Annotated in this window: 94 protein-coding genes, 1 tRNA gene and 1 pseudogene (2 of these 96 only partly in view); 37 read left to right on the top strand and 59 right to left on the bottom strand. The window is 73.4% G+C overall.

The genetic code is table 11. The features are described 5' to 3' along the window. The 5 genes from ACFZCD_RS09895 to ACFZCD_RS09875 all read left to right on the top strand — a co-directional run. Positions 1–108, top strand: the 3' end of a protein-coding gene (locus ACFZCD_RS09895; RefSeq protein WP_391829298.1) for a cyclase family protein. Its footprint begins 840 nt before the window's first position; only the last 108 of its 948 coding nucleotides appear in the window; the start codon falls outside the window, past its left edge; the stop codon is at positions 106–108. A 121-nt stretch (positions 109–229) separates the two neighbouring features. After that, on the top strand, positions 230–3,205 hold the full coding sequence (locus tag ACFZCD_RS09890; protein WP_391829297.1) for a SpoIIE family protein phosphatase: 2,976 nt from the start codon (positions 230–232) through the stop codon (positions 3,203–3,205). Positions 3,206–3,346: 141 nt separating this feature from the next. Continuing rightward, positions 3,347–4,882, top strand: coding sequence for a sugar ABC transporter ATP-binding protein (locus tag ACFZCD_RS09885; RefSeq protein WP_391829296.1), 1,536 nt, complete (start codon positions 3,347–3,349; stop codon positions 4,880–4,882). Beyond that, a complete protein-coding gene (locus ACFZCD_RS09880; RefSeq protein WP_391829295.1) occupies positions 4,879–5,883 on the top strand; it encodes an ABC transporter permease in 1,005 nt (334 codons plus the stop codon). Before ACFZCD_RS09885 ends, ACFZCD_RS09880 begins: the two co-directional genes overlap by 4 nt. A gap of 20 nt (positions 5,884–5,903) precedes the next feature. Continuing rightward, the gene (locus ACFZCD_RS09875; RefSeq protein ID WP_391829294.1) at positions 5,904–7,115 is read left to right on the top strand and encodes a substrate-binding domain-containing protein; all 1,212 of its coding nucleotides are present in this window, start codon (positions 5,904–5,906) and stop codon (positions 7,113–7,115) included. Here ACFZCD_RS09875 and ACFZCD_RS09870 read toward each other — a convergent pair. The 6 genes from ACFZCD_RS09870 to ACFZCD_RS09845 form a co-directional block, all read right to left on the bottom strand. After that, entirely contained in the window at positions 7,085–7,942 is an 858-nt protein-coding gene (locus ACFZCD_RS09870; RefSeq protein ID WP_391829293.1) for a geranyl diphosphate 2-C-methyltransferase, read from the bottom strand. The genes ACFZCD_RS09875 and ACFZCD_RS09870 overlap by 31 nt on opposite strands. An 87-nt stretch (positions 7,943–8,029) precedes the next feature. Then, complete coding sequence (locus ACFZCD_RS09865) at positions 8,030–9,178, bottom strand: family 2 encapsulin nanocompartment cargo protein terpene cyclase (RefSeq protein ID WP_391829292.1); 1,149 nt, start codon at positions 9,176–9,178, stop codon at positions 8,030–8,032. Between the two features lie 20 nt (positions 9,179–9,198). Continuing rightward, positions 9,199–10,626 (bottom strand): family 2B encapsulin nanocompartment shell protein, encoded by a 1,428-nt coding sequence (locus ACFZCD_RS09860; protein WP_391829291.1) that lies wholly within the window; start codon positions 10,624–10,626, stop codon positions 9,199–9,201. A gap of 301 nt (positions 10,627–10,927) precedes the next feature. Continuing rightward, positions 10,928–11,866 (bottom strand): AraC family transcriptional regulator, encoded by a 939-nt coding sequence (locus ACFZCD_RS09855; RefSeq protein WP_391829290.1) that lies wholly within the window; start codon positions 11,864–11,866, stop codon positions 10,928–10,930. 99 nt (positions 11,867–11,965) lie between these two features. Continuing rightward, positions 11,966–12,892, bottom strand: a complete 927-nt coding sequence (locus ACFZCD_RS09850) for an NADP-dependent oxidoreductase (RefSeq protein ID WP_391829289.1) — start codon at positions 12,890–12,892, stop codon at positions 11,966–11,968. Positions 12,893–13,032: 140 nt separating this feature from the next. Then, positions 13,033–13,584, bottom strand: coding sequence for an AAA family ATPase (locus tag ACFZCD_RS09845; RefSeq protein ID WP_391829288.1), 552 nt, complete (start codon positions 13,582–13,584; stop codon positions 13,033–13,035). Between the two features lie 147 nt (positions 13,585–13,731). Between ACFZCD_RS09845 and ACFZCD_RS09840 the strand changes: the two genes are divergently transcribed. After that, positions 13,732–14,097 (top strand): DUF488 domain-containing protein, encoded by a 366-nt coding sequence (locus ACFZCD_RS09840; RefSeq protein ID WP_391829287.1) that lies wholly within the window; start codon positions 13,732–13,734, stop codon positions 14,095–14,097. A 127-nt stretch (positions 14,098–14,224) separates the two neighbouring features. Then, entirely contained in the window at positions 14,225–15,286 is a 1,062-nt protein-coding gene (locus tag ACFZCD_RS09835) for an NAD-dependent epimerase/dehydratase family protein (RefSeq protein WP_391829286.1), read from the top strand. 80 nt (positions 15,287–15,366) lie between these two features. On the opposite strand, the gene ACFZCD_RS09830 is transcribed toward ACFZCD_RS09835, so the two are convergent. Both ACFZCD_RS09830 and ACFZCD_RS09825 read right to left on the bottom strand, forming a co-directional pair. Beyond that, positions 15,367–16,482 carry a sensor histidine kinase gene (locus tag ACFZCD_RS09830; protein ID WP_391829285.1) on the bottom strand — a complete coding sequence of 372 codons (1,116 nt, stop codon included), beginning with the start codon at positions 16,480–16,482 and terminating at the stop codon, positions 15,367–15,369. Beyond that, the gene (locus tag ACFZCD_RS09825) at positions 16,475–17,248 is read right to left on the bottom strand and encodes a response regulator transcription factor (protein WP_391829284.1); all 774 of its coding nucleotides are present in this window, start codon (positions 17,246–17,248) and stop codon (positions 16,475–16,477) included. The genes ACFZCD_RS09830 and ACFZCD_RS09825 overlap by 8 nt, the downstream gene beginning before the upstream one ends. A gap of 115 nt (positions 17,249–17,363) precedes the next feature. On the opposite strand from ACFZCD_RS09825, the gene ACFZCD_RS09820 reads away from it, so the two are divergent. From ACFZCD_RS09820 to ACFZCD_RS09810, 3 genes are read left to right on the top strand one after another with little or no spacing between them, the layout of a single operon-like run. Then, positions 17,364–18,092 carry a glycosyltransferase family 2 protein gene (locus ACFZCD_RS09820; protein WP_391829283.1) on the top strand — a complete coding sequence of 243 codons (729 nt, stop codon included), beginning with the start codon at positions 17,364–17,366 and terminating at the stop codon, positions 18,090–18,092. Then, a complete protein-coding gene (locus ACFZCD_RS09815; RefSeq protein ID WP_391829282.1) occupies positions 18,089–18,934 on the top strand; it encodes a DUF2064 domain-containing protein in 846 nt (281 codons plus the stop codon). Before ACFZCD_RS09820 ends, ACFZCD_RS09815 begins: the two co-directional genes overlap by 4 nt. Beyond that, positions 18,916–19,584 (top strand): methyltransferase domain-containing protein, encoded by a 669-nt coding sequence (locus ACFZCD_RS09810; protein ID WP_391829281.1) that lies wholly within the window; start codon positions 18,916–18,918, stop codon positions 19,582–19,584. The genes ACFZCD_RS09815 and ACFZCD_RS09810 overlap by 19 nt, the downstream gene beginning before the upstream one ends. Positions 19,585–19,635: 51 nt before the next feature. Here the strand turns inward: ACFZCD_RS09810 and ACFZCD_RS09805 are convergent, their stop codons facing one another. Continuing rightward, positions 19,636–20,034: a hypothetical protein gene (locus ACFZCD_RS09805; protein ID WP_391829280.1), complete on the bottom strand. Its 399-nt coding sequence runs from the start codon at positions 20,032–20,034 to the stop codon at positions 19,636–19,638. Between the two features lie 80 nt (positions 20,035–20,114). After that, complete coding sequence (locus ACFZCD_RS09800) at positions 20,115–21,269, bottom strand: molybdopterin-dependent oxidoreductase (protein ID WP_391829279.1); 1,155 nt, start codon at positions 21,267–21,269, stop codon at positions 20,115–20,117. A gap of 113 nt (positions 21,270–21,382) precedes the next feature. Between ACFZCD_RS09800 and ACFZCD_RS09795 the strand changes: the two genes are divergently transcribed. The 4 genes from ACFZCD_RS09795 to ACFZCD_RS09780 all read left to right on the top strand — a co-directional run bounded on the left by ACFZCD_RS09795 (position 21,383) and on the right by ACFZCD_RS09780 (position 27,536). Then, positions 21,383–22,960 carry a glycosyltransferase 87 family protein gene (locus ACFZCD_RS09795; protein ID WP_391829278.1) on the top strand — a complete coding sequence of 526 codons (1,578 nt, stop codon included), beginning with the start codon at positions 21,383–21,385 and terminating at the stop codon, positions 22,958–22,960. Positions 22,961–22,989: 29 nt separating this feature from the next. Then, positions 22,990–24,435 carry a glyceraldehyde-3-phosphate dehydrogenase gene (locus ACFZCD_RS09790; protein WP_391829277.1) on the top strand — a complete coding sequence of 482 codons (1,446 nt, stop codon included), beginning with the start codon at positions 22,990–22,992 and terminating at the stop codon, positions 24,433–24,435. 131 nt (positions 24,436–24,566) lie between these two features. Next, a complete protein-coding gene (locus ACFZCD_RS09785; protein WP_391829276.1) occupies positions 24,567–26,246 on the top strand; it encodes a serine/threonine-protein kinase in 1,680 nt (559 codons plus the stop codon). An 84-nt stretch (positions 26,247–26,330) separates the two neighbouring features. After that, positions 26,331–27,536, top strand: coding sequence for a hypothetical protein (locus ACFZCD_RS09780; protein WP_391829275.1), 1,206 nt, complete (start codon positions 26,331–26,333; stop codon positions 27,534–27,536). An 11-nt stretch (positions 27,537–27,547) separates the two neighbouring features. Here ACFZCD_RS09780 and ACFZCD_RS09775 read toward each other — a convergent pair whose 3' ends face one another. The 3 genes and pseudogenes from ACFZCD_RS09775 to ACFZCD_RS09765 all read right to left on the bottom strand — a co-directional run bounded on the left by ACFZCD_RS09775 (position 27,548) and on the right by ACFZCD_RS09765 (position 30,005). After that, entirely contained in the window at positions 27,548–28,324 is a 777-nt protein-coding gene (locus ACFZCD_RS09775; protein WP_391829274.1) for a hypothetical protein, read from the bottom strand. A 190-nt stretch (positions 28,325–28,514) separates the two neighbouring features. Beyond that, the gene (locus tag ACFZCD_RS09770; protein WP_391829273.1) at positions 28,515–29,375 is read right to left on the bottom strand and encodes an oxidoreductase; all 861 of its coding nucleotides are present in this window, start codon (positions 29,373–29,375) and stop codon (positions 28,515–28,517) included. Further along, positions 29,362–30,005 (bottom strand): annotated as a pseudogene (locus ACFZCD_RS09765) (XRE family transcriptional regulator). The gene ACFZCD_RS09770 and the pseudogene ACFZCD_RS09765 overlap by 14 nt, the downstream one beginning before the upstream one ends. Before the next feature lie 255 nt (positions 30,006–30,260). Between ACFZCD_RS09765 and ACFZCD_RS09760 the strand changes: the two are divergent. The 6 genes from ACFZCD_RS09760 to ACFZCD_RS09735 all read left to right on the top strand — a co-directional run bounded on the left by ACFZCD_RS09760 (position 30,261) and on the right by ACFZCD_RS09735 (position 38,821). After that, positions 30,261–31,157, top strand: a complete 897-nt coding sequence (locus ACFZCD_RS09760) for an RNA polymerase sigma-70 factor (RefSeq protein ID WP_391829272.1) — start codon at positions 30,261–30,263, stop codon at positions 31,155–31,157. Then, a complete protein-coding gene (locus ACFZCD_RS09755; RefSeq protein WP_391829271.1) occupies positions 31,145–31,597 on the top strand; it encodes an SRPBCC family protein in 453 nt (150 codons plus the stop codon). Before ACFZCD_RS09760 ends, ACFZCD_RS09755 begins: the two co-directional genes overlap by 13 nt. Positions 31,598–31,986: 389 nt before the next feature. Continuing rightward, positions 31,987–33,471 (top strand): glycine betaine/L-proline transporter ProP, encoded by a 1,485-nt coding sequence (gene proP / locus ACFZCD_RS09750; RefSeq protein ID WP_391829619.1) that lies wholly within the window; start codon positions 31,987–31,989, stop codon positions 33,469–33,471. A gap of 175 nt (positions 33,472–33,646) precedes the next feature. Then, positions 33,647–35,077: a pyridoxal phosphate-dependent decarboxylase family protein gene (locus tag ACFZCD_RS09745; protein WP_391829270.1), complete on the top strand. Its 1,431-nt coding sequence runs from the start codon at positions 33,647–33,649 to the stop codon at positions 35,075–35,077. Next, the gene (locus tag ACFZCD_RS09740) at positions 35,074–35,913 is read left to right on the top strand and encodes a hypothetical protein (protein ID WP_391829269.1); all 840 of its coding nucleotides are present in this window, start codon (positions 35,074–35,076) and stop codon (positions 35,911–35,913) included. Before ACFZCD_RS09745 ends, ACFZCD_RS09740 begins: the two co-directional genes overlap by 4 nt. Beyond that, positions 35,897–38,821, top strand: coding sequence for a pyridoxal-dependent decarboxylase (locus tag ACFZCD_RS09735; protein WP_391829268.1), 2,925 nt, complete (start codon positions 35,897–35,899; stop codon positions 38,819–38,821). The genes ACFZCD_RS09740 and ACFZCD_RS09735 overlap by 17 nt, the downstream gene beginning before the upstream one ends. 17 nt (positions 38,822–38,838) lie before the next feature. On the opposite strand, the gene ACFZCD_RS09730 is transcribed toward ACFZCD_RS09735, so the two are convergent. The 8 genes from ACFZCD_RS09730 to ACFZCD_RS09695 form a co-directional block, all read right to left on the bottom strand. Continuing rightward, the gene (locus ACFZCD_RS09730) at positions 38,839–39,375 is read right to left on the bottom strand and encodes a hypothetical protein (RefSeq protein ID WP_391829267.1); all 537 of its coding nucleotides are present in this window, start codon (positions 39,373–39,375) and stop codon (positions 38,839–38,841) included. A gap of 148 nt (positions 39,376–39,523) precedes the next feature. Further along, on the bottom strand, positions 39,524–40,114 hold the full coding sequence (locus tag ACFZCD_RS09725) for an ATP/GTP-binding protein (RefSeq protein WP_391829266.1): 591 nt from the start codon (positions 40,112–40,114) through the stop codon (positions 39,524–39,526). After that, a complete protein-coding gene (locus ACFZCD_RS09720) occupies positions 40,101–40,469 on the bottom strand; it encodes a DUF742 domain-containing protein (RefSeq protein ID WP_391829265.1) in 369 nt (122 codons plus the stop codon). Before ACFZCD_RS09720 ends, ACFZCD_RS09725 begins: the two co-directional genes overlap by 14 nt. Continuing rightward, positions 40,469–40,873, bottom strand: coding sequence for a roadblock/LC7 domain-containing protein (locus ACFZCD_RS09715; RefSeq protein WP_391829264.1), 405 nt, complete (start codon positions 40,871–40,873; stop codon positions 40,469–40,471). The genes ACFZCD_RS09720 and ACFZCD_RS09715 overlap by 1 nt, the downstream gene beginning before the upstream one ends. Continuing rightward, on the bottom strand, positions 40,870–43,167 hold the full coding sequence (locus ACFZCD_RS09710; RefSeq protein WP_391829263.1) for a nitrate- and nitrite sensing domain-containing protein: 2,298 nt from the start codon (positions 43,165–43,167) through the stop codon (positions 40,870–40,872). Before ACFZCD_RS09710 ends, ACFZCD_RS09715 begins: the two co-directional genes overlap by 4 nt. 220 nt (positions 43,168–43,387) lie before the next feature. Then, a complete protein-coding gene (locus tag ACFZCD_RS09705; protein ID WP_391829262.1) occupies positions 43,388–44,266 on the bottom strand; it encodes a methylenetetrahydrofolate reductase in 879 nt (292 codons plus the stop codon). 199 nt (positions 44,267–44,465) lie between these two features. Next, on the bottom strand, positions 44,466–47,714 hold the full coding sequence (gene fxsT / locus ACFZCD_RS09700) for an FxSxx-COOH system tetratricopeptide repeat protein (RefSeq protein ID WP_391829261.1): 3,249 nt from the start codon (positions 47,712–47,714) through the stop codon (positions 44,466–44,468). 146 nt (positions 47,715–47,860) lie between these two features. Continuing rightward, a complete protein-coding gene (locus tag ACFZCD_RS09695; RefSeq protein ID WP_391829260.1) occupies positions 47,861–48,334 on the bottom strand; it encodes a hypothetical protein in 474 nt (157 codons plus the stop codon). A 297-nt stretch (positions 48,335–48,631) separates the two neighbouring features. Here ACFZCD_RS09695 and ACFZCD_RS09690 point away from each other — a divergent pair, with 297 nt between their 5' ends. From ACFZCD_RS09690 to ACFZCD_RS09675, 4 genes are all read left to right on the top strand, one after another. Next, positions 48,632–48,874, top strand: a complete 243-nt coding sequence (locus tag ACFZCD_RS09690) for a hypothetical protein (protein ID WP_391829259.1) — start codon at positions 48,632–48,634, stop codon at positions 48,872–48,874. Positions 48,875–49,106: 232 nt separating this feature from the next. Continuing rightward, positions 49,107–51,053, top strand: coding sequence for an amino acid transporter (locus ACFZCD_RS09685; protein ID WP_391829258.1), 1,947 nt, complete (start codon positions 49,107–49,109; stop codon positions 51,051–51,053). 162 nt (positions 51,054–51,215) lie between these two features. Next, on the top strand, positions 51,216–52,130 hold the full coding sequence (locus ACFZCD_RS09680) for an alpha/beta fold hydrolase (RefSeq protein WP_391829257.1): 915 nt from the start codon (positions 51,216–51,218) through the stop codon (positions 52,128–52,130). A 37-nt stretch (positions 52,131–52,167) separates the two neighbouring features. Beyond that, complete coding sequence (locus ACFZCD_RS09675; protein WP_391829256.1) at positions 52,168–52,905, top strand: MerR family transcriptional regulator; 738 nt, start codon at positions 52,168–52,170, stop codon at positions 52,903–52,905. Positions 52,906–52,974: 69 nt separating this feature from the next. Here ACFZCD_RS09675 and ACFZCD_RS09670 read toward each other — a convergent pair whose 3' ends face one another. Next, positions 52,975–53,775 (bottom strand): GNAT family N-acetyltransferase, encoded by an 801-nt coding sequence (locus ACFZCD_RS09670; RefSeq protein ID WP_391829255.1) that lies wholly within the window; start codon positions 53,773–53,775, stop codon positions 52,975–52,977. A 64-nt stretch (positions 53,776–53,839) separates the two neighbouring features. Continuing rightward, positions 53,840–53,914, bottom strand: a complete 75-nt coding sequence (locus ACFZCD_RS09665) for a 50S ribosomal protein bL37 (RefSeq protein ID WP_391829618.1) — start codon at positions 53,912–53,914, stop codon at positions 53,840–53,842. Positions 53,915–54,460: 546 nt separating this feature from the next. On the opposite strand from ACFZCD_RS09665, the gene ACFZCD_RS09660 reads away from it, so the two are divergent. Then, positions 54,461–56,464: an APC family permease gene (locus ACFZCD_RS09660; RefSeq protein WP_391829617.1), complete on the top strand. Its 2,004-nt coding sequence runs from the start codon at positions 54,461–54,463 to the stop codon at positions 56,462–56,464. Between the two features lie 55 nt (positions 56,465–56,519). Here the strand turns inward: ACFZCD_RS09660 and ACFZCD_RS09655 are convergent, their stop codons facing one another. Together ACFZCD_RS09655 and ACFZCD_RS09650 are read right to left on the bottom strand one after the other, a co-directional pair. Beyond that, positions 56,520–56,741: a helix-turn-helix domain-containing protein gene (locus ACFZCD_RS09655; RefSeq protein WP_391829254.1), complete on the bottom strand. Its 222-nt coding sequence runs from the start codon at positions 56,739–56,741 to the stop codon at positions 56,520–56,522. Continuing rightward, positions 56,741–57,232, bottom strand: coding sequence for a DUF2975 domain-containing protein (locus tag ACFZCD_RS09650; RefSeq protein ID WP_391829253.1), 492 nt, complete (start codon positions 57,230–57,232; stop codon positions 56,741–56,743). The genes ACFZCD_RS09655 and ACFZCD_RS09650 overlap by 1 nt, the downstream gene beginning before the upstream one ends. Before the next feature lie 524 nt (positions 57,233–57,756). On the opposite strand from ACFZCD_RS09650, the gene ACFZCD_RS09645 reads away from it, so the two are divergent. Then, entirely contained in the window at positions 57,757–59,439 is a 1,683-nt protein-coding gene (locus ACFZCD_RS09645; RefSeq protein WP_391829252.1) for a mycolysin, read from the top strand. A gap of 126 nt (positions 59,440–59,565) precedes the next feature. On the opposite strand, the gene ACFZCD_RS09640 is transcribed toward ACFZCD_RS09645, so the two are convergent. From ACFZCD_RS09640 to ACFZCD_RS09610, 7 genes are all read right to left on the bottom strand, one after another. Further along, entirely contained in the window at positions 59,566–60,627 is a 1,062-nt protein-coding gene (locus ACFZCD_RS09640; protein WP_391829251.1) for a helix-turn-helix transcriptional regulator, read from the bottom strand. Positions 60,628–60,743: 116 nt separating this feature from the next. Next, complete coding sequence (locus ACFZCD_RS09635; protein ID WP_391829250.1) at positions 60,744–61,373, bottom strand: DUF5825 family protein; 630 nt, start codon at positions 61,371–61,373, stop codon at positions 60,744–60,746. Position 61,374: 1 nt separating this feature from the next. Continuing rightward, positions 61,375–63,273 carry a RiPP maturation radical SAM C-methyltransferase gene (locus ACFZCD_RS09630; RefSeq protein ID WP_391829249.1) on the bottom strand — a complete coding sequence of 633 codons (1,899 nt, stop codon included), beginning with the start codon at positions 63,271–63,273 and terminating at the stop codon, positions 61,375–61,377. Positions 63,274–63,277: 4 nt separating this feature from the next. Beyond that, positions 63,278–64,522, bottom strand: coding sequence for an MFS transporter (locus ACFZCD_RS09625; protein WP_391829248.1), 1,245 nt, complete (start codon positions 64,520–64,522; stop codon positions 63,278–63,280). A gap of 1 nt (position 64,523) precedes the next feature. Then, positions 64,524–65,720 (bottom strand): radical SAM protein, encoded by a 1,197-nt coding sequence (locus tag ACFZCD_RS09620; RefSeq protein ID WP_391829247.1) that lies wholly within the window; start codon positions 65,718–65,720, stop codon positions 64,524–64,526. Between the two features lie 670 nt (positions 65,721–66,390). After that, positions 66,391–66,900 carry an O-acetyl-ADP-ribose deacetylase gene (locus tag ACFZCD_RS09615; RefSeq protein ID WP_391829246.1) on the bottom strand — a complete coding sequence of 170 codons (510 nt, stop codon included), beginning with the start codon at positions 66,898–66,900 and terminating at the stop codon, positions 66,391–66,393. Between the two features lie 40 nt (positions 66,901–66,940). Continuing rightward, a complete protein-coding gene (locus tag ACFZCD_RS09610) occupies positions 66,941–67,309 on the bottom strand; it encodes a hypothetical protein (protein WP_391829245.1) in 369 nt (122 codons plus the stop codon). A gap of 195 nt (positions 67,310–67,504) precedes the next feature. Between ACFZCD_RS09610 and ACFZCD_RS09605 the strand changes: the two genes are divergently transcribed. Continuing rightward, the gene (locus ACFZCD_RS09605; RefSeq protein WP_391829244.1) at positions 67,505–68,371 is read left to right on the top strand and encodes a hypothetical protein; all 867 of its coding nucleotides are present in this window, start codon (positions 67,505–67,507) and stop codon (positions 68,369–68,371) included. A gap of 45 nt (positions 68,372–68,416) precedes the next feature. Here ACFZCD_RS09605 and ACFZCD_RS09600 read toward each other — a convergent pair whose 3' ends face one another. Beyond that, positions 68,417–69,322, bottom strand: coding sequence for a helix-turn-helix transcriptional regulator (locus ACFZCD_RS09600; RefSeq protein WP_391829243.1), 906 nt, complete (start codon positions 69,320–69,322; stop codon positions 68,417–68,419). A gap of 118 nt (positions 69,323–69,440) precedes the next feature. Here ACFZCD_RS09600 and ACFZCD_RS09595 point away from each other — a divergent pair, with 118 nt between their 5' ends. Continuing rightward, on the top strand, positions 69,441–70,496 hold the full coding sequence (locus tag ACFZCD_RS09595) for an NAD(P)-dependent alcohol dehydrogenase (protein ID WP_391829242.1): 1,056 nt from the start codon (positions 69,441–69,443) through the stop codon (positions 70,494–70,496). 252 nt (positions 70,497–70,748) lie between these two features. Continuing rightward, complete coding sequence (locus tag ACFZCD_RS09590; RefSeq protein WP_391829241.1) at positions 70,749–71,573, top strand: VOC family protein; 825 nt, start codon at positions 70,749–70,751, stop codon at positions 71,571–71,573. 141 nt (positions 71,574–71,714) lie between these two features. On the opposite strand, the gene ACFZCD_RS09585 is transcribed toward ACFZCD_RS09590, so the two are convergent. Beyond that, positions 71,715–72,365, bottom strand: coding sequence for a 50S ribosomal protein L25/general stress protein Ctc (locus ACFZCD_RS09585; protein WP_391829240.1), 651 nt, complete (start codon positions 72,363–72,365; stop codon positions 71,715–71,717). A 286-nt stretch (positions 72,366–72,651) separates the two neighbouring features. Here ACFZCD_RS09585 and ACFZCD_RS09580 point away from each other — a divergent pair, with 286 nt between their 5' ends. Further along, on the top strand, positions 72,652–74,817 hold the full coding sequence (locus ACFZCD_RS09580; protein WP_391829239.1) for a hypothetical protein: 2,166 nt from the start codon (positions 72,652–72,654) through the stop codon (positions 74,815–74,817). A gap of 8 nt (positions 74,818–74,825) precedes the next feature. On the opposite strand, the gene ACFZCD_RS09575 is transcribed toward ACFZCD_RS09580, so the two are convergent. Further along, entirely contained in the window at positions 74,826–75,860 is a 1,035-nt protein-coding gene (locus ACFZCD_RS09575; RefSeq protein WP_391829238.1) for a hypothetical protein, read from the bottom strand. A 220-nt stretch (positions 75,861–76,080) separates the two neighbouring features. Next, complete coding sequence (locus ACFZCD_RS09570; protein ID WP_391829237.1) at positions 76,081–77,040, bottom strand: threonine/serine dehydratase; 960 nt, start codon at positions 77,038–77,040, stop codon at positions 76,081–76,083. A gap of 75 nt (positions 77,041–77,115) precedes the next feature. Here ACFZCD_RS09570 and ACFZCD_RS09565 point away from each other — a divergent pair, with 75 nt between their 5' ends. After that, on the top strand, positions 77,116–77,751 hold the full coding sequence (locus ACFZCD_RS09565; RefSeq protein WP_391829236.1) for a TetR/AcrR family transcriptional regulator: 636 nt from the start codon (positions 77,116–77,118) through the stop codon (positions 77,749–77,751). Between the two features lie 82 nt (positions 77,752–77,833). After that, entirely contained in the window at positions 77,834–78,283 is a 450-nt protein-coding gene (locus ACFZCD_RS09560) for a winged helix-turn-helix transcriptional regulator (protein ID WP_391829235.1), read from the top strand. A 22-nt stretch (positions 78,284–78,305) separates the two neighbouring features. Here ACFZCD_RS09560 and ACFZCD_RS09555 read toward each other — a convergent pair whose 3' ends face one another. After that, positions 78,306–79,700, bottom strand: coding sequence for an SDR family NAD(P)-dependent oxidoreductase (locus tag ACFZCD_RS09555; RefSeq protein ID WP_391829616.1), 1,395 nt, complete (start codon positions 79,698–79,700; stop codon positions 78,306–78,308). Positions 79,701–79,893: 193 nt separating this feature from the next. Continuing rightward, positions 79,894–79,967 (bottom strand) — tRNA-OTHER (locus tag ACFZCD_RS09550). A 162-nt stretch (positions 79,968–80,129) separates the two neighbouring features. Here ACFZCD_RS09550 and ACFZCD_RS09545 point away from each other — a divergent pair. Next, complete coding sequence (locus ACFZCD_RS09545; protein WP_391829234.1) at positions 80,130–80,303, top strand: hypothetical protein; 174 nt, start codon at positions 80,130–80,132, stop codon at positions 80,301–80,303. 58 nt (positions 80,304–80,361) lie between these two features. Here the strand turns inward: ACFZCD_RS09545 and ACFZCD_RS09540 are convergent, their stop codons facing one another. From ACFZCD_RS09540 to ACFZCD_RS09485, 12 genes are all read right to left on the bottom strand, one after another. Next, positions 80,362–81,891: an NADH-quinone oxidoreductase subunit C gene (locus ACFZCD_RS09540; RefSeq protein WP_391829233.1), complete on the bottom strand. Its 1,530-nt coding sequence runs from the start codon at positions 81,889–81,891 to the stop codon at positions 80,362–80,364. 2 nt (positions 81,892–81,893) lie between these two features. Next, positions 81,894–83,849, bottom strand: coding sequence for a proton-conducting transporter membrane subunit (locus ACFZCD_RS09535; RefSeq protein ID WP_391829232.1), 1,956 nt, complete (start codon positions 83,847–83,849; stop codon positions 81,894–81,896). Then, positions 83,849–84,547 carry a hypothetical protein gene (locus ACFZCD_RS09530; protein ID WP_391829231.1) on the bottom strand — a complete coding sequence of 233 codons (699 nt, stop codon included), beginning with the start codon at positions 84,545–84,547 and terminating at the stop codon, positions 83,849–83,851. Before ACFZCD_RS09530 ends, ACFZCD_RS09535 begins: the two co-directional genes overlap by 1 nt. Before the next feature lie 11 nt (positions 84,548–84,558). Then, a complete protein-coding gene (locus tag ACFZCD_RS09525; protein ID WP_391829230.1) occupies positions 84,559–85,524 on the bottom strand; it encodes a respiratory chain complex I subunit 1 family protein in 966 nt (321 codons plus the stop codon). Positions 85,525–85,549: 25 nt separating this feature from the next. Then, positions 85,550–87,583: a proton-conducting transporter membrane subunit gene (locus tag ACFZCD_RS09520; RefSeq protein ID WP_391829229.1), complete on the bottom strand. Its 2,034-nt coding sequence runs from the start codon at positions 87,581–87,583 to the stop codon at positions 85,550–85,552. A 130-nt stretch (positions 87,584–87,713) separates the two neighbouring features. Next, positions 87,714–88,196 (bottom strand): NADH-quinone oxidoreductase subunit B family protein, encoded by a 483-nt coding sequence (locus ACFZCD_RS09515; protein ID WP_391829228.1) that lies wholly within the window; start codon positions 88,194–88,196, stop codon positions 87,714–87,716. Between the two features lie 825 nt (positions 88,197–89,021). After that, the gene (locus ACFZCD_RS09510) at positions 89,022–89,852 is read right to left on the bottom strand and encodes a RimK family alpha-L-glutamate ligase (RefSeq protein WP_391829227.1); all 831 of its coding nucleotides are present in this window, start codon (positions 89,850–89,852) and stop codon (positions 89,022–89,024) included. Continuing rightward, complete coding sequence (locus ACFZCD_RS09505) at positions 89,849–90,790, bottom strand: RimK family alpha-L-glutamate ligase (protein WP_391829226.1); 942 nt, start codon at positions 90,788–90,790, stop codon at positions 89,849–89,851. The genes ACFZCD_RS09510 and ACFZCD_RS09505 overlap by 4 nt, the downstream gene beginning before the upstream one ends. 353 nt (positions 90,791–91,143) lie before the next feature. Then, positions 91,144–91,773: a DUF4142 domain-containing protein gene (locus ACFZCD_RS09500; RefSeq protein ID WP_391829225.1), complete on the bottom strand. Its 630-nt coding sequence runs from the start codon at positions 91,771–91,773 to the stop codon at positions 91,144–91,146. A gap of 121 nt (positions 91,774–91,894) precedes the next feature. Next, entirely contained in the window at positions 91,895–93,481 is a 1,587-nt protein-coding gene (locus ACFZCD_RS09495) for an alpha/beta hydrolase (protein ID WP_391829224.1), read from the bottom strand. Positions 93,482–93,527: 46 nt separating this feature from the next. Next, positions 93,528–94,967 carry an MFS transporter gene (locus ACFZCD_RS09490; protein ID WP_391829223.1) on the bottom strand — a complete coding sequence of 480 codons (1,440 nt, stop codon included), beginning with the start codon at positions 94,965–94,967 and terminating at the stop codon, positions 93,528–93,530. A 23-nt stretch (positions 94,968–94,990) separates the two neighbouring features. Then, positions 94,991–95,683, bottom strand: a complete 693-nt coding sequence (locus ACFZCD_RS09485) for a TetR family transcriptional regulator (protein ID WP_391829222.1) — start codon at positions 95,681–95,683, stop codon at positions 94,991–94,993. A gap of 48 nt (positions 95,684–95,731) precedes the next feature. On the opposite strand from ACFZCD_RS09485, the gene ACFZCD_RS09480 reads away from it, so the two are divergent. Further along, positions 95,732–97,315 carry an FAD-dependent monooxygenase gene (locus tag ACFZCD_RS09480; protein ID WP_391829221.1) on the top strand — a complete coding sequence of 528 codons (1,584 nt, stop codon included), beginning with the start codon at positions 95,732–95,734 and terminating at the stop codon, positions 97,313–97,315. A gap of 39 nt (positions 97,316–97,354) precedes the next feature. On the opposite strand, the gene ACFZCD_RS09475 is transcribed toward ACFZCD_RS09480, so the two are convergent. From ACFZCD_RS09475 to ACFZCD_RS09465, 3 genes are all read right to left on the bottom strand, one after another. Next, positions 97,355–98,689, bottom strand: coding sequence for a sensor histidine kinase (locus tag ACFZCD_RS09475; RefSeq protein ID WP_391829220.1), 1,335 nt, complete (start codon positions 98,687–98,689; stop codon positions 97,355–97,357). Continuing rightward, the gene (locus ACFZCD_RS09470) at positions 98,686–99,426 is read right to left on the bottom strand and encodes a hypothetical protein (RefSeq protein ID WP_391829219.1); all 741 of its coding nucleotides are present in this window, start codon (positions 99,424–99,426) and stop codon (positions 98,686–98,688) included. Before ACFZCD_RS09470 ends, ACFZCD_RS09475 begins: the two co-directional genes overlap by 4 nt. A 173-nt stretch (positions 99,427–99,599) precedes the next feature. Next, positions 99,600–99,980 (bottom strand): DUF937 domain-containing protein, encoded by a 381-nt coding sequence (locus ACFZCD_RS09465; RefSeq protein WP_391829218.1) that lies wholly within the window; start codon positions 99,978–99,980, stop codon positions 99,600–99,602. A 213-nt stretch (positions 99,981–100,193) separates the two neighbouring features. Here ACFZCD_RS09465 and ACFZCD_RS09460 point away from each other — a divergent pair, with 213 nt between their 5' ends. After that, positions 100,194–102,473 carry a germacradienol/geosmin synthase gene (locus ACFZCD_RS09460; RefSeq protein ID WP_391829217.1) on the top strand — a complete coding sequence of 760 codons (2,280 nt, stop codon included), beginning with the start codon at positions 100,194–100,196 and terminating at the stop codon, positions 102,471–102,473. 31 nt (positions 102,474–102,504) lie between these two features. Here ACFZCD_RS09460 and ACFZCD_RS09455 read toward each other — a convergent pair whose 3' ends face one another. Further along, positions 102,505–103,068, bottom strand: coding sequence for a CGNR zinc finger domain-containing protein (locus tag ACFZCD_RS09455; protein WP_391829216.1), 564 nt, complete (start codon positions 103,066–103,068; stop codon positions 102,505–102,507). 84 nt (positions 103,069–103,152) lie between these two features. On the opposite strand from ACFZCD_RS09455, the gene ACFZCD_RS09450 reads away from it, so the two are divergent. Continuing rightward, on the top strand, positions 103,153–104,082 hold the full coding sequence (locus ACFZCD_RS09450) for a phosphotriesterase (RefSeq protein ID WP_391829215.1): 930 nt from the start codon (positions 103,153–103,155) through the stop codon (positions 104,080–104,082). Between the two features lie 140 nt (positions 104,083–104,222). Here the strand turns inward: ACFZCD_RS09450 and ACFZCD_RS09445 are convergent, their stop codons facing one another. Genes ACFZCD_RS09445 through ACFZCD_RS09425 form a run of 5 tightly spaced genes read right to left on the bottom strand, consistent with a single transcriptional unit; the run spans position 104,223 to position 111,670 of the window. Continuing rightward, positions 104,223–106,742, bottom strand: a complete 2,520-nt coding sequence (locus tag ACFZCD_RS09445) for an aldehyde dehydrogenase family protein (protein ID WP_391829214.1) — start codon at positions 106,740–106,742, stop codon at positions 104,223–104,225. Beyond that, positions 106,739–107,905, bottom strand: coding sequence for an acyl-protein synthase (locus ACFZCD_RS09440; protein ID WP_391829213.1), 1,167 nt, complete (start codon positions 107,903–107,905; stop codon positions 106,739–106,741). Before ACFZCD_RS09440 ends, ACFZCD_RS09445 begins: the two co-directional genes overlap by 4 nt. Continuing rightward, complete coding sequence (locus tag ACFZCD_RS09435; protein ID WP_391829212.1) at positions 107,902–109,044, bottom strand: GNAT family N-acetyltransferase; 1,143 nt, start codon at positions 109,042–109,044, stop codon at positions 107,902–107,904. Before ACFZCD_RS09435 ends, ACFZCD_RS09440 begins: the two co-directional genes overlap by 4 nt. After that, the gene (locus ACFZCD_RS09430) at positions 109,041–110,393 is read right to left on the bottom strand and encodes an MFS transporter (RefSeq protein WP_391829211.1); all 1,353 of its coding nucleotides are present in this window, start codon (positions 110,391–110,393) and stop codon (positions 109,041–109,043) included. The genes ACFZCD_RS09435 and ACFZCD_RS09430 overlap by 4 nt, the downstream gene beginning before the upstream one ends. Next, positions 110,390–111,670: a phenylacetate--CoA ligase family protein gene (locus ACFZCD_RS09425; RefSeq protein ID WP_391829210.1), complete on the bottom strand. Its 1,281-nt coding sequence runs from the start codon at positions 111,668–111,670 to the stop codon at positions 110,390–110,392. The genes ACFZCD_RS09430 and ACFZCD_RS09425 overlap by 4 nt, the downstream gene beginning before the upstream one ends. 437 nt (positions 111,671–112,107) lie before the next feature. On the opposite strand from ACFZCD_RS09425, the gene ACFZCD_RS09420 reads away from it, so the two are divergent. Continuing rightward, a protein-coding gene (locus ACFZCD_RS09420) for a type I polyketide synthase (protein ID WP_391829209.1) crosses the window boundary here: on the top strand, positions 112,108–114,071 show its 5' portion. 1,921 nt of this gene lie beyond the right edge of the window; the window shows 1,964 of its 3,885 coding nt (coding positions 1–1,964); its start codon is at positions 112,108–112,110; its stop codon lies beyond the right edge, outside the window.

Genomic DNA, 114,071 nt, shown 5'->3' with positions numbered 1-114,071 from the left:
TCGGCCGCCGCCTCCGCGACGGAGCGTTACGCCTTCATGCTCGTGGTGGCCCCCTTGAACATCCCGGGCGGTACGGGGTCGCCCGTCAACCCGGTCGCGGTTCTCTGACAGCGGCGGCTTCGACGGCGGCTTCTTGAACCGCGATCTCTTGAACAGTGGCATCTGTCCGTAAAGCTCTAGAATGGAACGTCAGTGCAGGCGCTCCCACCCGTACGGGGAAGTGATCCGGATGGGGCTCGTGGCGGACGACGTCGGCCCCGCACTCGCCCGTGAGAAGTTCCTCGCCGGCGGGCCGGTCGAGGGTGCCGTGCGCGCCCCGATCCTCGATTCGTGGCGGCGCAGCCGCTCGCTGGGGCTCTCCCCGGACGGCTGCGAGCTCCCCCACCTGCAGGATCTCGAGCTGGACGGCCGTCTCGTCCGCGCGGCCGCGCCCGTGCTGGACCGGCTGCAGTCCCGGTTCGCGGGGCGGAACGTGAACGTGGCCCTGGCCGACGGGCGCGGGGCGGTGCTGCAACGCCGGTTCGGCGACACGACCGTGGTCCGGCGGCTGGCCGCGATCCAGAGCGTGCCCGGCTTCGTGTTCGCCGAGAAGTACGCCGGGACCAACGGCATCGGGCTGGCGCTCGCGGAGCGGCGGCTGGTGAACGTCTACGGCGCCGAGCACTTCGCCGAGCGCTCCCAGTCCAACGCCTGTTCGGCGATTCCCGTCCGGGACCCGCTCAACGGCCGCATCGAAGGCATCCTCTGCTTCGGCTTCCCGCGCACCGACGCCGACGCGGCGCTGGACGTCGTGATCCGCAAGGCGGCCGGTGCCATCGAACGGCGGCTGCTGGAACAGAGTTCGGCGCGGGAGCGCTCCCTGCTGGAGGCGTACCTGGACGCGAGGCTGCGCGCGCGGGCCGGGGCCGGGGCCCTCGACGGCCGGCCGGGCGGGCTCGCCGCGAGCGGGCTGGACTGGCGGGACCGGATGATCCTGGAGGAGAAGGCCACCGAGCTGATCGCCTCGGCCCAGCGGGCCGCCGTGGAGGTGTCCCTGCCCGGCGGCCGGCACGTCACCCTGCTGAGCCGTCCGGTGACCACGGCCTCCGGTGTGGAGGGTGTCGTCGTCGAAGCGGTGTTCGCCGCCCGGCATCAGCGCCTGACCGTCGCCACCGAAGCCGTGCCCCCTGAAACCGGCACCGCGGAAGCCGCCCTCGCCGGGACCGCCCCTGCGCAGGCCGCCGCCACCGGAGCCGGAAGGGCGGACCCGCCCGGGGCTGCGGCCGGGGCCTCACCCGGCCTGCGGGCCCGGGAGCCCTTCGCCCGCTTCGCTCCGCCGCCCGGGCCCCCTCCCGGCGCCGCACCCGTGCGGGCCCCCGTGACGGCCCGCACGCCCGGCCCGGCCCCCGGTGCCGGCGGACCCGCCGCGGACGCCGCGCCCGGCAGCGTGCTGCTGGTCGGCGAGCCGGGCGTGGGCAAGTACGCCGTGGCGGCGCGGCGGCGTCTGGAGCTGCTCTCCGAGGCCAGCACCCGCATCGGCACCACGCTGGACGTGACCCGCACCGCCCGGGAGCTCGCCGAGATGGCGGTCCCGCGCCTGGCCGACTTCGTCACCATCGACCTTCCCGAGGCGGTGCTGCGCGGCGACGAGCCGGCCGACCCCGCCAGGAACCTCCACCGCGCGGTCGTCCACGGCATTCGCGGGGACTGCTGCTTCTACCCCGCCGGCGAGCGCGTCGAGCTGCAGCCGACCACGCCCCAGCTCCGCTGCCTGGCCGGCCGGCAGACCGTCCTGGAGCCCGATCTACGGGACGCCGCGGGCTGGATCGCCCAGGACCCCGGGAACGCGCAGCGCCTGCTGGCCCACAACGTCCACTCCCTCATCGCCGTCCCGCTGCTCGCCCGCGGCATCGTCCTGGGCATCGCGAGCTTCTACCGGGCGCGCGATCCCGCCCCCTTCGGGGACGACGACCGCTCGCTGGCCCAGGAGCTGGCGACGCGCGCCGCCATCTGCATCGACAACGCCCGCCGCTACACGCGCGAGCACGCCATGGTGCTCGCCCTGCAGCACAGCCTGCTGCCGCACGGCTTCCCCGAGCAGAACGCCGTGGAGGTCGCCCACCGCTACATGCCGGCCGAGTCCGGGGTCGGCGGCGACTGGTTCGACGTCATCCCCCTGTCCGGCGCCCGCGTCGCCCTCGTCGTCGGCGACGTCGTGGGGCACGGGCTGCACGCCGCCGCCACGATGGGCCGCCTGCGCACCGCCGCGCGCAACTTCGCCGAGCTGGACCTGCCCCCGGACGAGGTCCTCACCCATCTCGACAACCTCGTCGGACGCCTCGACCGCGAGGAGGGCGGCGGCGACTCCTGCGCCGGAAACCCCGGCATCCCGGGCATCATCGGCGCCACCTGTCTCTACGTCATCTACGACCCCACCACGCAGGAGTGCACCATGGCCCGGGCCGGTCACCCCCCGCCCGCGCTGGTCCGCCCCGACGGGATTGTCACCTTCCCCGACCTGCCCGCCGGCCCGCCGCTCGGGCTGGGCGGCCTCCCCTTCGAGACCGCCGGGTTCCTCCTCCCCGAGGGCAGCCGGCTGGTCCTCTACACCGACGGGCTGATCGAGCACCGCGGGCGCGACTTCGACGCGGTCATGGAGGACCTGCGCCGCGCCCTCGCGCACCCGGACCAGCCGCCCGAGGACACCTGCCGGGCCGTCGTCGACGCCGTGGTCCCCGGCCACCCCGACGACGACATCGCCCTGCTCGTCGCCCGCACCCACGCCCTGGACCCGCACCGCATCGCCGTCTGGGACCTGCCCGCCGATCCGGCGCTCGTCTCCTCCGTCCGCGCCGCCGTCACCCGCCGGCTGGCGGAATGGGGTCTGGAGGAGATCGCCGACGCCGCCGAGCTGGTCCTCAGCGAGCTGGTCACCAACGCCGTCCGGTACGGCACCGGCCCCGTCCGGGTGCGCCTGCTCTACGACCGCGCGCTGACCTGCGAGGTCGCCGACACCAGCAGCACCTCCCCGCACCTGCGCCACGCGGCGGCCACCGACGAGGGCGGCCGCGGCCTGTTCCTCGTCGCGCAGCTCACCCAGGCCTGGGGCACCCGCTACACCCCGGAGGGCAAGGTCATCTGGGCCGAGTGCCCGCTGGAGCTACCGGGTGGCAAGGCAGGCCCCGCCGCGATGCCGGTCGACTTCGACGCGATCCCCGCCCTCTGACGACCCGTCCACAGTCCACCTGACGACCCGTAGCGCAATCCGTCCGACGGCCCGTCCGGCGTCACGTCCGGGCGCCGGGCCCGCCGGCCCGTAGCATGACGGAATTGCGGCACCCCGTCCCGATAGGTTCCGGAGAAGTCCGTGCACCACACCCCCGAGAGCGCCCCTCCCCCGGGCCGTGACCCCCGGGAGCCGCTCGTCCGCATCCGCGGCCTCGGCAAGCGGTTCGGCGGCACGCTCGCGCTGGACGCGGTCGACCTCGACATCGGCCACGGCAGCATCCTGGCCCTGCTCGGTCCCAACGGCGCCGGGAAGTCCACCCTGATCAAGGTGCTCGCGGGCGTCCACCACGCCGGCGAGGGCGAGGTGACCGTCGCCGGGCACCCGCTCGGCACGGAGGCGGCCTCCCGCGCCATGTCGTTCATCCACCAGGACCTGGGCCTGGTCGGCTGGATGACGGTCGCCGAGAACATCGCGCTGGGAACCGGATACGCGCGCCGCGCAGGGCTGGTGTCCTGGCGGCGCACCCGCCGGCAGTGCGAGGAGGCCCTCGGCATCGTCGCCGCCCACCTCGACCCCTCCGCCGGCGTCGCCGGTCTCGGCCGCGCCGAACGCTCCCTGGTGGCCATCGCCCGCGCCCTGTGCACCCGGGCCGAGCTCATCGTCCTGGACGAGCCGACCGCCAGCCTCCCGGCGGCCGACTGCGCCCGGCTCTTCGACGTGCTGCACACCCTGCGCGACCGCGGCCACGCCGTCGTCTTCGTCACCCACCGGATCGACGAGGTGTTCCGGGTCGCCGACTCCTTCGCCGTCCTGCGCGACGGCCGCGTCGTCAGCCACGGCCCGCTCGCCGGATACGGCCCCGCCCGGCTCGTGCACGACATCGTGGGCCACGAACCGGGCGGCTACGCGCCCGCCGCCCCCGCCGGCGGACCCGTCGCCCTGAGCTTGGACGGCGTACGGACCGAGGGCACCGGGCCGGTCAGCCTCCGGCTGCGCGCCGGCGAGGTCCTCGGCATGGTGGGCCTCACCGGCGCCGGGCACATGGAACTGGGCCGCGCCCTCGCCGGCTCCCGGCCGCTCCTCGGCGGGCGGGCCCTGCTCGCCGGCCGCCCGTACCGGCCGGACTCGGTCACGGCCGCCGTCGGAGCCGGCACCGGGTTCGTGACGAGCAACCGCCAGGAGGAGGGCTGCGCCGCGGAGCTGACGGTGCGGGAGAACTTCCTGGCCAACCCGCGGGCCGGCGGCCCGCACGGCGCGCACTGGATCAGCCCCGGGCGCGAGCGCGCCGAGGCCCGCGCCCTGATCGAGCGGTTCGCGGTGCACCCGCGCGACAGCGAGGCGCCGATCGCCACCCTGTCCGGGGGGAACCAGCAGAAGGTCATGATCGGCCGGTGGCTCAGGCTGAGCCGCAGCCTGCTGATCATGGAGGAGCCGACCGCCGGAGTGGACGTCGGCGCCAAAGCCGCGATCCACCGCCTGCTGCGGGACGCCCTGGCCGGCGGGCTCGCCGTCCTGCTCATCTCCACCGACTTCGAGGAGGTCGCCGGCGTGTGCCACCGCGCCCTGGTGTTCGTCCGCGGGAACGTCACCGCGGAGCTGAGCGGCGACGGCCTCACCGTCACCGCGCTCGCCCGCGCCGCCTCGGCCATGGCACCCCTCACCGGGACGCCGTGACGGTGCCCCCCTCCTCCCGCCCCGCGCCGCGCCACCGCATCGGTCACCTCGTCGGCGCCTACGGCCTGCTCGCCCTCACCGTCCTGCTGTTCCTGGCCTTCTCCCTCGCCCTGCCCGGCACCTTCCCCACCCTGGACAACGTCTCCGCCGTCCTGTCCAACCACTCGATCCCCGCCCTGCTCGCGCTCGGCGCCACGATCCCCATCGCCACCGGCAAGTTCGACCTGTCCATCGGCTACGGCCTCGGTCTCGCGCACGTCATGACGATGGAGCTCGTCGTCGCCGGGGCGTGGCCCTGGCCCGTCGTCTGCCTCGTGGTGATCGCCGGCGGGGCGGCCGTGGGCGCCGTCAACGGCGTCGTCGTCGAATTCGCGCGGATCGACTCCTTCATCGCCACGCTCGGCACCGGCAGCATCATGTACGCCTTCACCGGCTGGATCACCGGCGGCGCGCGGGTCGTCCCCGGCCCGCACGGCCTGCCGGCCGCCTTCACCGCGCTCTACGACTCCCGGTTCCTCGGCCTGCCGGTGTCCGCCTTCTACGTCCTCGCCCTCACCGCCGTCCTGTGGCTGGTGCTGGAGCGGCTGCCGCTGGGCCGGTATCTGTACGTCATCGGCTCCAACGCCCGCGCCGCCGACCTGGTGGGCATCCCCACCCGGCGCTACGTCGTCTGCGCCTTCGCCGGATCCGGCCTGGTCATCGGCATCGCGGGAGTCCTGCTGGCCGCCCAGCAGCAGACCGGCAACCCCAGCGTCGGCATGGACTACCTGCTGCCCGCCTTCGTCGGCGCGCTGCTCGGCTCCACCGCGATCCGGCCCGGCCGCGCCAACGCCCTCGGCACGCTCGTCGCGGTCACGGTCCTCGCCGTCGGCCTCGCCGGCATCGGCCAGCTCGGCGCCCGGTTCTGGGTCACGCCGCTGTTCAACGGCAGCACCCTGCTCATCGCCGTCGGCCTGGCCGGTTACGCCGCGCGCCGCCGGCTGCGCCGCCGTCCCCGCTGACCCCTCCGCAAGGAGCGCCCGTGCACCCGTACCGCAAGACCGCCCTGCGGGGCGCGGCCGCCGTCCTGGCGACGGCGGTCACCGTCCTCGCCGGCTGCGAGCGCGGGGCGTCGACCGGTGCCGCCTCCCCTCCGCCCCGTCCGGCGACCGGCGGCTGTCCCGCCGTCCTGGCCGGGGCCGAGGCGGCCGTCCGGCAGGCGGAGAAGACCGACGGCGGGTGGCACGGCCCCGCCACCGGGCCACGGGCGGTCACCGGCAGGACGCTCGTCCTCGTCGCGCAGACCATGACCAACCCCGGTGTGGCGGGCGTCGCCGAGGGCGTGCGGGAGGCCGCGCGGGCCATCGGCTGGCAGGTCCGGGTGATCGACGGCCAGGGCACTCCCGCCGGGATCCAGGAGGCGTTCGGCCAGGCCGTCGCCCTGCGGCCCGACGGCATCGTCATCGGGGGCTTCGATCCGCACCTGACGTCGCAGCAGGTCGCGGCGGCCGGGGCGGACCGCATCCCGCTCGTCGGCTGGCACGCCGTCGACGCGCCGGGCCCGAGCAAGGACCCGGCGCTCTTCACGAACGTCACCACCAGGGTCGGCGACGTCGCGCGGATCAGCGCGGACTGGGTCATCGCGCACGCGCACGGCGCCGCGGGCGTCGTCGTGTTCACCGACGCCTCGATCCCGTTCGCCAGGAACAAGTCCGACCTGATCATCAGGGAGCTCGCCACCTGTGCGGGCGTGCGGCTGCTGGCGGAGGAGAACATCCCCCTGGCGGACACCAGCAGCCGGACGCCGCAGGAGGTCTCCTCGCTGCTGTCCCGCTTCCCGGACCGGTGGACGCACTCCGTCGCCATCAACGACGTGTACTTCGCCGACGCCGCCCCCGCCCTGCGCGCGACCCGCAGGAAGGGCGCGGGTGCGCCGTTCGGCATCGGGGCGGGCGACGGCGATCCCTCCGCCTTCCAGCGCATCAACAGCGGGCAGTTCCAGGCGGCCACCGTGCCCGAGGCGCTCTCCGAGCAGGGCTGGCAGATCGTCGACGAGTTCAACCGGGCCTTCGCCGGCGAGCCCGCCAGCGGATACGTCGCCCCCGTGCACGTCACCACGGCCGCCAACAGCGGCGGGGCCGCCTCCTGGGACCCGCCCGGCTACCGCGCGGCGTACCGGAGGATCTGGGGCGGGGCGGCGCCCTCCGCGCCCGCCGCGGCCGGTCAGATGCGGTCGGCGGCGATGAGGAGGTAGTGGAAGCTGCCCTCCTTGTAGGCGGTCAGGAACGGCTCCTCGACACCCGTGGCCAGCGACGACCGGGCACGCAGCTCCCAGTACGGGATCGCGTCGGCCGTGAGGTCGACGACGTTGATGGGCACGAGGCCGTTGGCGGCCATGGCCTTGAAGTAGGCGCTGCGGGGGTGGATGTTGCACGTGTAGTGCTCGTCGATGCGGCTGACGGCCTTGGAGCGGCCGCCCGTGACGTCGTTGGAGCAGCCGGTGATGACGACGTAGCGGCCGCCGAAGGCCAGCTGGCGGGCGTGCTCCGCGAAGAGCTCGAAGAGGTCCACGTACATGGTGGACTCGTTGTTCCAGATGCCCTGGAAGGCGCCGGTGGGCAGGCCGGTGTCCAGCATGTTGGCGAAGTGGTAGCGGACCTTGTCGTCCACGCCGCGCTCGCGGGCCCGCTCGTTGGCGAAGTCGACCTGGGTGCGGGAGATGGAGACGCCGTCGGCCCGGCAGCCGAAGCGGGCGTTGGCCATGATGCTGGTGCCGCCCCGGCCGCAGCCGGCGTCCAGGAGCCGGTGCCCGGGGGCGATGGGGCCCAGGTGGTCGAGGAGGACGTCGGCCTGTGCCGACTCCAGGCGGTGGAGCTCCCCGATGATGCGCTCGTCGCGGGTCTCCTGCGGGCCCTCCAGGACGGAGGGGTCGTAGTCGCCGAGCCCGTAGTGGTGGTGGTAGAGGCCGTCGACGTCGCCGAGGCGCAGGTTGACGGGGTCCTTCTCGTTGTTCCAGTAGTCGGCGACGGCCTTCTGGTAGGCGGTGCGCAGGACGCCGGCGGGGGCGGGCGTGGTCGTCATGGGGTGCTCCTCGGACGTGCGTGAAACGTGAAAGGGGTGACGAGGGAAGACGGTGAGCGAAGGAGGAAGGAGAGGGAGGCGCGCTGGTCAGGCGGCGTTGTAGCGGGGGCTGCCGCTGTGCCATTCGCGGTTGCCGCCGAGCCAGGCCCACACTCCGGCGAGGAACCGGCGCAGCTGGGGCGAGCCGGTGACGGCGAGGGCCGCGGCCTCCGCCTCGAAGGCGCGCACCAGCTCGTCGTGGATCTCCGCGCTCCGCTCGATCGCCTCGCGCGGCGAGCAGCGCTCCTCCGCGGCGATCACGAGGGGGAGGTTGAACTCCACGCCCGGGGAGTCGTTCTCCTTCGTCATCGAGTAGAGGTCGTTGACCAGCGTGCTCGCCGTGGCGGCCATGGTCACGGCGCGGCGCACGCGCGGGTCGGCGTACTCGCCGGCGCTCAGGACGTAACCGCCCACCGCGTCGGTCAGCGCGATGCAGGGGAGGAAGCTGTTGATCTGGCGGTGCGCCAGGTACTCGGGGACGCCCGGCATGTGGCCGCGGGTGCGCCAGGAGCCCTCCTGCTCGTATCCGACGAAGAGGACGGCGACCTCGTGCCGCAGCCGGGCGATCTGGGACGGCTCGGCGTAGCGGGCGAGGTGTCCGGCGGCGGCGCGGAGGGCGACCCGTACGGGGTCGCTGCGCATCTCCTTCTCCCACGCGGGCGCGTAGCGGGCCGGGAGGTGGGCGGGGTCGAGGGCCGCGTAGGCGAGCCCGAGGTGCGAGCCGAGGAGTTCGGGCCGGGAGCCCGTGGTCTCGTCGTCGCAGTAGTAGTCGTCGGTGGCCCACTCCGCCAGCGCGCACTTCCCGGCGGCCAGCAGCCGGTCGGAGTCGTCGGTGTCGGGGTGGGCCAGCATCATCAGGCGCCCGAAGTCGGCCGCGCGGACGCGGTCGAGCCGCCCGGCGTAGATGCCGGTGCCGGCCGCCCACTCCACCAGCCGGTCGTTGACCTCGCGGCCGAGGGCCGGGTCGTCCCGGAGCGCGGGCGGGCAGTACAGCTCCGGGACGCCGGAGGCGGACGCGGGCGCGGCCGGTTTCCGGGGCGCGACGCGCGCCGCGGAGGTGCCCAGGCCGGCCGGCCCGGTGGGCGGCCGGAGGGCCCTGGGGGCGGCGGGGAGGCCCGGGTGGGTGAGCAGCGCCGCCGCGAGCCGCGCCGCGTCGTGCCGGGCCGCGGGCGCGGTCATCCGCGACAGCAGAGACATCGTTTCTCCTCTTCGGTCCGTCAGGCCGGGGCGTGGAAGACCTCGACGTTCTCGAGGACGCCGAGCGCGTCCGGCACGAGGACGGCCGCCGAGTAGTAGGTGCTGACGAGATAGGAGATGAGGGCCTGGTCGTTGATGCCCATGAACCGCACGTTCAGGCCGGGCTCGTACTCGTCGGGGATCCCGGTCTGCCGCAGGCCGACGACGCCTTCCTCGGCCTCGCCCAGGCGCATGGCGAGGATGGCGGAGGTGCCCTCCTCCGAGACGGGGATCTTGCCGCAGGGGAGGATCGGCACGCCGCGCCAGGCGGGGACCGCGTGGCCGCCGACGTCGGCGGTGCCGAAGGAGAGGCCCCGCTTGTTGCACTCGCGGGCGAAGGCGGCGACGGCCCGCGGGTGGGCGAAGAAGGCCTTGGTCCCGCGCCGCATGCTCAGCAGCTCGTCCATGTCGTCGGGGGTGGGCGGGCCGGAGTGGGTGGAGATGCGCTGGCTGTAGTCGGCGTTGTGCAGCAGGCCGAACTCGGGGTTGTTGACCAGCTCGGACTCCTGGCGCTCGCGCAGGGCCTCGATGGTCAGCCGCAGCTGCTGCTCGACCTGGTCCATCGGGTCGTTGTAGAGGTCGGCGACGCGGCTGTGCACCCGGAGGACCGTCTGGGCGACGCTCAGCTCGTACTCGCGCGGGTTCAGCTCGTAGTCGACGAAGGTGCCCGGGAGGACGGGGGCGCCGGTGTGGCCGGAGGCGAGGGCGATGTCGGCCTCGCCGCGCTTGTTCTGCGGGCGGGCCTTCTCCTCCTGGCGCCGGCGGACGTGGGCGCGCAGCCGCTCGTTGCGGCCGGCCACCTCCTGGTACGCGGCCCGGGACAGGGACAGCACGGTGCACGCCGTCATCGCGCGCGCCGTGTACTCCCAGGTGCCCGGCTCCTCGGCCAGCGCCTGACCGCCGAAGAACCCGCCGTCGGCGAGCACGCCGCGCCGGATCTCCTCGCCGTACTTGCCGGTGCCCGCCTTCTCGACCTTGCCGTGGGCGATCAGGTGGACGTGGTCGGCGGTCCGGCCGCGCTCGGCGATCACCTGGCCGGGGGCGTACTCCTCCTGCCGGCACCGCTCGGCCAGCGCCCGCAGCACCTCGGCGTCGTCGAAGCCGCGCAGCAGCGGCAGTTCGCCCAGCTCCGCGGGGACGACCTTGACGGTGGAGCCCTCCTGGACGAAGGTGACCCGGCCGTCGCCGACCTCGTACACCAGGCGCCGGTTGACCCGGTACGCGCCGCCCTTCACCTCCACCCAGGGCAGCATGCGCAGCAGCCACCGCGAGCTGATGCCCTGCATCTGCGGGGCGGTCTTGGTGGTGGTCGCCAGGTTCCGCGCAGCGGCGATCCCCAGGCTGAGCTGTTCCCGGCCGGCCTGCTGCTCGGGCTGCTCCGGCTGCTGCCGGTGCGCTGCGGTCGACATCCCGGTCCTTCCTTCTGGGCGCATGCGTCAAGAAGGAGCCCCTGATATAGCCCGATCGGGCTACGGGGCTCCCGCCGCGCAAGTGAAGCAGCGCCCGATGATGTTGGTCGAGACGGCCGGGACCGTACCGCCGCTTTTGCGCCATCGCCCGGACAGCGCGGCCGCGCGGACCGATCCGGGCCCGGCGCAGGAAGGGGCGGTGACCGTGTCCGCTATGCCGCGGTGTGGGGCAGGGGCCGAGGTGGCCGATAACATACCGTCAGATGGCTCTGTTCCGGCCGATTCGCGCAGGCGAGCTCGCTCAGGCGGCGGCGCGGGCCTCGCGGCGGTAGCTGCCGGGAGCCCGGCCGTATTCGCGTTTGAAGGCCTTGGCGAAGGCGTACTCGGACCCGTACCCGGTCCGGGCCGCGACGGTGGTGAGCGGGGCGTCGGACTCGCGCAGCAGCTTGGCGGCCGTGGTCATGCGCCAGCGGGTCAGATAGGCCATGGGCGGCTCGCCCACGAGGGCGGTGAAGCGGCGGGCGAAGGCCGCGCGGGACAGGCCCGCCCGGCCGGCCAGCGACTCGACGGTCCACTGGGCGGCCGGGTCCCCGTGGACGGCGGCCAGGGCCGGGGCCACGGCGGAGTCGCCGAGCGCGGCGGCCCAGCCCTTGGCCGCCGTCGCCGGCTGGTCCTCGATCCAGGCGCGCAGGATGTAGAGGAGCAGCGAGTCGATCAGGGCGGGGACGATGCCGGCCGATCCGATGCGGGGGTTCTCCAGCTCCGTGCCCAGGAGCTGGACGGCGGCGCTCAGTTCGGGGTGGCGGCCGTGCCGGGTGGGGAGGTGGATGATCTCGGGGAGCTGGCGCACCAGGGGGTGGGGGCGCCCCTGGTCCAGGTGGTAGTGCCCGCACAGGAGGCTGGTACTGGCGCCGTCGGCGCCGATCGTGACCGTGCCGAGGGGCGCGCCCGGCCGGAACTCCGCGGGCTGCGCCTCCTGCGGCGGCGTGGAGGGGGCGTCGGCGAGGACGTGCCCCCGGCCGTCGCGCAGGAAGATCACGTCGCCCGGGCTGAGGGCGATCGGCCGCGGGTCCGGCGCGTCCCCCTCGGGGACGAGCCAGCAGGTGCCGTAGAGCACCACGTGGAAGCCGGCGCCGGCGACCGGGGAGAGGCGCAGGCCCCAGGGCGCGCGTCCGTGTGTGCGCACGGATCTGGGCTGCCCCGTCCTCATCGAGCTCAGCGCCTCGGTCAGGATGTCCAACGCCGTCCCCTCTTCCCGGTGGTTCGTGTCCCCGTATTCTCCGTGCTCTCCGTGTTCTCTGTGTTCTCCGTGTTCTCCGTGTTCTCCGGTCCGTTCCCGTCAGCCGACGGTCAGGACGATCTTGCCCTGCGTCCGGCCCGAGGCGACCAGCTCGTGGGCCTTGGCGGCGTCGGCCAGCGGGAACGTGCCGGAGACGTGGGGGCGGACGCGGCCGGCGTCCACGAGGGCGGCGATCGCTTCCAGCGAGGCGTAGTCGGGCTCGACGGAGACGCCGGCGAAACGGCGGCCGGCGGCCTCGACCCGCTCGGCGAGCTCCTTGTTCCAGTGCTCCATGATGCTGACGAGCGTGCCGCCGGGGCGCAGCACGGAGAGGGAGCGCACGCCTTCGGACGAGGAGTCGAAGACGACGTCGGCGTCCTTGACCGCCTCCGTGAAGTCGGTGGTGCGGTAGTCGATGACCTCGTCGGCGCCGAGGCTGCGTACGAAGTCGTGCTTGGGGGCGCTCGCCAGGGCGGTCACGTGGGCGCCCCGGGCCTTGGCGATCTGGACGGCGAGGTGGCCCACGCCGCCGGCCGCGCGGTGGATCAGGACCCGCTGCCCTTCGGTGAGCCGGGCCGCGTCGACCAGGCCCTGCCAGGCCGTGAGCGCGGCGAGGGGCAGGGCGGCGGCGTGCACGTGGTCGAGGCCGGCGGGCTTGCGGGCCACCTGGCGGGAGGGAGCGGCGACGTACTCGGCGTAGCCGGTGGCGGCGCGCGGGAAGAACGGCATGCCGAACACCTCGTCGCCGGGCTTGAAGCGGGCACCGGGGCCGGCCTCCTCGACGACGCCGGAGACGTCCCAGCCGACGCCGAAGGGCGGCTCGCCGAGGAGCGGGTAGGCGCCGGACCTGACGGCCACGTCCACCGGGTTCACACCGCTGGCGTGGACGCGGATGAGGACCTCCCCGGCGAGGGGGACGGGGCGCTCGGTCTCGACGGTCTCCAGGACCTCGGGGCCGCCGAAGGACTTCTGGATGACAGCGCGCATGGTGATCTCTCCCTGTGATCGTCCGGGACGGTGGCCCCGGCGGTTGGCAGTCCTCACGTTAGGGAGATCGAACGAGCCGATGAATATCCCTGAGTCTTCGGAAGATGTCCCATCGTCTTCCCGTCCGGGACGTTGGGCCATCAGCCCTTCGCGAGGACGGCGTCGATCGTCTCTTCCAGGCTCATCCCGGAGGTGTCGAACCACGTCCCCCTGCCGCCGAGCTCGGTGCGCAGCGCCTCGTCCAGGAACGACCAGTCGTCCGCCAGCACCTTGTCGCGCTCGGCGACCCGGCGGGCGACGACGTCCGCGGAGGGGGCGAGGACGATCAGGCGCAGCGGCAGGTCCTTCAGGTGCTCCAGGTAGAAGTCGAGGTGTGCGCGCCGGACGACCACGTCGTCGATGACGGGGACGACGCCGGCGGCGTGGAAACTGCGCGCGAGGACCGCCGCGTTGCGGGCCCGCAGCAGCAGCTGGCGGTCCGCCTCCAGGTCCTCCTCCGGGGAGGGCAGACGGCCTCCGGCCACGATCAGCTCCTGCAGGTGATCGCCCTCGATGTGCGCGCCGAGCGGGAACCGGCGGGCCAGCCCCGCCGACACCGAGCTCTTCCCGGAGCCCGGGATGCCGATGACGAGATAGGCGGCGGGGGCGGGGGCGGTGTCGACGGCCTGGCCCTGAAATGACGTCTCCGGCATGGTGTTCGTCGCTCCTTGTCGCGGTGCGGGCGTGGGGAGTTGCCCTCGCCGGCAACGATATGACGCCCCTCCCCCGCCCCGGCGCGCGGAGGTGGCGCGGCCGTCACTCCGGATGCGTTCCGCCCGGCCGGGACCGACGATGGCCTCATGACACGGTCACCGGGAGTGCGGGTGCGCAGGGTCTACGACCCGGCCGAGGAGGCGGACGGCAGCCGGGTGCTCGTCGACCGCATCTGGCCGCGCGGGCTGAGCAAGGACGCGGCGGCGCTGGACGAGTGGTGCAAGGACGTCGCGCCGTCGACGGAGCTGCGCACCTGGTACGGGCACGACCCGGCCCGCTTCGAGGAGTTCGGCCGCCGCTACCGGGCCGAACTGCGCGACGAGGCCCACGCCGCGGCCGCCGGCCACCTCGGCGAGCTGGCCCGCAAGGGAGCCCTCACCCTGCTGACCGCGACGAAGGACCCCGGTATCAGCGCGGCGGCCGTGCTCCGGGACGTACTGACGCACGGCTGAGACCGGCGGCGAGGCCGGCGACCGCGGCAGGACCGGCAAGCCCTGCGAGACCGGCAAGGCTTACGGAGTGGTGACGTGACGGCCGCGGCCGGTCCGGGCGGCCGCCCGCGGCCCTACCGTCGGACGCATGCGCGTACTCGTCACCGGAGGAGCGGGCTTCATCGGCTCGCACATCGTCTCGGCCCTGCTCGCCCGGGGGCACGACCCCGTCGTCCTCGACTCCCTGCTGCCCGCCGCCCATCCGGTGCGGCCGCCCGTGCCCGAGGGCGTCACGTGGTACGAGGCCGATGTCCGCGACCCGGCCGGGGTCGCGCGGGCGCTGCGCGGGGCGGACGCGGTCTGCCACCAGGCGGCTATGGTCGGCCTGGGCAAGGACTTCGCCGACGCGCCCGCCTACGTGAGCTGCAACGACCACGGCACGGCGGTGCTGCTGGCGGCGATGGCGGAGGCGGGCGTGCGCGGCCTGGTGCTGGCCGGGTCCATGGTGGTCTACGGCGAAGGGCGCTACGACTGCCCGGAGCACGGCCCCGTCCGGCCCGGTCCCCGGCGGGCCGAGGACCTGGAGGCGGGCCGCTTCGAGCCCCCGTGCCCGCGCTGCGGCAGGCCGCTCGCGCCGGGGCTCGTCGACGAGGAGGCCGTGGCCGACCCGCGCAACGTGTATGCGACGACGAAGCTCGCCCAGGAGCACCTGGTGTCCTCCTGGGCGCGGATGACGGGCGGCCGCGCCGTGTCGCTGCGCTACCACAACGTCTACGGGCCGGGGATGCCGCGCGACACCCCGTACGCCGGTGTGGCCTCGTTCTTCCGCTCCGCGCTCGCGCGGGGCGAGGCGCCGCGCGTCTTCGAGGACGGCCGCCAGCGCAGGGACTTCGTCCACGTCCGCGACGTGGCCGCGGCGAACGTCCTCGCGCTGGAGGGGCTCGGCTCCCGTGCCCCGGGCAGCGCGCGGGCGTACAACTGCGGCAGCGGCACGCCGCGCACGATCGGCGAGGCGGCCCGCGTCCTGAGCACGGCCCACGGCGGGCCGCAGCCGGTGGTCACCGGCGAGTGGCGGCTCGGCGACGTCCGGCACATCACGGCGACCTCGCGCCGGCTCCGGGAGGACTTCGGCTGGCGGCCGCAGGTGGATTTCGCGGCGGGCATGGCGGAGTTCGCGCACGCCCCGCAGCGGCAGCCGGCGAACGGGTGACGCCCGTCAGGTGCGGGGAGCGGGCGCCGCTGTGAGGGCGGCCCGCAGGCACGGGCCTCAGGGCGCGCCCGGCCGGTCCGCTACGGTGCCGCCGGCAGGACGACCTCGAACCGGCAGCCGCCGCGGACGTTGCACACCGTCGCACGTCCGGCGTGGGCTTCGACGATGCCGCGCACGATCGCCAGGCCGAGGCCCGCGCCCGCGGGCGGCGTCCGGGCCTCGGCGCCCCGCCAGCCCGTGTCGAAGACGCGGGGCAGGTCCTCGTCGGGGATGCCGCCGCAGGCGTCGGTGACGGACAGCACGACCGTGGCCGTCTCCTCCTCGTGCCGCGCGGCGATCGCGACGGTGCCGTCGGCGGGCGTGTGGCGGATGGCGTTGACGAGGAGGTTGCCCAGGACGCGGGTCATCTCCCGGCCGTCGACCTCGACGGGCACCCCGTCCACCCCCTCCCCCACCAGCCGGACGCCGTGCTCGCGGGCCAGGGGCTCGGCACCGGCGAGCGCGTCGCCCACCAGGTCGTAGAGGGACATGCGGCTCGGGTGGAGGGAGAGCGCGCCCGCGTGGATGCGGGACAGCTCGAAGAGGTCGCCGACCATCGCGTTGAGCCGGTCGGTCTCCGTGCGGATCTGCCGGTGGTACCGCCGGGGGTCCTCGGCGACGCCGTCCTCCAGGGCCTCCGCCATGGCGCGCAGCCCGGCCAGCGGGGTGCGCAGGTCGTGCGAGATCCAGGCGACGAGCTCCCGGCGCGACGCGTCGAGGGCGCGCTCCCGCTCCCGGGACTCCTCCAGCTTCGCGCTGGTCGCGGCCAGCTCCCGCCCGAGCGCCGCCAGTTCGGCCGTGGCGTTGCCGCCGGGGGCCGCGAAGCTGCCGCTGCGTCCGAAGTCGCGGGCGGCCAGGGTCAGGGCGTTGCTGCGGGCCACGACCCAGCGGCCGAGGAGCAGCGCGCAGAGCAGGGAGACCACGGCAGCCATGGCGCACACCGTCGTCACGACGGTCAGGTCGTGCGAGGAGAGGAACATCGCCCGGGCTACGCTCAGCGTCCCGGCCAGCATGGCCGTCACCGACACGGCGGCCACCACCGTCAGGGAGACCGCCACGGAACGGTGGCGCAGCAGCCGCAGGGCGAGCGCGCCGAGCACTCCGGCCGCCGCCGCTCCCGCGAGGGCGTACAGGGCGATCAGCACGATGTCACGCATCGGTCCCGGCCTCCTCGCTCAGCCCGGCCCCGCCGCCCGGCGCGGTTCCGCCGGGACCGGGTGGGTCCCCCGCCTCGAAGCGGTAGCCGACGCCCCACACGGTCCGGATGAAGCGCGGCCGCGCCGGGTCGTCCTCGATCTTGGCGCGCAGCCGGCGGACGTGCACGGTCACGGTGGACAGGTCGCCGAACTCCCAGCCCCACACCCTCTGCATCAGCTCCTCGCGGCCGCAGGCGCGCCCCGGGTTCCGCAACAGGAAGGCCAGCAGGTCGAATTCGCGCAGGGTGAGGGCGAGCGGCACCCCGTCCTTGGTGGCCTGCCGCGCCACGGGGTCCAGGACGATCCCGGCGGCGCGCAGGGCCGGGGCGGGCGGCGGCACGGCCGCCAGGGACCGGGCGCGGCGCAGGACGGCTTCGGCGCGCAGCACCAGTTCGCGGGGGCTGAAGGGCTTGGTGACGTAGTCGTCGGCCCCGATCTCCAGCCCGAGGATGCGGTCCTCCTCGTCGCCCCGCGCCGTCAGCATGATCACCGGTACGGGCCCGCCGGCCCGCAGCCTGCGGCAGACCTCCAGGCCGTCCATGCCCGGCAGCATCAGGTCGAGCAGGACGAGGTCGGGGCGTACGGCGGCGGCGAGCTCCAGCGCCGCCGGGCCGTCGGCGGCCCGGTCGACCGTGAAACCGGCCCTGCCGAGGTAGCCGGCGACGACCTCGGCGACGGTCGGGTCGTCGTCGACGACGAGGACGCGGGCGGGGGGTTCGGTGTGCATGCCCCCAGCCTCGCACCGGCCGGGGCACGGCGGCGCGGGGTGTCCCCGCCCCGCGGGCCGGCGTCCTCGTTTCGTAAGAACCCGGCGTCCGAAATGCCGGATTCTGCTCCGTAGGGTGAGCGGCGTGACTCACTCCACCACTCCCACCGCGGACGTCGTGCTCCCCTGTCTCGACGAAGCGGCCGCCCTGCCCTGGGTCCTGGGCCGGGTGCCCGCCGGCTGGCGGGCGATCGTCGTCGACAACGGCTCCCGCGACGGCTCCGCGGACCTCGCCCGTTCCCTCGGCGCGACCGTCGTCCACGAGGCGCGCCGGGGCTTCGGCGCGGCCTGCCACGCCGGGCTCGCCGCCGCCGAGGCCGACCTCGTGTGCTTCTGCGACTGCGACGCCTCGCTCGACCCTGGCCTGCTGCCCGGCCTCGCGGCGGCGGTCCGCGACGGCGGCGCCGACCTGGTGCTCGGCCGCCGCCGCCCGCAGGGGCGCGGGACCTGGCCGGTCCATGCGCGCCTCGGCAACGCGGCCCTGGCCCGCATGGTCCGCCGCCGCACCGGGCTGCGCCTGCACGACCTGGGACCCCTGCGCGTCGCGCGCCGGGAGGCCCTGCTGGGCCTCGGCCTGACCGACCGCCGCAGCGGCTACCCCCTGGAGATGGTGGTGCGCGCCGCCGACGCCGGCTGGCGGGTGACGGAAACCGACGTCCCCTACCTCCCCCGCACCGGTCGCTCGAAGGTGACCGGCACCTGGCGCGGCACGTGGCGCGCGGTGCGGGACATGCGGGCGGTGCTGCGAGCGCCGGCCGCGGGGCCTGCCGGGCCGTCGGTGGCGCCGGAAGGGACGGCCCGGTGACGCCGGTCACCGGCGGGACCGCCCGCCCCGGCGACGCCGCCCCGGACGGGGTGGCGACCCTGCTCGTCATCGCGAAGGAACCCCTGCCCGGGCGCGTCAAAACGCGCCTCACCCCGGCCTACACGCCCGCCGAGGCGGCCCTGCTGGCCGAGGCGGCGCTGACGGACACGCTGCGGGCCGTACGGGCCATGCCCGCCCGGCGCCGGGTCCTCGTCCTGGACGGCCGTCCCGGTCCGTGGCTCCCGCCCGGTTTCGAGGTTCTGCCGCAGTGCGCGGGCGGGCTGGACGAGAGGCTGGCCGCCGCCTTCGCCGCCTGCACGGGTCCTGCCCTGCTCGTCGGCATGGACACCCCGCAGCTCACGCCGGGCCTGCTGGCCCCGGCCCTGGGCCCGGCGGCCTGGCAGGGCTGCGACGCCTGGTTCGGGCCCGCCGCCGACGGCGGCTTCTGGGCCCTGGGGCTGGCCGGACCCCGGCCCGGCCTCCTGCGCGGCGTGCCCATGTCCACGGCGGAGACCGGCGCCGTGCAGCGCCGCCGGCTCGTGGCGGCCGGCCTGCGGGTCCGGGACCTTCCGGAACTGCTCGACGTCGACACGGCGGCGGACGCCCTCCGCGTCGCCGCGGCAGCACCCGGCAGCCGCTTCGCGGCCGCGGTGCAACGCCTGGGCCCCCGCCCGTCACGACCGGCCGAAGGCCCCGCAGCGGCCCCGGCCGACTCCCCGGGGCAGGTGCCGCCGCCGCGGGAGCGCACGACCGGACAGCGGCCCCCTCACGAGCCGGCGGCCGGTGCGCGGCCCGCCCCTTCCCCCGGGCGAGGTGGCCGGCCGTGCCGACCCGCGAACTGACCGCGCCCGCCCGGATACCGGCCCCCTGGCACAGCGACCCGTACGCCGACGCGGTGAGCGCCGGGCGCGGGCCGTTGTTCCTGCGCCGCACGGACGGCTGGATGCTGCCGCTCGAAGTCGAGCGGTGGTGCGCCGAGGCCGACCCGTCCGACCTCACCGTGCTCGACCGGTGCCGGGGACCCGTCATCGACATCGGCTGCGGCCCCGGCAGACTCGTCACCGCGCTGGCCGCCCGCGGCCACCCGGTGCTCGGCGTCGACCTCAGCCCGGCCGCCGTCGACCGCACCCGGCGCGGCGGCGGCACCGCCCTGTGCCGGTCCGTGTTCGACCCCCTCCCCGCCGAGGGTCGCTGGGGCACGGCGTTGCTGATCGACGGCAACATCGGCATCGGCGGCGACCCTGCCGCCCTCCTCGCCCGGGTCGCCCGGGTCACGGCGGCCGGCGGCCTCCTCCTCGCCGAGGCCGCCGCCGCGGACGTCGACGAGCGCGTGGAGGTGCGCGTCGACGACGGGCGCGGCCGGACCGGCCCGCCCTTCTCGTGGGCCCGTGTCGGAGCGGCCGCCCTGACGCGCCACGCGGGCCGGGCCGGGTGGCGCGTGGCGGAACGGTGGACCGTGTCCGGGCGCGCGTTCGTGGCGCTGCACCGCTGAGGGCGGCCCGGGTGGGGCGGCGCTCCCGAGGGCGGACCGCCCCACCCCGCGCTACGGGCGCCGCGGCGCCCCGCGCCCACCGCCCCGGCCCCGCCGCCGCGAGCGGCCGGTCCACGGTGCTGCAAGGGCGGTCACGGCCGTCACCACAGCCGTAAGCCCCAGAAGCAGAAGCCAGTTGCGGCCGTAATCCAGCGGCAGCACGGACGGGTTCGCGGGAGTTCCCGGCCGGAACACCACCGGGAAGGCCACGGCCGTCAGGCTCGCCGCGACGAGCAGACCACCGCGCACCGCACGCCGTGCCCGGAGCCGCGCCACGACGAGACCCGCGAGCAGCGTCAGCGGGACGACGATCCCGTCGTGCACGAGCACGGAGCCGGCGAGCCACCGCGCGACCTGCCACGGGTCCTGCGGGTCGTCGCCCCGCCACGCGGTCCACAGCCCCATCCCCATCAGCGCCGCCCCGCACGCACCGGTGACCGCGCGGGCCACCCGTGACGCCCGGCTGCCCGGCCTCCCCGGCCTCCCCCGCCTCACAGCGCCTCCATCCGGGACACCCACTTGGTCTGCAGGACGCCGGGCCGGTTCGGGGCGATGATCCGGGCCGGATAGCCGTGATCGGGCGGGAGTTCCCGGCCGTCGAGGCGCAGGGCCAGCAGCGTGAGCGGGTCGCGGGCGTAGGTGTGCGGCATGACCATCACCCGGTACGCGCCGTGCCGTTCCAGCGACGTGACCCGGATCAGGGCGCCTTCCGGGGCGCCCGCCCGGTCCAGCAGGTCGCGCACCCGCACCCCGGTCCAGCGGGCCGCCTTGCTCCACCCCTCCACGCAGGCGATGGGCAGGGTGACCTCGGTCTGCGGCATGGCGCGCAGGTCGTCCAGGGTCATCTCGTACGGGCGCGGACCCCCGACGTACAGCTTCCAGTCCCGTACGGACTCCGCGGTCACCCCGGCGCGGGCGGCGGTGCGGTTGACGGGCAGGCCTTCTTCGCCGTGGTCCGGATGGCGTGGTGCCAGGAGGTCGAGGCCCTTCAAGGGGGTCAGGGACTGGCCGGCGGTGGTGAGCGTCACCGCGCCGGCGGCGGCGCCCGTGGCCAGCAGCAGGGAGCGCCGGTCGGTCGCGTCACCGGCGGGGAGGGACAGCGTCCCGGGCGAGCGGCGCCGCCAATGCGCGGCGATCTCCGGTGCCTTGACGGCCACGTGCAGGAGCAGCGAACCGGCGAGCAGCCACCCGGCCGCGTAGTGCACGGGCACGAAGGAGAACGGCCACGGGTACCACTGGGCGGTGTTGAACAGCCCCGAGAAGAGCTCGAAGAGCGCCGACGCGACCAGCACCGCGACGGACAGCCGTTCCAGGGCGTGCCGCACCGAGCGCAGGAGCGGCCGGGCGAAGAGCCGCGGATAGACCGTCCACAGCTTCACCAGCAGCAGGGGGACCGCCGCGGTCCCGCTCGCGACGTGCAGCCCCTGGCTCAGCCGGTAGCCCCAGGCGGGGCGGCTGGGAAGGCCGTCGGCGAGCGCGGCCGGGGGGTGCTGCAGGACGTGGCTCACCAGCCCGGTCACGAAGCACACGGCGACCGCCGCCCCGAGCACGCGACCGACGGCGGTGGCCGTGCGGGCGTCGTGCAGCCTGCCGGAGAAGGCAGGGAAGGGAGGCGGGGGAAGGCGGAGGGGGAGGCGGAGTTTCATGCCTTCATCAGAACGCGGACGGAGGCCGGAAAGGGGTGGCGAACTCCTTACGGAACAGGGACGTTCGCGCCGGGCGGCCCGCCGTGGGCCCGTCCCGGTGCCAGGCTGGCCGCGTGATCGCCCTCCCCCGCCGCCCCGCCGCCATGACCGCCGTCGCCACGGCCGCACTCGCCGCACTCACCGCCGTCCTCGTGCAGGCCGTCCGCAGCGACGCCTACGTGACCGATCCCGCCGCGCTCACCGGCTGGTACGCGGCGGCCTGGGCGCTGTTCGGCGCGGCGGTGCTGGCTCTCCGGCACGTACCGGCGCGCCACGTGGCACCGCTGGTGCTGGCGGGGTCCGTGGCCGTGGCCGTCAGCGGGCTGGCCGCCGAGCCGCGCACCAGCTCCGACGTCTACCGCTACGTGTGGGACGGGCGGGTCCAGGCCGCGGGCGTCTCGCCGTACGACCACGTGCCCGGCGACCTCGCCCTGGCCCGGCTGCGCGACGGCTGGCTGTTCCCGCGGGGCGCGGAGTGCGAGCGGCCCGAGCGGTTCCGGGTGGCTCCGGCGGAAGACGGTCCGGCCGGCGCCGCCTGCACGCGCATCAACCGCCCCTCCGTGCACACGATCTACCCGCCCGTCGCCGAAGGGTACTTCCTCCTCGTCCACGGGCTCTCGCCCGGCGGCGCCCGCCACAAGCCGTTCCAGGTGGGCGGCGCGGTGCTGTCCGTGGCGACCACCGCCCTGCTCCTGGCCGTCCTGCGCCGCCGCGGCCGCAGCCCCGGTCCGGATCCCGGCGCCGGCTCCGATCACGGCACCGGTCCCGATCGCGGCACCGGTCCCGATCGCGGTCGCGTCCACTGGGCCGCGTACTGGGCATGGTGCCCGGCCGTCGCCGTCGAGGCCGTCAACAACGCTCACGCCGACGTGCTCGGCGTGCTGTTCGCCGTCGCGGGACTGGCCGTGGCCGGTGCGCGGCCGGTCCGGGGCGGCGCCCTGATCGGGGCGGGGATCGCGACCAAGCTGCTGCCCGCGGTCGTCCTCCCCGGGGCGCTCGGCGGCGTGCTCGCCGGCGCCCGCGGCGGACCGGCCGCCCGCACGCCCGGCCCGCCGGGCGGCGCCGTCCGCAGGACGCTCGCGGTGCTGCTGCCGGCGGCAGCGGTCGTCGGCCTCGGCTATCTGCCGTACCTCCTGGTCTCCCACGGCTCGGTCCTCGGCTACCTCGGCGGATATGCCGAGGAGGAGGGCTACGACGACCCCGCCGTGAAGAACCGCTACGCCCTCCTCCGGCTCGTCCTGCCCGCCTCCTGGTCCCAGCCGGCGGCGCTGCTCCTCTGCGCCGCGGCGGTGGCGTACGTCCTGCGGCGCGGCGATCCGGAGCGACCGTGGCGGGGCGCGCTCCTGGTGACGGGCACGGCGTTCCTCCTCGCCACCCCCGGGTACTCCTGGTACGCGCTGCTCCTGGTCGCCCTCGTGGCCCTCGACGGGCGCTGGGAGTGGCTGGGCGTCGCCGTGGCCGGGGCCGCGAAGTACGTGGGGGGCCGGGCGGTCGGCGACCCCGGTCTCCTGGGCACGGTCGCCTACGCCCTCGCGGCCGCCGCGGTGATCACGGGATGGTGGTTCCGGCGCCGGGCGGCCGCCCGGACGGCGGCCGGAGGCGCTCGGAGGACACCGCTTGAACGATCAAAATCGCATGGGGTTAGCATGTGAGCGCTGCCTAGCTCGAAAGAGAAAAGCCTGTGACTGTCAACGACGACTCGTTCACTGACTGGAAGAACCGCGAGGAGATCGCGGAGTCGATGATCCCGATCATCGGGAAGCTGCACCGCGAGCGGGACGTCACCGTCCTGCTGCACAGCCGCTCCCTGGTGAACAAGTCGGTGGTCAGCATCCTCAAGACCCACCGATTCGCCCGGCAGATAGCCGGCGAGGAGCTCTCGGTCACCGAGACGCTGCCCTTCCTGCAGGCTCTCACCACGCTCGACCTCGGCCCGTCCCAGATCGACATCGGCATGCTCGCCGCGACGTACAAGAGCGACGACCGCGGTCTCACGGTGGAGGCGTTCACCGCCGAGGCCGTCGCCGGCGCCACGGGCGAGAACAAGATCCAGTGCCGCGCGGGGCGCGACGTCGTCCTCTACGGCTTCGGCCGCATCGGCCGCCTCGTCGCCCGCCTGCTGATCGAGAAGTCCGGCTCCGGCAACGGTCTGCGGCTGCGCGCCATCGTCGTCCGCCAGGGCGGCGACCAGGACCTCGTCAAGCGCGCCTCGCTGCTGCGGCGCGACTCCATCCACGGCCAGTTCCAGGGCACGATCACCGTCGACGAGGCGAACAGCACCATCGTCGCCAACGGCAACGCGATCAAGGTGATCTACGCCAGCGACCCGTCCGAGGTCGACTACACGGCGTACGGCATCAAGGACGCCATCCTCATCGACAACACCGGCAAGTGGCGCGACCGCGAGGGCCTCTCCAAGCACCTGCGCCCCGGCATCGACAAGGTCGTCCTGACCGCGCCGGGCAAGGGTGACGTCCCCAACATCGTCCACGGCGTCAACCACGACACGATCAAGCCCGACGAGCAGATCCTGTCCTGCGCCTCCTGCACCACCAACGCGATCGTCCCGCCGCTGAAGGCGATGGACGACGAGTACGGCGTGCTGCGCGGCCACGTGGAGACCGTCCACTCGTTCACCAACGACCAGAACCTGCTGGACAACTACCACAAGGCCGACCGCCGCGGCCGCTCCGCGCCGCTCAACATGGTCATCACGGAGACCGGCGCCGCCTCGGCCGTCGCCAAGGCCCTGCCCGACCTGAAGGCGCCGATCACGGGCAGCTCGATCCGCGTCCCCGTCCCGGACGTCTCGATCGCCATCCTGAGCCTGCGCCTGGGCCGCGAGACCACCCGCGAGGAGGTCCTCGAGTACCTCCGCGACGTCTCGCTGCACTCGCCGCTCAAGCGCCAGATCGACTTCACGACCGCCCCCGACGCGGTCTCCATGGACTTCGTCGGCTCGCGCCACGCCTCGATCGTCGACGCCGGCGCCACCAAGGTCGACGGCGACAACGCGATCCTCTACCTCTGGTACGACAACGAGTTCGGCTACTCCTGCCAGGTCATCCGCGTCGTCCAGCACGTCTCCGGGGTGGAGTACCCGACCTACCCGGCACCGGTGGTCTGATCCGCGCGCTCTGCCCGGCCCGGTGCCCGTGAGAACGGTCCGGTGACCGCCGTCGGCCGCCGCCTCCTACGAGGCGGCGGCCGACGCGCGTCCGGGGCCACGCGCTCCGCTGTTGATCAGCCCTTACCCTTGTGCCCGCCGGTAGTCGAGTGATCAAGAGTGACGGAACGGAGCATGCGGTGCCGACGGGGGATGCGAATGACGGAGAGCTGATAGGCAAACTCCTGGGCGGCCGTTACCGCGTGACATCGGTGATCGGGCGTGGCGGGATGGGTGTGGTCGCGCGGGCGGTGGACGAGCTTCTCCATCGTGAGGTCGCGGTGAAGGTGTTGCGGGCCTTTACTGATGCTTCTGCGGCCGAGCTGGCGGAGTTGCGGGTGCGGATGCAGCGTGAGGCGCAGGCTGCTGCCCGGATCCGGCACGGTGGTGTGGTCACGGTGCACGATGTGACTGAGGAGCAGGGGCTTCCGGTCATTGTGATGGAGTTGGTGGACGGTCCGTCGCTGGATGACGTGCTGGGTGAGCGGGGTGCGCTGGAGCCGCGTGAGGTGGCGGCGATCGGTGCGCGGTTGATGGATGCGCTGGATGCGGCGCACCGGGCCGGGGTGCTGCACCGGGACGTGAAGCCGGGCAATGTGCTGCTGGAGCAGGGTGGGCGGGTGGTGCTGACGGATTTCGGTATCGCCAGCATGGAGGCCGCGGGCGATGATGCGATGGCCAAGCTGACGCAGAGCGGTCAGATCATCGGTTCGCTGGACTACCTGCCGCCGGAGCGGGCGCAGGGCAAGGACCCGGGCCCGGCCTCCGACATCTGGTCGCTGGGCATGACGCTGTACGCGGCGGTCGAAGGCACCTCGCCGTTCCGCCGGACGTCCGTGTGGTCCACGCTGTCGGCGATCGTCAGCGAGCCCCTGCCCGAGCCCCGGCAGGCCGGACCCCTCACACCGGTCCTGCAAGCACTGATGGCCAAGGAACCGGAACACCGCCCCACCGCCGACCAAGCACGCGCCATGCTGGAACACATAGCCAGCTCAAGCAGGACGGCGCACATCGCGCCGCCGGCCTCCCCCCTCGTGGCCCCGCTCCCGGCCGCGCCCGCAGGCATCCGGCCGACGCCCACCGCGCCGTCCGTCGTCGCACCGCCCTCCGGCGCTCACGGCTTCGGCCCGCCGCAGCCGGCGCACGGACAGGACGGCGGAGCGGGGGCAGGGGCCGGCCGCCCCGCACGCCGCAGTCGCGGCCGTAGCCGTACCGTCGTCGCGGCCGCCGCCGCGGTCGTCGTGCTCGCCGGAGGCGGCGTCACGTACGCCCTCACGAGCGGGCCCGGCGGCGACGGGAAGCAGGCATCGGCACCCGCGGCGGGCGCCCCGTCCGCGGGCGGCGCGCCGGGGAAGGGCCATGCGTCCGGCGTCGCGTCCGCTCCGGGCGCCTCCGCGGCCGCCGGCTCCCGCGGGAAGCCGTCCGGCGCTCCCTCGCAGAAGCCCGGCGCGGGCGCCGGCAAGTCACCGCAGGCATTCTCGACGGCCAAGGCCAGTCCGGTGCCGACGGGCTGCAACGGCTGGAGCCACCGCGACCCGGCCCCGGGCTCCTACGGCTACATGGCCGGCGACTACCACCTCCAGACCGGGCCCTACCAGACCTGCCCCGCCGTGTCCCTCGCCAAGAGCGGCACGAAGCTCTGGTACCAGTGCTCCGTCGTCAACGCGCACGGCAACAAATGGATTTACGCCCGCGTGGACGGCAAGAGCACGGCGGGCTGGATGTCCGCCGACAACCTCACGCGCCAGCACGGGGCGCCGGCCCCCTGCTGACGGCCGCGATGCCGGTCCGGGCCGGCTGCTAGAATGCGGGAGTTGGCCTTCGGCGCCCCAGCGGTGCGTCCGGAGGCTTTTTTCATGCCTTCTGACACCTCTTCCCCTACGTACCGCTCCCTCTTCCGCAACCGCGAGTTCGCCGGCCTGTACGCCGGCTTCACCCTCACGGCCGCCTCCGGCACCTTGTCGGGGTTCGCCCTCGGCACGCTGGTCAACGACCGTACGCATTCCCCGTTCCTGACGGCCGTGAGCATGTACGGGGCCACGTTCGCGACGGTGCTCGGCGCGCTGACGCTGATGTCGGTCGCGGACGGGAGCCGTCCCCGCCGGACCCTCGTCACGCTGCAGTGCGTGTCGCTGGCGGGCGTCGCCGCGCAGGCGATACCGGGTCTGCCGCTGACCGCCCGGTTCCTCCTGCTCCTGGTCCTGGGGTTCTTCCAGTCCCTGGCGACCGGCACGCGGCTGGGGCTGCTCGCCGGCGCCGTGCCGGCCTCCGCGTACGCGCCGGCCCGGTCGCTGATGAACATCACTTCGGGCGGCATGTCGGTCCTCGGCTATGCCGCCGGAGCCGCCCTGCTCCGGTACCTCAGCCCGCAGGGCGTCTTCCTCACCGCAGCCGCCCTCACCGGGCTGGGGCTGGCCGCCGTGGCGACGGCCGTCCGGGAACGCCCGGTCCGCCTGCCCCGCCGCCCCGGCCTGCGCCGGACCCTGGCGACGAACGCCGCCCTCTTCTCCGACGCCCGGCAGCGGGCGCTGCTGCTGAACCTGTGGGTCCCCAACGGCCTGATCGTGGGCTGCGAGGCCCTGTTCATCTCCTGCGCCCCGGATGCCGCCGCCGCACTTCTGGCCGCCGGTTCGGCGGGCATGCTCCTCGGGGACCTGACGGTCGGGCGGCTGCTCACGGCCGGTCAGCGGCGCCGCTGCGCGTTCGCGCTGCGGCTGCTGCTCGCCGCCCCCTACCTGCTGTTCGCCGCCCACCCGCCGATACCGGTCGTGGCGGTGTCGGTGTTCCTGGCGAGCGCGGGATTCGCCGCCACCCTTCCCCTGCAGGAGCAACTCCTCGCCCTGACCCCCGGCCCGGCCCGCGGCCAGGTCCAGGGCGTGGAGTCCGCCGGCCGCATGGCCTGGCAGGGCATGGGCGCCGCACTGGCCGGCGGCGCGGCCCAGTACCTGACCCCCGCCACCACGGTCACCGCCCTGGCCGCAGCCTCCCTCACCATCACCCTCCTCTCCCGCCCGGCCGTGTCCCGCGCCCGCACCGCCCCTGACGACATGGCCGACGCGTAACCGGCACGCACTCACAGCGCGCCCGGGTGCCCCTCCAAGCGCCGGAGGATCTCCTCGCTCAGCCGCCACCGGTCACTGTCGAGGCGGAAGCGGAAGCCCCGCTGGGAATTGACGGCTTCGGCGAGCCGTCGTCGCTGCGCGGCATCGAGGTCCTCGGTCATCAGCGCAGCGAGCTGCATCGCGTGGTACTGCTCGAACGGGCTGCGCGGGTCCCTGATGACCACCAACGCGGCCTCGAAGTCCCGCAATTCGCGGCGCGCCTGCATCATGGCCAGGGCGGTGACGCGTTCCTCGTCGTTTCCCTCCCGCAGCCAGCGCAGGACTTCGCCCGCCTCGAACGGCTGCTCCGCCGAGAGACGACGAGCCCGGGAAACGACCTCTTCCATCGCCCGGGTCCGGTCACGACCGGGGCGCATCGAGCCGCGCACCGCCCTGTAGTCGGCGGCAATGGGCCCGGCCGCGTCCAGCAGAGCCTGTGCCTCCCCGCGCAGCCGCCCGGCCGTGTCGCTGTCGCCGCGGCGCTCCGACTCCTCGGCCAACGCGAATCTCTCCGCGGCGGCCGCGCGGAGTCTGAGGCTGGCTCCACCGAGCTCGAAGCTCTCGACCCGGCTGCCGAGCAGGGCGAGCACCAGCAGGACGCCGCCGAAGGCGAGCAGCACTCCCGCACCGGTCCCGTTCTCGGTCGTGAACACCGCGAGCGTTCCCGCCCCGAAGGACCCCGCTCCCAGAAGGCCGGTGAGCACCCGCAGGGCGGGGGTGAAAAGGGGCGGGGACGGGCGAGGTTCCACCGGCTGCTCTCCTTCGTCTTCCTTCGTCTTCATTGCGGATGGCAGGAAACTACCGTGCCGTCCGTGGTGGGCCCGGGCCGTTCGGCCGTGGCGGACGTCACGACAGCCCTTACACCGGCCCCGCCCCGAAGTCCTCCGCGACCCGGCGACGGAGCGGATGACCGGCCCCCGTGGTCGGTGACGCATGCGGTCAGCTTGCGGTGTGCTCCGGGGGGAAGTCGGCGCTGAGCGTCACCTCCCGCCAGCCGTAGAAGGTGGCCCTGAGGGAGTCGAGCTTGGCGGTGGCGATGTCGTATGCGGCCTTGCCCAGCAGCAGGCGCAGCGGGGGTTCTTCGGCGGTGACCGCGTCGATGACGGCTCGGGCTGCGCGGGCCGGGTCGCCGGGCTGGTGGCCGTAGGTGGCCAGGGTGCTCGCGCGTCGTGCGCCCGCGGTGGAGGCGTAGTCGGCGATGGTGGTGGCGGACTGGCGCATGGAGGGCCCGGACCAGTTGGTGCGGAACGCGGCGGGTTCGACGATCGTGACTTTGATGCCGAGCGGGGCGACCTCGGCGGCGAGGGACTCGGAGAGACCCTCCACGGCGAATTTGGTGGCGTGGTAGTAACCGGTGGCGCCGAAGCCGGCCAGGCCGCCGAGGGAGGACATGTTCACGATGCGGCCGGTGCGCCGGGCCCGCATGCCGGGCAGGACGGCCCTGGTGGTGTTGACCAGGCCGAAGACGTTGGTGTCGAACAAGGCGCGGACCTCGTCGTCCTCGCCCTCCTCGACGGCGGCGAGGTAGCCGTAGCCCGCGTTGTTGACCAGTACGTCGATCTGTCCGAAAGCGGCCTGTGCCCGGGCGACCGCGTCGGCGATCTGTCCGGCGTCGGTGACGTCCAGCGTCAGGAGGACGGCGCGTTCCCCGTGCCCGGCTGTCACGTCGGCGGCCTTGGCGGGATCCCGGGCCGTGACCACCGCCCGCCATCCGTGTTCCAGCACGGCGCGGGCCAGCTCCCGGCCCAAGCCGGAGGAGCAGCCGGTGATGAACCAGACGGGGGAATCAGCGGAGGTCATGCGGGATGTGCCCTTCGTCTTGAGTGTTGGGGAGTTCGGTGAGGGCGAGGCTGCCCAGCAGGGCCAGCGACTGTTCGGCAGTGCTGCCGGGTTCGGCTCGGTAGACCACCAGGTGCTGGCCGGGGGCACTGTTCACGGAGAAGGTCTCGAAGTCCAGCGTCAGGTCGCCGGCCGAGGGGTGCCGGAAGCGTTTGGCCGAGGCCGTTTTGGCCCGCACCTCGTGGCGCGCCCACATGCGTGCGAAGTCGGGGTTACGCACCGAGAGTTCACCCACCAGGTCCTGCAGCCGCCGGTCGTCCGGGTCGGGATTGGCGGCCCGCAGTGCGGCCACGCACCCCTGCGCCACCACGGCCCAATCGCGGTAGAAATCCTGTGCGGCGGGGTTGAGGAACATCGCCGTGATCAGGCTCGTCTCGTTGCCGAGCCAGGAGAACAGCGCCTCGCCGAGGGAGTTGACGGCCAGCAGGTCGAGGTAGCGGCCGTAGACCAGAGCCGGCCGGCGAGGACGGCGACCTCCTCCCGGCGCAGACCAGGGGTGCGGCGTGTCCCCGCGGGCATCCCGTGGTCCTCGGGGCGCACCAGCGCGCGCCGGGCCCGCAGGAACTCGCTCAGCCGGTGGTTCTTGTCCATGCCTGTCACCGTAGGGGCCGGCACCGCGGGCAGGGTGGCCCTGTCCCACCCACCCGGACGAGACGGCCACGGCCCGCCCGCACGCCGGGATGTGAAGGGGATCACACTGACGACCTGTCACGGTTCGCCGGTGCGGCGTGTCTCGATGGGCATCCGAACGTCCGCAGGTCCGGCGTTGCGGAGAGGTCCGACGAGAGGAGCCGGGTGTGATGCCGAGGTGCCGACGACGACGCGTGCTCGCGCGGGAGGAACGCCATGGCTGAGGACGCCTTCACCGAGCACCGTCCGCTGCTGTTCACCATCGCCTACGAGATGCTGGGCAGCGCCACCGACGCCGAGGACGTGCTGCAGGAGAGCTATCTGCGGTGGAGCGCGGTCGATCCGGCCACGGTCGAGCACCCGCGCGCCTATCTCGTCCGCGTGGTGACCCGGCAGGCCCTCAACCACCTGCGCGCGGTCCGTGCGCGGCGCGAGGAGTACGTCGGCTCGTGGCTGCCCGAGCCGATCCGCACCGCACCGGGGGTGAGCGAGGACGCGATCCTGGCCGAGTCGGTGTCGATGGCCATGATGCTCGTCCTGGAGACGCTGAGCCCCGCCGAGCGGGCGGTGTTCGTGCTGCACGACGTGTTCGGCTACACCCACGGGGAGATCGCCGCCTCGATCGGCAGGACCGAGGTCTCCGTCCGGCAGACCGCCCACCGCGCGCGCCGGCACGTCCACGCGCGGCGCCGCCGCTTCGAGCCCGACTCCGGTGCCGCCCGGGAGATCGTCCAGCGGTTCCTGCGCGCGGCGGAGACCGGTGAGGTCCAGGCGCTGATGGACCTCCTGGCGCCCGACGTCGTGGTGATCTCCGACGGCGGCGGGAAGGCGGCCGCCGTCCGCCGGCCGGTCACCGGCCGCGACGACGTCGCCCGGTTCGTCCTCGGCCTGTCCCGTACCGGCACCATGGCGGCCCGCATCGAGCAGGCGGCCTACAACGGCATGCCCGCGGCGCGCTTCCTCACCGGCGGCGCGCTCGACTGGCTGATCGCGTTCGAGATCCGCGACGGACGGATCACGGGCCTCTACGGCATGCGCAACCCCGACAAGCTGCACCGTGCCGATGCGGTGCACCCACTCGACAGAGGAGACCACCAGCCGTGGAAACGATGACCGTCGAACGCACCATCGACGCCCCGGTCGAAGAAGTCTTCGCCTGGCTCACCACGACCACCAACTACACCCGCTCGCCCCTGGTGCTGCGCTGCCGCCTGGCCCGGAGCGGCGAGGGCGCGCCCTACGGCGCCGGCGCGGTGCGCGAGCACCTCTGGCTGATCGGCTGGTTCCGGGAACGCATCACCCACTACGACCCGCCGTACGCCACCGAGTACGTCGTCGAGCGCAGCCTGCCGCCCGCCCGGCACGAACTCGGCCGCATGACGTTCACCGAGACCGCCGGCGGCACGCATGTCACCTGGACCACCCGCGCCGAGATCCCCGTCCCGCTGATCGGCCCCTTCCTCACCCGGCGCCTCGCGCGTCCGGTCATCACCCACGCCTTCCGCACCATCCTGGACGCCGCCGGCACCGCCCTGGCCAAGCAGCGGACATGAAGCGAGCACAGGGCAGGAAAGCGACCCGGCGAGCACACGCACGCCGGACGGGCGGGACGTGGCCGGGCGCGGGGCGTCGCCCGGCCGGCGCTCCGTCGGGCTGACAAACGGAGGTGCGCTGGTGTGGCGGCGCCCGTGCCGCGCGTCGCGTGTGAAGATTCAGGGGAGTGACTGCGGGTAACGCTCCCGCCGCCGGCGGCCGGCACGTGTGGAGCGTGACCGGCCGGGCAGGAGCGGCCCTGTGCCGGGAGCGTCCCCCGGCCCGCCGCAGTCCCGTCCCCGACCCCGCAGGTGGAGCATTGAGCGCCGACCGCAGAAGATTCCCGAAGAAGACGCCCGCACCCGGCCGCGGCACCCCGCAGCGCGGCGGCACTTCGGCCACCGACCGGATGCTCAGGACCCTGCTGCGGCGCCGCAAGAAGATGCTGACCATCGAGGACGTCACCGTCACGGACCGCCCCGAGGTCCACCGCGCCGTCTCCGCAGCGGCGCTGGGGAACATGATGGAGTGGTTCGACTTCGGGGTGTACGCCTATATGGCGGCCACGCTCGGCAAGGTCTTCTTCCCCTCCGGCTCCTCCGGCGCCCAGGTGATCGCCGCCTTCGCCACCTTCGCCGCGGCCTTCGTCGTACGCCCGCTCGGCGGCCTGGTGTTCGGCCCGCTGGGCGACCGCATCGGCCGGCAGAAGGTCCTCGCCGCCACGATGATCATGATGGCGGTCAGCACGTTCGCGGTCGGTCTGCTGCCCGCGTACGCCACGGTCGGCGTCGCCGCGCCCGTACTGCTGCTCGTCTGCCGGCTGGTGCAGGGCTTCTCCACCGGCGGCGAGTACGCGGGGGCCACCACGTACATCGCCGAGTACGCCCCGGACAAGCGCCGCGGGTTCCTCGGCAGCTGGCTCGACTTCGGCACCTTCGTCGGCTACGCGCTCGGCTCGGGCCTGGTGACCGTGCTCACCGCGGCCCTGGGCACCGACGGGATGACCGACTGGGGCTGGCGGCTGCCGTTTCTGGTGGCCGGGCCGCTCGGGCTGATCGGCCTCTACATGCGCCTGCGCCTGGAGGAGACGCCCGCCTTCCGAGAGAGCGAGGCGGAGCTGGCCGGCGCCGAGGAGGCCCGCCAGTCGGGGCACGGGCGGCTGAAGGAGATCTTCACGGGACACTGGCACGCCGTGCTGATCTGCATGGGCCTGGTGGTGGTCTACAACGTCACCAACTACGTCGTGACGTCCTATCTGCCGACGTTCATGACCGAGACGCTGGGGCAGAACCCCACCACCGCCCAGCTGCTCGTCCTGGCCACGATGCTCCTGGTCGCCCTGACCATCACCACCGTGGGCCGGCGCTCGGACACCTGGGGGCGCCGCCCCCTGTTCATGGCCGGCAGCGCCGCCCTGATCGTCCTGGCCGTGCCGGCGGTGCTGCTGATCCGGGCCGGCGGCGTGCTGCTGCCGGCGCTCGGCTGCTTCGTGCTCGGGCTGCTGCTGGTGGTCTTCGCCGGCACCTCCGCGGCCACACTGCCGGCGCTCTTCCCCACCCGGATGCGCTACGGCGCGCTGTCGGTGTCGTACAACATCTCCGTCTCACTCTTCGGCGGCACCACTCCGCTGGTCGTCTCCGCGCTGCTGGAGAGCACCGGCAACGAGATGATCCCGGCCTACTACCTGATGGGCGCGGGGGTCATCGGCTTCCTCTCGGCGTTCTTCCTGCACGAGACGGCGGGCAAGCCGCTGCGCGGCTCGGGCCCGATGGTGGAGACGCCGGAGCAGGCGCGGCGGCTGGTCGCCCGCAGCCGTACGGAGGCGGGCCGCCGGGCCCGGAACGTGTGGACGCACCTGCGGCACCCCGGCCACCGGCACCACGAGAAGCACTGACGGCGGGCGGGCTGTTCCTCTCCCGCCATCACCCGACTCGTCGCCGCCGAAGCCCGAAACGCCGGGTCCACAACCCCTCTTCCCTCTTTCAGGTGATTGCCACCGATTGTCGTGATGGGGTGATTTTCCGCCGCTACGGTGATCGGACCAATGGGGGCTGGGGCCGGGGGTGGGCATGGAGCTGGAGTACTGGCTCGGGCGGGGAGTCGAAGCTTTCCGGGAGTGGGCGCGTACGTACGGCGAGTTCGCGGCGCATCCCGCGACGGCGGTCGACGAAGCCGCCTGCAAGGCGGTGTTCGAGGAGCTGACCGCCCGGTTGCGCGGCAGTTACCCCTTCTTCCACCCTTGCTACGCAGGTCAGATGCTCAAGCCGCCGCACCCGGCGGCGGTCGCCGGCTATGTGGCCGCCATGCTGGTCAACTCCAACAACCACGCGCTGGACGGCGGTCCGGCGACCTCCGCCATGGAGGAGGAGGTGGTGGAGCAGCTCGCGGAGATGGCCGGCTTCGCGGACCACCTGGGGCACCTGACCAGCAGCGGCACCCAGGCGAACCTCGAAGCCCTGTTCGTCGCCCGGGAGAGCCGCCCCGGTACGGGCATCGCCGTCAGCGCCGAGGCGCACTACACACACGCCCGGATGTGCCATCTGCTGGGCGTCCCGGTGTTCACGGTGCCGGTGGACGCCCGCGGGCGCATGGACGTGGGTGAGCTGGACCGGCTGCTGTCCACCGGGGTCGCGGGGACGGTGGTCGTCACCACGGGCACGACGGCGCTGGGTGCCGTCGATCCGCTGCACCGCATCGTTCCGCTGGCGCGCCGGTACGGCGTGCGCGTCCACGCCGACGCCGCCTACGGCGGCTTCTTCCGGCTGCTGGCCGACGGGGAGCGGGCGCCCGTCGCACCGGAGACCGGCGACGCTCTGCGGGCGATCGCGCAGTGCGATTCGGTGGTGATCGATCCGCACAAGCACGGTCTGCAGCCGTACGGTTGCGGAGCTGTGCTGTTCGGGGATCCGGACGTCGCCCGGTTCTTCCGGCACGACTCGCCCTACACCTACTTCACGTCCCGCAGGCCTCATCTGGGGGAGATCAGCCTCGAATGCTCCCGCTCCGGCGCAGCCGCCGCCGCTCTGTGGCTGACGCTGAAGCTGCTGCCGCTCACCCCCGACGGGCTCGGGGCGGTGCTCGCCGCCGGGCGGCGGGCGGCCGTCCGCTGGGCCGAGCTGATCAGCGCCTCTCCGTACCTGGAGCCGTACCAGCCTCCCGAGCTCGACATCGTGACGTACTACCCGGCGTGTCCGGGGAGTTCACCGGTAACTCCGGGGAGTTCACCACCGCGCCTGTCCCGTGTCGGCGTGGCAAGCCAGGAGGTGATGCACCGGGGGATGAACGCCGAGGAGGACCCCGTCTTTCTCAGTGTCGCCCGTGTCACCGCCGACGCGTTCACCGCCCGCCACGCCGATGCCGTCGCGGACAGCGACGACACCCACGTGCTGCGCAGCGTGCTGATGAAACCGGAGAGCGAGCCGTATCTGGACCGCCTGCACCGGCGGGTGGAGCAGCTGGCCAAGGCATCGTGGCCCGCTTCTCGGAGGTGCGGCCGGTGAACAGCGAGACGCCGCTGCCGCCCCTGACCTTGGCCACCGACTCGCGCATCCCCGTGCGGGCGGCGGCCGTTGCCACGACCGCCGATTACGACCACTACTTCCACATCGCACGTCACGCGCCGGACCTGACGTCCTGGACACGCGACGTGCTCCGGCTCCAGGCAGCCGTCCTCGCCGACCTTCCGCACACCGGTCTGGACGACTCCCAGCGTGCCGCCGTCCTGACCGGTCTGTTGCACGCCTCCCACGCCACGCTGGCCGCGTGGCTGCGGCCCGCGCAGGGACTCGCGCCGGGATCCGTACCGGACGGGCCCGCCGACGGCCCGGCCGACGCACTGCGCCGCTGGAAACTCGGCCACCAGCTCTTCCATCTCCTGCTCACCACCATGAACAGCACCCTCGACGACACCTCCGCCGCAGTAGACGCAGCACGATGGGCGTCCGTCCGCCACGGCCTGGAGCGGTTGCGGACGCTGTACGACGCAGCCACCGCCGCCATGGCCTACGCCTCGGACTTCCCCGCCTCCGCCTACGCGGACGACGTACGGCCCACGATGGAACCGCCGTTCGCCCCGCCGGGCTTCTCCGGAACGCTCAATCAGGAGCACCGCGTCATGACCGAGCGGGCGCGCGCCCTCACGGCCGCGCTCGCAGACCTGTCCCCGCTGACGCCTTCCCTCGCCGCGGTCCACCTCGACGTGGCTCTGCTGCGGGCGGCGCAGCGACGGAACCGGAAGGCACACGCGGCGATCTGCGAGCGGTGTGTGCCGGACGGCGCCTCGCTCCTGCGTCAGCACACCACCCGGCAGAGGAGCGGCCGTGCAACCTGCGAGTGAGTGGACGAGCCCTGCGCCGCGGACCGCGGCGGACATCGAGGGCGTGGACGCGGGGACCGGTCTGCGACTGCTGGCCGGCCTGGTGGACGAGGTCGTGTGGCTCGACCACTGCCCCGCCGTGAGCGCGTCCTTCCAGCCCGCGCCCGCCTGGCTCCGGCACGAGCCGGTCTCCGCCTGGCAGCCGTTGCCGGAGCCCCCGCCCGGCCGGCGGCCGTGCCCGCCCGACCCGCGCCGCGTCTGTGTGTCCTTCGCTCCCGAGCACGGGGACAACGCCCGTACCTGGGCCCGCAGACACGGCTACCGGCTGCTGGCCCCGGACGCCGGCGTCACGGCACGGGCCGCCGACAAGATCAGCGCCACCCGGCTGTTCGCCGAGGCCGGGGTCCCCGTCCCGCCCTTCGTGGTGATCCCCGCGACGGGCCGCGCGCCGGCGGAGACGTACTGGAACGGCCGGTGGCCGCGGGCCGTCGCCCAGCGGGCCGACAACAACCTCGTCGGCCGCGGGACCGTCCTCGTCGGCGGGCCGTCGGACCTGCGGGCCTGTCTGGACGCCTGGCCGGACGAACCAGTCAAGCTCAGCCGCTTCTCCCCCGGGATCTCCCTGACCGTCACCGCGTGCGCCGGGCCGGACCGGACCGTCGTCTCGGCGGTCTCCCACCAACTCGTCGGGCTGCCCGAGCTGGCCGCTTCCTGGGGCGCGCACTGCGGCAACCAGCTCGTCGGCCCGGACGACCTGCCCGAGGGGCTGTACGGGCAGGCCCGGGCGGCCGCGCACCACGTGGGCGAAGTCCTGCGGGGGCGTGGTTATCGCGGTGTCTTCGGCCTGGACCTCGTGGAGGAGGACGGCCGGCTGCTGGCCGTCGAGGTCAATCCGCGCTTCCAGACCGTGGTGTCCCTGGTTCAGACCGCGGAGGGCGCGGCAGGACTCCTCCCGGCCCTGGGCCTGCACGTCCTGTCCTTCCTCCTCCCCGCCCTGCCTCCTCCGGCAGCCGGACGGTTGCCGGCAGGCATGCGCCACAGTCAGCTCGTGGTGCACGCCCGGACGGACGCCGTGGCGCGCCGCCTGCCCCCGACGGGGCGCTACCGCAGAGACGGCCGCACCGTGACCGGGCCGCTGCACGGGCCACCCGTGGTGTCCCGGCTGACCGACGACGAGGCCCTGTGGTGGGTCGTGGCCCGCTCGGGGCCGGTCACCACCGGCCAGGAGCTGGCGCTCGTCCAGCTCCCGCAGCCGGTGGCGGAGCTGCTGCCCCGTCCACGGCTGCGGCCCGGCGCCTCGGCCTGGATCACCGCCCTCGCCCCGGACACCGAGCAGGAGGGGCGGCACGCCGGGAAGGGCGACCGGAACGCCGAACAGGACGACGCCCGGCGCGCCGAGGGCGTGCTGCCGCCACTGCGCGCGGACGCCCGGCACCCCGAGGGCGAACTGGCACCACCGCGCGAAGACGCCCGGCGTGCCGAGGACGAACTGCCGCCGCTGCGCATGGACGAGCGGCGGATGCGCGAGGCCGGACGCCACGCGGTCGAGCTCGTCATCGACCGGATGACCTCACCCGGCTCCCGGCCGCCCTGCCACGTCCCCTCCCCCGGCGCCCTCCGGGCCGCCCTCGACGAGCCCCTCCCCGAGCACGGCACCCGCGACCTGCCCGGCCTCCTCGACCACGTCACCGAGCGGGCACTCGCCGAGGCGACCCGGCTGGACCACCCGCGCTGCTTCGCCTTCGTGCCCTCGACCGGCAACTTCCCGGCCGTGCTCGCCGACGCGCTGGCCTCCGCGTACCTCTCCGTCCCCGGCGCCTGGCTCGTCGGAGCGGGCCCCACTCAGATCGAACTGACCACCCTGCGCTGGCTCAAGACGTTCCTGGGCCTCCCGGACGGCCATGGAGGCCTGTTCGTCAGCGGCGGGTCCATGGCCAACCTGACCTGTCTGGCCGTCGCCCGCGACCACCGGCTCGACGGCAGGCCGCAGCCGCACGCCCGTCTGTACTGTTCCTCCCAGGCCCACCCGTCCGTCGCCCAGGCGGCGCACCTCCTGGGCCTCGCCCGCGAACAGCTCACCGTCCTGCCCCCGGACGACGACCTGCGCCTGGACGCCGGCGCGTTGGCGGAGCGCATCGGCCGTGACCGCCGCGCGGGACTGCGTCCCTTCGCCGTCGTCGCCACGCTCGGCACGACCGGCACCGGGGCCGTCGACCCGCTCGACCGCGTGGCCGACGTGTGCCGGGAGGAAGACCTGTGGCTGCACGTCGACGGCGCCCACGGCGCGGCCGTCGCCGGCACGTCACGCGGCCGCCGTCTGCGGAACGCCCTCGGCCGGGCCGACTCCCTCACCGTCGACCCGCACAAATGGCTGTTCCAGCCCTACGAGATCGGCTGTGTCCTGCTACGGCGCCCCGAACTGCTCCCGGAGACCTTCGGCGTGCGGCGCCATGCCCTGGACCAGGGGTATCTCCAGTCGGCCCACCCCGCCGCCCCGGAAGGCGAGGAGGTCAGCCTCTCCGACTACGGCCCGCAGCAGAGCCGCGGTCTGCGCGCCCTGAAGCTGTGGCTCTCCCTGAAGACGTTCGGCGCCGGAGCCTTCCGGCAGGCCGTCGAGCAGGGCGCGGCCCTCGCCGAGTACGCCGCCGGGCTCGTCGAGGCCCACCCCGAGCTGGAGTTGGTCACGCCGCCCAGTCTCGCCATCCTGACCTTCCGCTACCGGCCCCGGGACGCACCGGCGGCATGGGACGCCGACGCGGCGCAGGCACACATCAGCCGGAGGGTGTGTGCCGACGGCGGGGCCGTCCTCCTCACCACCACGGTGCGAGGAGCCACCGTGCTGCGCATGTGCACCATCAACCCCACCAGCACCCGTGCCGACGCCGCGGCCGTACTGGACCTGGTGATCCGCTACGGCCACGGCATCTGACCTCGGAGGCCGCCCGGTCAGACGATCACCAGCGTCGACGGCCCGGTGATCTGCTCCACCCCGCCCTTCGACGCGCACTTCAGCGGATCGAGCGTGGCCTGGAGCCCCGGCGAAGCCACCGTGCGGCCCTTGAACTTGCCCTTCACCACCCGGCCCACGACCAGGACGACCGCCTGCCCGGCCACCTGCTGTACGTTCCCCAGGTGGTAGACGACCTTCGTCTGCTCCCCGGTGTTCCAGGTGATCCACTCGGCAGTGGTCGCATCGGAGAAGAAGCAGCCGTTCCACCCGCCCCCGCCGATCGAGGACGTCCCCGACCGCAGCGCCGGGTCCGTGGAAAGACAGCTGTACGCACCGCTGCCGCCGATCCGGGTCCGCCGCGCCGCCAGCGACAGACCGGGCGAGAACGAGATGGCGTTGCTCCCCGCGCAGCTCACGGCGGCGGCAGCGCGCGGAGGGTGTGCCGACGCATCAGGCGCCATGTGCACCAGCGCGGCCAGCGACGCCGCCGCCACGCATCCGAGCCTCCTGCCCCACGAGAGCCGTCCGCCCATGTCTGCCCGCCCCTCCCGCAATGCCATCGCGTACCGAGGGCAGCATCCTTTCGTCCCGGCCCGGAGTACGTCAGGCGCACGACGCGAAAGCCTGTGACGAGCAGCAGCACGGCGCCCCCGGGCGGCGCGGGATCCGCCCGGCACGCCCTCAGACGGCTGCGGTGACGCGTGCCCGGGTGATGAGCCGGTCCAGCAGCGAGAGCAGGCAGCCGCGGACGTCCTCCCGGGAACGGGCGTCGAGCAGGAGGACGGGGGTGTCCGGGTCTCTCAGGTGCAGGGCGGCTTTGATCTCCTCGGCGGTGTACGGCTGCTCTCCGTGGAAGCAGTTCGCACCGACGATGAAGGGCAGTCCGCGGTTCTCGAAGAAGTCGACGGCGGCGAAGCTGCGGTCCAGCCTCCGGGTGTCGACCAGGACGATCGCCCCGAGCGCCCCGTTCAGCAGGTCGTCCCACATGAACCAGAAGCGTTCCTGGCCCGGTGTGCCGAAGAGGTACAGGACCACTCCGGCGTCGGTGAGGGTGATGCGGCCGAAGTCCATCGCGACCGTGGTCGCCGTCTTGCTCTCGATGCCGTCGAGGTCGTCGACCCCGACGCCCGCGGACGTCAGCCGTTCCTCGGTGCGCAGCGGATCGATCTCGGAGACCGCTTCGACCAGAGTCGTCTTGCCGACGCCGAAGCCCCCGGCGATGAGGATCTTGACGGGGGACGCTTCCGGTGCGGCGGTGTCATAGTCGGGCAAGGTTGTCCCTGATTTTCATGAGCAGGTGGACGTTGGAGGTCTCGGTGGCGTCCAGCGGCGGCCGGTGGCGGATCAGGCCGCGCTCCAGCAGCTCGCCGAGCAGGACCACCATGGGAGTCAGACGCATCCGCATCCGGGCGGCGATCTCGGCGACCGCCCGTCCGTTCGGCGACGGGCACATGGTGAGGATCTCCTGCCACTCCGTGGGCAGGCCGCCGTGACCGGCGCCGGTTCCGGCTGCCGCTGTGATCACCGTGTCCATCGTCAGACCATGCCGGGACGCGGCTGTACGGCCGTCGGTGAGGGCGTACAGCCGAGTCCGGCGGCGCCGTCCGGGCTGGGGGTCGGCCGCCATTACGAGGTGGGCGCCTGCGAGCGTTCGGGGGTGCCCAGCCACTCGCCGAGCGCCTGCGCGGCGCGGACCGTCTCGCCGCCCAGCTCTCCGAGCCGTGCCTTGCGGGAGGTCACCACGATCAGCGTGCTGCCCGATCCGCACCCGACGATGCACAGGTACCGGTCGTCCATCTCGACGAGCTGGCGGATCACTCCGCCCCCGTCGATCTCCCGCGAGATGGCCTTCATGGTGGACGCTATGCCGGAGGCCGCCGCGGCGACCCGTTCGGCCTGGTCCCGTTCCAGCATGTAGGCGCTGAGCTTGATCCCGTCGTTGGCGAGGAGCACGGCTCCCTGGATCCCCGCGATCCTGCTCAGGTTGTTGTCCAGGATGCTGTAGATCGCATCGTTCTGTGTCGTCGTCATGGCTGGTCCTGTCGGAGCTCGAGTTCCACTTGCCTGGTGCTGTCTTCGTAGTCCGCCCAGGCGTCGGCCACCTCTTCGGGCGTGGCGGCGTCCCGGCCGGCCGGTTCGGCCGCACGGGGTGCGCGGAGCCGCTGGGCGATGTGGGTCTGGGGGACGCGCTCGGGGAGGGCCGGCCGGCCGGGGACGTCTCCGGAGCCGGGCCGGGGCGGTGCTTCCGGCGCCGCGTTCCCGGCCTGCCGCACCGGATCCTTCCGCAGGCGGCGCGGCAGTTCCGACGGGCGGGGAGCGGGATCGTCCGCCGGCTCACCGGTCCGCTGCTGCACGACGAGCTTCGGCCGCCCCTCCTCGGCGGGCCGTGCGGGCCGCGGTACGGGCGCTGACTCGTGCGCCGGCCCGGGCACCGCGGTGCCCTCCCGGGTCGGCACGAGGTGCTCGCTCGGGACGATCACGACGGCGGACGTGCCGCCGAACGCCGACCGGCGCAGCGTGACCGTCGCCCCGAGCTGGTCGGCGAGGTGGCCGACCACGAAGAGGCCGAGCCGGTGCGCGTTCCGCGCCAGCACGGAGTACGGCGGGGCGGAGTGCAGCCGGCCGTTCATCTCCTCGTACCGCTCGGCGGTCACCCGCGGGCCGCGGTCCTCGATCTCGATGCAGAGGCCGTCACCGACCAGTTCGGCCCGGATGGCGACCCTCGCCGTCGGCGGGGAGAAGCGCGTGGCGTTGTCCAGCAGCTCCGCCAGGAGGTGGCTGAGCTGGCTGATCACGCCGGCCTCGACACTGGTCTCGTCCATGGCGTGCCGGTCGATGCGCCGGAAGTCCTCGACCTCGGCGGCCGCCTCCCGCAGCAGGTCGGCGATGCGCATGGGTTCCATGTGCGGGTCGGGGATCTCGCCACCGGCCAGGATGAGCAGGTTCTCGATCTGCCTGCGCATGCCCACCGTGAGCTGATCGGACCTCATGAGCTCGGCGAGGAGCGCCTCGTCCTGGCCGAAGGTGTCCTGGATGTGCTCCGTGAGGGCGAGCTGGCGGCTGACCAGGTTCCCGGTCCGTGCGGCGATGCCGGAGGCGAACACGCTGAAGCCCTCCCGCTCGTCGGCGAGCTTCTGGTGTCCCTCGACGGATACGGCGACGACTTGGGCGAAGGCGTCGCTGATCCGTCCGACCTCGTCCTGTTCGCCCTCCGGCCGCGGCAGCGCGTCGGTGCCGACGGCCTCGCCGCGCTGGAGGCGGTCCACGACGTCCGGCAGGGTCTTCTCGGCGACCGTCACCGTGCGGTCGTGGAGAGAGCGCAGGCGGCGCAGGACCGAACGCGTGGTGAAGATCACGACGGCGACGACCAGGAGGAGGGCGGCGCTGCTGGCGGCGACCAGCAGGACGACCTGGTTCTCCAGTTGCTCGGCCCGGTCGTCGGCGTGGGTGAGCAGTTCCTGCAGCTCGCTCTCGTCGAGGGTGTTCAACTGGGCGGAGAAGGTGGTGTGGGCCGCCCGCCAGTCGCTGACGTCCGGCGGCAGCACGACGCCGGAGGAGACGTCCCGGTGCTCGGAGGCGATCGCGGTCTCGATGCGGGACTTGGTCTGCCAGGCGTTCGAGGTGAGGATCCGCTGAAGGGCGTCCTGGTCGTCGAGCGGCAGGTCGAGGGCGACCGTGTCGTACAGGTAGTCGCTCGCGCCCACGGCTTCGACGAATTCACGGAACCGGGCGGACGTCAGCTTTCCGGAGGGGCCCGACAACGCGAGGATGGCATCCTCGCGGGCCACCACTTCCGCTGCCGAGAGGAGCGTCACGAGCGACGTCGCCTCCTGCGTGAGCGCGCCGTCGTCGACGTGGTTGAAGTCTCCGTAGCAGCGGATCGTTCCGCTGATCATGTCGGTGTAGTAGTCGACGGTGTCGTCCGGGCTGCCGTGGCGTGCGTCGGTGCGTTCGCGCCGGGCGCCCAGTTCGGCCAGTTGCCGCGCGACCTCGCGGAGGCGGTCCTTCGCCCGGTCGGAATGGACCTGATCGAGGTCCGAGGACTTCAGGAACGCGGCCACGGCCCGGTCGGTGGCGGCCCGGCGGCCGCGCAGATCGGCGTCGGCCACGGGCATGCCCGACCACCAGGCGGCGGTGATCGCGCGCTCGGACTGCAGCGCCGTCAGCAACTGGTACAGGGGCACGCCGGTCTGCCTGCCCGCCAGCACGTCCTTGCGCAGGTGCTGGGACTCCTGCACCGACCGATCGGAGCTGATGAGCACCTGGACGCCCATCGCCACGGTGGGAACCACGGCGAGCCAGACGAGCAACGTACGCAGCCGCACGGGCCGTCGTCGGCTTCTTCGTACCGGCTCGCCCGGGCCTTCGGATCCTGTGGGAGTCATCAGTCCTCGTACTGCACAGCCGGCCATTTTCGGAGTGGATGCCGATCATAACCAGCCAATTCCAGGAACATCAGTTGAGGTTGGCGCACAGGATTGGTAACGGCACTCAAGAGAGGTTCATCGCCGGTTGCGGTGATTGTCGGCTGTGCCCGGAGACCTGCTACGAGGCCGGCGGGCACGCCCGGCGGAAACCCTCCGCCCACTCCGCGGTGGCCCGCAGGCCGCCGAAGGTGTAGAAGTGCAGCTTGACGGCGCCGTGCCGCTGCGGGTCGTAGCCCTCGGAGAAGGCATGGAGGAACCGGTCGGGGCCGGCCGTCCCCATGAGGTGGGTGAGGGAGAGGCCGTACTTCCGGGCGATGCCCGCGCTGGTCCCGACACCGAACCGGGCCGCGTACCCCAGCAGCCTGCGCACCCCCGCGGGCCCGGGCACACCGACCCTGACGGGCAGGTGAATGCCGCGGTCACGCACCTCCTCGATCCACCGGAGGACCGGGTCGGGGTCGAAGCCGAACTGCGTGACGATGTGGCCGGATATGCCACGCTCGGAGAGCGCGGCGGCCTTCTGCTCCAGCGCCGACCACAGGCGCGGGCCGGTGATGGCCGGGTGCCCCTCCGGATATCCGCAGACACCGACCTGCCGGACCCCGTACCGCTCCAGCAGCCCCGACCGGATCAGTGCCAGGGAGTCCTCGTACGGCCCCTCCGGCACGGCCGGGTCGCCGCCCACCGCGAACACCTGTCCCGACGTCCCGTCCGCCCGGAGCCGGCGGAGGAACTCCTCGAACGCCGCCCGTGACGGCATCCGACGGGCCGACAGGTGCGGAACGGGCTCGAAACCGAGGGCCTTCACCGCACGGGCGGCGGCGAGCCGCATCGGCATGTCCTCGTTGCCCAGGAAGGTCACGTTGACATGCGTACCCGCGGGAAGGAGGTGCCCGGCCTCTTCGAGGGCCGGACCGTCCTTCCCGGTCATTTCGAGGGAGAAACCCTCGAGCAACAGGCCGGCGGCCCCACCGGGCGCGGCGGTACGAGAATCCATGGTGCTCCGTAAGGCGTGGGACGAGGAGGGAGCGCCCATGGTAGAAGGCCGTCTCTTCCAGGGCGCGCCCGTACCGAAACGACGCCCTTGACGCACATGCCGGGCCAAGGTGTCCCTACGCCGCCCGGCACTTTCGCGCCCCGGGCACCGGCGGAGTCGCGTCATTCGCCAGGTTCGACGCCCAGCTCCGCAGACGGGTTCACCCGGCGGTGGGCATCGCGCGGCCGGAGCGCTCGGCTTTCGCGTACTGGTCCAGCAGCTTGTTGTACGTGGTGGACGGGAGTGCCGGGCCACTCCGGCGCAGGGCGTCCCGGAAGGCTCGGGTGGCTTCGGTGACGTGGTGGACGGGGCCCAGAACGCGTAGGCAGTCGTCGGAGAGCGCGGCGAAGGCAATGCGGCCGTCAGCCGGGTCGCCGTCGCGCCGGGCCCGCACCTCGGCCAGGCAACCGCGGATCATCAACGAGCCGAAGTGGTCGGGGCCCCAGATCCGCAGGGCCACCGGCAGCAGGTCCTCGTACGCAGTGACCGACCCTGCGAAGTTCTCGCTGTCCGCGAGCAGCTTGGCGTAGGTGGCGCGGACGGGAAGGGTCTCGACATGGTCGGGCGGCACGACCCGCTGGTAGTCGCGGATCAGCTCGCGGCACTCCTCGGCCGCCCCTGCCGGGTCGCCCGCCTCCGCGCGGCAGTCGAGCAGGCGGCCGCGTATGTCGAGCGTACTCGGATGGTCGGGGCCCAGGACGCGCGTGTAGTCCGCGCACAGCTCTTGGTAGACCGGGATCATCGCGTCCGCCTCCGCGTCGTGGGAGCGGCAGTCGGCAAGGGCGCCGCGCAGCTGGAGAGTGTCCGGGTGGTCCGGGCCCAGCACTTGGCTGTGCACGGTGATCAGGTCCTCGTATGTCGTGAGGGCCGCGGCCGTGTCGCCCGCTGCGTGCAGCTTCTTGGCAAGCAGCCTGCGGGTGTCCAGGGTCTCCGGGTGGTGCGGGCCCAGCACCCGGGCCATGTCTCCCTGCAGTTCGCGGAGGTCGGCGACTGCCTTGGAGTGATCGCCCGCCTCGCCGCGCCAGTCGGCCAGTGCCCCGCGGGTTTCCAGGGTGAGCGGGTGCTCCGGGCCCAGGACCCGTCGGCAGTCGGCGAGCAGCGTGGCGAACTCCTCGGCCGTCCGTCCCGGGTCACCGATCGCGCCCTCGATGCTGAGGAGGATGCTGCGCCAGAACAGCATCTCGGGGTGGTCGGGGCCCCGGAAGGGGCGCAGGTTGGCAATCATCTCCTTCAGGGCCTCGGCGGCGGCGACCGGATCACTCTCCGCAAGGCCGTGCTGCCACGCCTGGAGCAAGCCGCGGTGGCCGATGACCATGGGGTGGTCAGGCCCGAACGTCTGCTCCAGCAAGCGGGCCGACTCGTCTATGCCGGCCGGTGCCGCGTTGGCGTCTCCGGTCTTGTCGCGCAGCAGGCCCAGGGAGTAGCGGGCAAGGGAGACGTCGATGTGGTGGGCGCCCAGGATCCGCACGGCGTCGTCGATCATGTCCGCCAGCTCGGCGGCAGCTCCGGCCGCATCTCCGGCGGCGGCGCGCCACTCGGCCAGCTCGCGCCGCACCACCAGGGTGCGGTGGTCGTCGCGGCCGAACGCCGCCAGGTGCTCGTCCAGCAGTTCCCCGAGCCGCTCGCGGGCCCCGGCAGGGTCGCCCGCCTCGCCCTGCAGGCGCGCGAGCTGCATGCGTACGTCCAGGGTCATGTCGTCGAGGGGCCCGAGGTACGTCCGGCAGTCGCCGAGCAGTTCCCTGTACAGGGCTGCGGCGCGCGGCGCGTCTCCCTTTTCCCTGTGCAGGGAGGCGATCTGGGAGCGGACCGAGAGGGTGTTGCGGTGGTGCGGGCCATGGACACGCCGGTGGTCGGCGAGCAATTCCTCGTAGCCGGTCAGTGCACCGGCCAGGTCGCCCCCGCTGACCCGGGCGGCGGCAAGCTGGCCGCGGGCGTCGAGTGTGGCGAAGTCATCCGGTCCGGCCAGACGGGTGCAGTCCGCGGCCAGCTGCGTGTACGCCGCCACGGCCTCTGTGGGGTGCGCGGTGAATCTCAAGTGACGGAGGGAGTTGGTGCGGCAGGCGAGGGTGCGCGGGTGGCCTGCGCCGTACCTATGCTCGGAGGTGGCCGCGAGCTGCCGGTAGTGGTCCATCGACGCCCGGTAGAACCCCGCACGGCCGAGGCTCTGGCCCAACCGGAGCAGGACTTCGTGCACATCGTGGTCCGACCACAGCAACTGCTCGTCATGGGACCGCAGCGCCTCGGTGTTGGAGCGGAACCGCTGGCCGGTGGCGAAGTCACGGTCCGTCTGCGGCCACGCCTGGAGCAGGGCGTCGGCCGCCGCCCGGACGGTCCGGGCCAGCAGTTCCGGCGGGACCTGCTCGCGCACACTACGCTGCACCAGCCCGTGGACCTGAACAGGCCGGCCCGGCTCGCAGGTGACCAGGCTGAGCCGGTGCAGGGCGTGCAGCGCGCCTGCAGCGTCCTCGCTCGTCGCGGGGACGGGTCGCCGGCCGTCGGGGGTGCGGTGGCGGGTGAGGTGGGTGAGGGCGGGTCGGCCGGTCAGGACATCGGCGGGGATGCCGTTGGGGTCGAGCATCGCGGCGAGCTGGAGCATGGGGCGGGCCAGGCCGGCGGGGCGGAGCCGGTCGGCGTGTTCGATGGAGAGGGACCAGGTGGCCGCCACCGTGACGGCCTGGTCGTCGGGCAGGGCGCTGGGTTCGGGGAGCAGGTCGGCCAGTTTCCTGAGCCGGTCGGCCAGCAGACTGCGGTAGCGGGCGCAGGTGACGCCGGTGTCGATGATGTAGGCGGCGGCCTGGGCCAGGGCGAGAGGCAGGTGCCCCAGGTCGGCGGCGAGGCCGTCGATCTGGTCGGTGGGCTCGCGGCGGTCGTGTGCGGCGAGTACGGCGGTGAAATAGGCGGCGGCATCCTGGGGGGTGAACAAGCCCACGGTCACCAGGCGCCGGCCGGCGCCGGTCAGGGCGGCCTCACGGCGGCGCGTGGTGACCAGGACACGGCCGTACGGGCTGGCGGGCGGCCACCAGCCACGCATATCGGCCGGATCCGCGACGTCGTCCAGGACGACCAGCCACCGGCACGGCTTCTGGCCGGCCTTCGGCTCCAGCCAGGCCAGGAACGCCCGCGCGGACTGCTCCGGGTCGGCGGGGTCGGCGGCAAGGACCTCTGCACCGGCCTGCGCGTAGCCGGCCGTGATCGCCGAGCGGCTGCTCGCGCTGATCCACACCAGTACGTCGACCCCGCCGCTGTCCCAGGCGGTACGGGCGTAATCGGCTGCCAGCTGTGTCTTGCCCACCCCGCCGGTCCCGGTCAGTACCTGGCTGAGCACCGCAGTACCCCCGCTGTCGACCGCCGCCCGCAACTGGTCGGCCTCGGCCCGGTGCTGGAACGACAGGGCGCGGGGCGGGATCACGCCGACCTGATGCGGCCAGGCCGCCGGTGTGCGGGGCGCAGCGTGGTGGTGGACTTGCCCGGCGTAGCCGACGGCGATACTGCCGTGGTCGGCGAAGACGCTGCCGAAGTGGTGAGCCGGCGTGGCCGAAGCGGTACCGGGTGCGCTCAGTCCTGGTGCGGACCCGGCTGGGAAGGGTTTCCCAGTGTCACGTTCCCCATGGTCACAGCGGCAGCGGACCCGTGGTCGGACTGGACGCGCACGTTCCCGCCCACGGCCAGCCCGCTTTGGCCGGCCGACACGCTGCGGTGGGAGGTCTGTTGGGTCAGCAAGGTGCGCAGCTCATCCACGACCCGGGCCCGCGCGGTGTCCTCCAGGCTTTCCAGCAGCGCCTCGATCCGGCCCTGCCACGCCGCCTCCTGCCGGATACGCACCCGCTCCAACTCGGCCGGCCGCGCCGCCTCCAACTCGCCCGCGGTCTGATCGAGGCGTTCCAGCTCGGCGTGCTCGCGCTGCGGATTCCCCCGGCCGAACCAACGGGCCACCTGCCGGCGTACGCCTGTCCATGCCTCTGTGCCTGCGGCCTGCACCACTGCAGTGCCTCCCGCCGCAGCCAGCGCAGTCATTGCCTCCGACAGCATCCTCGCTCTTCCCCCTGAGAGATCGGCCTGAACTGGAGCACGCACCTGCGCCTGCACCTACACCTGCGCCGGTGCCTTCACCGCGCCACTCCACCAGACACGCAACGCCGTCGCTCCTGGTTCCGTCAAGAGAGCGACCGCGGCACTGTGGCCGGGCACCGTACCTGGGGTGGGATTCAGCCAGGCGTTCATGTCGAGGGTCACCTCCCGTACGGGCGGACCCGGGACCGGAGCAGCGAGGTCAGGCCGCGCCGGTCGGCGGGCGTGAGGAGGCCGGCCCGCTCTGGTTCGCCCAGGATGGCCCATGGAGGCAACGACGGCCAGGCCGTCTTCTGGGACGTCGCCACGCCCGGGCAGCACTACGAGCCGACCCGGCGGGGCGACAACGACACGTTCGACGACGTCGCCGACCGGGTGGTCCTGCCCGGCAGCGGCACCCTCGTCATCGGCACCGCCCGCCGCCCCACTCGCCTGTGGGACCTCACCAATCCGCATGCCCCACAGCTCGACGCCGATGGATCCACGGAACCCTGTCAGTGATCCTCAGGCGCCGGATCACCGGGGCCGTAGGCGAAGGCGAAGGCGTCGGAGTACGGATTCTGAGCGTGTCCGGCCGTAAAGCGCTACGGCGGGGCCCCCGCGCCCGGCAAGCGGATCTTGACGCTTTCCTGACGCCCCTCCCCGGCGGGGCCGCGAGTCCATTGCTTACGCTGGCTCGGCCGTCCGCAGGATGGCCGAATTCCGACCCCGGCAGAGCACCAGGAGCACCCCCATGGCCACCCCGACCGACACGCACACGAGTCGTCTGCGGGGGTGGATGCTGGAGGGGCTCTCCGACATGGGCAAAGGCCGTCCTTCGCAGGCCGCCCCGGCACCCGAGCACAAGGGTCAGCCCTGGTACCGGGTGATGTGCCTGACCGGTGTCGACTATTTCTCGACGCTCGGCTACCAGCCGGGCATCGCGGCCCTGGCCGCCGGTCTGCTCTCCCCCGTCGCGACGATCGTGCTGGTGATCGTGACCCTGGCCGGCGCGCTGCCCGTCTACCGGCGCGTGGCCGAGGAGAGCCCGCACGGCGAGGGTTCGATCGCGATGCTGTCGCGGCTGCTGTCCTTCTGGAAGGGCAAGCTGTTCGTCCTCACGCTGCTGGGCTTCGCCGCGACCGACTTCCTGATCACGATCACGCTGTCGGCCGCGGACGCCTCCACCCACCTGGTGGAGAACCCCAATCTGGAAGGGGCCCTGCACGACAAGCAGCTGCTGATCACCATGATCCTCATCGCGCTGCTCGGCGCGGTGTTCCTCAAGGGCTTCCTGGAGGCGATCGGCGTCGCCGTCGTCCTGGTCACGGTCTACCTCGCGCTCAACGCGGTGGTCGTGGTCACCGGCCTGTGGCACGTGCTCACCGAAGGCCACGTCGTCACCGACTGGACCGCCGCCCTCACCACCGAGCACGGCAACGTCTTCGTCATGATCGGCGTCGCACTGATCGTCTTCCCGAAGCTGGCGCTCGGCCTGTCCGGCTTCGAGACCGGCGTGGCCGTGATGCCGCTCGTCAAGGGCGCCCCGGACGACACCGCGGACAAGCCCGCCGGGCGGATCCGCGGCACCAAGAAGCTGCTCACGGTCGCCGCGCTCATCATGAGCGTCTTCCTGATCATGACCAGCTTCATCACCACCGTGCTCATCCCGCACAAGGAGTTCGAGTCCGGTGGCGCTGCGAGCGGCCGCGCGCTCGCCTACCTGGCGCACCAGTACCTGGGCAACGCCTTCGGCACGGTCTACGACGTCTCGACCATCCTCATCCTGTGGTTCGCGGGTGCCTCCGCCATGGCCGGTCTGCTCAACCTGATGCCGCGCTACCTGCCCAAGTACGGCATGGCCCCGCACTGGGCCCGTGCCGTGCGCCCCATGGTGATCGTCTTCACCCTCGTCGCCTTCCTCGTCACCTGGATCTTCGACGCCGACGTCGACGCCCAGGGCGGCGCGTACGCCACCGGTGTCCTGGTCCTCATCTGCTCCGCCGCCATCGCCGTCACCATTGCTGCCCGCAAGGCCCGCCAGCGCGTCTGGACCGTCGCCTTCGGCGTCATCTCGGCCGTCTTCCTCTACACCACCGTCGTCAACGTGATCGAGCGCCCGGACGGCGTGAAGATCGGCGCCTGCTTCATCGCCGGCATCCTCCTCATCTCGCTCGTCTCCCGCCTCGGCCGCGCCTTCGAACTCCGCGTCACGCACGTGGAGCTCGACGAGAAGGCCGAGCGGTTCATCCGCGACATCTCCCAGCGCACGCCGCGTTTCATAGCCAACGAACCCGGCGCGCGCGACGTCGCCGAATACCGCGAGAAGATCGAACAGATCCGCGCCGACAACGACATCCCCACCGCCGAGGACTTCGTCTTCGTCGAGGTCACGGTCACCGACCCCTCCGAGTTCGAGGCCGGCCTGACCGTACGCGGCGAGATCCTGCACGGCCGCTACCGCGTCCTCACGGTGGAGAGCTCCTCCGTCCCCAACGCCCTCGCGGCCTTCCTCCTCCACGCCCGTGACCTCACCGGCACCCGCCCACACGTCTTCTTCGAGTGGACCGAGGGCAACCCCTTCACCAACTTCGTCCGCTTCTTCCTCTTCGGCCAGGGCGAGGTCGCTCCGGTCACCCGCGAGATCCTGCGCGAGGCCGAACCGGACCGCGACCGCCGCCCCCGCGTCCACGTCGGCTGAGCAACCGTCCACCGCACCGGCCCGGCCGGCGCGCCACGTAGGTATGCGGGTCCCGGCTTCGGCAACGAAGGCGGGGCCCACTTCGGTGTCACCGGTTCTACGTCACCGGTTCTATGTCACCGGCTTGACCTTGACGCTACGTCAGGGTTGGAGCCTTGCCGCATGACGAACAACAGCACTTCCCCGGCACAGCTCACTCCTCCGGTCGGAGGGTTCCGGGAGATCAACGGCCGCCGCGTCTTCGTGCACCGGTCGGGCAGCGGCGGCCCGGCCGTCGTGTTCCTGCCCGGCGCGAGCGCGGTCGGCCTGGACTACTTCGGCCTCCAGCAGGAGGTCGCGCGGTTCACCACCGCCGTGGTGTACGACCGCGCCGGCACCGGCTACAGCGACGACGTCCCGCTGCCGCGCACCGGCGCCGCGGTCGCCACGGAGCTGTACGAGGTGCTGCACGCCCAGGGCATCACCGGCCCGTACGTCCTGGTGGCGCACTCCCTCGGCGGTGCCTACGCGCACCGGTTCGCGCAGCTGTACCCGCAGGAGGTGGCCGGGCTGGTCTGGCTGGACGCCTTCCACCGCGACTGGGACGACTACATGCCCCCGGAGGCTCGGCTGGCCGCGAGCGTGGAGATGTCGCCCACCGAGGAGCAGCTCCGGCAGGGGCTCCCGGTCATCCGTCAGATGTGCACCGAGCTGCTCGTGGACTACCCGGAGCACGTCCGGGAACCGCTGATCGAGTACCACGTGAGTGAGAAGTGGATCCACGCCGGCATCGCCGAGCGCGCCTCGATGACCGACCTCGCCGACGAGCTGCTGCCCGGGCCGGGCCTTCCCGACGTCCCGTTGATCGCGCTCACTCCGCTGGGCATCGATCCCGGCCAGCAGGCGCTGATGCCGGAGGAGACGCTGCAGGCGATGCACGACGGCAAGACGCGACTGGACGCGGCCATGGTGAGCGCGGTGACGCGCGGGGAACAACGGCTCCTCCGCGACACCGGTCACAGCCAGCTCGTCTTCGAGCGCCGCGATGCCGTCGTCCAGGCCATCCGCGATGTCGTCGACCGGGCGGCCCACGCCTAGACTCACCACGACCACGCTCAGGACCGGAAGGTGCACGGTGCTCACGATCAGCCAGCTCGCGAAGGCCGCCGGCGTGACCGTGCGCACCGTCCGCCACTACCACCAAGTCGGCCTGCTGCCCGAGCCCGAACGCGACGCGTCCGGCTACCGCCGCTACAGCGCGCAGGCGGCGGTGGACCTCATCCGGATCAGGACCCTCGCCGACGCCGGGGTACCGCTGGCCCGCATCGACGCGCTGCTGCACGCCCAACCGGCCGAATTCGAGGCGGCCGTGGCCGGCATCGACGCGGAGTTGCAGTCCAAGATCGACCAGCTGACGGAGCACCGCCGCCGGGTCGCCGCACTGGCCGACGGCGACGGGCTCGTCCTGCCGCCGGAGGTGGTCGCCATCCTGAACCGGATGCGCGGTCTCGGGGTCAGCGAACGGATGGTGCGACTCGAGCGGGACGTGTGGATCCTGATGCAGGCACTGGATCCGGAGTCCATGGAGCAAGGGGTACGGGAGAAGCTCGCCAGCTTCGACGACCCCGAGACGAAGCGCCTGTACCTGGTCTGCGACCAGTCACTCGGCTGGGACCCGCACGACCCGCGCGTGGACCGGCTCATCGACGAACTCGACGCGTGGGAAACGGACCACGGACGCGACAGCAGCACGCAGGGGCACCTGGACCTGATCTTCTCCCGGATCGCCGAGGCCTCGCCGACGTGGCAACGGATCCTCGGGGTGCTCGCCCACCGCACCAAGCAACGCCGCACGGCCGGGCAGGCCAGCTGAAGCGTGGCCCGCACCGGGGCGGGGACGGGGCCGGGCCGCGCCTACGGTCGGGGAACGGCCAGGCCGCGCCTACGGTCGGGTGGCCTTCACGGGAGGCCGGCAGTCGGCGACGGGAGCTCCGAGCACGTAGTGCACGTAGGTGTGGACCAGCTGGAATCCGGTCTTCGCGGCGAGGTGGCGGCTGGGGTGGTTGTCCCGGGAGCAGCTCCAGGACGGGCTGCGGCCGCGGGCGGTGATGTCGGTGCACAGCGCGCGGACGCAGGCGGTGGCCAGGCCCCGGCCGCGCTCGGCGGGCAGGGTCGACACGGCGATGTCCTCGTAGCGGCTTCCGGCGAAGAAGGTGCAGGCGAGGGAGAGCAGGCGCCGGTCGCGGAAGGCGCCCCACGCCCGGCCGGACGCGGTGAGCCCGTCCGCGCCGCCCCAGCTTTCGGCAACCCAGGCCAGATCCGGGCCAAGGGCCCGTACAGCCGGCGCATCGGCGGGCCTGAGGGGACGGAGGACGACGCCGGGGGCCGGCCGGAAGGCAGGCACGGGGTCGTCGTGGACCCAGATCATGCGCTCCCAGGGCACGATCCGTACGAACGCGCTGCCGAGTGCGGGCAGGAAGCGGTCCGGGGCGACGACGTAGCAGTGGGCCAGATGCGCGAGGTCCGCGGAGACCGTCGCGCGCGGGTCGCCGGCCAGGACGGCGTAGCCGGCACAGGAGACGGCGGCGGCCCGCGGGCGCAGCGGGTGGTCGGTCCACCAGTTGCCCAGTCCGGTGCGGGCGGCGTGCTCGGGAAGGGCTCCCACCCCCGGGCGGCCGGCGGGGAACCATGGATGCCGCGCCCGGATGGCCGGCGCCGTGCGGAGGGCGTTGTCGTTCGGCATGACAGCTCCGGAGAACCGAGGGGCGGGCGGTGCCGCACCGCCCGCCCCGGTGGTGATTACCTGATCAGGCACAGGCCTTGCTGCCGTGGTTGGCCTTCTTCTTACGGCGGTCTCGCTTCTTACGGGCACGCTTGGACATCGGAGGTCGTTCCTTCTTTCGGTAGCGGGATTCGGGGTTCGGGATTCCGGGTGTGACGACGTTCAGGCCGCCGGTGCGACCAGCTGCAGCTGGATCCGCCCCGTGGCGGACTGCCGTGCGAACGGAAGGCGACGTCAGCGGTGGGGCACGGGAATGTGCGTGCTGCCGACGGGCCGGGGTGCGGTGCGAAGACGACACGACGGTGCGCCGGGCACGGTCGCGTGTCGCAGAACCGCGGTGGGAAAAGTGCGCTCAGCGCGCGGAACGTGAGCAGCGCGCCGTGCCGGGCAGCGCCGTATGAGGCGGCCGGTCATCGTGGCGCAGGTGGCTGTTCACACCCACCATCCAAGGCATCCGGGTTGCCCGGCACAAGCTGCGCGCTGCTTCCCTAACGCGCTTCCGACGCGCCTCTGACGCGCTTCTGACACGCCACCACAGACGCCGCACCGCGGAACGAGTTGCACTGGATATCCTGTATGTGCAATTTACGCTCGTGCCGTGATCGATGTGACAGGGCTTCTCAAGCGGCTGGCGATCGGCCGGGCGATGCGCAGCGAAGAGCTGCACGAGACGCTGCTGCCCAAGCGGCTGGCCCTGCCGATCTTCGCCTCCGACCCGCTCTCCTCGGTCGCCTACGCCACGCAGGAGATCCTGCTCGTCCTGACCCTGGGCGGAATGGCGTACCTGCACTTCACGCCGTGGATCGCGGCTGCGGTCGTCGCGCTGATGACCGTGGTCGTCCTCTCGTACCGCCAAGTGGTGCACGCCTATCCGAGTGGCGGCGGCTCCTACGAGGTCGCCTCGACGAACCTGGGTGCGTCGGCCGGCCTGGTGGTCGCGGCCTCCCTGCTGGTCGACTACGTGATGACGGTGGCGGTGTCCGTCGCCTCGGGCGTGGACAACATCATCTCGGCGGTGCCGGAGCTGTCCGGTTACCGGGTGGTGATGGCCATCGGCTTCGTCGTGCTGCTCACCGGTGCGAACCTGCGCGGGGTGCGCGAGTCCGGCCAGGCCTTCGCCGCCCCGACGTACCTCTTCATCGCCGGTGTACTGATCATGGTCGCCACCGGGCTGGTGCGTTATCTGCTCGGCCACCCGCCCGTCTCGGAGAGCGCCGGGTTCGGCATCGCGGCCGACCCCGCGGACACGGACCTGGCGGGTCTCGCCCTGGTCATGCTCGGCCTGCGCGCCTTCTCCAGCGGCTGTACGGCCCTGACGGGCGTGGAGGCGATCTCCAACGGCGTGCCGGCCTTCCGCAAGCCCAAGTCGAAGAACGCCGCTGCCACCATGAGCGTCATGGGCATCATCGCGGTGACCATGTTCGTCGGAGTGACGACTCTCGCGCTGGTGGCCAAGGTGCACATCGCCGGGGATTCCTGCCGGCTCACCGGCCTGCCGGGCGACTGCGCCACGTACACGCAGCGGACCGTCATCGCCCAGCTCTCGTCCGCGGTCTTCGGCGGGGAGCACAGCTTCGGCTTCTACTTCGTGCAGGCGGCCACCGCCCTGGTGCTGGTCCTGGCGGCGAACACCGCCTTCAACGGCTTCCCCCTGCTGGCCTCGATCCTCGCCCAGCACCGCTACCTGCCCCGGCAGCTGCACAACCGCGGCGACCGGCTGGCCTTCTCCAACGGCATCATCGCCCTGGCCCTGGCCGCAGGCCTGCTGCTGTGGTTCTACAAGGCGGACGTCACCAGCCTCATCCACCTCTACATCCTCGGCGTCTTCACCTCCTTCACCCTCTCCCAGACCGGCATGGTCCGGCACTGGAACCGCGCGCTGCGCGGCGAGAGCGACCCGGCGGTGCGGCGGCGAGGGCTGACCGCCCGGGTCATCAACGCCACCGGTGCCGTCATCACCGGGCTCGTCCTGGTGATCGTGCTGGCCACGAAGTTCCTCGAGGGCGCGTGGCTGGCCGTCGTGGCCGCGGTCGTGCTGTGGACGACGATGCGCGGCATCCGCCGGCACTACGACTCCGTCTCGGCCGAACTGGCCGTCACCGATCCGCGCGCCGAATTGGTCCGCCCCTCGCGCGTGGTGGCCATCCTCCTGGTCTCCACCATCCACAAACCCACCCTGCGCGCCCTCGCCTACGCCCGCGCCCTCCGGCCCGACCACCTGGAAGCGCTGACCGTCGCCGTGGACCGGGAGGAGACCAAGGCACTTGAGCGGCAGTGGGACGAGCTCGACGTGGACGTGCCGCTCCGTGTGGTCGCCTCGCCGTACCGCGAAATCACGCGCCCCGTGGTCGAGTACGTGCGCTCCGTCCGGCGTGCCGGCCCGCGGGACGTGGTGAGCGTCTTCATCCCCGAGTACGTGGTCGGCCGCTGGTGGGAGCACCTGCTGCACAACCAGTCCGCGCTGTGGCTCAAGAGCCGGCTGCTGTTCACCCCCGGCGTCATGGTCACCAGCGTCCCCTGGCAACTCACCTCCTCCTCCCGCGCCGACCACCCCGCCCGCCGCGCCCCCGGCGCCATCCGCCGCGGCGAACCCGCCCCCGCCCACCCCCACCATCACCGCCCGCCCTCAGGCGACGGTGCGGGTCACTAGAGAGCCGCACGCCCCGGCCGCCGTCTCCTGCCGATGACGCGTCGGCAGGCACGGTTCATTCGCCTGCGGTGTCCTCGGCTTCCCAGCGCAGCAGGTCGCCCGGCTGGCACTGGAGGACCTCGCAGAGCGCGGCGAGCGTCGCGAAGCGCACTGCCTTGGCGCGGCCGTTCTTGAGTACGGCCAGGTTGGCGGGCGTGATCCCTATGCGCTCCGCGAGCTCGCCCACGGACATCTTCCGCTTGGCCAGCATCACGTCGATGTCGACGGCGATCGGCATCAGATCACCTCGTCCAGCTCGGCCTGCATCCGCGTCGCTTCGAGGTCGCGCGCGACGGCCTGGGCGAGCAGCATCCGCAGCACGAGCACGATCAGCGCGACTCCCAGGATGGCCACGCCGACCCCGCCCATGATCAGGGTGACACCCGGGTCGTCCCGCTGGCCCGGCGCGTTGAGAGCCGTGACCGCGAACCACAGGAGAGCAGCGGCCACGATCGCGCCGATCACGGCGTCCACGTACCGGAAGGCGGCGTGGGAGAACACGGTTCCGCGTCGCACCATCGTGACCAGCCGCCATATGCAGACCACGACGACCTGGGCCGACGCCATGCCCAGGATCGTGATCACGCGCAGCGGGGTGAGCGGGAGCGACCCGTCCTCCGGATCGCTCCCGCTCACCAGCACCCACACCATCCCCGCCTGCACGAACACGGTGCCGGCGAGCACCACTGCGAGCACGGCGCGCAGCGCGCCCACGGTCAGCTTTCCCATGACCCAACCTTCCATCGAGTTGCGATGGGAATCTATCGATTTTCGATAGATGAAGCAAGGGCCGTGCAGTCCCCGTCCCTGCTGCCCCCGCAGGAGGTTATGCGGATCCGCCCCGGCGGATCCAGCACGCTGCTCACCGGCCTCCAACTGCCGGTCAGCCGCGTACTGGACCGCTCCGCCCCTGCCCCCTGCCCGTCGCGGCGATGGCGGTGCGCACCCTCGGCGAGATGGCGCTCTCCCAGGCCACGGCCGGCCTGATCGCGGCGGCACCGGCCCACCGGGCGACGTCCCGGTGACATGCACGAGCCCTGAGGTATAGGGTTCCGGCCACTGTTACCCATGGTGTTGCTGTGGCCAATGATTGGTCGCAGCAGTGCCGTTGGGCCAGTACCCAACCCCCCTCACAGCTCTGCCGGCGTGCACCGAATCGGCCGTGCACGCCGCAGGAAGGCATACCCATGTCCCGAATACGGTCACGAATGCGGTCACGAATACGGCTCCCGAGACCCGCCGCTCTGACCGCGATGGCAGGCGCAGTCGCCTGCCTGGCAACCGTCGCCGTCCCGTCCGCATCCGCATCCGCGTCCGCGGGCTCCCCCGCGCGGGCCGACGCCTGTACGATCCGCCCGGCGCAGAAGAACTCGGAGGCGCCGCTCAGTTGTCTCGGCGTCACGGCCTCCCTCGACCACCTGCCCGCCGTCGGTGAACAGGCCACCCTCACCCTGGGCGTCACGGCACAGACCGGCGTCAAGCGTGCCGGCCTGTCCGTCCAGCTGCCGCCGGCGCTTCAGGTGACGGGCCGGAGCTCCGGGTTCGCCACGCCCACGCCGGACACCTTCGGGCAGCGCACCAGCCGGACGCTGGCCCTCACCCCCGGCACCCGGACCCTGACGCTGCACGTGAAGGCCCTCGCAGCCGGGCCCGCCCAGATCCAGGCGGACATCAGCGACATCGACCGTCCCGACCCGCACCGCGCCGCGCACGACTCGGTCGAGCTCACCATCGGCAAAACCAAGGGTTCTTCCGCCAAGGGCATGTCCGTCACCAAAGCCGGCGCGACCTCGGTCCACGGCCCCGTGGCCGGCGGTCGCACGGCACGCCCGGTCGCTCCCAAGTCCCCTGCCCCCGCTCCCTCGCCCGGCTCCCGCCCGGCGTCTCCCCGCGCCGGCGCCACGGCCGCGGGCAACGCCCAGATCTGCGTCAGCGGCACCTTCCGCAACCGCTTCCAGTCCGCCGAGGGAGGCAGCTGGAACGGCAAGGCCGACCGGGACGAGCCGGTCAGCAACGCCAACATCACCCTGTGGGGCAAGCCCGCCGCGAACAGCGGCACGCAGAAGCTCGCCACCGGGATGACCGGCAACGGCAACGGCGCGTTCAGCCTCTGCTACGCCCCCACCACCTCCGTCACCTCGAAGCTCTGGGTGGAGTTCCAGACGCAGGCGGGCGCGATGTGGTCCGTGGTCGACGGCAACGGCAGTCTCTACGCCACCGCCACGTACTCGCAGGACAACGTCGCGCGCAGCATCAGCCTCGGCGACGTGTACGCCAACGCCGGGCAGAGCCGGGCCTGGCACGCTCTCGACACCCTCAACAAGCTCTGGTGGAACAGGGGGTCCACCACCACCTGCTGGGCCGGCAGCCGGCCGGACGACCGCTGCACCCCCATCACCGTCCAGTGGTACCCCGGGTCCACCGACGGCACGTACTGGACCGCCGGCGAGGACAAGATCCACCTCGCGGACAACGACCCCGACTCCGAGCACACCACCGTCCACGAGGCGGGCCACGCCCTCATGGGGAAGCTCTACAACGGCTGGTGGCCCGACGTCACCAACTGCTCGCCCCACTACGTCAACCGCGCCTCCTCCACCAGCTGCGGCTGGACCGAAGGATTCGCCAACGCGGTGGCGTTCCACACCTTCAACGACACCACCTACTACTGGGGCAACGGCAACTCCCTGAACCTCGCCAACGACCGCACCACGACCGGCATCGACCAGGGCGACGCCTGCGAGGCCCGCGTCGCCACCGCGCTGGTCGACCTGTGGTCCCAGATCGACGGCGGCTGGACGAAGAGCAACACCATGATGTCCAAGACCTGGCAGTCCGGCTTCCGCGAGTACTTCCTCACCGACCGGCCCGACTACGGCCTGGACACCGGCACGAAGGCCCGGAACATCCTCTACCAGCACACGATCCAGTACTGATCGATCAACACCTGCACGGTCCGGGCCGGCTGACGGCCCGGACCACGCGCGTACGCCGCCGTTCGCGTCAGAGACGTGGAGGTGATCGCACTGCTGCTGCCGGCCACTGCGCTGCGGTGCTCAAGGTCAGCGGTTGAGCGCGGCGACCAGATCGTCCCGGCCGGACGTCCCGGTCTTGCGGTACACGTTCCGCACGTGGGTGTTGAGCGTGTGTACCGAGATGCCCATGATGCGTGCGATCTGCCGGGGCGCCTCCCTTGAGCAGAGCCGCTCGATGACCTCGCTCTCCCGTGCGGTCAGGCCGTGCCAGGCGGCGTACGTGGGCAACAGCAACGCACCGCTCCCTTCCTGGAGGACCACGGCGACCTCACCCTTTCCGGAGGCGTCCATGCACTGTGCGTGGACCGCGACCCGGCGTCCCAGGAATGCCGCGGGGCTGCAGGCCAGCGCGGGCGGTGCCCCGGGGACCACGGCGTGGCGGCGGGCGGCCAGCACGATCTCGCGCATCGACGCGGTGGGCATCCAAGGCGGTGCGAGCCCGCGTTCGGGCGCTATTTCCGCCAGCCACGCGCGTGCCTGCGGGCTGACGGAGCGCACCTGATCGTCGGGCCCCACCATCACGACGCCTGGTGGCAGGAACGGTGTCCCCGGAGGCGCGGCGGTGGCGGTGCGGGCCGTGGCGTACCCCTTCAGGAGGGCGATGAGCGGTTCGTCGAGCTGGGTGAGCTGCCACGCGTCCTCCTGGTCGAACGGCCTGCCACCCGCCGTCCGCAGCAGGGCGAGCAGTCCCCACGGCCGGCGCGTGCTCTCGCGCAGCAGCAGCCGCAGTTCACTTCCGGCGCCGTACTCCGCCAGCGTGCGGGCCGCCTGCCGGTGGCCAGGAAGAGAATGCTCACCGCCGCCGAGCAGTCCGGTATCGGCAGCGAGGCGGCCGATGTCGGCAGGGCTGAACGGATCGTCACCGGCGTAGGAGTCGATCAGTTGCGCGTGCAGCAGGGCGGTCGGGAAGCCGTGCAGGAATCCGTAGGACACGGTGCCCGTGGCCGGGTTCATGCCGAACAGCCGCAGAGCGTCGTGCGCCACCAGAGGACCGATCGCCTGCGACACCAACTCGGCCATCTCGTCCTGCACGAACCGCTCCCCGACTGCCGCGCGCAGGCGGTGAATCGGGCGGGTCATGTCCCTCATACCCGGAGTATCCCCGCTGCGCTGTCACCTTGGCCGCGACCTATCGCGCCAAGGTGTGCCCGGCCCGGGGCTGGTGGGGATACTCCCGGATTACGGAGGCGGTGCCGGGGTGGGGTTCACACTGCGGTGTGTGACTGCGGCCACCTTCGCACGCGGTAGGGCATCCACCACACGTGGGCGCCCAGCGTGTCCACCAGGCCCGCGGCCGTGTAGTCGGCGAGGACCTCCTGGTCGACTTCCCGGGCACGGGCACCTTCGAGTAATTGAGGGATGGCTGCCTTGTGACGTGGTTCGTCGATGGTGATCCTGCGTAACTCGCCAGTGCGCCAATCACGGACCTGGACGAAGCCGGGGCCGTTGCGGAAGAAGCACTTCCCGATGCAGTGGCTCTCCCGCCACCCGCTCAAGGCTCCCTCCCCGTCCGGGGCGAGCAGCTCACGGGGAGGGTGGAGGTGAGCCAGCCGCCGCCACGTCGCTGCGGCCCCGGTGTGGGCGAGCGTCCAGTCCACGACCATGCCGTAGCTGGTCAGGTCACGGACGAGGACGAGGGCGGCGACGGTGTCCGCATGACCGGGTCCGTCGAGGTCGACAGGTTCCGGCAGCAGGGCGTGCCGGGCTCCGCTCTCATATGCCTCGTGTGCGGCGCCGGCCGAGTCGGTGGCGCCTACGGTGAACGTTCCCAGGTCCATCCCGGGCATCCGGGCCGTGCCGGGCGCGTAGTGCCGCCGGAGGGTGCACTGCGCCATGTCATCGGTTCCTTCCGTTGATCGCGGGCACGGGCCAGGGGCCGCCGCTCTGCAGACGTTCGGGTTGCAGTCGCAGGAGTTCCTGGTTTGCGGCGGCGGGCACGACGTGCACGACGTGGCCGCCCTCGGTGAAGAGCAGCCCCAGCTTGCGCCACTGGTCGAGCAGTGCCGAGATCTCCTGAGAGCCGGCTCCGGTGCGGCGTTCGAGGGAGGCGGTGGTGCGCGGCTGGTCGAGGAGACGGAAGGCCTTGATCTCCAGTGGGGTCCTGAGCTGGTGCGTGCTCCAGTCGAAATGGGAGCGATGGTTGGTCAGGACGATGCGATCCCCCAGGTCGACGTGGTCGAGGTGGCTGGAGGCCCAGGCGTCGTCCCATTCCTGCATGGAAGCGCGCAGGACATCGGCCGTGTGCTCGCTGATGCCCTGTGGTGGGGCTTCGAAGAGGTAGGCGAAGTCCATGAGTTGTGCGGGAGGCAGGTCGTAGATGAGCTCGTACTGGCTGTCCGGACGGAGGTCGTCGAAGCCGAGCTCGGGGCGGTCGAAGTAGGGGCTGAACCGCTCGATGGCGATCCGGCCGACGGATTCGGCCGGGGTGAGGTGGTGCAAGGCGGGCAGTTGGGTGATGACGGGCGTGTAGTGCGCCTTGGTCTCGCCGGGGAAGCCGTAGAGGTAGTTCCACTCGGGGACGAGCCCGACGGTGGCGGCGTCGCGGAGCATGCGAACGTTCTGGCAGGCGGTGACGCCTTTGTCCATCAGCTTCAGGACATGGCTGGAGAGACTTTCGATGCCGGGCTGGACGCGGAGGAGTCCGGCGTCGGCCAGGACGCGTAGCTGCTCGCGCCGCAGGTTGGACTTGATCTCGTAGTGCAGGCGCAGGTCGTAGCCACTGGCGCTGATGCGGGGCAGGAGTGAAGTGAGGTAGCCCATGTCCAGGATGTTGTCCACGACGACGACGTCCAGGACGCGGTGGCGGGCGACGAGGTCGGTGATCTCGTCGAAGAAGACCTCGGGGCGTTTGCTGCGGAACTGCATGAAGGATCCGTTCAGTCCGCAGAACGTGCAGTGGTGCTTCTCTCCCCACCAGCATCCTCGGGAGGCTTCGAGGACCAGTTGGGGGTCTGACCAGCGCCCTGCCCGGGAGGTCGCGACGCGTTCGAAGTAGCCGTCGTAGTCGGGTCCCGGCACCGCGGCGGGGGGCAGTGGTTCGGCGGCCATGGGAGTCGACTTCGGTGAGCCGTCGGCCAGGCGATGGCACAGCCCCGGGATGCCGTCGGTCGCCCTGTCGTGCTGTACGGCGTCGAGCAGCTGGGGGAAGGAGACTTCGCTCTCGCCGCGCAGGACGTAGTCGATGAAGGGGAAGTTGCGGTGGAGTGCCTCGCCTTGTGCTCCGTCGCAGTTGGCGCCGCCGAAAACGATGAGTGTTCGCGGGGAGAGCTGCTTGACGCGCCGGGCGGCAGCCAGGGCAGCGGTGTTTTGCTGGAAGGTCGTGGTGAAGCCCACCACGTCCGGGACCGGCCCGGTGCAGATGCGGGCGGCGAGGTCGTCGATGAAGTCCGGCACGATCTGGTGCAGGTCGCGGCAGAGGTCTATGCGGTCGCCGGGCAGGCGATCCTTCTTGGCTGCGGTGAATTCCTCTGTACGCCATTGGGGGTCGTCGTAGAGGGCGGAGGAGAAGACCCAGTCACCGGCGCCCTCGAAGTAGGAGCCGTGGGAGAAGAACTGATAGTCGTCGGCGGTGAAGGACCGGCGGTCGCAGATCCAGTCGACGAAGTCGAGGTTGGCATACAGCACCTCGACGCCGGCATTCGGCAGGGCGGAGGTGACGGCCCGTTTGAGGACGCCCAGCGCCAGGGAGGGCACCTCGGCCGAGGCCCAGGGCATGTTGACGAGAACAACGCGCATGGCGCTACCTCGGGGGTGTGGGTGACAAGGCGGTGTGCTGTGTCCCGGACTCGCAGAGCGGTGCCCGGACGTCTTTCATGAGCAGGACGGGCAGGGGCAGGAGCAATCCCGCGGCAGCGGCCGTACCCAGGACCGGGGCGGTGCCGACAGCGCCGGCGGCCATGCCGGCCATGGCGTGACCGGCGGGACGCAGGGCGAAGGAGCCCAGTTGGTCCCACGCGCTGATCCGCCCCTGTACCTCCTGGGGAACGGCCTGGCTCATGGCCGTGTACCACAAGGTGGTGAACAGGCCCTGGCACACGCCTGTCAGGGCGTACGCCATGACAGCGCCGGCCACCGGCGCTTCCTGGGCCAGGGCGAGTGGAGCGAGCGCCATCGGAAGAACCAGCGTGTTGGCGGCCAGGACAGGGCGGCGCGGACGTAGCCGGACTGCCGTCAGGCCGCCTGCGACGGTGCCCAGGCCGCAGGCTGCGATGAGCCACGAGTATCCCTGGGCGCCGCCGTAGAGCCGGTCCGCGACGACGGGCGCGAGGGTGGCCAGTGGTGCGGACAGGAGCAGTTCCACTCCGGCCGCTGCCGTGATCGATCCCCACAGCCATGGCCGTGCCCGCAGCTCCCGCCATCCTTCGGCGACTTCCCGTGCCATGCGCGGGCGACCGGTGCTCGGCGGCTGCGCAGGTACGCGCAGGGATATCCGTGCGATCAGCAGTGCGCTGCCCAGGAAGGTTGCGGCGTCCAGGGCGATGACCCCGGCGGGCCCCAGGCTCGGGATGAGCCCGCCGGCGGCCAGCGGGGCGAGCACGACCGCCGCCGCGCCTGTCGCGCCCAGGCGGGAGTGGGCGGCCTGGAGCGCCTCTCGCTGAACGATCCGGGGCACCAGGGCCCGGGTGGCCGGCTGGTGGAAGGCAGAGGCGGCTCCGGTGGCGAACATCAGCGCGGCCAGCAGGGGCATGCTCATCCGGTCCGTGGCGAGCAGTACCGCGGCGGCTGTCTGGAGGAGCGCGGACACGGAGTCGGAGACGATCATCATGCGGTGGGGTGCAAAACGGTCGCTGTACACCCCTCCGACGGTGAGGAAGACGAGCACCCCTGCGAACTGTGCTCCTAGGGCAAGACCGACCTCCGTGGGGCCTCCGCCCAGCATGTCCAGGACAGCGAACGGGACGGCGATGGGGACGGCCAGGTCCCCGCACAGCGAACACGTTCTGGCGACGACCAGCAGCCGCAGATTCCGCGTGGCGGGCGGCACGTCAAGCCGTCTTCATCCCGGTCGCCCGGTGGACGGTCGCCGCGCCGAGCCGGCCCTTGCGGTAGAGGCTGTCCAGGACGAGGGCGTCGAGGGTGTCACGGTAGTCCTGCTCGGCCTGCGGGTCGGTCCTCCGGCGGGCGTTGTACTCGCAGGCCACCCAGCGGGAGACGACGAGTTCCTCTGACAGGTACCCCTCGGCCACCGTGCCCACCTCCATTCCGGCGCGCCCCGCCGACTCCCAGCAGCTGTAGAGCGTTCCGTCCGCGTTGACGACCGCACCGCTGCGTCCGCCCACCTCACCGCAGGCCACACACGGTGCCGTGCTCGGCACCGGCACCACGAACCCCGCCGCCACAGCGTGCTCGTACAGGGTGCCGACGCGCCGGGCCAGGGCCGGTGAGTGCGCCATCGCACCGGCGTAGCCGAGGCCGGGGTCATTGACGAGCGCGAAGGAGAAGGCGCATTTCGCGGGGTCCAGCCGGGCGGCGATGCGGTCGATCAGTGTGTCCGCACCGGCGATCGTCTCCGCCGTCAGGTTGACCCGCAGTTGCCAGGCGATCTCCGTGTGCCGGGAGGCGGCTTGCAGATTGTGCATGATCTTTTCGAAGGTGCCGTGCCCTCCTACCGTGATCCGTGACCGGTCGTGCGTGGCCGCGTCACCGTCAAGTGTGACCTGCACGGACCGTAGTCCGGCCGCTTCGAGACGGCGCATGTCCGCCACGGTGAAGAGCGTGCCGTTGGAAATCATCGAGGCCGTGACGGGGCCGAGGCTCCGCGCTCCTGTGAGCAGCCGCAGGCACATGTCCATGTGCAGGGTCGGCTCGCCCCCGAAAAGCATCACATCCAGTTCCCGTGCCCCGTACCGATGCATCTGCCGGTCGACGAATCCGAGGATGTCGTCGATACGGGCGGCGTCGAGGGTCGCGCCAGGAATCCGGACAGGCACACCTTTTCTTCCTGCCGGCGGGATTTCCATGTTCTGGAAGCAGTAAGAACAGGCGAGATTACACTTGGTGGTGATCAGAGCGGTCACGTGGTAAATACTCGTGCCGCGGTCCTGGTCGATTCCGGAACGTCGCAGCAGTTCCTGGGCTTCCTCGACGGGAGTGCCATCTGCGTCTACCGCCGGGCTGGGGAGCCTGGCGACGCTGTGGCTGCCCACGGCCCAGTAACAGCCCTCCCCCTTGATGATGCGCATGGATCCTTCCTCCCCACACGGGAATCGCGCTTTGCCGCGCTGATGGGCTCGATACCCTGACGTCGGCAGCGGGTGGGCTGGCGGCAGCGTTCTCCGCCAGCCCGGTACGACGGTTGCGCACCCCGGGTACGGGTGGGCTCTAACGGCCCCCGTAACCCAGCCCGCACACCACTGCGCCCGCTTCGGAGGCGCGGTCAAAAACCTCGATCTGCATGCTCTTCCCTCCCTCCGGTACAGACATCCGGCAGTTACTCCCGCAGCCGCATCAGTGGCTCTCTACCGGCCCGGGAAACGTTGCACACCTTGGACGCAGGTGATCGCTAACGGCCTCCGTAGCCCGCCCCGCACACCACCGCACCTGCTTCGGAGGCGCGGTCAAAAACCTCGATCTGCATGCTCTTCCCTCCCTCCCGCAATCGACGGTTATCGACGCACACAACCTCGGAAAACCCGGCCTGAGTCGTCACTCGAAGACGCGTGAGCGGGACCCTTCTTGCTCCGGCGGCGAAGCGCATACGCATGGTCGTGTGAACGCCCGTGATGAGGATGGCGCGCACGCTGCGAGCGGCTCCATCCCCAACTTTGGGGATGGACGTGCGGAGGTGGCAGAGGTACTGGCCGTGCGCCTCCCGCCACCCGAGCCCGGAGGTGCCCCGCCCGGACAGATGCATCAGTTCGCCTGCGACGCAAAGGCTTCGTACGCCCCTTCGTCGAAGAGGACGAAGCGGACCTCCTCCACCGACGTTTCTGTCTCTCGCACCGTCTCGACCGCGATGCGGGCCGCGTCCTCCATCGGCCAGCGGTAGACGCCCGTCGAGATGGCCGGGAAGGCGACCGTCTTCGCGCCCAGTTCGTCCGCGACGCGGAGGGACTCCCGGTAGCAGGAAGCCAGCAGCGACTCGTCGGCGCCGGAAGGCTGGTAGACCGGGCCGACCGTGTGGATCACCCAGCGGGCCGGGAGGTTGCCCGCGGGGGTGGCGACGGCTTGGCCTGTGGGGAGGCCCTTGCCGTAGTGGGAGGCGCGCAGGGCGCGGCAGGCGGAGAGGATCGCGGGGCCGCCCGCGCGGTGGATGGCGCCGTCGACGCCGCCGCCCCCGAGGAGTGAGGAGTTCGCGGCGTTGACGACGGCGTCGACGTGCTGCCGGGTGATGTCGCCCCGGACGAAGGTGATCGTGGTCATGCGGCCATCGTCCCCCGTCCGGGCCGACGGGGGGATCCGATCAGAGGGGGTAGCGCACGCTGCGGATCGCAGGGTTCGTCAGGGAGCGGCCGGGGGCGAGGGTGCGGGCGCCCCTCGTGCAGTGGCGGTCGGTGTAGTGGACGAGGGTCCGGTTCGTCCGGTTGGTGAGCTTGCGGATCTTCGCGCGGTTCTCGGTGAGGAGGCTGAAGCACTTGCCGTCCTGCGGGTCCTTCTCGCTCCTGCTCACGTTCTCGCGGAGGCAGGCCACCCCGGTGATGCCGGTGCCCGCTTTGCAGCGGGCGTAGTCCACGCTCAGGGTGCCGTTCGCGGCGTGCGCCCCGGGAGTGGCGGCGAAGGTGGTGAGCAGGAGTACGGACACAGCGGTGCCAAGGGCGCGGCGGATACGCACGGGATTCCTTTCGTGGTGGCGTGACAGACCTGACAGAGCCTCCAGATAGTCACGAACGGTGCTCCATCCGGCGGAATCACCCTTCGGTGGGCGCGGCACCGCGCCGCGTCCGCGACACCGGAACGGGTGAGCCGGAAGCAGCCGTCGTAGGATGCGCCAACGCCCGGTACTCACACAGGCGTTCAGGAGGCCACCTTGCCCACCGCGCAGCAGCCCGCACCCGCCCGCCGCCTCTGGGAGGCCGTCGAACCCCTGCACGCCATCGTCTACTTCGCGCCGGAACCGGCCGCGGAGGCCCGTGCGCTGGGCCTGCCGGGCTGGTGGATGGGGTACTTCGCGGGCCGGGTGGCGCCGCTGGGGCCGCTCGGGCCGGCGCCGGTGGCCGCGATGTTCCACGGGTTCGCTCCGGCCATGGTGGCCCGTTCGCTGCCGGACGCCTGGGCGTACGCCTCGCCCGGGGCCGTGCTGGAGTCCCGCATGGAGGCCGTGCGCGCCGCCCTGGCCCGTACGCTGCCGGCGGGATCCGGCGGGCAGCTCGCCCGTCTCGCCGAGTTGCTCGAAGGGGCCGTCGCGGGCTGCGGTTTCGAGGGGAGGCCGCTGGCTGCCGGCTGGGCCCGGGTGCCCCGGCCCGCGGACCCCGCGGCGCGGGTCTGGCTGGCGGCGACCGTCCTGCGCGAGCACCGCGGGGACGGGCACGTCCTCGCCGCCGTCCACGCCGGCCTGGGCGGGCTGGACACGACGCTCACGCACGTGGCCACCGGGTCCGTGCCCCTGCGGGCCGTCCAGGACAACCGCGGGTGGACGGAGGCGGAGTGGGAGGACAGCCGCCGCAGGCTGACGGAGCGCGGTCTGCTCGGCGAGGACGGGCGGCTGACCGAGGCGGGCGGTGCGCTGCGCAGGCGGCTGGAGGAGGACACCGACCGGCTGGCCGCCTCACCCCTCGCCGCGCTGGGCGCGGCGGGCACCGAGGAGGCGATCCGGCTCGCCACCCCCTTGAGCCGTCACCTCGTCGACACCGGCGCGCTGCCCGTGCCCAACCCCATGGGAGCCCCGCGCCCGTAGCCACCACCCTGGCCACCGTCCGTAGCGACGGCTCCGCCCACTCGCCTACCGCGACCGCTCGGTTCGCCCCGCCCGCGCCCCGTCCGCCTCCCTGCCGCCGTCCCCGGAGCTCTCCATCGCCCAGCTGGCCAGGATCCGCAGCGACTCCGCGGACGGCGAGCCGGGCTCGGCGTGGTACGTGATGAGCTGCTGGTTCTGATCGGCGGGGAGGACGAGCGTCTCGTACGAGAGGGTGAGCGGGCCCACCACGGGGTGGTGCAGCTTCTTGACCCCGAAGCCCTTGTCCTCGACGTTGTGGGCGGCCCACAGCGAGCGGAACTCCGGGCTCTTGACGGACAGCTCGCCGACGAGGGCCGCCAGGTGCGGGTCGTCGGGGCAGCGGCCGGCGTCGAGCCGCAGGAAGGCGACGACGTCGGCGGCCTTCTTCTCCCACTCGGTGTACAGCTCGCGCGTGGCCGGCTCCAGGAAGAGCTGCCAGGCCAGGTTGCGCTGCCCGGCGGGCATGGCGGCGAAGTCGCCCAGGAGGGCGCAGGCCAGCCGGTTCCAGGCGATGATGTCCAGCCGGCGGCCGACCACGTAGGCCGGGGTGTTGTCCATGGTGTCCATGAGGTGCTGCACCGAGGGGCGCACGCGCTGCGGGCGGGCGGGCCGGCACGGCCGCGTCTTCTTCGCGCTCGGCCGGACGAGGTGGGTGAGGTGGTCCCGCTCGGCGCGGCTGAGCTGCAGGGCGTCGGCTATCGCCTCCAGCACGCCGGTGGAGACGTTCCGGCCGTGCCCCTGTTCGAGGCGCGTGTAGTACGCGACGCTGACGCCGGCGAGCTGCGCCAGCTCCTCGCGCCGCAGGCCGGGCACCCGGCGCCGGCCGCCGTACGGCGTGAGGCCCGCTTCCTCGGGCTGGAGCCGGGCCCGCCGGCTGCGGAGGAACTCGCTCAATTCGGTGCGCTGGTCCATGCCCACCAGTATGCGGGGGGCTCCGCGGCCGAAGGTGATACTGCTGGTGGTAGGAACCGCAAGCGTACTTTCAGCCGGGTTCTGGCTGCGGATCCCGGGCGGGCGCATGATTCGGGACATGAACCACACCACTGTTCCCGCATACGCCGCCCCGGCGGCCAAGGCTCCCCTGGAGCGGATCACCGTCCAGCGCCGGGAGCCGGGTGAGCACGACGTCCTCATCGAGATCAAGTACGCCGGCATCTGCCACTCCGACATCCACACCGTCCGCGGCGAGTGGGGTGACGACGGCCACTTCCCGCTCGTCCCGGGCCACGAGATAGCCGGTGTCGTGACCGCGGTCGGCTCCGGCGTGACCCGGCACCGGGTCGGCGACCGCGTCGGCGTCGGCTGCTTCGTGGACTCGTGCCGCGAGTGCGACAACTGCAAGGCCGGCCTGCAGCAGTACTGCACCGGCGAGCTCGGCATGGTCGGCACCTACGGGCGCCCCGGCCGCGACGGGGAGGTCACCCAGGGCGGCTACTCCACGCACGTCGTCGTCGACGAGAACTACGCCCTGCGCATCCCCGTCTCCCTCCCGCTCGACGAGGCGGCCCCGCTGCTGTGCGCCGGCATCACCCTCTACTCCCCCCTCGCCCGCTGGCAGGCCGGCCCGGGCAGGAAGGTCGCGATCGTCGGCATGGGCGGCCTCGGCCACATGGGCGTGAAGATCGCGCACGCGATGGGCGCCGAGGTGACCGTGCTCAGCCAGTCGCTGCGCAAGCAGGAGGACGGCCTGCGGCTGGGCGCGGACCACTTCCACGCCACGTCCGACCCGGCCACCTTCGAGAAGCTGGCGGGCAGCTTCGACCTGATCGTCAACACCGTCTCCGCCGACATCGACCTGGACGCCTACCTCGGCCTGCTGGCCACGGACGGCACGCTCGTGCAGGTGGGCGCCCCCGAGCGGCCGCTGGCCGTGTCGCCCTTCGCGCTGATCGCGCAGCGCAAGTCGCTGGCGGGCTCGATGATCGGCGGCATCCCGGAGACCCAGGAGATGCTCGACTTCTGCGGTGAGCACGGCATCGGCGCCGACATCGAGGTGATCCGGGCCGAGCAGGTCAACGAGGCGTACGAGCGGGTGCTGGCCGGCGACGTCCGCTACCGCTTCGTCATCGACGCCGCGACGATCTGAGCCGACCGGGTCCGCCTCACGCGTCGCCTGGAGCGGCGCCGGGGGTCCGTTCGCCCGGGGCGGCGCCGGAGGTCCGTTCCCTCCGCCCGCCCTCGCACCGCGCCGGGCACGCCTCCGCGCGCCGGGGGTCGTTGGCCACGGCATCGCGCGCCGCCCGGGGTGCGGTGCAAGACTGAGACGCGTCGGGGAACGCCCCGCGCCGCGCCCGCGGTGACGGGGCCCTCGCGCGCATCCGTCGAAGGAGCACCCACCATGCCCAGCACAGAATTCGTGACCGGCTCCCCCAACTGGCTCGACCTCGGCAGCCCGGACACCGCGGCCTCGGCCGGGTTCTACGGCCGGGTCTTCGGCTGGGACGTGCAGGCCGCCGGACCCGACACGGGCGGTTACGCCTTCTTTCAGAAGGACGGCAAGGACGTCGCGGCGCTCGGCCCGCTGACCGAGGAGGGCGCGAGCCCCGCGTGGACGGTGTACTTCCAGACGCCCGACGCCGACGCCACCGTCAAGGCGGCCGAGCAGGCGGGCGGCGCCGTGCGGGTCCCGCCCACCGACGTCATGGACGCGGGCCGGCTGGCCTGCCTCACCGACCCCGGCGGTGCGGAGTTCGCCCTCTGGCAGCCGGGCGCCGTCAAGGGCCTGGAGAGGGTCCGCGAGCCCGACACCCTGCTGTGGGTCGAGCTGCACACCGCCGACCCGGCGGCGGCCGGGGCCTTCTACCGCGCCCTGTTCGGCTGGGGCACGGAGGCGAGGGAGTTCAGCGGCGTCGGCACGTACACCCTGCTCTCCACGGCCGGCGGCACCGGGGCCGAGTCCGCGTTCGGCGGCATCGCCCCCGCCCTCGGCGAGCGCGGAGCCGGGGACGGGGACGGGGACGGGAACGGGGCGGACAGGACGTCCCGCTGGATCCCGTACTTCCTGGTCGTGGACACCGATGCCACCGTGGCCACGGCGCAGGAGAGCGGCGGCACGGTGGTCGCGCCCGCCAACGACGTCGCGGACGTCGGCCGCATCGCCTGGCTGGCCGACCCGTTCGGCGCGGTCTTCGGCGTCCTCAAGCCGCAGCCGCGCGCGGCCTGACGCCGGAGGCTTGACGGCCGAGGACTGACGTCGGAGGCCTGACGCCCGAGGACCTGCGCCCGTCCGCCACGCCTGCACCGCGCCCCGGGGCACCGCCCGCCCCGGGGCGCTGCCGCACCAGCCGCCGCCCCGGCCGCCGCCTCAGCCGCCGCCCTCGCCCTCCGCGCCGGCCTCCGCCGGCGCCGCCTCCCCTTCCCCGGCCGCTTCCGCCGCCGCGCCCTCGGCCTCGGCTTCCTCCTCCTCGACGGGCTCGGTCTGGGCGGCGACGATCTGCAGGACGGCGTCCTCGCCGTCGACGGCGAGGGTGGTGCCGCGCGGCAGCGGGATGTCCTTGGCGTGGATGGTGTGGCCGGCCTCCAGGCCCTCGACGGAGATCGTGACGCCCTCCGGGATGTGCGTGGCCTCGGCCTCCACCGGGAGGGCGTTGAGGATGTACTCCAGCAGGTTGCCGCCGGGGGCGAGCTCGCCCTCGGTGTGGATCGGGATCTCCACGGTGACCTTCTCGCCCTTCTTGACGATCAGCAGGTCCACGTGGACCAGGAAGCCGCGCAGGGCCTCGCGCTGGACCTCCTTGGGGATGACGAGCTGCTTCTTGCCGTCGATGTCCAGGTTGATCAGTACGTTCGGAGTCCTCAGGGCCATCAGCAGGGCATGCCCGTCCACCGCCACGTGGCGCGGGTCGGTGCCGTGGCCGTAGATGACGCAGGGGACCTTGTCGTCCCTGCGGATGCGGCGGGCGGCACCCTTGCCGAAGTCGGTGCGCGTCTCGGCGGTCAGCTTCACTTCAGCCATGCCTGCACTCCTCGCGGTTCAGTCGTCTGGAGACTGTGTTAACCGCAGGCCGGAGGGGTGCCTCCCCGGCTACTCCGTACGGGAGGGATATCGGCCCGTTTTCCTCCTGATGGCAGACGCACGCCGCCCGATGGCAGATGCGCGCCGCACAGCAGCCGTGCACCGGCCCCGCTCCGGCCGTACGCCCCTGTATCCGGAATCCGCCCGCTCGTGCGAAGGCCATCGGGCAGACTTTGCGGGCACCGTGCAGACCCCGTCACACCGTTGTGAAATCGAGGGGACACCCATGAGCGGTATACGAAGATTCAGCCGGAGAGCCCTGTTACGCACCGGCCTGGGAGCGGGCGGCGGCGTGCTCGCCGCACAGCTCCTCCCCCGCACCCCCGGCCTCCCCGGTGCCCAGGCCGGCCCCGGCGCCGGCGCCGAGCCCGCCTGGGCGCCGGCCGCGGCCCGGCAGGGGCTCTTCCCCGAGTGGAGCCGCTTCGCACGCCTGGCCGACGGCACGTTCGACGAGGACGCCGACCCGCTCCGCGACATGAAGCCCGTGATCACGGCGCTCAAGGCGCAGAACGTCAGCGTCATCGAGCTCGACACGGTCCTGTCGAACTGGCTGACGCCCGCGGAGTTCACTGAGCACATGGGCAAGGTCAAGAGCTTCGTGGAGCTGGCGCACGCCGCCGGGATCCGCGTGGTGATGTACTACCCGTCGCTGGAGCTCATCAGCGTCGGCGGCGAGAAGGGCCGGTCGTTCTACAAGGACGGCGAGGGCAAGTCCTGGGTGCAGCGCTCCCTCGACGGCAAGCCCAACGTCTTCTACGGCAGCCTGGTCGTCTGGGTCGACCCGGGCGACGAGAGCTGCTGGCTCAGCCCCAACTCCCCCTGGCGCGACTACTACCTCGGCCGCATCAAGGCCCTCGCCGCCACGGGCGTGGACGCCATCTGGCCGGACGTGCCGATCTACTTCGACGGCGCGCTGAGCTGGTGCGACGGCTCGACGTGGGCGGCGGACGCCTTCAAGGCCGACACCGGTCTCGCGCTGCCCCCGAAGGCCGACTTCACGAGCCTGCCCTTCCGCCGCTACGTGGAATGGCGGCACCGCAACCTCAACCAGTGGCAGCTGGACATCGCCGCCGCCGGCCGGTCGGTCAACCCGGACCTGGTCACCTTCGTCGAGACGGTGAGCATGGACTACCAGTACGCCACGCTGGTCGGCCTCGACGGGGCGTACCTGCGCAAGGCGGAGGGCGTGAGCCACGTCTGGGAGGTGGACATCCTCGGCAACTACGACGGGATGCGCCACGCCACGGCCACGGACTGGACCTGCCTGATCTCGATGTACAAGTACGCGCGCGCGGCGAGCGGGACGAAGCCCGCGTGGGCCTTCTCGTACGGCTGGAAGGCCGACGACGCGTCGCTGGTGATGGCGGAGCTGCTGGCGGCCGGCTGCAACCCGTACGAGGTCAAGAGCCCGTTCAAGAACGAGACCACCGACAAGGCGATGCGCACCCGGATGTACGCCTTCGTCGCGGCCAACCAGGAGAAGCTCTACAACGCGGTGCCGGCGGCCGAGGTCGGCGTCTACCACTCGTCGGCGTCCCGCGACTACGTCAGCCCCTCCGCCGGGACGGGCATGTACGCCAACGCGAAGGCGCCGTCGGGCGTCAAGGACTGGTGGGCCTCGGGCAGCGGGGAGGAGAGCTGCACGACCCAGGCGTGGCTGGGCGAGTTCCGCGGCACGGTCAAGGCGATGGTGTACGCCCACGTGCCCTTCGCCACCGTCCCGAGCCCGCACCTGGCCGCCGCCGACCTCGCCCCGTACCGCGTGCTGATGCTGCCGAACCTGCAGGCCGTCTCGGACGCCGAGGCTGCTGTCCTGCGGGAGTACGTGGCGGGCGGCGGGACGGTCGTCGTCACGGGGCCCGCGCCCACCGCGCTCGACGAGCTGGGCACGGCCCGCAGCGAGTACGCGCTGGCCGACGTGCTCGGCTTCCGCAAGGGCGATCCGCTGCCGGCGACCAAGCAGAACCGGTTCGGCTCGGGTACGTGCTGGTACGTCAAGGAGCTGGCCGGCCGCAGCTACCTGGCGAAGACGGACCAGGCGAGCGCCGACCTGCTCCTCGCGCCCGTCCGGGCGGCGGCGCCACCGCCGGTGGAGCTCACGGGCGACCGGCGCATCCACCTGGAGCTGAGCCGGCTCGGCAACGACACGGTCGTCCAGCTGGTGAACTTCACGGGCTTCGGTGACACCCCGGCGGCCTTCAAGACGACGCCGGCCGCCTGCTCGGTCTCGCTGAAGCTGCCCGCGGGCCGGAAGGTGCTGGCCGCCACGGTGAGCTCGCCGGACGGGGCCTCGCCGGCCCCGCAGCCGGTCGCCTGGCAGGCGGGGGACGGCACGGCCACCGTGCCCCTGACGGTGTCCCAGTACGCGCTGCTGACCGTCACCACCGGCTGACCGGCCGCTCAGGGGCCGTCCGTCCCGGGGGCGGGGATCCGCCACAACGAGGTCGGCCGGTCCTCGTCCCCCGGGTGGGACTCGAAGGCGATCCAGTGCCCGTCGGGTGACCAGCTCGGCGCTCCGTCGTAGTCGCCGTCGCGCGTGGTCACCCGGACGGGGCGGCCGCCGTCGGCCGGGATCACGAAGATCTGCGGCACGTCCAGGCCGCCGGCGGTCGAGGAGAAGACCACCGACCTGCCGTCGGGCGACCAGCTCGGGTCGGTGTGCTCTCCCGGCCCGTCGGTCAGCCGCCGCAGGCCGCTGCCGTCGGCGTTCATCACGTACAGCGCCCATTCGTGCGCGCCGCGCTCGCGCCGCTGGAAGACCAGCCGGTCGCCCTTGGGCGACCAGTTGGGCTGGCGGTTGTCCGTGCCGGTGGCGGGGCCGTCCAGGAGCCGGGTGCGGCCCGTGCCGTCCTTCCGGACCTTCCAGAGGGAGCCGAGCGCGCTGCCGCCGTCCCCCGCGTCCTTCTCCCGGAGCTCCTGGAAGACGATCCACGATCCGTCCGGCGAGAAGCTGGGCTCCAGGTAGCCGGAGTCGCCGCCGTGTTCGGTGACGCGGGAGGGCCGCCCGCCCGGCGGCATCACCCACACCTCGTCGCGGCCGCCCGCCCGGTCCGAGGCGAAGGCCACCCCGGCCGAGGGGTGCCAGCTGGAGCCGGGGAGGTTGACGGCGGCCTTGTCGGCCTCGTCGAGCAGGGTGCCGGGGCGGCCCGGCGTGCCGCTGCCGCCCCCGCGCAGGGGGAGCACGCGCAGGGCCGCCGCGCCCTCGTTGTAGCCGTCCGCGAAGAGCGTGAAGAGCACGGACTTGCCGTCGGGCGAGAAGGCGGGGTTCTGCGCGCTCGCGTGGCCCTTGCCCCGGTAGAGCAGCTCCGCACCGTCGGGCCGGGCGGTCCCCCGGCCGTCGGACGGGCCCGGCGGCCGCGGGGACTCCGAACTGCTGCAGGCCGTCAGGGCGAGGGCGGCGGCCAGAAACGCTGTGACGTACAGGCGACTGCGCACCCGGCCGACCCTAGCCGCTCCGGCGCGCGCCGGAGGGCGGAACGCGGCAGTCACGGCATGCGGCAGCCACCGGCATGCGGGAGCCACAAGAACGTGGGAGCCACGGGAACGCGGCAGCGCGGACGACAACGGCCGGACACCGAAAGAAGCTGCCCGCGGCAAGAACCCGGCGGCGTACCCGGCCACCACGACCGGCACGGGAGGCCTGTCGCCGGCAGGCTCAGGTGTCGTGGACCAGGTCCGACGGGTCCGTGTTCGCTCCGCAGAGGATGACAGCGACGGTTTCGCCGGGCTCCGGGACGTACGGGCCGCCCGGCATGAGTGCGGCCAGGGCCGTGGAGCCGGCGGGTTCGACGACGATGCGGTGTTCGTCCCACAGGGCCGTCCGCGCGCCGGTGATCGCCTCGTCCGGCACGAGGACGGAGGTCACGCCGGGCCGGCGGGCCGCGGTCAGGGCCGTCTCCGAGACGCGGCGGGCGCCCAGGGCGTCCGCCGCGACCGAGTCGACGGTGACGTCGACGACGCGCCCCGCCTCCAGGGCGGCGTGGAGGGCCCGGCTGCCGGCGGGCTCGACGGCGACCGTCCGTATGCCGTGCTGCCGGGCGGCGGTCGCGACGCCGGCGAAGAGACCGCCGCCGCCGACCGCGACGACCACGGTGTCCAGGCCGGGGACGCGGGCGCGGATCTCGTCGAGGAGCGTGCCCGCGCCCGCGGCGATCAGCGGATGGTCGTAGGCGTGGCTCGCCAGGGCGCCGGTGGTGCGGGTGAACTCCTCGCAGGCGGCGAGCGCTTCGGCGTACTCCGTGCCGGCGAGGCGGACGTCGGCGCCGTAGCCGCGCAGCCGGGCGACCTTCACCTGCGGGGCGCTCGCGGGGAGGAAGACGGTCGCGGGCAGGCCCTGCTGCTGGGCGGCCCAGGCGCAGGCCAGTCCGGCGTTGCCGCCGGAGGCGATGGTGACCCCGGCCCCGGGCAGGGTGCCGGCCTCGCGGTGGGCGGCGAGGAAGTTCCACGCGCCGCGCGCCTTGAAGGACCCCGTGTGCTGCAGGAACTCCAGGGCGAGCCACACCCGGCCGCGGGAACCGCCGGCGCCGGAGCCGGCCGGGGCGACGGTGACGGGGCGGGTGCGGCCGTCGATGCGGGCGGCGGCCCGTTCGACGTCGCCGTAGGTGAGGTCGTGCACGGGTTCTCTCCTCGGAGCCGGAGGCCCGCGGCGGCGGGACACGCAGGTGATACGGCGTACGATACGCTGTATCACATGCCGCGGCAATCTCCCTCCCTCGCCCGGGCGACCCCGGAGCTCATCGCCCGCACCGCCCTCGCGGTCATCGACGAAGAAGGGCCCTCCGCCCTGAGTTTCCGCTCCCTCGCCGAGCGGCTGGGCGTGTCCCACGCGACGATCCACCGGCGCTGCACGGACCTGGGCGGCCTGATCGACCTGTGCACCGACCACCTCGCCGCCGGGCTGCCGGAGATCCCGCCCGGCACCGGCTGGGCCGAGGCCACGGAGCGGCGCTTCCGGGGGCTGTACGAGCAGCTCACCGCCCACCCCGGGCTGGTCGCCCTGCGCGGCTCGCGCCCCTGGCTGGGCCCCCAGCTGCTGGCCCGCCTGACCGAGCCCGCGCTGGCCGACAGCATCGCCGCGGGGATGACGCCGGAGCAGGCCTTCCGCGCCTACCGGCGGATGTACCTGCTCACGCTCGGCAGCGCCACGTTCGTCGACCACCGCAACCCCGCGCTCACGGTCAGGAACACCCGTACCGCGCTGGCCTCGCTCGACCCCACGGAGTTCCCCGTCCTGACGGGGAGCATGGACGTGATCCTGCCCGGCATGACGGACCACGAGGTGTACTACAGCGCCCTGCGGCAGCTGATCGCGGCGGCACACCCGTGAGCCCCGTGTGCCGGTTGGGAAAATGGATGCACGTTACCGCGAGGGTTGGGGAAGCAAATCCGGCTGTTCTACGATGGGGCGCATGACGAAGCCGCGCCCCTGTTCGATCGCCGACGCGCTCGGCGTGGTCGGCGAGAAGTACTCCCTGCTGGTGCTGCGTGAGGTCTTCTTCGGAGTCCGGCGCTTCGACGCGATCGCCCGCAACACCGGGGCCCCGCGCGACATCCTGGCCTCCCGGCTGCGCCGCCTGGTCGAGGCGGGAGTGCTGGAAAAGGTTCCCTACAGCGAACGGCCGGCGCGCTTCGAGTACTGCCCCACCGCGGCCGGGCACGATCTGCGGCCCGTCCTCCTCATGCTGATGCGCTGGGGCGACCGGCATCTGGCGGACGTGCCGCCGACGGTCTTCGAGCACTCCTGCGGCGCCGACCTCGATCCGGCCGTCGTCTGCCGCTGCTGCGGCGAGGAGGTCGACAGCTCGGCCATCACCGCGCGCTTCCAGGTGCCGGGGTGGAGCGTGGAGGGCGCGGCCTGACGGGCCGGCCCTCAGGGCCCGCTCACCACTCCGCGACCCGGTAGTCCTTGAGGTGGACGCCGGCGAGCGGCTCGCCCGCCTCGCCGCGCACGATGGGGTCGTAGACCCGCGCCGCGCCGTCCACGACGTCGAGCGGGGTGCGGAAGCCGTGCGCGGCCATCCACTCCTTCTTCGGCGCCGGGTTCTCGTCGGTGATCCAGCCGGTGTCGACGCTGCACATGTGCACGCCGCGGGCGGCGAGTTCACGGCCGCTGGTGCGGGTGAGCATGTTCAGCGCGGCCTTGGCCATGTTGGTGTGCGGATGGCCCGCGGACTTGTTGCGCACGGCGAAGCGCCCCTCGACGGCCGTCACGTTGACCACGTAGCGCCGCGGGTAGGGCGAGGCCAGCAGGAGCGGCAGCAGGCGGTCGCACAGCAGCGTGGGCGCGAGCGCGTTGACCAGTTGCGTCTCCAGCAGCTCGGCCGGATCCAGCTCCCCGAGGCGCACGGACCAGGAGTTGGCCGCGGACCGGTCCGGCAGCAGCCCCGCCTCGTCGACCTCGGCGCCAAAGGCCGGACGGGCTACCGGGCCGGTGGGCAGCACGAACCCGAGCGCCGCCGACGTACCATCCGCGTCCCCGGCCCCAGCCCCAGCCCCAGCCCCCTGCAGTGCGTACGGCGTCCGGAAACCCGGCGCCTCCCACACGGCCGTCCCCGCCGGGCCGGCGGGCAGGGCGCGCGACTCCCCCGCGATCAGCGGCGCATAGGCCCCGGGCGGCCGGCGGATGGTCTGCGCGGCGTTGTTGACGAGGATGTCCAGCGGCCGGCCCTCGGCCCTCAGCCGCTCGCACAGGCCGAGCACCTGCCGGGGGTCGCGCAGGTCGATCCCGATCACGGTGAGCCGATCCAGCCACGCCTCGCTGCCTTCGGCCGCCCGGAAGCGGCGGACGGTGTCGCGCGGGAAGCGGCTGGTCACCAGCAGCTCGGCGCCATCGCGCAGCATCATCAGGGCCAGCTGGAAGCCGATCTTGACGCGGCCGCCGGTGAGCAGCGCCCGGCGCCCCGTCAGATCGGTGCGCAGGTCCCGCCGCGAGGCGTTGCCGGCGGCGCACTCCGGGCAGAGGAGGTGGTAGAAGGCGTCGGCCCGGGTGTACGGGGTCTTGCAGACGTAACAGCGGCGCGGGCGGACGTACGTGCCGGCCGAGCCCGCGGAGTCCGGTGCGTCCAGGGGGGCGTCCTCGCGGCGGGTGGGCGCGCCGGTCGCCGTGGCGGCCACCACCTGGGCGTCCGCGGCGGCCTGTTCCTGCCGGCGGGTCTTGCGGCGGCGGTGCCGGCCCTCGCGCGCGAACGACGAGACGACGCGCTCGGCGCGAAGGCGCACCGGATCGTCCTCGTGCAGCTGCCGCAGCTTGCCGATCGTCCGGTCGAGGGCGGCCAGCTCTTCCTCGGTGACACCCGCGCCTTCCCCGGCGACGCGCGCGTCTTCCCCGGCGACACCCGAAGTGCCGTTGCTGCCGTTGCCGTCACCGCTGCCGTTACGGCCAGTGGTGCCGCCGGTGCTGCCGCCCACGTCCGCGCCGTCCCCGCCCCGTCGCGGGATCCGGCCCCGCCTCGCTCACGTTCCGAACCTGCCCGTCCGGCCGGATTCGAACCGGCGTCCTCCGTCGTTGCAACGACGGCGCGCCTGCCTCTGCGCTACGGACGGGCATTGGCCAGCACCTTACCCACGGCATAGGCGATGGCCAAACGCATTGCCGGCGGTGGCGCTGCCGGGGGAACCCGGCACCGGCCCACGGGGCGCCTCCAGGGCGAATCGGCTCTAGAATTCAGGGAATCTCCTGTTCATGCCCATTGCGCTGGGGGCGCCGTGAGCGAATTCACCGAGGCCATGCAACGGCGCGTGCGGCAGGCCCGGGAGGCCCTCGCGGCGGCGGAGTCGGCCGGGGACGCCTACGAGTGCGCCGTCGCGGAGGACGAGCTCGAGGACGCGCTGCGCCTCGCGCGGGCGCACGGTGTCGACCCCGACGCGGGGGCGGCTTAGCTCCTGCCCGGCGGATCCGCGGATGCGGCCCGGGTCCGCGAGTCCCAGACCTCGCCGGCTAAAGGTCGTTGCCCGCGTACGACAGGTTGAAGCTCTTGTTGGCCAGGGGGAAGTCCGGGACGATCGTGTCCGCCAGCGCCACGGACAGGGCGGGCCAGTTGAAGAAGGACGGGTCGACGGTCTTGACCCGCGTGAGCGCCTCCCCCGCCCCGAGCTCGACGCGCGTGGTGATGGTGCCGCGCCAGCCCTCCACGATGCCGACTCCGGCGCGGCGGGTGCTGCGGGCGAACAGCGGCGGCCAGGCGAGCGAGGTTCCCGTCGTCCGGCCCGGCTCCAGCCCGGCCGAGAGCCGCTCGGCCATCGCCAGCGAGGCTTCGGCCTCCTCGGCCCGTACGAGGAAGCGGGCCAGGACGTCACCCGTGGTGTGGACGGGGATGGTGAGCGCTCCCCCGGGGTCGTGGAAGGGGTGGCTCGCGCGGGCGTCGGCGGACAGGCCGCTGGCCCGGGCGACGTAGCCGAGGCAGCCCAGGTCGCGGGCGGCGGTCACGTCGAGGCGGGCGGTGCCGGTGAACCGGTCGCGCACGGTGGTGTGGCCGAGGGCGAGGGTGACGATCCGGCGGATCTCCCGGCCCAGTTCGCGGAGCCGGGGCGCCCCGGGCACGGAGCGCAGCACGGAGCCGCCGGGCACGACGCCGCCGCGCAGCAGCCGGTGCCCGGTGACCTCCTGGTTGAGGCGCAGCAGGCGTTCGCGGACGTGCTGGGCGCGGGCGTGCAGGATGCCGTGGCCGACGTCGTTGCAGAGGGCGCCGAGGTCGGCGACGTGGTTGTGGAGGCGTTCGAGTTCGAGGAGGAGGGCGCGGGCGCGGCGGGCGTCGACGGGGACGTGGGCGCCGGTGGCCTCCTCGACGGCGAGGCAGTAGGCGAGGGCGTGGCCGACGGCGGTGTCGCCGCTGATGCGTTCGGCGAGCGGCAGCCCCTGCTCGGGGGTGCGGCCTTCGAAGAGCTTCTCGATGCCCTTGTGGACGAACCACAGCCGGGCCTTGAGCTTGATGATCGTCTCGCCGACGACGGAGAAGCGGAAGTGGCCGGGCTCGATGATGCCGGCGTGGACGGGGCCGACGGGGATCTCGTAGACGCCCTCCCCCTCGACCTCCGGGAAGGGGTAGGGGCCCTCGGGTTCGGCGAAGGGCGGGGGCGGGCCGGCGTCGGGGTGCATCGGGTACCAGCCGCGGGGCCAGTGGAAGTGGCGGACGAGGCGGTGCGGGAGGGGGTGGCCGAGGGGGACGATGCCGTGCAGGTCGCGCATCTCGCGCTCGAAGCGGCCGGCGGGGAAGGAGAGGTGGGCGAGGGTGGGGAGTTCGGGGGCCTTGGGGTCGAGGCGGACGTGGAGCTCGGTGCGGGTGTCGGGCGGGCCGGCGACGAAGAGGTAGACGACGCGGACGGCCCGGCCGCCGGGTTCGTCGGCGCTGTCGTGGTGGGCGGCGACGAGGGCGAGGCGGTGGCCGCCGCCGAGGAGGTCGGCGGCTCTGCCGGGCAGTTCGGCGGGGCCGATGTCGGTGACGGTGCGGTGTGCGGTGCCCGGTTGCATGGTCAGTGGCCTCCGATGATCTCGCCGGCCTCGGACAGCAGCGCGGTGAGGGGTCCGGTGGTGACGCCGAGGGCCGCGCAGGCGGCCAGGCCGGCGACCAGGGGGGCCGCGGCGTCGGCGCCGAGCGGTACGGGCTCTTCTTCGTCGTCGCCCGGCGGCGGCCCCAGGAGCATGCGGGCGGTGCGGGCGGCCAGCGCGGCGAAGGCCGTGAGCATCAGGGCGAGGGCGGCGGCGAGGGCCCAGCGGGGGCCGGAGAGGAAACCGGCCCGTACGACGCCCAGTTCGGAGGCGAAGAGACCGAACGGCGGGAGCCCGAGCAGGGCGACGGCGGCCGCGCCGAAGGCCGTGCCGAGGCAGGGCGAGTGCGCGAGGAGGCCACGGATCCTGCCGATGCGGGTGGTGCCGTAGAGCCGTGCGATGTGGCCGGAGGCGCAGAACGCCACGGTCTTGGCGAGTCCGTGGCCCGCCATGTGCAGCAGGACGGCGGACAGGGCGAGCGGGGTGCCCACGGCGGTGCCGAGGGCGATGAGGCTCATGTGCTCCATGCTGGAGTAGGCGAGCATGCGCTTGCAGTCGCGCTGGGCCAGCAGGAGGGCGGCGGCCAGGGCGAGGGTGGTCAGGGCGACGCCGGCGAGCAGGGTGCGGGTGAAGCCGGTGCCGAGGGCCGCGTCGGCGATGACCTTGTAGCGCAGGAGCCCGGCGAAGGCGACGGAGAGCAGCACCCCGGACATCAGGGCGGAGACGGGGGCGGGGGCCTGGCTGTGGGCGTCGGGCAGCCAGGCGTGCAGGGGTGCGAGGCCCGCCTTGGCGCCGAAGCCGAGGACGACGAGGCCGGTGGCCAGCCGGGTGACGGAGGGGTCGAGCCGGTCGGCGCGGGCGGCGAGGGTCTGCCAGTCCAGGGCGTACGCCTCGGGGATGCCGGCCTGGCGGGCCGCGTAGTAGAGGAGGACGGTGCCGAGGAAGGCCAGGGCGATGCCCGCCGAGCAGATCACCACGTACTTCCAGGCGGCTTCGACGGAGGCGCGGGTGCGCCGGTGGCCGACGAGGAAGGCCGTGACGATGGTGGTGGCCTCGATGGCGACCCACAGGACGCCGAGGTTGGCGGCGAGGACCGCGGCACTCATGGCGGCGAGGAAGGCGTGGACGAGCAAGTGATAGCGGCGGGCCGCGGGTTCGTCGGTGCGCTCGTGGGCGAGGTGGGCGGGGTTGGCGGCGCAGGCGAGGCAGGCGACCGCGCCGACGGTGAGGAGCATCCACACGGTCAGCGCGTCAGCGCGCAGCAGCCGCCCGTACGCGGTGACGGGCCCGCTGTCGGGGACGGTGCAGGCGAGGGCGGCTCCGCAGGTGAGGATCGCGGCCGGCGAGACGAGCCCGAGCCGGCCGGTGAGGGGGCGGGGGCCGGTGCCGGCCGCCCCGGGGTGCGCGGCACGGGGGGCGTCCCGGGGGCGCGGGGGTACGGAGGACCAGGCGCGTCCGGGTCCCGGCGGCGCGGCGGATCCCGTACCGCGGCGGGCGGGCCCACCGGACCCGTCGGATCCCGCACCGGGCCCGGGAGGCACGGCAGGTCCCGTACCGGGCCAGGCGGACGCCGCGGATCCCGTCCCGGAGCGGGCGGGCTGGTCCGGTCCCGCGCCGGGGGCCGGATGTGCGGCCGGGCGGGGGCCGGGCCCGGCGGGCGTGACGGAGGCCGTGCCGGGGTGCGCGGCGCCGTCCGGGACGCTCCGGGTGTCCGGGGCTCCGCCGTGGCGCACGGGCCCGGCCGGGTGGCCGCCCGGCCGGAGGACGAGGGTGGCCACGGGTGCCGTGGCGCCGCGCTGACGGGGTGTCCGGTGCGCGAGGGCGGCGGCCGTGGCGCGTGCCTTCGCGTCGCGCAGGCCGGAGGCGGCGTACGCGGCGGAAGTGACGAGCGGTACCGCGATGGGGGCGGTCAGCAGCAGTGCGGTGGTGGCGTGCGTCATCAGTCGCGTAGCTCCCGCAGGTCGTCGATGCCGGTGCCGCCGAAGGCGGCCCGCATCCGGGTGGTGAGGATCTGCAGGACGAGGACGGCGAGGAGGACGTCGAAGGACACGCCGAGTTCGACGATCAGGGGGACTCCGGAGGCGGCGAGGAAGGCGGTGACGGTGATGCCGTTGTCCAGCAGCAGGAAGCCGACCACCTGGGCCAGCGCGCGGCGCCGGGTGACCAGGGTGAAGAAGCCGATGAGGACGACGGCGAGCCCGACGGGCAGGGCGCGCGTCGCCGGTGTGGAGTGCAGTTCGACCAGCGGCCGGGACACGGCGTAGGCGAGGAGGGTGAGGAGGGCCGCGCTCAGCAGGGACGCGGCGACGTTGACGAGGGGCCGCGTCTCGCGGGCCTCGCTGACGTCCTCCTGGTAGTGGGGGTAGGGGCGGTGCGGGGTGCCGGCGGTCAGGGCGCGCAGCATCAGGCGGGGCAGGACGCCGGCCCGCAGCAGGCCGATGCCGGCGGCGACGGCGAGCAGCCCGGGCCTGCCCTCGTGCAGGCCGAGCAGGGCGGCGACGGCGGCCAGGGCGACGCCCTGGAGGGCGAAGACCTCGACGATCGAGGACAGTTGCCGCAGCCACAGGACGACGACGGCCGCGAGCAGGAACGCGCCGCACGCCAGGTCCAGCAGCTGGGTGTAGACGCTGTCGGTCATGTGTCCCTCACTCACTCTCCCGTGAGGAAGTACGAGGCGGTCACCGCGAGGAGTGCCAGCAGGAACGAGCCGGCCAGCAGCTCGGGCACGCGGAACAGCCGCAGTTTGGCCCAGAACACCTCGGCCGCGGCGAGGGCCGCGCCGAGCAGGGCGACCTTCAGCACGAGCAGGACGAGGGCGAGGACGAGAGCCGCCGGGGAGGCGGTCGTCGCGATGCCCCAGGGGGCGGACAGCGAGGCGAGCAGCCCGAGCAGGACGGCCAGCCGCATCTGGGAGCCGAGTTCGACCAGGGCCAGGTCGGGGCCCGCGTACTCCAGCACCATCGCCTCGTGGACCATCGTCAGTTCCAGGTGGGTGGCCGGGTTGTCCACGGGCAGCCGGCCGGTCTCGGCGAGGACGGCGACGGCCAGGGCGGCGGTGGCGAGCAGCCCCGCCGGGGAGGCGAGGCGGACCGGGTCGTGGATGCCGCCGGAGACGATGGCCGACAGGTTCGTCGACCCCGCCGGTATCGACAGGGCGAACACCGCGAGGAGGATGGTCGGTTCGACGAGGGCCGCCACGGTCATCTCGCGGGAGGCGCCCATGCCGCCGAAGGCGGTGCCGGTGTCCAGCCCGGCGAGGGCCAGGGCGACGGTGCCGAGCGCCAGCAGCGCCACGACGAGAATCAGGTCGGCGCCGCCGCTGACGGGGGTGGCGGTCGACGCCAGCGGGACGAGCGCCGCCACGACGGCCGTGGTCGTGACCAGCACCAGGGGTGCGAGGCGGAAGGCCGGGCCGGTGCCTGACGGGGTGATGGCCTCCTTGCGCAGCAGCTTGCGCAGGTCGCGGAAGGGCTGGGTGACGCCGGGCCCGGCCCGTCCCTCCATCAGCGCCCGTACCTGCCGCATCAGTCCGGCGAGCAGGGGTGCACCGGCGGCGACCAGGGCGACCTGGGCGGTCACCGCGGCCGTACCGGTGGCGGTCATGGTGCCGTTCACGGCGTCTCCTCGTGCGAGGTGGCGCTCACCAGCCGACCGCCAGGGCCAGCAGGAGAGCGACGAGACCGAAGAACCCGTAGCCGAGGTAGCGGTGCACGCTGCCGGGGGCCAGCCCGCGCGCGGCCCGGCCCAGGGCCTCGGCGGCGGCCAGGACGGGACGGTAGAGGCGGTGCTCGATCCGGTCGGGGACGCTGCGCCGGAAGCGCACGCGTTCCACGAGGTAGGCGGATTCGCGCACCGGGGTGACGTCGACGTCCTGTTCGGGGTCCAGGACGTCGCCGAAGACGCGTTGCAGGGGCTCGGCGAAGGAGGTCGCGGTGTACGACATGCGGGGCGTGGGGGCGCCTCCCCCGCAGTCCCACAGCCGGGCGTTCGTGCGGCGGCCGCGGTGGGTGGTGAGGCGGATGAGGCCCGCCGCGGCGACGACGCCCCCGAGCAGGGCCGCCGTCACCCACAGCGGGGACAGCGAGGCGGCGACCTGGTCGAGGCGCAGTTCCAGGCCGCCGCCGGTCAGGGGGCGGCCGCCGTGGAGGCCGGCGGCCGAGACGGCTCGTGACAGTCCGTTGCCGAGGGTGCCGGGCACCAGGGCGAGGCCGGTGCAGCCGATGGCGAGCAGGCCCATGCCGAGGTGCATGAGGGGCGGGCTCTCGCGGGCCGCCGCGGCCCGCCCGCTGCGGGGCCGGGCGAAGAAGCCGACGCCGAGGGCCTTGACGAACACGGCGGCGGCGAGACCGGCCGACAGGGCGATGACCGCGACGGCGAGCGGCAGCACGATGGCGGTGGACACCCCGGGCACGGTCATGCCGTGGATCAGCGACTGCAGCAGCAGCCACTCGCTGAGGAAGCCGTTGCCCGGCGGGAGGGCGACCGCGGCCAGGGACGACACCGCGAAGAAGCCGGCGGTGGCCGGCATCCTCGCGCGCAGCCCGCCCATCCGGTCGAGGTCGCGCAGCCCCGTGGCGCGCACCACGGAACCCGCCGCGCAGAACAGCAGGGCCTTGAAGATGGCGTGGTTGGTGACGTGCAGCAGGGCGGCGACCAGGGCGAGGGCCGCGGGGACGGGGTAGCCGGAGGAGGCGAACAGGCCCGCCGCGCCCACGCCGATGAGGACCAGGCCGAGGTTCTCCGACGTCGAGTACGCGAGCAGGCGCTTGATGTCGGAGGCCATGGCCGCCTGCAGGATGCCGTAGACGGCGGACAGGGCACCCGTCGCGAGGACGAGCAGCCAGCCCCAGCGGGGGCCGCCGCCCAGCAGTTCGAAGTCCACGCGGATGATGCCGTACGCGCCGAGGTTCACCATCGCGGCGCTCATCAGCGCGGAGACGTTGCTGGGCGCCTCGGGGTGGGCCCTCGGCAGCCAGGGGTGCAGCGGCACCATCCCGGCCTTCGACGCGAACGCGGCGGCGACGAGCACGAAGACCGCGCCGCGGGCGCCCGGCGACATGCCGCTCGCCCCGGCGCGCAGCTGGGCGAAGGTCTCGCCGCCCGCCCCGGCGGCGAACAGGGCGAGGCCCGCCAGCAGGAGGACGAGCCCGAAGTGCGTCATCACCGCGTACCACACGCCGGCTTCGCGGACGGTGGAACGCTCGCGCTGGTCCGCCAGGACGAGGACCAGCGACGTGACCGCCATCGCCTCCCACAGCAGCAGGAACGACGACACGGACGCGGCCGCCGGGACCAGGACCAGCGTCAGAGCGAACACCGGCAGCGACGACTGGACGCCGCGCGAGGCGGGGCCGCGCGGGCCGCGGCCGCCGGCGTAGCCGATGCCGTAGACCGCGACCGCGAGGACCACGGCGCCGGCGACGGCCATGAACAGCCCCGACAGGGCGTCGACCGCCAGGTGCAGGCCCGCCAGCGGCAGCAGGCCGGGCAGATACGCGGACCAGCGGGTGCCGCCCAGGGCCGCGATGCCGCCCGCCAGCCCGGCGCCGCCCAGCCCCGCGGTGCACAGGCCCACGGTGACGACCCGGGCCCGGCCGGGCAGGAGCATGCCCGCCAGCACTCCGGCTCCGGCGAGGGCCGTGGCCACGACGGTCGCGGATTCGGCTGAGCTCATGCGGGGGTTCCCGCGGGGGTGCGGGGGTGCGGGCAGGTGCGGGTCCGGCTTCCGGGGCCTATCGACCGGCTGTCCGGCGCCGGCCGCCGCCCGGGGCCGGGGGCCGGTTGCGGGAGCGGCCCGTGCGCGCTCACCGGCCGGTCACGGCGCGCAGTGCCGCCACGATCCGGTCCGGCTCCGGCGGGCAGCCCGGCACGCTCAGGTCGACCGGGACGACGTCGCCGACCGCGCCCTCCACGCCGTGGCCGCCGGCGAACTCCCCGCAGTCGATCGCGCAATCGCCGACGGCGACCACCAGGCGGGGGCGGGGCATGGCGGCCACGGTCCGGCGCAGCGGCTCGGCCATGTTGCGCGTGACGGGGCCGGTGACCAGGGCCACGTCGGCGTGGCGGGGCGAGGCCACCAGGCGGGCGCCGTAGCGCTCGGCGTCGTACACCGGTCCGAAGGCCGCCGCGATCTCGATCTCGCAGCCGTTGCACGAGCCGGCGTCGATGCACCGCACGTGGGCCGATCCGGCCAGCTCCGCGGCCCCGGGCGGCAGGTCCCCGGCCGGGCGGGGCGGGGCGTCCTCGGCCACCCGGCCGGTCTCACGGATCGTGCGGAGCAGGCTCATGCGGGTTTTTCCTCACCTCGGCGTCGGTGTCCCTCACGAAGGTGTGGCGGCCGTCTCCCGCCGTCACAGCGCGGTATCGCGCCGAGAGACGGCCGCCGGTCGGAAGGGCCGTGACGGCCCGTACGGACGGCGGTCGGTAGCCCGGTCCGGCGCCGCGCGGATTCCGCCGGCGCGTGGCCCGGGCCCGCCGGCGCTCCGGGTGGGATCGTCGTACGGCCTTCGGCAGCCCCGTTTGCATGAGGACTGGTCTGACCGGGTCAACGGCCCCGGCCCCCCGCGGTCACGGCCCGCCCCGGGGCCGCGCCCCGGAGGGTGACGCGGCGGGCGACTGAGACGGATGAGTCGAATCCGCTTATCACGTACGAGGGCCTGTCCGGCGGATCGCGAGCACGTACGGGTCCCGGTGCGGGGGCATTCCGCCGGACTCGCGCCGTTGTGGCTGCGCGCCGTCGCGGCGGGGTTGGTTCCCGGCGCCGCGGGCCGGGCCGGTGGGCCAAGGACACGTACGGGTCCCGGTGCCGGGACGTTCCGCCGGACTCTCGCCGTTGTGGATACGCGCCGTCGCGGCGGGCTGGAATTCCCCGGGGCATTCCACCGGGCTCTCGGCGTCGTGGCTACGTGCCGTCGCGGCGGGCTGGGTTCTCGCGCCGCGGGCCGGGCCCGCGTATCGCGGACGTGCGGGTGCAACCCACCGAGATGGCCGCCGCGACGGTGAGGAACCACCACGGCGTAGACCGGCGGTGCCGGACAACGTGTGCTGGTCCGGCGGACGGGGAGTCCGCCGGGGGCCCGCCGTACACCGTTGGCTCCGCAGGAGTCGGCGCGTCAGCAGGTTGCCGGTTGCAGGAGGGTGCGGGGGGTGTGGTGGCCCTCCGCGGTGCGGAGGGCCAGGGCTGCCAGGGCCTCCGGGGCGCCTGCCTGGCCGCGGATGCCGGGGAAGGCGTTGACGTCCACGATCAGGGGGGATCCGCCGGCGTCGAGCAGGTCCACGCCGTACACATCCAGGGCGAAGACCTCGCCGACGCGCCGGACGACGTCCAGCCAGCCCGCGGGCAGCCGGTCGAGGGGCAGGGATTCGGTGCCCGTGCCGGCGGGGGGTGCGAGTTCGGAGCGGCGCAGGCCGGCGAAGACGTGGTCGCCGACGACCCACAGCTTGTGGTCCCAGCCGTCGTTGGGGGTGAACCGCTGGACGACGACGGGCTCGTCGGGCCAGTCGGCCGCGAGCGCGGCGAGCCGCGCGGGGTCGTCGACGCGGGCGACCAGGTCGTGGCGGCGGCTGTGGCGGCTCTTGACCACGGCGGGGTAGGCCGGGCCGCCGCGGGCGGCGAGGACGGCGAGGGAGGGTTCGGTGGCGGTGGCCACGAAGGGCAGGCCGGCGCGCAGGGCGACCTCGGCCATGGCGGTCCGGTCCTGGCACTGCCCGGTCGAGCCGGCGGAGTTCAGCACGGGCGCGCCGCGCTCTTCGAGGCGGCGGGCGAAGGCGAGGGCGCGCGGCGTGCGGGTCTTGAGCAGGTAGACGTCGGCGAGGTCGCCGGGGGCCGGGTCCGGGGACACGGCGGGGTCCAGAGCGGTGACCCGGTGGCGGGGCGTCAGCAGCGCGGTGGTGGCGGCGAGCAGCGGGTGGCCGGGCGACGGGGTGAGCAGGCAGACCCTCATGCGGCGCCACCCGCCGCGGCGGCACCGCCGGGCGCGGCCGGCTGCTGGGCGGGAGCGGGGGCGGCGGCGGGAGCGGCGATCAGGGCCGTGGGGGCGGCGGCCGTGGCGAGAGGGCGGTTGCCGCCCGCGTCGGCGAGCCGCAGGATGGCCCAGGCCACGCGGGCCACCGCGTCCGGGACCTGACGGAAGCTGGGGAAGTCGTTGACGTCGACGACGACCGGGCCGTCGGGCCCGAGGACGACGTCCACACCGTACAGGTCGAGGCCGAAGACCTCGCCGACGCGGGCGGCGATGGCGGCGACCTCGGCGCTGAGCGGCACCTGCCGCTCGCGGGCGGGCTGGTCGGGGTGGAGCGGGGAGCAGCGCTCGGTGGCGTAGAGCCGGCCGTCGACGCAGTACACCTTGAGGTCGGTGCCGGAGTTGGGGACGTAGGGCTGGGCGATCAGCATGCCGCCGTCGGGCCGGTCGTCCGGGGACGCCGGTCCGGTCAGCCGGTCCGGGGAGGGGACGAGGCGCACGGCCCGGCCGGAGCTGCCGTCGGCGGGCTTGACGACGAGCGGGTAGGCGGCCGCGGGGACCTCCGCGAACTCCTCGATGCGCAGGGCGGCGTAGGTGACGGGCACGGGCAGGCCGTGGCGCTCGGCGGTCACGGCGGCCAGCACCTTGTCGCGCACGCCGCGGATGGCGCGGGCGTCGTTGACGGTGGTCAGCCCGGCGCCGGCCGCGGCCTCCAGCAGGGTGAGGCCGGGTCCGCCGGAGACGGTCTTGAGCACCCAGGCGTCGTGGCGGCCGGCGGCCACCGTCTCGGAGAGCTTGAGGAGCGACCCGCCGGGCCGGAGCACGTCGACCCGGTGACCCCAGGACTTCAGTTGGCGGATGACGTCCACCGGCATGCCGTCGTGCCGGTACTGCTCCTCCACCAGGAAGCAGAGTCTCATTGGTGCATCCTCGTAATCCCCGGACATCCGCCGATCCCGTCCGGCAGAACTCATGACGGCCCAGGATGCCATGCGCGAGGGGCCGGGCATGACCGGGCCTGTCTCAATTCCGTAGCGACTGGATCAAGCGACGCCTGGATATCTCCGGATACGACCGACTGATTCCCTGTCCGATACTGGCCGGTCCCCGCAGGATGACGGACGGGGACGGCTGCAGCAGGGCTACGCGCTCCGACGTTTCATTGGCCGATACATCGTCTTTGTCGCGGGCGGACCGGCCGCTTCGTCACGGGCGGACCGGCCGCCGCCGGCTGGCGCCGGGGGCGGCCGGGGCCCCGGGGCCCCGGGGCCCGTCAGCGTTCCTTCTGACAGACCTGCACCTTCTTCAGGTGGTCGGCGATGACGGGTCTCGCCATCCGTGCCGCCTCGCGCACCTGGGTGTTCTTCCCGTTGGCGATCTCGTCGTCGAGGAACGCGAGGGCCTGGACGTGCCCCGTTTCGGCGGCCTTGAGCCAGAGGGTGTCGTACTGCCGCCGGTGTGCCTTCCTCCGCAGGTCCCGCAGGGACTTGCGCTGCTCGGACGTGGTCTTGTCCGGCAGGGACACCTTCAGGCGCCGGGCCAGGTCCCTGAGGTCCTTGTCCATCCGGGTGTGGTCCTTGAGGAGGGTCTCTGCCGTCTTCCTGACGCACGGCATGACGGCGTTCTTCCTGGCGTCCCGGCTCATGGCGATCTCCGCCAGGCCCGCCTGGTGGACCGTCTTCAGGAAGTTGCCGTCGTTCTCCTTCTCCTTCTTCGGCTCAGTCCTCTTCGCCGTCACAATCTCCGTCGTCTTCTCCGTCGCCTTCTCCGCCTGCTGCCCGGCCTGCTTCTCCGTCTTCTTCTCCGTGTCCTTGCACTTCTCGCAGGCGAATGCGGCGCCTGCCGGTGCCACGGTCAGGACGAGGGCTGCCGCTGCGGCCATGAGCCGGTGTCCCATACGCATCCTGCACACTCCATTCGTTCGGTGCCGCCCCCACGGGGCTGATGCCTGCCCGGGGGCGGGCAGGCCGCATCAGCCGGGCCGTCACTCCCCTCCAATGGAGCACCGGAGAACTGCCGGGGCGTCAGGTGCAGCGGGTCCGGTCGGCCGGCAGCCTCCCGTCCAGGAGGAACGCGTCGATCTTCTCGTTCACGCAGTCGGCGTCGGACGAGCCGTAGACGCTGTGCCCGCCGCCGGTGTCGGTCATGGTCACGGCGGACGGGCCGAGCGCCCGGGCCATGCGGCGCAGCCACTGCACGGGCGTCGCGGGGTCGAACTCGGGGGTGTGCAGGAGGATCTTCGGGGCGCGGGGGGCCGCGACGTCGCGCGCGCCGTCGTCCCCGGCCTGCGGCCAGCCCGTGCACGCGGCCATGCCGGCGGCCAGGGAGGGGCCGAAGACGGGGGACGTCTTGACGAAGTCGTCGTAGGCGGCCATGACCTGGTCGGTGGTGTAACGGCTCGTGGTGTCGGCGCAGTTGACGGCCGTCATGGCCGCCGGGGCGCCGTCGTGGCCGGCGGCGGGCCTGCCTCCGGCGCGGGCGACCGCTTCCTGTGCCATGTGCGCGGCCTCACCGGGCCGCAGCCGGTGGACGATGGCCGCGAGGAGGTTGGGGGCCTCGGGCAGGCCCTCGCGGGAGCGCAGCAGGCCCATGGTCTGGGCCACGGCGGCCTCCCGGTCGAGGGTGCCGCCGTTCACCCAGGGCAGCGGGTGCTCGTCGAGGCGGTTGAAGGCCGCGGTGACGCTGTCCATGGCGCGGTCGGTGTCGGAGCCGAGGATGCAGTCCTCGGCCCCGCGCCGGGTGCAGATCTCCACCGCGTGGCGCAGGGCCTTCTGGTAGGAGGCGGTGCGGGCGAGGGCGGCCTTGCGCAGGTCGGGGGCCGGGTCCTCGACGCTGTCCATGACCATGCGGCCGACGTTCTGGGGGAAGCGGTGGGCGTAGGCGGCGCCGACCCGCGTGCCGTACGCGTACCCGAGGTAGTTCAGCTTGTCCTCGCCGAGGGCGGTCCGCAGCACGTCCAGGTCGCGGGCGGTGTTGGCGGTGCCGAGGTGCGGCAGGACGGGCCCGGTGTGCTTGCCGCACTCCCGCAGGGCCGCGGCCCGGGCGTCGATGCGGTCGGCGAACCCGGCGGCGCCGTCGCGGCCGCCGGAGCCGTCCGTGTCGTCGTCCTGATCGCGGGCGGTGTCCGGCGGGCCGCCGCGGGTGCTGCAGCGGACCGGGGAGCTGGCGCCGGCGCCGCGCACGTCGAAGGCGACGAGGTCGTAGCGGGCGGCGGCCTTGCCGAAGCCGTCCGGGCCGCGGGCGCCGAGCTGTTCCAGCCCGGAGGCGCCCGGGCCGCCGGAGCCGACGACGAGGGCGCCGAGGCGGTGCTCCTGGTCCTTGGCGCGGTAGCGCATGAGGGCGAGCCGCAGCTCGCCCTTGGCGGGATCCGCGTAGGTGTAGGGGACGGTGAGGCGGGCGCATTCGGCGGCACGGTCGGCGTGCCGCGTCTCGTCCCTGATCGTCCTGTCCTGTTCGCGGGAGCAGGGTTCCCAGGAGATCTCCTGGTCGTAATAGGCGGTCAGATCCGGCCGGCCTGCCGCCTCGTCACGGCTCGCGCAGCCGGTGAGACCGCATGCCAGCAGGGTGGCGGCGAGGGGGAGGGAGAGGGAGGGTGCGAGTACGGACCTCATGCCGCGGACGGTACTTGGCCCGCCGGCGTCCGGCGCCTCGTGCGGATCATCCGGGTGACGTGCGGCGTCCCGTACGGCGTGTCGGCGGGCCGAGCGCCGCGGCGAGGACCACGAGGAGCGCGGCGCCCAGCAGGACGGCGGCGGCCCGGTGGGGGCCCGCCGCGCCGGAGAGGTGGAGGGCGAGGGTGACCAGGGCGATGCCGAGGGCGGTCCCGAGGCCGCGGGCCATGTTGACCAGCCCGCCTCCGGTGCCGGACGCGGAGGCCGGGACCGCGCCCATGACCAGGGCGTTGTTGGCGGGTGTGAAGGTGCCGAGCCCCAGGCCGAGGAGGGCCAGGAGCGGCACCAGCGGTGCGGCGGTGAGCGGCAGGACGAGCATCGCGGCCAGGGCGGCGGCCGCGCCGGCCGCGCCCAGCAGGCAGCGGGCCCGGTCGCTCAGGGCCGCGGGCAGGACGCGGTCCGCGCAGGTGGCGGCCAGGGCGAAGCCGGCCGGAAGGGCCGTCAGGACCAGCCCGGCGTGCAGTGCGGAGGAGCCGGCCTCGGTCAGCACGACGGGCACGAGGACGAGCGGGCCGAAGAGGACGAGGTAGGCGCCGAGCGCCCCGGCGAGCCCCGTGGCGACGGGCCGTTGCCGCAGCAGGGCCGGGTCGACCAGCGGGCGCGCGGCCCGCCGCTCGCGCAGAGCGAAGCCCGTCGCCGCGGCTGCCGCGAGGGCGAACAGGGCACCGACGGCCCAGGCGGGCACGGACAGGCCGGAGAGCATGGACAGGCCCAGCAGCAGCGCGGTGGTGGCGACCGCGAGGAGCACCGGGCCGAGCCGGTCGGCGCCGGTCACGGGGCTTCGCGTACGGGTGCGGGGCAGCAGGTACTGGCCGGCGACGAGGGCGGCGGCGCCGACGGGGACGTTGACCGCGAAGACCCAGCGCCAGCCGAGCCCGGCCACCAAGGCGCCGCCGGCGGTCGGCCCGAGGGCGAGCCCCAGGGCCTGTGCCGCGGCCTGCATGCCGAGGGCGGTGCGCAGTTTCCCGCGCGGGGCGCTGGTGGTCACCAGGGCGACGCTGTTGGCCTGCATCAGCGCGGCCCCCGCGGCCTGCAGCACCCGGAACGCGACGAGGACGGCGAGGGACGGGGCGAGCGCGCAGGCGGCCGACGCGAGCGTGAAGACGAGGAACCCGTAGAGGTAGAACAGCTTGCGGCCGTGGGCGTCAGCGAGCCGCCCCGCCGGCACCAGCAGGGCGACGAGCGTGAGGAGGTAGGCGAGCGAGACCCATTCGACGGCGGCGAGCGAGGCGTGGAACTCGCTCCGCAGACCGCCGTAGGCAAGGGTGACGATGCTCGCGTCGAGCTGGCCCATGAAGGCGCCGAAGCACACCGTGGCCACCGCGAGGCGCCAGCCCGCGGCGTGCGTGCGTATGCGCTCGGGGCGGGCCCGTTCCTCGACGAGGGCCGCGGGCCACGCCCGGTGCCGGCGGGGGTGCGGTGGCATGCGGCCGAGGCTACACGGGCGCCTCAGGGCCTCCCGGCCGCACCTTCCTCCGGGTCGCCGAGCGCCCGCAGCGCTTCCTCCAGGGCGCCGAAGGTGCGCTCGATGAGCGCGCGGTGGCCGGGGGCGACGTCGTCGGCGCGTTCGCCCGCGAGCAGCCGGGCCATGGTGGTGGCGCAGACGGTGCGGTAGGCGGTGACCGTGAGGGCCGCGGTCAGCCGGGGCACCGGGTCGCCGGGGCGGGCTCCGGTCGTCTCCGCGAAGGCCTGCGCGACGGCGTTCTCCAGCTCCTCGACGGCCTCGCGGACGCGGGCGCGGAGAGCGGGCGAGTCCAGGACGACGCGCCAGAACGCCGGGAAGGTGTCGCCCACGCCGCCGAGGGGGTGGCGGGCCTCGGCGAGGCCGAGGAAGAGGCGGCGGACGGGTGCGGCGGCGGTCTCGCCGGGGCGGAGCTCGCGGACGGCACCGGCGAAGAGGCCGAGCGCCTCCGGGATCCGGTCGAGGAACAGGTCCTCTTTGCGCGCGAAGTGGTTGAAGACCGTCATGGTGGACACGTCGGCGGCCGCGGCGACTTCCGCGACGGTCACCTTGTCGAACCCCCGGGCGGCGAAGAGCCGGGTGGCCACGTCGGAGATCCGCTGCCGGGTCTGCCGCTTCTTCCGCTCGCGCAGGGAGAGGCCGTCGTCGTCCCCGGCTGCCGTGGTGTGGTGAGGAGCCATGGAAGAAATTATATCCGCCACAAAGTTTTAGTCGCTATAGTCAGTGCCATGGACATGGACAGGGACTACGACGTCGTCGTGGCAGGGGCGGGCCCGGTCGGGCTGACGCTCGCGTGCGAGCTGCGCCTCGCCGGAGTGGACGTGCTCGTCGTGGAGCGGCTGAGCGAAATCGACACCACCGTCAAGGCGGGGGCCATCAACACGCCCTCCGCGGAAGCCTTCTACCGGCGTGGCCTGCTGCCCGCCCTGACCGCGATCCAGGAGGAGAACCTCCGGCGCATCAGCGGCTTCATGGCACAGCAGCGGGGCGACGGCTCCCGGGGCGAACCGCCGAAGATGCCGCCCAAGTTCGCCGGGCACTTCGCCGGGATCCCGCTGAGCGGCCACCTCCTGGACACCGCCGACCCCGATTTCGCGGGCGCCGGGCCCGCCGGCGACGTCGGCTTCATCCCCCAGGAGCCCCTGGAGCGCCTCCTCGGCGCGCGGGCCGCGGAGCTGGGCACCGAGGTGCGGCGCGGCGTGGAGCTGACGGGCTTCGAGGCGGGCGACGAGGGCGTCACCGTGCACGTGGCCGGCTCCGTGGTCCGGGCGGGCTGGCTGGTGGGGTGCGACGGCGGGCGCAGCACGGTCCGCAAGCTCGGCGGCTTCGCCTTCCCCGGCACCGACCCGTCCATCACGGGCCATCAGGCGATGGTCGAGATGGAGGGCGCCGAGCGCCTCGGCAGGGGCTGGGTCCGCACGGCCACGGGCACGTACGCGCACGGGCCCTTCCCCGGCCGCATCCTCACCGTCGAGTTCGACGGGCCGCCCGCCGACCGCGACGCGCCCATCACCGCCGAGGAGCTGCAGGCCGCCCTGCGCCACGTCTCCGGCACCGACGTCACCATCACCGCCGTCCGCACCGCCACCCGCTTCACCGACAACGCCCGCCAGGCGGCCTGCTACCGCTCCGGGCGGGTCCTGCTGGCCGGCGACGCCGCCCACGTGCACTCGCCGTTCGGCGGCCAGGGGCTGAACCTCGGCATCGGCGACGCGATGAACCTCGGCTGGAAGCTCGCCGCCACCGTGCGCGGCTGGGCGCCCGAGGGACTGCTCGACACCTACACCGCCGAGCGGCACCCCATCGGGGCGTGGGTGCTGGACTGGACCCGGGCCCAAGTGGCGCTGATGCGGCCCGAGTCCCACGCGATGGCGCTGCGCGAGGTGGTGGCGGAGTTCGCGGACACCGTCGCCGGCACCACCTTCTTCGCCAAGAAGATCTCGGGCGTGTGGCAGCGTTACGATGCCATGGCCCGCCCCGGCGACCACCCGCTCGTCGGCGGCAGCGCCCCCGACCTGGAACTCACCGGCGGCAGCAGGCTCGCCGACCACCTCCACGACGGTCGCGCCCTGCTCCTGGACCTCACGGACGCGCCCGCGATACGGGCCGCCGCCGAGGGGTACGGCGACCGGGTGTCGGTGGTGACCGCGGAGGCGCCGGAGCACCCCGGGCTGGCCGCGCTGCTGGTGCGGCCGGACGGCTTCACGGCGTGGGCCGCGGACACGGCCTCGCTGCCCGCCGCGACCGGGGCGCTCGACGAGGCCCTGGCCCGGTGGTTCGGGGCGCGGGCCGCGCTCGGAGCCGCGCGCTAGACGGAGGCGGGCACCCTTCTCCCGCCGCCCTCTCCGTCGCTATCTTCCGCCGCTCGCCGGCAAGCCCTGGTCCGGCGGCTCCGGGCCCACCGCGGTCTCGTCGTACTCGGGCAGCCGCAGCGTGGTCAGCGCCCCGCCGTCGGGGGCGTTGGCGAACGTGAGCTCCGCGTGGATGGTGCGGGCCTGGCCGATGGCGATGGTCAGGCCCAGCCCGTGGCCCTTGGTGCCGCTGCGCGTCGGCTCGGTGCGGAAGCGCTGCGGGCCGTGTTCGAGGAGGTAGTCGGGGTAGCCCTCGCCGTGGTCGCGGATGGAGACCACCGGCCCGTCGACGGTCACGACGACGGGCGGGCGGCCGTGCCGTTGCGCGTTGGCGAGCAGGTTGCTGAGCACCCGCTCCAGGCGCCGCCGGTCGGTCTCCACGCACGCGTCCCGTACGACGCGCACCTCGGCCTCCGTGCCGGAGGCGCGGACGGCCCGCTCGGCCAGCCGTCCGAGCAGGTGCGCGTCCAGGTCGGCCTGCTCCGTCAGCGTGTCCAGCCGGGAGATCTCCAGCAGGTCCTCCGTGAGGCGCCGCAGCGTCTGCACGCGGTCGCGCACGAGCTCGGTGGGGCGGCCCGGCGGCAGCAGGTCCGCGGCGGCCTGCAGGCCGGCGAGCGGGGTGCGCAGCTCGTGGGCAACGTCGGCGGTGAACCGCTGCTCGCTCTGCAGCCGGGCCTGCAGCGTGCCCGCCATGGCGTCGAGCGCCGCGGCGACGGCGGCGACCTCGTCCTGCTCCCCCGCGGGGCGGGTGGTGCGGGGGTCGGCGACGCGGGCGTCGAGATCGCCCGCGCTGATGCGGCGGGCCACGTCGGCGGTGCGGTGCAGCCGGCGGGTGACCCGGGAGACGGCGAAGACGCCGATGAGCAGGGTGCCGCCGATGGCCAGCGTGGCGGAGCCGGCGATGGCCCGGTCGAGGCCCTCGATGGTGTCCGCGCTGTGCCGGTAGTCGAAGCGGGCGGTGATGACGCCGGCGTCGGCGGGCCCGGCGGCCCACATCGTGGGGGTGCCGTCGTGGTCGCCGAGGGCGGTGCCGCGCTCGCCGCGCAGCGCCATCTCGCGGAGCTGCCGCGGCAGATCGGGCGGGTTCAGGGACGCGGGGTGGTGCACGGGGTCGCCCGCCGCGTAGGCCTTGCCGGCGGCGTCGAGCCGGGCCAGCGCCTCCGAGCGGGCCTGGTGGACGGTCTGCCGGGTGACGATGACGTGCACGAGGACGCCGAGCACCGCCGCGACGACGCAGCACACGACGGCCAGGAAGAGCGTGAACTTCCCGTAGAGCGAACCGAGGCGGGAGAGCCTGCGGAGCCGGGCCCGCAGGCCCCGCGGCCCGGCGGTCACCGGTGCCCCTCCCGCTCGTGCTGCGTCCCGGAGGAGGCGGGGGCCTCGGCGCGGCGGATCTCGTAGCGCCGGAAGTCCATGTAGTGGCTCTGCGCGTTCCAGGTGTAGACCGAGCGCAGGGCGTAGTGCGGGGTCGTCCAGGGCTCCCAGACGATCAGGTCGCGGCCGGCCACCTCGATGGACGACGGCTGGGCCACGGTCGACAGGACGCGCGTGGGCTCGCCGTTGACGAGGGTGTAGGCGCGCAGCGAGAGGAAGTGGTCCTCCATCTCGATGCCGACGATCAGGTCGTCGTGGCCGTCGCCGGTGAGGTCGCTGTACACGGGCTCGCGCATGGGGCAGTTCGTCCGGCGCGCGGCGGAGCACGAGGAGGCCACCTTCGCGGCGGTGGTGTCGTCGAGGGCGTCCGCGCCGGTGACGCTCTTGCGGTTGGCCGCGACCTCGGCCTTGACCAGGGCGTACGCATCCACCTTGCGGATGTCGCCGGAGGGGACGGGCGGGACGCCGGGGACCTTCGTGGCCGTCTCGCCGTCGTGCTGCGGCCCGCTCGGCGAGGGTGCGGGCGCCGCCTGCGGCCACAGCCTGGACGGTGCCGAGGCGGGAGCCGTCCGGCCGGCGCCGACCGGCTCGCCCGCGCTCGCACATCCCGCCACCCCGGTCACCGCCGCCGCCAGGACGGCCAGCGCCACGAGCGCCCGCGGCGGACGCCCGCGGCGGGCGGCACGCGGTCGCAGCACGGCGCTCCCTGCGTCGGGACGGGCGGATCGGGGCACTCGGAGGTTCCATCGTCGGCCGGCGGGCGGCCCCTGGCGGGGCCGGATGACAGCACGATGTTATGCGAGCCCGCTCCTTTCCCCCTTCTCCCTCATCTCGCCCTTCTCGCCCTTCTCCCTCTTTCCTTCCCTCTCCCCTACCTCTTCCTGCCCCGGCGCTTGGCGATGGTGGTCATGACGACCGGCAGGAGCAGTTCCAGCGCCCGGGTGACCTGGGCGACCGGCAGGCCCGTGCGTTTGGCGACGGTCTCCGCGACGGGTTTGGTGATCCTGCCGAGCACGCCGGACATCAGCCCGCCGCCCAGTCCTTGCCCGAGGCCGCCGAAACCGCCGAGGCCGGCCGCTCCGGCCGGGGCCGCCCCGTTCTCGCGGGTGAGCTCGTCCGGAAGGGCGGCGACGGTCTCCCGCACCATCCGGGTCGCCCCGTCGGTGCCGGTGCCGAGCTCCCCCGCGAGCTCCTGGACCCGGTCCTCGCCCAGTTCGTCCAGTACGTCCTTCTGCAGCGCTTCATCGCCCATGGGCCCGACATTACGCGGGCCGAACAGATCTCGGTACGCAAGGTAGTGCGGCGGTGACCGTGCGAGACGGCGCGCGCCCGCACGCCGGGCCCGCGGAAGCGGCGGCACCGGCGCGAAGATCCTTAAGCGGCGCGGCTCCCGCTTTCACCTCATTGAGGGGAAATATGACCTTCCGATCTCCCTGCGGGGGTGCGCGAACTAGCGTGGGCGGCCATGTCACACCCTTTCGAACTCCCCTCCTTCTACCTGCCGTATCCCGCGCGCCTGAATCCCCACCTGGAGGGTGCCCGGGAGCATTCCACGGCCTGGGCCCGCGAGATGAACATGCTGGAGGGCTCCGGCATCTGGGACGAGGCCGACCTCGTCGCGCACGACTACGCCTTGCTGTGCTCCTACACCCACCCGGAGGCATCCGCCCCGGTGCTGGATCTCGTCACCGACTGGTACGTCTGGGTGTTCTTCTTCGACGACCACTTCCTCGACGTCTTCAAGCGCACCGGTGACATGGCCGGCGCGAAGGCGTACCTGGACCGGCTCCCGGCCTTCATGCCCCTCCACGGCGGTGAAACCCCGGAGCCCGCCAATCAGGTGGAGGCGGGCCTCGCGGACCTGTGGGCGCGCACGGTCCCGGCGATGTCGGAGGGCTGGCGCCGGCGCTTCATCGAGAGCACCCGGAACCTGCTCAACGAATCGATCTGGGAGCTGTCCAACATCAACGAGGGCCGGGTCTCCAATCCGGTCGAGTACATCGAGGTGCGCCGCAAGGTGGGCGGCGCTCCCTGGTCGGCCAACCTCGTCGAGTTCGCCGCGGGGGCCGAGGTCCCCGAGGCGATCGCCGCGAGCCGGCCGATGCGGGTGCTGAAGGACACCTTCTCGGACGGCGTGCACCTGCGCAACGACCTCTTCTCGTACGAGCGGGAGACCGGCTCCGAGGGCGAACTGGCCAATGCGGTCCTCGTCCTGGAGCGGTTCCTGGGCTGCGGCACCCAGCAGGCGGCCGACACCGTCAACGACTGGCTCACCGCCCGCCTCCAGCAGTTCGAGCACACCGCCCTCACCGAGGTGGCGCCGCTCTTCGAGGAGCACGGCCTGGACCCGGCGTCCCGGCACGACGTCTTCGCCTACGTCAAGGGCCTCCAGGACTGGCAGGCCGGCGGCCACGAGTGGCACATGCGCTCCAGCCGCTACATGAACGACGCCCCGCGGGACGCGGTCAACGCCCCTGCGGCGCTGCTCGGCGGACCGCTCGGGCTGGGCACGTCCGCGGCCCGGCAGTTCGCCTCGGTCGTGGCCACCGCGCCCGCCCGGCTGCGCAGTCACACCCACGTGCCCTTCCAGAATGTGGGCCACCTGCCGCTGCCGGACTTCCCCATGCCCTACGCACTGCGGCTCAACCCCCACCTGGAGGGCTCCCGCCGGCACGGCACCGAGTGGGGGCGCCGCATGGGGATGCTCGCGCCCGATCCGGCCCTGCCGGGGTCGGGGCTGTGGAGCGAGGAGAAGATCGCGGACTACGACCTCGCGCTGTGCGCCGCCGGGCTCCACCCCACAGGCACGGCGGAGGAGCTCGACCTGGCGACGGACTGGCTGGCCTGGGGCACCTACGGCGACGACTACTACCCCGTGGCCTTCGGCGGAGCGACCGGGGAGGCCGGCATGGCGGCGGCGAAGGCCTGCACGGAACGGCTGCTGCTGTTCATGCCGGTGGAGACGTCCGCCACCCCGCCCCCGGAGCACGTCCTCGAGTACGGGCTCGCCGATCTGTGGGCGCGCACCACCGGGGCCATGACCGCGGAGGAACGGGCCGGCCTCCACCGGGCCGTCCGGGCCATGCTGGACGCCTGGCTGTGGGAGCTGGGGAACCAGAAGCAGCACCGCATCCCCGAGCCGGTCGACTATCTGGAGATGCGCCGCCAGACCTTCGGCTCCGACCTCACGCTGACGCTTTGCCGCAACGGCCACGGCACGGCCGTCCCTCCGGAGATCTACCGCACGCAGCCGGTCCAAGCCATGGAGAACGCCGCCATGGACTACGCCGTCCTGATGAACGACATCTTCTCGTACCAGAAGGAGGTGCAGTTCGAGGGCGAGATCCACAACGCCGTCCTGGTCGTGGAGAACTTCTTCGGCTGCGGGCGCACGGAGGCGCTGGGCATCGTCAGCGATCTGCTCTCGTCCCGGATGCGGGAGTTCCAGCACGTGGTGTCCCACCAGTTGCCGGTCCTCTTCGAGGACTTCGGGCTCGACGCGGAGGCCCGTTCGGCGCTGGAGCGGTACGCCCTGGAGCTGCAGGACTGGATGGCCGGGATCCTCAACTGGCACCGGAAGTGCCGCCGCTACGGCGAAGAGGACCTGCTGCGCCACAAGGGCGTCGCTCCGGCGGTCTCCGCGCCGCCCGCGGGCACCCTCACCGGCCTCGGCACCTCGGCCGCGCGGCTGGCGTCGCTGCTCCGCTCCCCCGCGCGGGCGCCGGGCGGGGTCCCGGTGGGCTGAGGGCCCGGCAGGCCGTACGGGGGGTCCGCGGTCACTCCCCCGTACGGCGCCGCTCGCGGAGGGCGCGGACCCGGCCGCGGCTCGCGCAGGCCGGCGAGGGGCACCAGCGGCGGCGGCCGTTGGGGTTGGCGAAGACGCCCCGGCAGTCGTGCTCGGGGCAGACGGCCAGGGTGCGGCGTTCGGGGCCGGTGAGGTGGTCGGCGGCCTGCCGGGCGATGCGCGCGAGGGCCGCCCGCGCGGTGGCCGGCGGCTCCCGCAGCAGCCGGTCCGCGACGACGAGCCGTACGGGGTCACCCGCCCCCGCGAGGAAACGGGTGAGCTCCTCGACGGCTCCGGCCGGCGGCGGCTGCTCCTCGGCGACGGCCAGGGCCAGGGGGCGCAGGGTCTCGCGCAGGGCGTGGGCCTGCCGGAGGTCTGCGGGCCCGGGCGGGCGTACAGGCGCCAGCTCGCTGCGGTCGAGCCACTCCGCCAGCCGTCCGGGCGTGGCCATGCGCTCGACCGGGTGGGCGCTGAAGTGCCGGCCGCTGGTGGCGAGCAGGTTGAGCCAGGTGGCGCCGCAGTCGAAGCGGAAGGCCAGGCGGTCCTCGTCGGTCATACCGGCATCGTAACGGCTCACCCGTTACAGTGATCACGTCGATCACGTAACGGGTGAGCCGTTACGCATGGAAAGGGAGACACGATGGGGCCTGTCATACGGACCGTCCTGGGGGACGTCCCCGCGTCGGAGCTGGGCGTGTGCGACGCTCACGACCACCTCTTCCTGCGCAGCCCCCGGCTGCCCGGCCAGGAGCTGGACGACGTGGAGGCAGCGCGCGAGGAGCTGCGGGCCTTCCGCCGGCTCGGCGGGCGGGCGGTGATCCAGTGGACGCCCCGCGGAATGGGGCGGCGGCGGGCCGAACTCCCCGCGCTGGCCGCGGAAACCGGGGTGCACGTGGTCGCCGCGACGGGGCTGCACCAGGCGGTGCACTACGAGCGGGAGCGCCTGGAGCGCGACCGGGACCGGCTCGCGGAGCTCTTCGTCCGGGACCTGACGCAGGGGCCGGTCCGCGCCGGGCTGGTGAAGGTCGCCGGAGGCTTCCACGGTCTCGACGCCCACGCCCGGCACGTCATGACCGCCGCCGCGGAGGCGCATCACGCGACGGGCGCGGCCATCGCCGTCCACCTCGAACTGGGCACGGGCGCCCCGGACGTGCTGGACCTGCTGTGCGGGGAACTGGAGGTCCCGCCCGGCCGGGTCGTGCTCGGCCACCTCGGCCGCTTCCCGGACGTGCGCATGCACCTGCGGGCGGCGCGGGCGGGCGCGTTCCTCGCCTTCGACGGCCCGTCGCGCGCCCATCACACCACGGACTGGCGGCTGTTCGACGCGCTGACGGCCCTGGCGGAGGCGGGCCACGCCGGGCAGGTCCTGCTGGGCGGCGACACCACGACGGCCGCGGCCCGCGCTTCGGCGGGCGGCCCCGGCATGTCGTATCTGCTGCGTCGGCTTTGGCCGGCGTTGACGGACGAACTCGGCGAGGACTTCACCCAGCGGGTGTTCGTTGCGAACCCCGCCCGGGCGTTTGCGGCCGACTGGCCGGTGGATGCTTCCGCGGCCTGTGCAGTCGAGTAACTGCGGGTCGTCCGTGGCTGGTCGCGCAGTTCCCCGCGCCCCTGACGGGGCGCGGATCGCTCCTCGCCGACGCCGCCACGGCCGAGGACGGCCGCAGCGTGCGTGCAGACGAGGCCGGGCAGGGGCGCGGGGGCCTCCTGCTACCGGTTGTCCACCACCGTGCGCAGCTTGCCGCTGGTGGGGGTGCGGTGCAGGGACGCGCCGTCGACCGCTTCGACGGTGAGGCCGAGGAGCTTCTCCTCGACGGCCGTGCGCAGTTCGGGGTAGCCGGCGAGGAAGGCTTCCCGGGCCGCGGCGGCGTCCGTCGCGGCCGTGCGCTCCATGCGGACGGTCAGGCTCTCCCGGGAGCCGTCGTTGCCGAGCACGACCTGCAGTTCGCCCACGAAGCGCAGGCTCTCCTCCGCGATCGCCACGAAGCGGCGGTAGTTGAGGAAGTACGTGGCGACGCGCATCACGTCGCCGAGCCTGCCGAGGAGCTCGAACCGGGGGGCGTGGCTGCCGCAGGGGCAGCGGCCGGGCAGGGCGCGGCCGAGGTCGCCGATGACGTAGCGGTCGAGGTGCTGGCCGCGGCGGGCGCGGGTGGTGAAGACCAGGCGCCCGGTCTCCCCCGGCTCGACGGGCCGGTCGGCGGCGACGTCGAGGATCTCCAGGGTGTGCAGGTCGGCGTGGAGGTGGTGCACGCTGCCGGTGCTCTCGGTGCACTGGTAGCCGAGGGGGCCGAGGTCGGTGCTGCCGTAGGTGATGGAGCGGATGACCTCGATGCCGAAGGTCTCGGCGAGGGTGCGCCGCTGTTCCTCGGTGAAGTGCTCGCCGCCGTAGAAGATCTTGCGGAGGCCGCCGTAGGAGCGCAGCACCTCCTCCTGCTCGTGCAGCAGCTGCCAGAGGTAGGAGGGCATGCCGAAGAGGGTGTCGACCCCGTAGGCGACGATCGCCTCGGCGGTGGCGCGGTGGTCCGGGCCCGCGGCCATGGGGATCTGGACGCCGCCCAGCCGCTCCAGGATGGAGAAGAAGCTGATGAAGCTTCCGTACATGCCGCCGCAGTAGAAGAGGTTGGCGGTGCGGTCGCGGGCCGGGTCGTAGCCGGCGGCGAGCAGGCCGCGGGCGGCGGCGTGCATCTGGGTGTCGTAGTCGTCGTAGCTGAAGAGGGAGAGGGCGGGGGCGCCGGTGCTGCCGCCGCTGCGGAAGTACAGCTCGGCGTCGCCGCGGGCGACGTCGTGGTTGCGGTCCTGGACGGCCGCCTTGTCCAGCAGCGGGCCTGCGGGCGCCGGGAAGTCGGCGGCGCGGGCCAGGTCGTCGAGGCAGGCCGTGGTGGCGAAGCGCTCGTCGGCCTGGACGGCGACACGGCGGCTGTAGCGCTGGAGGGCGTAGACGCCGTCGTGGGGTTCGCCGGAGTAGCCGGCGGTCATGGCGCCGACGGGGGTGACGCGGGTGGCGCCGGCGGCGAGGACCGTGGCGGACAGCTCCGCGACGTCGGTGCGGCTGCCGGCGATGCCGGCGGTCTGCAGGTAGCGGCGCATGGGGCGCAGTGCGCCGATCAGGCCCTTGCGGGGCAGGGGCTTGACCCACACGCTGCGGTGCAGCGGGGAGGCGGTCAGCGCCGGGCGGGTGTCGGCCATGACGCGCCAGGAGCCGTCGGGGGCGGCGTGCACGCGGGTCAGGCCGAGGTGCTCCTCCAGGCGGGCGATGAGCTCGGTGGTGGTGAGCTCGGCCTCCTCGGCCGGGTCCAGCGGCTCCCCTTCGGCCGGGGGCAGGCCGGCGAGCACGGCGGCGAAGCGCTCCGCGAACGCGAAGACCTCGTCGGCGTCCTCGGTGTCGAGGTAGACGACCTGGGGGCTGGAGCAGGCCTGCTGCTCGAAGAGGCACACGTCGGCGGCGAGGGCGGCGAGGGTCGCCTCGTCGGCCCACGCGTCGCGCGTGAGGTAGGCGAAGGAGATCTTGTGGCCCCACTCGACGAGGCGGGCGCCCGGCGGGACGTGGGCGGCGACGCCCTCGACGGCGGCCTCGCCGCCCCAGACGGCGACGGCGTCGGCGGGGGCGCACATGAGCTTCAGCCAGTCCTGGCGGGAGGAGGAGAAGCGCAGCACGATGACGCGCTCGGCGATGGCGCCGGACGGGTCGAGGGCGGCGAGCTCGGCGAGGAGGTGCTGGGCGAGGAGGGTGTCGGCGCTGCTGGTCTTGAGGACGTTGACGTTGCCGGCGAGCAGTCCCTCGATCAGGCTGAGCGGGGCGACGGTGGCGGCGTTGCCGGGGGCGATGTGGGCGACGAGGCCGACGGGGGCCCACGCCTCGTAGACGGTCTCCTTGGCGTCGGGGCGGGTCAGCCGCTGGGGTGCGGTGCCGCCCAGTTCGCGGCGGAGCTTGCGGCTGAGCGCGCTGCGGTCGAGGAAGGCGGCGAGTTCGCCCAGCAGGGCGCCGGCGTCCTCGCCGGCGGGCACGTGGGGCGCCAGGCGGGCGCGGACCGGGTGGGCCGCGTCGCGCAGGGCCCGCGCCAGGGCGTCGCAGGCGGCGAGCACGGTCTCGGTGTCGAGCGGGGCGGCGAGCGCCTGCTCGACGGCGGCGGGCAGCGTCTCCAGGCGGCGGGCGGCCTCGTCGTCGCCGATGAAGGCGCCCTGCCAGTAGTGGTGGTTCACCGGGTCCATCGAAAGCTCCGCGTTGGTCATGACATTCCCTTCATCAGCTCGGCGGCGGCCACCGCGCAGCTCTTGTTGCGGCTCACTCCGGCGCGGCCGTGGATGGTGAACCACGGCGTGTCCAGCTCGCAGCCGCACTCCTCGCCGGGGTGGAGGGAGGCGAGGTCGCCCATGACGACGCTCTGGGCCGGTACGGAGGTGATGTACGGGGAGACGAGGTGCAGGTAGCCCTTCTCGCCGTACGGCAGCGGTTCGAGGGTGCGGGTGGAGCGGATGAACACCCGGGACCACACCGGCGCGTGCAGGTTGTGGTGGGAGCACTCGATGTACGGGATGCAGTGCTCGACGGAGCCGAAGGTGTCGCGGATCCGCTCGGAGGGGATGCCGAGCTGTTCGGTGACGCGCGCGTAGAGCTCGTGCTTGCCGATCTGCCGGTCGGTGTGTCCCTTCCAGCCGCCGCCGAGGATGATCAGCGAGTCCGCGGGCAGCCTCAGGGGCGGCAGGCCCATGGCGCGCATGCGCTCCAGGGTGAACCAGAGGAAGGCGGGGAAGCCGAGGATGCGGACGGGGGCGTCGTCCTCGGCGAAGCGGCGCAGGGCCGCGATGCAGCCGAAGGGGTCGAACTCGTGGCCGCCGCCGGTGTTGCGCAGGGCGTACTCGACCTGGCGGGCCGGGGCGAAGTCGCAGAGGTAGTTGTCCGTGAACGACGTGCCGAGCTTGAGGTCGCGGGCGGGCTCGTAGCTGTAGAGCAGGTAGTTGACCGGCTGGTCGGGGGTGATCCAGCCGTTGCGCTCGAAGATGCGGGCGACCATGCGCTGGGCGGAGCGGATGGTCCACTCGTCGAAGAACATCTGCGACTTCTGCCCGGTGGTCCCGGAGGACGTCAGGTGCAGGTGGACGTCCTCGCGGGGGATGGACAGCACTTCGTGCCGCTTGAAGAAGTTCGCGTGGACGAGGGGCGCGCGGTAGGGCGTGTCCTCGCCGGTCGCCTCGTGGAGGTCGCGGAAGAACGGGGAGCGCTCGCGGTGCCAGGCGTGGCTCTCGGCCATGGCGGCGGCGAACAGCTCCTCCTCGGCCGGGCCGGAGGTGTAGGGGTCGGTCAGGTCGCACAGGCGCTGGACGTGTGCGAGCGCGTCCGGGTCGGGGACGGTGACCGGGGCGAGATGGGGATTGAGGGGTGTCTTGAGTGTCATGAGGCAACCTCGCGTGAGGGCAGATACGTCGACGCCCAGGCCGATACGTAGGAATCCAGGAAGGGCTGCAGGGCCGCGTCGGCGACCAGGCCGCGGAAGTCGATCTGCTCGGTGGTCCGGGACATCACGACGTAGTCGTGGAAGCCGTCGCCCTCCCGGCGCATGGCCGGGTAGAGGGCGCTGGGGATGAAGCCCTGGGCGAGGCCGGCGGAGAGCAGGTCGTGCCGGTCCAGCGGGAGCAGGGCCTCGACGTAGCCGGCGCCGGCGCGGGTCAGGGTGCGGGTGATCGGTTCGAGGTGCGCGGCCGCGGCCGCCGGGCCGGGGTGGCCGGCGACGAGGGCGCAGTAGCCGCCGGCCCGGTTGAGGCAGGCGTAGACCTCGAAGCTGCCGTCGTCGGGGACGAGCAGCACGTTGGGGGTGTGCAGGGGGTAGAACCAGCGGCCGGCGTCGGGGAAGCGTTCCTGGAAGCGGCGGCGGACGAAGGCCGGCGCCTCGATCATCTCCAGTTCCGCGGCCGGGGATGCGGCGGGGGCCGGAGCGGGCTCGGTGGCGCGGGTGTCCGCGTAGCTGATGCCCAGGGTCCGCTCCGCCGTGCGCAGCAGGGGGAGCAGCGGTCCGGGCACTTCGGCGACCGGGGCGCGGCGCTCCAGCACGCCGGGCGAGTAACGCGCGTAGAGCGCGAGGCTCTCGCGGCTGACGAGGTCCACGGCGTTGGGCAGGACGCCCATGGGGCGGAAGCCGTGGCGGCTCACGACGCGCTGGGGGCCCGCGCTGACGGTGCGGACGGTGGCGTAGACCGAGTCGAGGCGGCCGGCGTCGAGGGTGCGCCGGCACAGGGTGTCGGTGAGCAGGCCGGCGATGCCCGAGCCCCGCTGGGCGGGGTGGACGGCGAGCCCTTCGAGGCGGCCGAGGCGGCTGCCGGGCTCGGAGTGCACCGCGGCGGAGCCGGTGAGGGCGCCGGTGTCCGGGCAGCGGGTGACGAGCCAGACGGTGTGCGGGTCCTCGATGAGACGGGCCATCACGGCGGGGTCGGTGCCGAGGGCCGTGGGGTAGTGCGGGCCGTAGACGGCGTAGTAGAGCTGGCGGAGGTCGGCGATGTCGCCGGGGGTGGCCTGCGAGACGGCTGGGGCGGGGTTCACCGGTCGCCTCCCGCGGTGGCGGCCACCGCTGGGGGGCGGGGGGCGCTGCCGGCGGACTCCGTCACGGACGTCGTCGCGGGCTCTTCCGCGTGCTCCTCCGCGGTCCCGGCCGGGGTGCCGTCCGCGGGGCCCTCGCGCAGCAGCGCCAGGACGCAGGCCGCGGGGACCAGGCCGGCGGCCTGGATCAGGCACAGGGTCTGGGCGGACAGGTGGTCGCCCAGCAGGCCGAACAGCAGCGAGGCCAGGGGGAAGGTGGCGCCGAGCACGGCCTGCATGACGGCGAAGAAGGCGGGCTTGTCGCCGGCGGGCACGAGGCGCTGGAAGAGGGCCACGAAGCGGACGCCGATGACGCCGACGCACCAGCCGGTGACGGCGAGGGCGCCCGCGATGACGGGCCGTTCGCCGATGATGCCGGGGACGGCGAGGGCGAGGGCCATCGCGCCGAGGCAGGCGGAGCCGACGGTGGTGGGCCGGCCCGGGATGCGGGCGCCGGTGAAGGAGCCGATGAGGGTGCCGGTGCCCAGCGAGGCCTCCAGCAGGGCGACCGTCGAACCGTCGCCGTGCAGCACGGACTTGGTGTAGAGCGGCATGACGATGAACACGGCGGTGGTGAAGAGGTTGGCCGCGGTGAAGCAGACGAGGATGGCGCGGACGAAGGGCAGCCCGGCCAGGACCTGGCGCAGCGTCCGCGGCCCGGCCGCGTCGCCGGTCTCCGTGCCGTCGCCGGTCGCGTCCGGCGTGCGGAAGCGGACGGCCGCGATCAGCACGGCGGCGCACGCGTAGGCGGCGGCGCATCCGGCGGCGAGGCCGGGGATGCCGGCGCGGTCGACGATCAGGGCGCCGAGGAGGGCGCCGCCGAGGCTCGCGAGGGACTGGGTGGACAGCTCGAAGCCGGTCGCGGCCTCGATGTCCTCGTCGTCGACGAGCTCGGGCACGGAGGTGGTCAGGCAGGGGTCGAAGAAGGCCTGGCAGGTGGCGAGCACGAGGGTCGCGGCGTAGGCGGCCGCGATCGGCAGGTCGCTCGCGTAGGCCCAGACGGCGAGCGCGGTCGCGGCGACCGCGGCGCCGGCGGCCGCGCCGCGCAGCACCGAGCGGTGGGCGAAGCGGCCGATCGCCCGCGCGACGACCGGAGCGAGGGCCACGGCGGGCAGGGTGCTGACGGCCATGAAGAGGCCGGAGGCGAGCCCGTTGCCGCCGGAGACCGCGTAGGCGACGAGCCACCAGGAGACGCCGACCTGGAACATGCGGACCGCGGCCTGGGTGAGGACCTGGCCGAGCCAGACGGCGCCGAAGGCGCGGTTGCGCAGGACGAGCGGCAGCCGGCTGCCGGCCGCGGGGGCGGCGGTCATGCCGTGGGCCTTTCGTCGATGACGCGGACCAGCTTGCCGGAGCGCGGGTTGACGGCGAGGTCCCGGTGGCGCACCCACTCGACGGAGAGGGGGTGGACGAAGCCCGTGGCGACGGCGTCGGGGTAGAAGGGGCGGGCTTCCTCGAGCTCCGTCACGACGGATTTGGCGAGGGCGTCCAGCCCGGCCGGGTCCCCGGAGCCGGGGTCGTCGGGGGACACGGCGAGGCGCAGGACGAGGCCGTCGCGGCCCTCCCAGCGGCGGACGACGAGCTGCATGCCCACCACGCGGCCGTCGTGGTCGGCGGCGGCGACGGCGGCCTGGGCGTCCTGCGAGTAGAGCGAGACGGGGCCGACGCGCACGCCTTCCTCGGCGCGGCCGAGGATGCGGAAGACGCCCGCCCCGGGATCGGTCCACTCGGCGCGGTCACCCGCGGGGTAGCGGATGACGGGCATGAGGCGGCGGAAGAGCTGGGTGACGACGACGCGGCCGGGCCGGCCCGCCTCGCGGATGGGCTCGCCCGTGGCGTCGTCGAGGATCTCGACGACGGTGTGCGGGGTGAAGGCGCGGTGCGTGCGCGCGTCCGGGCCGGGCACGGGGCGGCCGAGGAGGCCGGCGTCGACGCTGGCGTAGCCGAGGGAGCGGGCCTCGGCGTTGGGGAAGGCGCCGGCCAGCAGGCGGCGCTGGTCGTCGAAGAGGGCTTCGCCGCCGAAGAACAGCAGTTCGACGGAGGGGAGCTGCTCGCCCGCGGCGATCAGGTGCTCGGCGAGGCGGCACAGGGTGGTCGGGGTGCCGGCCACCACCTCGGCGGAGAAGTCGCGCAGCGTGGGGACGGTCGACTCGAGCGGGGCGGCGCCGCCGATGGGCAGGCGGACGCTGCTCACGGGGGCGTGGGAGAGGGAGTCGAGGACGAACAGGAAGCTGGCGTAGAGCTCACCGGCGTAGAAGAGGTCCGCGACGCGGTGGCCGGGGCGCAGTCCGGCGTCGACGAGGCCGTGGCCGAAGGCGGTCACGAACTCCCGCCATTCCTCGCGGGTGTAGCAGGAGAATTTGGGGGCGCCGGTCGTGCCGCCGGTCTTGAAGACCGAGGCCTCTTCGAGGGGGGCGGTCAGGACCCGGTTGGCGTGCAGGGTGTTGGCGGCCCAGAAATCGCTCTGCTCGACCACCGGAAGGTCGGTGAGGCAGTCCACATCCGGCGGGAGGTCCGCGTAGAGATCCGCGTAGAACGGGGAGTTGTGACGGACATAACGTATGAGGTCCGATAGCTGATGGACGGGCATGCTGCCTTTGCCTAGCTCAAGAATGAGGATGGGTTTCCGGCCGGGCGGAGCCGGTGCTCACCGCTCGCCGGTTGACTGTTCAACGAGAACGCATGCACCACGCACTCGTGAAGCGCCGGCATCCGCCTGACGCGCGGTCACAATCATGGGACACGGTCGAACGTACTGCAAAATCGGTCGCCTACCGGCCGCTTCTCCTGGCCTGAAATCGAGGGTAACCGCAAGTAACCCCCTTCCGTCGGCAGCTGTCTGACGTTCCCGCAGCACACCCTGTGGTTCTCGATTTGACAATGTCGCCCGTCCTGCATGGACCGCCCGGAGACAACGTGTGAACGTTGCACGAGCGCTTCGGCGCTGATCAAGAAGCCATCAAGAATTCATCAATGCGTAAGCCCTGTCATCCATCACGCTCGCTGAGACGAACGGAATTGACACGCATGCCCGCACAAGAATCTGTGGCCCTCGTCGGCATCGGCTGCCGCTTCCCCGGCGGTATCGACTCGCCCGAATCCTTCTGGGACTTCCTGACCGGCGGCAAGGTTTCCGTCGAGTCCACTCCGGAGGACCGCTGGCGCGCCTATACCAGGATCAGCCCCGAGTTCACCGAAGCGCTGCGCAGGGCCGAACGGCCGGGGAACTTCATCGGCGCCGTCGACGGATTCGACGCCGAGTTCTTCGGCATCGCACCGCGCGAGGTCGAGCTGATGGACCCCCAGCAGCGGCTGGTGCTGGAGGTCGCCTGGGAGGCGCTGGAGCACGCGGGCATGGCGCCCCGCTCGGTGGCCGGATCCGACGCCGGGGTCTACATCGGCACCTGCTCGGACGACTACGGGCGCCGGCTGCTGGAGGACCTGCCCCGGATCGAGCCGTGGACGGGCATCGGCGCCCAGCTGACCGGGATCGCCAACCGCGTCTCGCACGTGCTGGACCTGCACGGGCCGAGCTTCGTGCTGGACTCGGCCTGCTCCGCCTCCCTGGTCGCCGTCCACCTGGCCTGCCAGTCCCTGCTCGCGGGCGAGACCTCGCTCGCGCTCGCCGGCGGCGTGAACATCATCCTCTCCCCCGCCTACACCCTCACCCTCGAAGCGGCCGGCGCGCTCTCCCCCGACGGGCGCAGCAAGCCCTTCGACGCCGAGGGCGACGGCTACGGCCGGGCCGAGGGCTGCGGCGTGCTCGTCCTCAAGCGGCTGTCCGACGCGACGCGCGACGGCGACCGCGTCCTCGCCGTGATCAAGGGCACGGCCGTCGCGCAGGACGGCCGGACCAGCGGCATCATGGCCCCCAACCCCGACGCGCAGCGCGACCTGCTGCGGCTGGCCTGGCAGCGGGCGGGTCTGGACCCGGCGACCGCGGGCTACATAGAGGCGCACGGCACGGGCACCCGGCTCGGCGACCCGGTCGAGGCGTCCGGGCTGCATGCGGTCTTCGGCGCGGGCCGGCCCGCCGGCAAGCCCTGCTGGATCGGCTCGGTGAAGTCCAACATCGGGCACGCCGAGCCGGCTTCGGGCGTCGCGGGCATCATCAAGTCGACGCTGATGCTGCAGCACGCCGAGATGGCGGCGACGGTCCTCACGAGCGAGCCCAGCCCGGACATCCCGTGGGAGGAGTGGGGGCTGCGGCTGGTCACCGAGCACCAGGTCTGGCCCAAGGGCGACGCCCCGCGGCGCGCGGGCGTCTCGGGGTACGGCTACGGCGGCACGATCGGCCACGTCGTCCTGGAGGAGGCGCCCGAGCCCGCCGGGCCCGCCGGGGCGGAGCCGCCGGCGGGCGGGCCGCGGCTCTTCCCGCTGTCCTACCGGAACCGGGCGGGAGCCGCCGAGTACGCGTGCCGGCTCGCCGACTGGCTGGAGCGCCACCCCGACACCCCGCTCTCCTCGGTCGGCCACACGCTGGCCACCCGGCGCTCCCACCTGGACCACAGGGTCACCGTCGTGGCGGACGGCCGGGCGGAGCTCGTGGCCGCCCTGAGGGCAGTCGCTGAGGGGGCCGAAGGGGAGGAGCAGGACAACGTCGCCGAGGGCACCGTCCGGCCGGGCACCGGCGACGGGACGGTGTGGGTGTTCTCCGGGCACGGCTCGCACTGGCCCGGGATGGCCCGCGAACTGCTCGCGGACAACGCCGTGTTCGCCGGCGTCATCGACCGCCTGGAGCCGGTGTTCCGCACCGAGCTGGGCTTCTCGCCGCGGCAGGCGATCGTCTCCGGGGACTTCGAGGCCGTCGACCGCGCCCAGTCGATGATCTTCGCGGTGCAGGTCGGGCTCGCCGAGGTGTGGCGCTCGTACGGACACCGGCCCGCCGCCGTCATCGGCCACTCGGTGGGCGAGATCGCCGCGGCGGTCGCCGCGGGCGCACTGACCCTGGAGGACGGTGCGCGGCTCAGCGGGCGCAGGTCCGCGCTGCT

Source organism: Streptomyces sp. NPDC008001, from assembly GCF_042958085.1.
Lineage (GTDB): Bacteria > Actinomycetota > Actinomycetes > Streptomycetales > Streptomycetaceae > Streptomyces.
Note: the sequence above shows the minus strand (reverse complement) of the source record. Positions and strands in the feature narration are given on the sequence as shown.

Bases quoted from the DNA above. Each gene is read 5' to 3' on its own strand.
- ACFZCD_RS09890 (WP_391829297.1), top strand. From the start codon at position 230: ATGGGGCTCGTGGCGGACGACGTCGGCCCCGCACTCGCCCGTGAGAAG.
- ACFZCD_RS09870 (WP_391829293.1), bottom strand. From the start codon at position 7,942: ATGACGACCACGCCCGCCCCCGCCGGCGTCCTGCGCACCGCCTACCAG.
- ACFZCD_RS09865 (WP_391829292.1), bottom strand. From the start codon at position 9,178: ATGTCTCTGCTGTCGCGGATGACCGCGCCCGCGGCCCGGCACGACGCG.
- ACFZCD_RS09860 (WP_391829291.1), bottom strand. From the start codon at position 10,626: ATGTCGACCGCAGCGCACCGGCAGCAGCCGGAGCAGCCCGAGCAGCAG.
- ACFZCD_RS09850 (WP_391829289.1), bottom strand. From the start codon at position 12,892: ATGCGCGCTGTCATCCAGAAGTCCTTCGGCGGCCCCGAGGTCCTGGAG.
- ACFZCD_RS09845 (WP_391829288.1), bottom strand. From the start codon at position 13,584: ATGCCGGAGACGTCATTTCAGGGCCAGGCCGTCGACACCGCCCCCGCC.
- ACFZCD_RS09840 (WP_391829287.1), top strand. From the start codon at position 13,732: ATGACACGGTCACCGGGAGTGCGGGTGCGCAGGGTCTACGACCCGGCC.
- ACFZCD_RS09835 (WP_391829286.1), top strand. From the start codon at position 14,225: ATGCGCGTACTCGTCACCGGAGGAGCGGGCTTCATCGGCTCGCACATC.
- ACFZCD_RS09830 (WP_391829285.1), bottom strand. From the start codon at position 16,482: ATGCGTGACATCGTGCTGATCGCCCTGTACGCCCTCGCGGGAGCGGCG.
- ACFZCD_RS09825 (WP_391829284.1), bottom strand. From the start codon at position 17,248: ATGCACACCGAACCCCCCGCCCGCGTCCTCGTCGTCGACGACGACCCG.
- ACFZCD_RS09805 (WP_391829280.1), bottom strand. From the start codon at position 20,034: ATGGGGATGGGGCTGTGGACCGCGTGGCGGGGCGACGACCCGCAGGAC.
- ACFZCD_RS09800 (WP_391829279.1), bottom strand. From the start codon at position 21,269: ATGAAACTCCGCCTCCCCCTCCGCCTTCCCCCGCCTCCCTTCCCTGCC.
- ACFZCD_RS09780 (WP_391829275.1), top strand. From the start codon at position 26,331: ATGCCTTCTGACACCTCTTCCCCTACGTACCGCTCCCTCTTCCGCAAC.
- ACFZCD_RS09770 (WP_391829273.1), bottom strand. From the start codon at position 29,375: ATGACCTCCGCTGATTCCCCCGTCTGGTTCATCACCGGCTGCTCCTCC.
- ACFZCD_RS09760 (WP_391829272.1), top strand. From the start codon at position 30,261: ATGGCTGAGGACGCCTTCACCGAGCACCGTCCGCTGCTGTTCACCATC.
- proP (WP_391829619.1), top strand. From the start codon at position 31,987: ATGCTCAGGACCCTGCTGCGGCGCCGCAAGAAGATGCTGACCATCGAG.
- ACFZCD_RS09745 (WP_391829270.1), top strand. From the start codon at position 33,647: ATGGAGCTGGAGTACTGGCTCGGGCGGGGAGTCGAAGCTTTCCGGGAG.
- ACFZCD_RS09730 (WP_391829267.1), bottom strand. From the start codon at position 39,375: ATGGGCGGACGGCTCTCGTGGGGCAGGAGGCTCGGATGCGTGGCGGCG.
- ACFZCD_RS09720 (WP_391829265.1), bottom strand. From the start codon at position 40,469: ATGGCGGCCGACCCCCAGCCCGGACGGCGCCGCCGGACTCGGCTGTAC.
- ACFZCD_RS09715 (WP_391829264.1), bottom strand. From the start codon at position 40,873: ATGACGACGACACAGAACGATGCGATCTACAGCATCCTGGACAACAAC.
- ACFZCD_RS09705 (WP_391829262.1), bottom strand. From the start codon at position 44,266: ATGGATTCTCGTACCGCCGCGCCCGGTGGGGCCGCCGGCCTGTTGCTC.
- ACFZCD_RS09695 (WP_391829260.1), bottom strand. From the start codon at position 48,334: ATGCTGTCGGAGGCAATGACTGCGCTGGCTGCGGCGGGAGGCACTGCA.
- ACFZCD_RS09690 (WP_391829259.1), top strand. From the start codon at position 48,632: ATGGCCCATGGAGGCAACGACGGCCAGGCCGTCTTCTGGGACGTCGCC.
- ACFZCD_RS09685 (WP_391829258.1), top strand. From the start codon at position 49,107: ATGGCCACCCCGACCGACACGCACACGAGTCGTCTGCGGGGGTGGATG.
- ACFZCD_RS09680 (WP_391829257.1), top strand. From the start codon at position 51,216: ATGACGAACAACAGCACTTCCCCGGCACAGCTCACTCCTCCGGTCGGA.
- ACFZCD_RS09670 (WP_391829255.1), bottom strand. From the start codon at position 53,775: ATGCCGAACGACAACGCCCTCCGCACGGCGCCGGCCATCCGGGCGCGG.
- ACFZCD_RS09660 (WP_391829617.1), top strand. From the start codon at position 54,461: ATGCGCAGCGAAGAGCTGCACGAGACGCTGCTGCCCAAGCGGCTGGCC.
- ACFZCD_RS09655 (WP_391829254.1), bottom strand. From the start codon at position 56,741: ATGCCGATCGCCGTCGACATCGACGTGATGCTGGCCAAGCGGAAGATG.
- ACFZCD_RS09650 (WP_391829253.1), bottom strand. From the start codon at position 57,232: ATGGGAAAGCTGACCGTGGGCGCGCTGCGCGCCGTGCTCGCAGTGGTG.
- ACFZCD_RS09645 (WP_391829252.1), top strand. From the start codon at position 57,757: ATGGCAGGCGCAGTCGCCTGCCTGGCAACCGTCGCCGTCCCGTCCGCA.
- ACFZCD_RS09640 (WP_391829251.1), bottom strand. From the start codon at position 60,627: ATGAGGGACATGACCCGCCCGATTCACCGCCTGCGCGCGGCAGTCGGG.
- ACFZCD_RS09635 (WP_391829250.1), bottom strand. From the start codon at position 61,373: ATGGCGCAGTGCACCCTCCGGCGGCACTACGCGCCCGGCACGGCCCGG.
- ACFZCD_RS09630 (WP_391829249.1), bottom strand. From the start codon at position 63,273: ATGCGCGTTGTTCTCGTCAACATGCCCTGGGCCTCGGCCGAGGTGCCC.
- ACFZCD_RS09620 (WP_391829247.1), bottom strand. From the start codon at position 65,720: ATGCGCATCATCAAGGGGGAGGGCTGTTACTGGGCCGTGGGCAGCCAC.
- ACFZCD_RS09615 (WP_391829246.1), bottom strand. From the start codon at position 66,900: ATGACCACGATCACCTTCGTCCGGGGCGACATCACCCGGCAGCACGTC.
- ACFZCD_RS09600 (WP_391829243.1), bottom strand. From the start codon at position 69,322: ATGGACCAGCGCACCGAATTGAGCGAGTTCCTCCGCAGCCGGCGGGCC.
- ACFZCD_RS09595 (WP_391829242.1), top strand. From the start codon at position 69,441: ATGAACCACACCACTGTTCCCGCATACGCCGCCCCGGCGGCCAAGGCT.
- ACFZCD_RS09590 (WP_391829241.1), top strand. From the start codon at position 70,749: ATGCCCAGCACAGAATTCGTGACCGGCTCCCCCAACTGGCTCGACCTC.
- ACFZCD_RS09585 (WP_391829240.1), bottom strand. From the start codon at position 72,365: ATGGCTGAAGTGAAGCTGACCGCCGAGACGCGCACCGACTTCGGCAAG.
- ACFZCD_RS09580 (WP_391829239.1), top strand. From the start codon at position 72,652: ATGAGCGGTATACGAAGATTCAGCCGGAGAGCCCTGTTACGCACCGGC.
- ACFZCD_RS09565 (WP_391829236.1), top strand. From the start codon at position 77,116: ATGCCGCGGCAATCTCCCTCCCTCGCCCGGGCGACCCCGGAGCTCATC.
- ACFZCD_RS09560 (WP_391829235.1), top strand. From the start codon at position 77,834: ATGACGAAGCCGCGCCCCTGTTCGATCGCCGACGCGCTCGGCGTGGTC.
- ACFZCD_RS09540 (WP_391829233.1), bottom strand. From the start codon at position 81,891: ATGCAACCGGGCACCGCACACCGCACCGTCACCGACATCGGCCCCGCC.
- ACFZCD_RS09535 (WP_391829232.1), bottom strand. From the start codon at position 83,849: ATGACGCACGCCACCACCGCACTGCTGCTGACCGCCCCCATCGCGGTA.
- ACFZCD_RS09530 (WP_391829231.1), bottom strand. From the start codon at position 84,547: ATGACCGACAGCGTCTACACCCAGCTGCTGGACCTGGCGTGCGGCGCG.
- ACFZCD_RS09520 (WP_391829229.1), bottom strand. From the start codon at position 87,583: ATGAGCTCAGCCGAATCCGCGACCGTCGTGGCCACGGCCCTCGCCGGA.
- ACFZCD_RS09515 (WP_391829228.1), bottom strand. From the start codon at position 88,196: ATGAGCCTGCTCCGCACGATCCGTGAGACCGGCCGGGTGGCCGAGGAC.
- ACFZCD_RS09510 (WP_391829227.1), bottom strand. From the start codon at position 89,852: ATGAGGGTCTGCCTGCTCACCCCGTCGCCCGGCCACCCGCTGCTCGCC.
- ACFZCD_RS09505 (WP_391829226.1), bottom strand. From the start codon at position 90,790: ATGAGACTCTGCTTCCTGGTGGAGGAGCAGTACCGGCACGACGGCATG.
- ACFZCD_RS09500 (WP_391829225.1), bottom strand. From the start codon at position 91,773: ATGCGTATGGGACACCGGCTCATGGCCGCAGCGGCAGCCCTCGTCCTG.
- ACFZCD_RS09495 (WP_391829224.1), bottom strand. From the start codon at position 93,481: ATGAGGTCCGTACTCGCACCCTCCCTCTCCCTCCCCCTCGCCGCCACC.
- ACFZCD_RS09490 (WP_391829223.1), bottom strand. From the start codon at position 94,967: ATGCCACCGCACCCCCGCCGGCACCGGGCGTGGCCCGCGGCCCTCGTC.
- ACFZCD_RS09485 (WP_391829222.1), bottom strand. From the start codon at position 95,683: ATGGCTCCTCACCACACCACGGCAGCCGGGGACGACGACGGCCTCTCC.
- ACFZCD_RS09480 (WP_391829221.1), top strand. From the start codon at position 95,732: ATGGACATGGACAGGGACTACGACGTCGTCGTGGCAGGGGCGGGCCCG.
- ACFZCD_RS09465 (WP_391829218.1), bottom strand. From the start codon at position 99,980: ATGGGCGATGAAGCGCTGCAGAAGGACGTACTGGACGAACTGGGCGAG.
- ACFZCD_RS09460 (WP_391829217.1), top strand. From the start codon at position 100,194: ATGTCACACCCTTTCGAACTCCCCTCCTTCTACCTGCCGTATCCCGCG.
- ACFZCD_RS09455 (WP_391829216.1), bottom strand. From the start codon at position 103,068: ATGACCGACGAGGACCGCCTGGCCTTCCGCTTCGACTGCGGCGCCACC.
- ACFZCD_RS09450 (WP_391829215.1), top strand. From the start codon at position 103,153: ATGGGGCCTGTCATACGGACCGTCCTGGGGGACGTCCCCGCGTCGGAG.
- ACFZCD_RS09445 (WP_391829214.1), bottom strand. From the start codon at position 106,742: ATGACCAACGCGGAGCTTTCGATGGACCCGGTGAACCACCACTACTGG.
- ACFZCD_RS09440 (WP_391829213.1), bottom strand. From the start codon at position 107,905: ATGACACTCAAGACACCCCTCAATCCCCATCTCGCCCCGGTCACCGTC.
- ACFZCD_RS09430 (WP_391829211.1), bottom strand. From the start codon at position 110,393: ATGACCGCCGCCCCCGCGGCCGGCAGCCGGCTGCCGCTCGTCCTGCGC.
- ACFZCD_RS09425 (WP_391829210.1), bottom strand. From the start codon at position 111,670: ATGCCCGTCCATCAGCTATCGGACCTCATACGTTATGTCCGTCACAAC.